Raw genomic sequence first — 115,343 nt, 5'->3', positions numbered from 1 at the left:
TTTAAAAGATTGTTTAAAATCGCCAAAACAAGTTCTAAATCGTGAGTTTCGTATAATCCAGAAAAGTGGGGAAGTTGTTTGGGGCGATGAAACAATGCAAACCATTTCAAATCATGAAAATGAGCCAATTGTTTTGGTTGTTCGCAATGATATAACCGGCAGAAAAAAGGCTGAGAAGGAAAAAGAAGAGCTCCAATCTCAGTTGTTACAAATCCAAAAGATGGATGCAATTGGTACATTGGCTGGCGGCATAGCACATGATTTTAATAATATGCTAACCGTAATAAATGGTCATGCCGAGGTAGCGTTGTTAAGCCTGGACAAGGAGCAACCGGGGCACCGCCATATGATTTCTATTTTAAAAGCAGGGAAGCGGGCAGAAAACTTAACCAGGCAACTGTTAGCCTTTAGCCGAAAACAAATATATGAGCCTCAAATTCTAAATATGAACACTCTTATAGCAGATTTAGAAAAAATGATGCGCCGTTTAATTGGCGAAGATGTTTCCATTAATATGCTATTAAAAGAAAAATTACCAAGTATAAAAGGTGAGTCGGGCCAAATAGAACAAATCTTAATTAACCTGATTGTTAATGCACGCGATGCAATTAATTCTAATACGGAAATTGCTTCTGAGAAAAAGATTACAATCGAAACAGATACAATTGTAATGGATGACGCATATGTTTCTAAACATGTAGGAAGTAAAACAGGAAACTATGTTGTTATTGCTGTAAGTGATAATGGTGTTGGTATGGATGAAAAAGTACAGCGTAAAATTTTTGAACCATTCTATACGACAAAAGAAGTTGGTCAGGGAACTGGTTTAGGTCTTGCTACGGTTTATGGCATAGTTAAGCAAAATGATGCGTTCATTTATGTTTACAGTGAACTTAACCGCGGTTCAACTTTTAAAATATACTGGCCGATTTGTGAACATAAAGAAACAGTAAAAGAAGTGGACAGCAGCGAAGTTCTATTGGCAGAATCCCATGAAACGGTTTTACTGGTAGAAGATGATGAAAGTGTCCGCGCTTTTGCTTCTTCAGCATTGGAAGAAATTGGTTATCGCGTTTATGAAGCCTCTAATGGAAAAAAAGCTTTGGACTTAATTAAGGAAAAACAGCTAAGGCCAAACTTGGTAATTACCGATATGATAATGCCCGAAATGAATGGAAAAGAGCTTGTCTCTAACCTTGAATTAATAATGCCTAATATAAAAGTCATATATACTTCAGGTTATACAGATAATTATATTGTACAACAGGGTGAGCTGCTTGAGGGAATCAATTTTGTACAAAAACCATTTTCATTAAGGAAATTTACCCAGAAGATTAGAGAGGTTTTAGAAAATGATAACATGTACGCTTAAATGCGTTTGTTTTTTCATTTTCCCATAATTTTTTGAAGAAATTCAAAAAATGTGATTTGTGATTAATATCATAAAAAGTTTGATCAAAAACTATCCATAAGCAGAGCGATGTTAACAGGAAAAGTGCTATCGCCGAAAGCTAAGAAAGCAAAAGGCTTACAAATAGTGTAAGTCGCCTTGTCGGGCAAGATTTAGTCTTGTAAGACGAAGGCACAAACGCAATTACTCATCTCTTTTTGGGGTGAGTAACTCGATTGTGCCTTTTTTTTTGTGCAAAATCAAATCTAAATTGATTGACTACAAAAGTCGTTTTACATAGGGATGTTAATGATATCTAAAGGACTAAATACAAACAGCAATTACACAATAATGCTGGTCGATGACGAGCCCCAACAATTAAGATATCTAAGGCTTATTTTAAAAGATGCCGGTTATAATGTTATAAATGTAGATAGTGCAAAGACAGCATTAAAGATATTAAATACAACCCTACCTGATGTTATACTCTCAGACTTAGTTATGCCTGAAATTGATGGTATTGAACTTTGCAAAAAGATTTATTCCAATGAAAATCTAAAACATATTCCATTTGTAATGATTACTGCTATACAGGATTCATTATATCAAAAACAAGGTTTAGCAGCAGGTGCTTTAGATTATATTTACAAGCCGTTTACACCCGATATTCTTCTTGGAAAAATTCACCAAATATTAACGCGAACCCTGGAAAAGAAGAGAATTGAAGTTCTCTTTCTATGTAGAGAGCCAGAAAGGTTATTGGCAGAAAAACAAACTTTCGATTTACTTGGTATTAATATAAAAGTAATGGATAACATTGAGCACGCCCGTGAATTGATTCATACTCAATCAGTAAATATGGTCTTGTCTGAAATTGAATTAAAAGGAAAAAATGGATTTGAATTTTGCGGGTTAATTAAAAACAGCGTGTTTAAAACCCTTCCGTTTATAATCCTTTCAAATAATATTTCCAATAATGTATTTCTGGAAGGTTCAAAATTTGGTGTTAATGATTATTGGGACAGCAGTTTAACAGCAAAGGAAATAGCCTCAAATATTAAAATATTTTTTAATTATACCCAGCCTTCAAGCAGCTATCCAAAAGGGATTAGTGGTAGTTTAAATGATAGCAGCGTTATCGAAATTGCACAAATGTTAAGCGTTAGCAAAAAATCTGGAATACTTGCATTATCTAATCATAAAAATGCCGGGCATTTGCATTTTAATAACGGGCAAATTACAGACGCGTTTTGTTTAACATATAAAGGCGCTGAGGCTTTTTATTCTTTATCAATGATGGATAATAAAGATGGTAAATATCATTTTATTGCAACTCAAAATGGCTCTGAAAAGCTTATTACTGAAACGACTGAGAGGCTTTTTTTGTATGCTGCCCGCCTTAAGGATGAAATTTGTTCAATATATAATGAAAAAATATTGGTTAATAAAACTATTAGTGCAGATCAAACTGAAAATGAAAAATCCTTTATTAAAAATGCCACTGGTGAAAAATCTTTAAAGCTAATTTCTCTGGATATGAATGCTGACTTATACCATGTTTATCTTATCTTTGAAAAGTTGGTAAATAAGGGCTGTATTATTTCACCGGTTAAAGAAGTACCATTGTTGGAGCCCGTTTAATGCTTACAAAACTAAATGAACAGAAAACAGGTAATCTTACAAAACCCATACGGATATTATTTGCCCATCAAGATGAACAGGTGTTAACAATGTTGTCTGAGTTGTTTGAATTACAAACTGATAAAGGGCAGGTTGAATTAGGCTTTACCAATAATGGACAGCAGTTTTTAAAAAAGCTTTCTCAAACAGCTTTTGATATTGTTGTTTTAGATGAAAATCTTTCTCTGATAAACTTCCCCAAAGTATTTCATGATCTTGCCAGGATTTATCCACATTCTAAAGTTCTTTTTTTAATGGACTCATTTGATGAGCAAACATTTTTAGCCAATGACTTATGTAATATTCAGTTTATTAAAAAACCTTTTACACAGAAAGCAATCATTAAAAAAATTGCAGAAATTGTAAGAGTTTCAAAGTTTGAAATGCGTAACATCAATCCTGCATGCTTACTACTTACCTTGGCAATTATTAAGGGTAAAGCTGCTATTTGTTTACTAAATGATGAAACGGGCGATAGTGCTGAAGTTTTTATTGAAAACAAAATAATAAAATATGTGACTGTTGAAAAAGGTGAATTAATTTTAGAAGGGTTCAAAGCATTAAATGAATTATTGGAATGGAATTGTTTTGAGAGCCGGTACAGCGATGCTCCATTTCCTGATTATAAAAATTTACGTTCGGACTCGATGGAAACACTTTACAGTTACTTGCAGTCGAATCAAATAAAAAAAACAAAATCAGTTTCTGCAAAACCAATAAAATTTCAAATAGCTTCCGCAGAGAAACAACAACGGTTAAGAGAGTTGTTGGCACATGTTCCCCAATATTTTGATAATAGTTTTATAATGAATGCATTTTGTGATAGAAGCTTTGACTTTTATGCGCAATTAAAAAATCCAAAATATAATGAGGTTTTATACCGAATTGGCGATTCCATTTTGGAAAAATACAGATTAGGCATGGCTGCTTTAAATAACGGAGCGGGCACTTCATTCCAAGCAGAACTTCCCAATTTAGCAGTTATGAAACTTCATAAGATTAATGATGAAATATGGTACCTCACAATATTATCCAACCAATCAGATATTCCCTCAGAGTTTGAAGAATTAGTTAATACTTTTTCTGATTCAATTCCTTTAATTTTGAACAGCTCGATTAACATGTATGAATTTTTAAACTAAGTTTATAGGTTGTCCCCAAAAGTAAAGCAGACGAGAGTTTGTTGGCTACCTTATTATAAAAGTTGAGATGGCGTTATAGCTGCAACCTTCAATATACTAGAAACAATCAATCCCGATAGCAAAGCTGCTACCGGGATATTTGATTGATCCATTCTTTCTGGTAACTAATCCCACGATATTTTAACCAAAATAATAAGGAAAAAGAGGAAAGTATGTAAACGCATCGGGGATCTCCAAAAAAAATTGAAATTAATGTATTAAGCCTGCCCTGGGGGAGTTAGACAGAAATAACTATGCTTATTTACAATACTTTTATAACGATTTAAATGTACGGCAAAAATATAAAAAAAGTAAATCCAGAATGCAATCATTATTTATTATTTGGATAAGAATTTGGGCTAATGTAGCTGCGTGCGGTGTTTTCTTGTTAATACATAAATAATGTATTTCCTAACAATCCTCAAAACATCTGATTTTGTATTCTAATTATATTGTTATATTTTTTTGGAAAATGTGTTAATGGAGTGATATGAAAAAAATATTCAAATTCTTCAAAGATATTGATAAGATCCAGCGTCAAAAGGCAATTGATGATCTTGAGTGGGAGATACAAGAACTTAAACATATTTTTGCCTTGACTACGATGGGTACATTTATCGGAATACCTTCAATACCTCTTTCAATTGCATTTGAACTAATTCCAGATATGAAGGAAGAGTTTACTATAATGCTAAGTAAAACAAATACAGCTCATAATCCACTTTCTGATCAGTTTTCAAAATTGGATGTAATTTGATATGCAAAAACTTTTATTTTTTTTGGGGAAAGGCGGAGTTGGAAAATCTACAGCCTCGTCCCTTACATCTGTTTACCTGGCCGAAAAAAAATACAAAGTAGTTTTAATATCAATTGATCCGGCCCATAACCTTTCAGATATTTTTGAGACACCATTTTCTGATATTGCTACTGAAATTAAAACAGGACTAAAAGTAATTGAAATTGACCAGGATAAATGGATTAGGAAATACCTGAAAGATTCCGAACAACAGTTTTCAAAAGCATATTCTTATCTAACTGCTTTTAGTTTGGATAAACATTTTTCTGTAATGCAGCATGCTCCCGGGATTGAAGAATACGCATTACTTATGGCTTTTAATACAATTGTAAAAAAATATTCTAAGCATGATTTTCTAATTTTTGATATGCCTCCAACGGCCTTAGCTTTGAAGTTTTTTGCATTACCCCAAATATCTCTTTTTTGGCTTGGAAATTTGATGAAAATCCGAAGGGAAATATCAAAAAAACAGAAAATAATAAGCACGCTGAGTTTAGGAAATAAATCTATTGAACGTGACAGGGTAATTGAAAACATTGAAAATCAGATACTCTTTTGGAATGAAATAAATAGTTTATTCCAAAACGAAAAAATAACCTTCCCACTTTTAGTTCAAAATCCAGACAAGTTATCTGCAGCTGAAGGCGAAAGGATAATTCAAAAATTATCTTCAGTTAATATGCCACAAACTTTGCCAATTCTTAACCGAAGTAATGTAATTAAGGGAATGAGTTTTATTCTGAATATTCCAAAGTTAAAATCGGGGGTGGGGTTTGAGAATCTTTTAAAGAGTTTAAAGAAAATAGATTTTTTATCTTTAATGCAAAAGTTGGAGATCTAATTCCAGTTTTTAAGCTGGGAGAGGAACATCAGCGTATTTCTTAATTGTTCTAATAATTTCTTCTATCTTCAGTGGTTTTGTTATATAATCATTCATTCCTGCATTATAACATCGTGATTCATTTTCCGGTAAAACACTAGCGGTTAGCGCAATAATGGCAATTGAGTTTTTATTATCTTCCATTTGTCTTATTGTGGATGTCGCTTCAAAACCATCAACTCCGGGCATCATGCAGTCCATAAAAACAAACTCAATTTTTTCAGATTTAACTTTTTTTATTGCTTCCCGGCCATCATTTGCTAACTGAATATCCTCATAACCAAGTTTTTGTAAAAATTTTTGAGCCAGTTTCTGGTTAATATAGTTGTCTTCAACAATCATAATTTTTAACGGATATTGTTTCGCAAAATCATGGCTGATACTTAAATTTGTTTCTTCATCACTGAGGTCAATATCTTGTTCTAAAACTTTCTCTGTTGGTATTGTAAAATGAAAAGTGCTGCCTTTTCCTAAGGTACTTTCAACACCAATATCGCCATTCATCAAAGATACTAATTTTTTACAAATTGCCAGCCCAAGGCCAGTTCCGCCATACTTTCGTGTAGTTGATGAATCAATCTGCGAAAAATTTTTGAAGAGAAATTTTAGTTTGTTTTTCGCTATTCCTATGCCACTATCCTTAATAATAAATTTTATGAAAAGATTGTTATCTTGGTCAATCCTTTCAAGAACAACTTGCAGGTCAATCAAACCTTCATTGGTAAATTTTATTGCATTATTTAATATATTTGAAACTATTTGCCTTAGTCGAATTATGTCGCCTAAAATGTATGCTGGTAGTGCTTTATCTATTTTGTACGTTAATTTTGTTTTTGATTCATTCAATCTTGTGGTAAAAAGTTTTACCGTACTATCTATAAAATTACCAATATGGACAGGTCTTTTCTCCAGATTGAGTTTTCCAGCATCTATTTTTGAATAGTCTAAAATATCATTAATGACAGTTAAAAGAATTTCACCAGATGTTTTAATTGTATCCACATACTCATGTTGTTCTTTTGATAGGTGAGTGTCCATAAGCAGATCGGTCATTCCTAAAACACCATTCATGGGTGTTCTAATTTCATGACTCATTGTTTGAAGAAATGAGCTTTTGGCGGCAGCTAATGCCTGTGCTTGTTTGCGGACACTTTTTTCTTTTTTTAGGTTTTTTGAAGCCTCATTGAGCTGCTTTTTTTGATTTATTACTTCATTTTTTCTTTTATCCAACAATGTTGCATATGCTTGTAATTCTTCATTACGTGATTCAATTTCCTGGTTAGTCCAAAATATTTCATCTTTCAGGTTTTGAACCTGGGATAGCTCTGCCCAAATTTTATGAAGTAATTCCACACTTTCTGGTGGAATATCATAAAGCTCATCTTTATCTGGGAAAGGCCCCTTTTTAAGAACATTCTTTAGAAGAATATTTAAGGAGAACTGATTATTCATCATATAAATATTTTTTCTGAATCAACAATAGATAGGGTTGCTGTTTTAAATTTATTTGCCTGAACAAGAAATTTTCTGACGTTATCCGGACTCACTTGCTCAGAGCAAAATGCGATAACTGTAAACATCATATCGGAACCAAGATAACCACCACCAAACCCAAAAACGGTTTTAATATTATACTGTGAAACAAAGTCTTGTGAAGTAATTATTTTCCGGCCTTCACTGTCCATATCTTTAGCTGCATCTTTTACATAAAAAACGCCACTGCTGCGGCCTATTGTTTTAATAACAATATCTGTATCACGGGAATCAATCCACCTTAAATCAAGGCCAAGTTCCTTTAACAAGCGAGACACCATCGGGATTTCTGAAATAAATCCAGATGATATTAGTGGAATTCCAATATGTCCTTTTGATTGTCGAATATCATTCCATTTTTCTTCAATTCCCCTGCTTCCTAAAAGGGTCAAAATAGGGGTGTCATTTTTTAATGATGAAAACAACTTTCTACTTTTTAATAAGTTGCTAACAAATTCTTTGGAGGAAGCAGGGAGGCTTTTAAAGGGGACGGTGGCAAATAACCTGCAAAGTGCAATGGACTCAGAAAAGTTTTCATATAAAATGGACATGTATTTTTGAGCCGCATTTTCAAACACTTTAATCTGTTCAATCTCATTAATAATGCTACTTTGGATATTAACAAGATTGTCATTGTTAACTTCGGAAAAGTACATTAATACTCCTTGCTGGGTTAAATACCAATCGTAATTAATAAACAAAAGATTAGAATTGTAGATTAATTATTGTTTTTTTGCCCCTTGCTATAAAGAATGTAAAAATAATGCAATAATAATATATTTGTGATTTGTTATTTTGCATTTGTAGTTTCAAGTAAACTTAGTGATATACTGATAACTTTAGATACCCCGGAATGAAAACTATTTTTTGGATTAAACTGCTTGTTTTTATCAATTTTTCTGCACTTTTTGCTCAGCTAAACCCCGTACATTTAGAGGTTGGACGAAAAGATATGGAGTACTTTTCTCCCAAGTCTTACGATGGAAATAGCCAAAACTGGGCGGTGGTTCAAGATAGTAATGGATTTATGTATTTTGGAAATACAGATGGTTTTATTCTGCAATATGATGGCGTTACCTGGCGAAAAATTAAGGTTGATAATGAAAGTATTGTACGCTCTTTATTTATTACGAAAGATGGGACAATTCTGGTTGGGGCACAAAATGAATTCGGATATTTAAAACTTGATGATAGTGGGGAATTAATTTATCACTCACTAATTAAGCAGATTAATGCTTTAGATATTCAATTTTCTGATGTATGGAAAATAGCTGTAAGTCAGCAAACAGTATATTTTATTAGCAGAAATTATCTTTTTTATATTCCATTAAATCAGGTTAAAAATGAACACCAGAAAATAAAGCATATTTACAGTAAAGAACGGTTACACACCTTTTATAATGCCGGGAATGATCTTTTTACTTTGGTTATTGGTAAAGGTTTGTTTTCAATCTCAAATGATTCTCTTCAAAAATTACACGGAGGTGAGTTTTATAAAAATGATTTGTTTTCCGGTATTCTTTTGTCTAAAAAATCAACAATAATTGCCACCCGAGAAAGTGGCTTCTTTTTATATGATGATGGTGAATCCAGACCTTTTAAAACTGATGCTGATGAGTGGGCAAAAAAAAATCAGCTTTATAGCACACTTGTTTTAAACGATGAAAATATTCTGCTAATCTCACGAAAAGGTGGAGCGCTGATTATAAATAAGAATGGTAAGGTTCTTTTTAAATATGATAAATCCAATGGTCTGAAAAGCAATACAATTTGGGCAGCATATCAAGATAGGGCGGGAAGTATTTGGTTTTGCCTGAATAAAGGAATTGTCCGCCTCGATTATGCATCTCCTTTTAGTTTTTATGGAGAAGAGTTTGGTTTGGATGGCAGTATACATGATGTAAAGCGATTCAATGGAAGACTTTATGTTTCTACGGGTACTGGATTGTTTTATTTGCAAAAAAAATCATCAGCATTTAAAAATACCCGTTTTATTCGGTTTGATGAGATTAACACGCAATGCTGGTATTTAACTGTAACAAACGATTTACTGCTGGCTTGTTCAAATAGTGGTATCTATGAAATTAATAACCGGAACGAGATAAGGCTTGTAAATAAATATAGTGCCTGGACAATTGTTCAATCAGTATCCAATCCAAACAGGTTTTTTATCGGGCTTGATTCAGGCATATATTCAGTCTTAAAGCAACCAGATGGATTGTGGCACGATGAAATTGTAGAACAAATGACAAACATTGAAGGGCGTACAATTGCTGAAGATGCTCAACAAAATATTTGGATTGGCAGCTCATACCAGGGGATTGCCAGGATAACTAATTTTAACAAGTCTCTTCAATCAGGTGAAAAATTGAATATTCAATATTATACGTCTGAAAATGGCTTGCCTTCAAATCGCTTAAACCTGGTTAAACAAACACAATTTGGAGTTCGCTTTAATACCACAGCCGGGATTTTGAAATTTGATGAATCATCCAAGAGATTTACTGCAGACCCGCAGTTTCCTGTCTTCAATAAAATGAAGCAAACTGAAGGTTCTCATGTTTTAAGTTCAGAAGCTGAAAACGGTAATCTATGGTGCAATCTTGGAGGAAAAATTGTCGTTATCAGTAATAAAGATAAAAATCAATTTATCGATAAACCTTTTTTAAACTTACCTGAATTGAATATTCAAACCATATTTGTAGAGCAAGATAGCATTTGCTGGTTTGGAGGGGCAGAAGGCCTGATCCGCTTTAGTGGCCAGCTTGATAATGAAGCAGAAATACCTTTAACCTGTTACATACGTTCTGTATTTGCAAATAACGATTCATTGGTTTTTGCAGGCGGACTTCATTCGGAATTTACAGCTCCAATTTTAAACTCAAACATGAACAATCTTCGGTTTGAGTTTTCTCTGCCAGTGTACAACCTTTCTGATAAGCCCCTTTATCAGTATCGACTTGAAGGTTATAGTGAGGATTGGTCGGCGTTTAAAAGTGAGACGGCAAAAGAATATACAAATTTAGCCCCCGGTAAATATTCATTTATGGTTAAAACACAAACTGCGCTTGGAACTGGTAGTACAGCCCGGTTTCCTTTTATAATACTTTCGCCATGGTACCTAAGCTGGTGGTTTATAACATTGCTTGTTTTTTTTCTTAGTTGGATTGTTTTTTTAGCTGCACGGTACTTGGTTAAAACGACACACAACCGTGCTGTATTTGAACAACAAAAACTGTCGCAGGAACGCCAGGCTTTCGAAGAAGATTTGCGAATCCAAATGGCTGCTGATTTTCATGATGAACTGGGAAATAAAATTACACGCATCTCTTTATTCAGCGAGCTTATCAAACAGGAAAATGCCGAATTGCCGGAAAATGTGCTTAAATATGTTTCGAAGATTAGTGAAAACACAAATACCCTCTATACCGAAACGCGGGACTTTATATGGCAGCTTGATCCTAAAAAAGACACATTGTTTGATTTTATAACCCGAATAAAAAAATTTGCCGATGAGCTTTTAGATGAAAGCACAATAAATTTTGAAATGAATAATAATGTTTCTAATCCAGATTTGGTTAAGTTGAGTATGGAATGGCGCAGGCATTTAATCCGCATTTGTAAGGAAGCATTGCATAACTCATTTAAATATGCACAATGTAAAAATATTTCATTTAATATCTCATTTGATGATGAAGAATTGAAAATTGAATTATCGGATGATGGAGTTGGTTTTGATGTTAGTAAGAATTCTGAAGGAAATGGTTTAAGAAATATGCTTAACCGCTCGCATAAAATTGGAGCAAAGCTAACTATTGATTCTAAGATTGGTAATGGCACTAAAATAAAAATGACAGCAAATAAACCGGCATAATTATGATAAAAATTTCCATTGTTGAAGATGATAAAGATATTCGCGAAAGCCTGGCCATTCTATTAAATGGAACTGAAGGCTTACAATGTATAAGCACATATTATAATTGTGAAGCGGCCCAAAAACTGATCGAGAAAGATAAGCCGGATGTTATTCTTATGGATATCAATTTACCTGGAATGAACGGGATAGAATGTACACAGCTTATTAAACAAAAGATGCCTACTACAGAAATTATAATGCTAACTGTTAGTGATGATAATGCTGATGTATTCAATTCGCTCTGTGCGGGTGCTTCGGGTTATCTCAAAAAAAATACGCCGCCGTTAAAATTAATCGAAGCAATAAAAGAAGCCGTTAATGGTGGAGCCCCGATGAGTATGGACATTGCGCGTATGGTTGTAGGCTCATTTAAAAAAGAGACGCATACCAGTGATTTAACGACCCGGGAAAAAGATGTTCTTAAAAACTTGTGTGATGGTTTCAGTTACAAAAAAATTGCCGATGAATTATTTGTTGACCTGAATACAGTTAAGTTTCATATCCGAAATATTTACCGCAAACTGGAAGTCCACTCCAAAGGTGAAGCAATAGCAAAAGCTATGAAAGAGAACCTTACCTGAGAGGTTTAAAATTGTATAAGTTTTTTTATTCCAATTCAAAACAGGGATGATTGTATAGTCCAGCTCAAATAGATTTTAATTCCTCATTATCCATTTTTCTATAAAAACCTACCCATTTGGGTAGTTCTATTTCCTAAATAAAAATAAAAACCACCCATTCTCGCAGTTATATTTTCAAAATGCAGTATGTATATTTTTTCAAGAATATACGGGACTTTGTATCGTGGATAATTTTTTAAAAACGCCATTCAAATTGCAAGCCTTGCACCAACTTATCGAGCAAAAAGCTAAAGAGCGCAATGCAGAAATTGGCAGTGATTTTTTTTCATTAAGCGGTATAGATTATTCCTATGTCGATTCAACAATTTATGAAACATATGAACTGATGACATTTGTGTGCCCAAAAAGCAAATCTACTATTTCCATTAAAATTATTGAAAAATCAAAAAAATGATATTTGCATACCAAACAACCCAGTTACCCAAGTGGAGAAAAAATGAAAAGATTTATTAAACCCCAATTAGTACTATCAATTTTTACAGTGCTTTTTTTGTTTTTAGAAACAGCTTTTACACAAGATGCTTTTGAAGTCATTGATCACAGAGATGATGGCATTGGAAGGGCAAATGAATCTATTGTAGCAGCAGATGGAACAGTTTTTTTAGCGAATGGTCGAGATGGTATGCGCGCCTATAGTTTTGATGGAAATTCCTTTACAAATATTGCCCATATTGATAATGGTGGTGAGGCGTTGGGATTAGCACTTACTGATGATGGAACAATTTTATTGGCAAATGGATCTGACGGATTACGCGCGTATACTTTCGATGGGTCTGTTTTTACAAATACCGCCCATATTGATAGCGGTGGTTCTGCTCAAGGGGTTGTGGTTTCAAATGATGAGACAGTTTTTCTTGCAAATGATGAGGATGGTTTGCGGGCCTTTTCTTTCGATGGCTCTTCTTTCGTCCAAAAGGGACACATTAACCAAGGTGGATCAGCTAAGAACATTGCTGTTGGTGATGATGGGACTATTTTTTTAGCAAGCTATGATGATGGGTTGAGGGCCTACACATACAGCGAAGGGACATTCATAAACGAAGCCATTTATGATGACAATGGATCTGCCTGGGATGTAGCAGTTGCCTATGGAGGAACTGTTTTTCTTGCTAACGAAGCAGAAGGGGTTATATCACTTGTGTATAACGGATCCTCTTTTACAAAAAAATCTGTAAAACAATTTGGTTGGAGTTATAGCGTATCCATTTCTTCCGGTGGGAATATTTTTGTTGCAAATAATTATGGTGTAATTGCTTACACGTACGATAGCCAACTTCACATTTTTATTGATGTGGGTTACGTTAATAATGTTCCCTCTTCATCGGGGGTAATTGCAAGTTCTGACAGTACTATCTTTCTATCAAGTACAAGTGGTTTAAGGGCATTTTCTTTAAATGGATCTACATTTACAAATACAGCTCACACCAATCAGGCAGGTGGTTCAGCAGAAAGTTTAACCATTGGTGCGGATGGATCAGTTTATCTTGGGAATTCTTATAATGGTTTACATACTTATTCGCTTGATGAAAATACGCTTATCAACAAAGATTATCTGGAGACTGGTCACCGGGTGTTAGACATTGGTACAAGTTCTGACGGAACTGTTTTTATTGGTAACTCCAGTGATGGTTTAAGGGCATATTTATACAATGATGATGCTTTTAATGAAATGGCATTCTCATCCTATGAAATTGCAGCAATGGAAGTAGTAGAGGGCCCGGATGGTACAATTTTTATTGCAAACAATTATAGGGGTTTAAGTGCATTAACGTATGATGGAACAGATTTTGTAAACTCAGCCCAGATTGATGAAGGCGGCACAGCACAGGGAGTTGCAGTAGGTGATAATGGTACTGTTTTTCTGGCAAATGGCAACAGTGTAAAAGCCTATTCTTATGATGGTGCTTTTTTTACGGGTATTGGTAGCGTTTCTCCTTTTGGTAATGCGCGTGGTATTGCAGTCGGTCTTGATGGGACAGTTTTTGTGGCTCTTGGTTATGGTGGCTTACGCGCTTATACATTTGATGGAGCTTCATTTACCGATGCCGGTTATATTAAAGATGGCGGTAATTATTCCGCGTGGGATGTTGCGGTTGGTACCGATGGCACAGTTTTTCTCGCATACCATTCAGTAGGATTATTTGCATATTCTTATGATGGTTCATCGTTCACAAAAAATGGCTTTGTTAATAATAGTACCGATCCAACCATTAATACTTATGTAGATGTTGTTGTTGGTAATGACGGCACAATCTATTCTGCACAAAGTGGAGATGGATTGTATGCTTATAATTATACAGGATATAGCGCCAGTTATAATTCACCACCAACAGCCTCCGATACAACAATTACCCTAACCTCAAGTTCCTACATATTTGGTTTGGATGATTTTAACTACTCAGATGAAAGCGAAATGAGTAAAATTACAATCACCCGATTAGAAGATAAAGGATCTCTTGAATTTTTTGAAGAAGATGATTGGAAAGAAGTTGTTCAGTATCAGGATATAAGCAAGGAAGATATTGAAGCTGGTAATTTTAGATATGTTTATGATGGTGCAATTACAGATTCAACAAATTTTCTATTCCGTGTACATGATGGAAATTCATTCAGCCGGTTCCATTATATCGTTTCTCTTAATCTTACAAATGTTTTAAGTATTGATCAGGATAGGTTCATTCCGGAAAAATATTCTTTACAACAAAATTATCCGAACCCGTTTAATCCAACAACAACGATTAAATATAATCTGCCTAAATCAGGAAAGGTAACTCTTTCTCTTTACAATTTGTTAGGCCAAAATGTTTTGGAAATGGTAAATGAAAACAAGCCCGCAGGTTCTCATAGCTATCTATTAAATGGCCATGACCTGTCCAGCGGTATCTACTTTTATAGAATTGAATCTGGGACATTTTCTGCATCCCGGCGCTTTTTACTGATAAAATAAGTCTACAGAAATAATGGAAACGAATTTAACTTGAAGTTTGCTAAAAAATAATTATCAAAGTGTTAAAGTAATTATTCACACAAAATGGAGTTGAAAATGAAAAACTTATCTTATTTAATAAGCATTTTATTTATTTGTGCTATTAATGCTCTTTATGCAGCGAATGATTTTATATATACTGTTTTGTCTCCGCAAGCAGAGGCTGATACCAATTATATCGCACAATATAAAATTGTTGGGGAAGATAGCCTGCAATGGGTGGCTTCTACTTCAACCGGTGGCACAGGCCGTGCAAATACTGCTAATTCAGAAATAGTAATCGATAAAAACAATTTACTGCTTTTTAGCACAAATGCTGAAAGCCATGATATATCTGTTTTTAACATATTACCTGATGGGCTGATTGAGCCGGTGGATGGTTCTCCTTTTAAATCACATTATGATAATCCTGCAAGTTTGGCGTTACACCCAAATGGAAAATTTTTGTATGTGGGGCATTCTGTTGGGTTAAGCAGGTTTACTGTATCTGAAAACGGTAATATGGAGTTAGCCGATACGGTTAGTACAGTTTTTTTCCCCCGTGGTATGGCAATAAGTCCGGCTGGTGATTTTATTTATATTGCTGATTTGGCCGGCGGTGTACATGCTTTATCCATTAACCAGGAGACTGGTGCACTTTCCGCTTTAGAATCATCTCCATTTACATATGAGCCAATGCAGCGTACAAACAAAATTTATCTCAACCAGGATGGGACCACGCTTTATGTCCTTGATATTGATAAAGGTACTTTTGGTTTTACAGTACTCGAAGATGGATCTTTGGAAGGAATACCTCCGGGTCTGCTCATTGATAAATCTAATTTGGGATGCACAGCTGGTTACTCGAATGATTCTCAATATTTTTACATTGCCCGCAAAGGTTGGATATATGTTTATAAAAACTCTGGTGAACCGCCTTTATCTATAATCTCTGCAAAATCAGTACAAAGTGCTGGAATCTCTTACTTCTCTCAACTTGTAAATCATCCAACAACAAATGTCTTGTACAGCTTTACCCAAAAATACCTCTATATGCACAAGCCTGACCAAACAGGTAATTTAACTGAACTCAAACCCTATACAACTATTCCGTCTTTAGAGGGTTATGTGAGCACGGGAGCGGCGATTGGACTTGATGTTGCAACATCCTTAAAGACTGAAAACAGATCAGGTGAACTTGGCTCATTTCGGTTATACCAAAATTTTCCCAACCCGTTTAACCCAGAAACGACGATTAAATACAATCTTACTAAATCCGGAAAAGTAACTCTTTCACTTTACAATTTGTTAGGGCAAAATATTTTAGAAATGGTAAATGAATACAAGCCAGCAGGTTCACATAGCTATATATTAAATGGCTCAAACCTTACGAGTGGGACATATTTTTATAAAATTGAAACAGAAGATTATGTTTCTGTTCGCAAACTTATTTTAATAAAGTAGACATTTGCTAAAAATTTAAAACATTTACTTTTATTGATTTTTAAGGAGGTATCATGTTTTATAAAACTTATTTTATGATTGTTGTTCTTTCTGTGTTTGGTTTTGCGCAAGATGAACGATGGAGTGATGCGTTTGTTTTAGGTGGTTTTGACGGCTATGTATATGCCACGGCTGTCACAGCAGCCGGAGATATTTATGTCGCCGGGGAATTCAATTTGCTGAATGGAATTGCGGTAAACGGTATCGCTATGTGGGATGGTGATAGCTGGAGCTCGCTTGGAAACGGGGTTACCGGAGGCTGGAATAATGGCATTGTCTATTCTTTAACGGTTGATGGCAATAATGTTTATGTTGGTGGTGATTTTACTCAGGCAGGTGATGTTGAAGCAAGCAGAATAGCTATGTGGGATGGAGATGCCTGGCATGCATTTGGAAGTGGAGTTGATGGAGAAGTTTATGCTATAGCAGTAGATGGAGGCAATGTTTATGTTGGTGGATATAATCTGGAAAATGCAGGTGGAGTTGCTGTAAATAATGTTGCCATGTGGGATGGAAATAATTGGAACGCTATGGGAGATGGTGTTTTTCATTATGACTATGTCGATGCAATGATCGCCAGAAATGACACGGTTTATGTTGGTGGTAATTTTCAAATAGCCGGAGAAGACACTGTAAATTATATCACTTATTGGGATGGTGACAAATGGAACTCCATGGACGGTGGGATGAGTGGCCGCGTAAATGATCTCACCTTTGGAAAAGATGTTCTTTATGCTACCGGTGATTTTAAAAAAGCCGGTGATGATACAGTCAATTTTGTGGCCCAATGGGATGGTGTTAAATGGAGCACTGTGGGCAATGGGTTAAACTCGACTGCAGATTGTATTTTTGTTCATGGAGATGATCTTTATGTAGGTGGAAGATTTTTTATGGCAGATACGGTAAATGCCGCCAGAATTACAAAGTGGGACGGATCAAAATGGCATTCTCTCGGAGCTGGTATTGAAGTTCCTGATCAGCTACTTAGCTATCGTGTTTTTACAATTGGTGTTTATGAGGATCATGTTTATGCCGGTGGAAACTTTGAAGAGGCTGGAAATAAAGAGCAAAAATATTTTGCTATGTGGAATGGGCAAAGCTGGTCTGATGTAGGAAAAATTCAGGACAATTCAGTTGATGGTGACGTTTTTGCAATCGTCAGTAACGGAACTGATGTATATGTTGGCGGACAGTTTACAAAAGCTGGTGGCGATACGGTCAATAATATTGCCAAATGGGATGGCCAAAAATGGCACGCTCTTGGTGAAGGATTAAATAATAAGGTTAATGTATTAGCATTTCATAATGGAAATTTATATGCTGGTGGGATTTTTTCAGCAAGTGGTGATAAAACTTTAATTAGAATTGCCATGTGGGATGGAGAAAAATGGAATAGCTTGAGTGAGGAAGGCATTAATAACCAGGTGTATGCAATGGCTTTCAAAGAAGATACTCTTTATGTTGGAGGTAACTTTACCTCCGCAGGAGATATCTGGGCCAGGCGTGTTGCAAAGTGGGATGGTGTTAAATGGCATGCTCTTGGTGGTGATGGCAGTTTACAAGGTGGAGGTGGCCTTGATGGATATCCAAACAGTTATGTAAACTCAATTAATGTAGATCGTGATACTGTTTACATAGGAGGATATTTTGGCAGGGCATTTTATCAGGAAGGCAGTGGTTATATCAATGTCCAAAGTTTGGCGAAGTGGGATGGCCGGGAATGGCATGCATTAGGTCGCTTTCATGAAAGTATTTCGCGGCAAATTGTTAGTGATTTTACTGTTAAAGCTGGAATAGTACATGTTGCGGGTAGCTTTCCAAGATTTGGGGATAACCCAGCTACGTTGGTAAAAAAATGGGATGGTCAGGAATGGAGCGATATTGGGGATGAGTTTTATTACTCCGGTGGTTCATCCTGGGGAAACAAATTAAAGTCGATTGTTCAAGTAAATGGAGATCTTTTTGTTGCCGGTGAGCCGGATATGGTTGGAGAAAAAACAACCAATTATATTGTTAAATGGGATGGAGATGAGTGGCTATCGCTTGGAAGTGGAACAAATGATTATGTTTACACAATGGCGGCAGACAGTAATTTCTTATTTGTAGGCGGCAGATTTTCAAATGCTGGCAATAAAGGCTCTAATAGTTTTGCCCGTTATGATATGACCGGGATAACTTCCTTAAAAAATACCAATCTAAAACCAGTTGATAATTTTGTCCTTCATCAAAACTATCCAAACCCTTTTAACCCAAAAACAACTCTAATGTATCAACTTAAAAGTAATTCACAAGTTGAGTTAAGTGTTTTTAATATTCTTGGGCAAAAAGTGAAAACCCTTGTTTATGAAAAACAAATTGCTGGAAATTATCAGGTTACCTGGGATTCTACAGAATTTTCAAGTGGGATTTATTTTTATCAACTTAAAACAAATTTGAAGACTAAAACAAAACGTATGTTGCTAATAAAATAATTATAGTTTTAAAGAGATTGTATGATAAATGGAGATTTAGAGATTACAAATTTAATTAGAGCTGGAATGATCGTAATCACTTTCTTAATGGTTAATGTAACAATTGTGTCATCACAAAACTTAATTCGGGGTTTTAAAGATGATGAGGTTTTAAAGCTGCCTAATTAGTGGGTCATTCTTTTTATATAAGACTAAAATTCAAATAATGTTCAACTTAATTAAGGGGAAATAATGAATTATCAATTGAGGATTATGTTTTTCGTTTTATTTTTTGGTTTTACGCAAATGTCATTTTCACAAGAAGTAAGCTGGTATTCCAAAGATATGGGTTTTACAAGTTCTGTTCATAAGAAACATGCTAAACAAATAGTCTGGTCTAAATCCGTTGTAGATTATAGTACACAGGAAACTAATGTTTTAGAGAATCGCTTTAATTTGACTGATCCAATCTATGGACGAGTTTATCTTGAGCGGTCTATTCGTAACACGCCTATCTATTCTTCCGCAAGTAAAAAGCCTTTGGAAAATAGTAGAAATGGTTATGAAATGAAGTTATTCATTGACGATAAGGATGCCGGAGGCAGTTTTGGCGTTTTTGAAGAAGGTTATTTTAATGATGAAATGGGCAAGACATGGACGACCTGGCAATTTTCACCACATATGACCCCGCCGAATACAGACGAAGAGAAAACAACTGCCAAGGCATGGGAGAAAGCAGTAAGGGGTTTAAGTGTTGGCGAGCATAAAATCCGCTTTGATTTGTGGGGTATCTCGGGTACACACCGCTCATCAGAGCCAATGGCCAGTGGAACATTTACTTTGGTAGTTTCAAAAGGTGAACGGGTTGCAACGACTGCTAAATTCCCAAAACAGACTTATTCCGGTAGCGAAGGTACGGTACTTGCCAATCAATTAAAACAGGCTATGGTAAATGGAGGCAAAGCATCTGTTTCGGAAATAAAAAAAATAGCTATTACCAGTGACTGGGTTTATAACCGCTACACAGATACGAAAAAAGAGTATCGCAAAATTAGTGCAGCCATTCTTTTTGCAGATAAAGACAATGATGGAGTTTGTCGTTTTGTAACTTACAATTTTATTTCCGACAAAGCCGGTAGCGTCTGGAAAGCACCACGATTTCATTCTTTTTGTAATGGCTGTGCAGAAGGTGATGTGAATTGTCCCTAATACAGTTATTAAAGATAGTTTTATAATTTCCATTTTTATTAAAACCCCTTCATGGGGTTTTTTTGTTTTTAATTTTTGGAATATTTAAAGCACTTATTTCATTTGACTATTTCCAAGTTTGTTTTGAAAAATATTACGCAACAAGGAGGCTTTATGCGCAAGATAGCTACGATCATTTTTTTATCTCTATTAACGACTATGTCACTACATGCACAAGAACAGGGAAATGTGTTAAAATTTGATGGTATTGATGATTATGTAAAAGTAGCCCATAACTCATCTATAAATATTTCCACAGATTGGACATTGGAAGTCTGGATAAAACCGGATACAATCACTTCATCTTATCAGGCAATTCTTTCTAAAAACAGGGCACCGCGCCCATCAAGTTTATGGATTAGAAATGGTTTTGCTGAAATTTGGTTTTCAGTTGGTTCTGTTGACGGTGCTAAACTCCAGGGTAGGATTCCTTTCCACAGCAAAGAGTGGACACATCTCGCCGCAACTTATAATAGTAGCACATTATCTTTGTATGTAAATGGCGAGCTGGATAGCTCGATTGCTCTGTCCATCTTACCCGATACAAGCCAAAATGCCTGGACCTTTGGGCAGCGAGGGGACGATCTTTTTTGGTTTGCCGGAGAAATGGATGAAGTAAGAATTTGGGATATAGCACGTTCGGTCGATCAAATTAATTATTATAAAGATTTCAATTTAAGAAATGATGTTGAAGGGCTTAAGGGCTTATGGCATTTTAATGATGCCGTTGGTGCTGCCAGAGTTTGGGAAGAAACGCAAAATAAAAACCATGGATCGGTATTCGGTGCAGAAATAATTGATTCAATTTCTCCTGTAGATGTTTTGCCAGCAAACTCTCTTTATCTGAACGGAGCAAGCGAATCCGTCTCGATTCCTCATAATCCATCATTAGATATTTCCACACAATGGACCTTGGAAGCCTGGATAAAACCGGATACTTTGACCCCGACTTACAAAGCAATCATTTCAAAAAACAGAGTACCACGTCCACCTAGTTTATGGATTATTGATGACAAGGTTGAGGTGTGGTTTGAAACTGATTCTACGGGAGACGCTGTACAGGCTGTAGGAACTAATGTTTTAAAGCAAAATGAATGGCAACATATCGCGGCCACTTATGACAGCAATTTTATTAGGATTTTTGTAAATGGCAAAGTTGATGTAGTTGTTGAAAGCAATCTAATTCCAAAACTAAATACTAAAGATTGGTCCATAGGTCAAAGAGGGGATAACTTACACTGGTATGGTGGATATGTGGATGAAGTACGGATCTGGAACAGGGCGCTTGATCAGAAAGAAATTCAGCAAAGAATGCTGTATACGCAGGGTGCGGCAAATGGGTTACTTGGTGCTTGGGGATTTAATCAGTTGGTTTCAGATGAAGTCGCTGTAGTCAATGATAATAGTGGGAATGAAAGTGATGGCACTGTTGATGCCCAGGCTTTGGTAGATTCCGACACTCCGGTAGATTATTTTGTGACAGCAATCGATCCGTTAATTCGTTCAGTTACACCTCAGGAGTTTTCACTAAAACAAAATTATCCCAACCCATTTAATCCAAATACAACAATTCCATTTTCATTAAAAAAATCAGGTAAGGTCAGCCTAAAAATATTTGATACACTTGGGCGCTTAGTGTTAGATGCTTTTAATAAAAATATATCTGCGGGATCTTATAATATAAATGTGGATATGAGAAATCTGCCCAGCGGTACTTATTTTTATCAACTAAAAACGGCTGCTTTTGCACAGACAAAGCGAATGGTTTTACTGCGTTAACTTAATATTGATTCCATCCCGGTGAGGGATGGAATCTTGTTTTCTATGCAGATTTAGATTTTAGTGAAAATAATAAAAAATATAAAAATCAAGAATATACAAATAAACATTATTGATGTGGGTTGGGCAAAATTAAGAGTAAAACCTAATCCTGTTCGTTTGGGTAAAAATACCCTTTTGTCAGATGGATTAAAATAGAATCCCAGAGGTACCACCAGTCTTTTTCATTTTTAACTTTATTACGCCATTTTTTTGTAATTATTGTATTGTAAAATGTAATCCCACCAATTATAACAGCGAAGACTGCTATTAAAATAATAAATAAGTACACGGTTTATTTTCCTTTAGACTGTCTTTTATTCTACTACTACTGCCGTACCAAAAGCTAAAACTTCAGCAGCTTGTCCCATAATATAACTGGTTGTAAAGCGCACATCGATGACAGCATTTGCGCCTAATTCCTCAGCCCTTTGGACCATTCGGTCTGAAGCTTGTTCCCTGGCCTCGGCCATTAGTTTGGTGTATTCTTCTATTTCACCACCGACCATGTTTTTAAAAACAGCAGTGATATCCCGGCCAATATGCCGTGCCCGAATTGTATTGCCTTTTACGATTCCAATTGTCTTTTTTACTTCCTTGCCGGCAATAAAATTTGATGTGGATGTAATCATCGTTTTAGCTCCTTATATGGATCAGACTTGTGTAAAAATAATTTTTCCCTGATAATTGAAAACCCCAGTGCTAAAAATCCACTGAATAGCAAAAATATCCCAACCTTTATAATTAAAGGAATATTTGGATCGGGAATAAACGATTCAACAAATTTGAATGCGCCATACCCAAACAGGATAACTGCACCTGATGTAAAAAGTAGCCAGGCCAGTCCACGTTCAATACGGTTGTAAACATTTGACCAATACATGTCCCATTCCTCCTGCGCTGGTTCTTTAAAATGTAACTTTGATGTAACTTTTTTTAGTTGTGATAAATCCTGCCATTCCTTGTTATAACTGGTATTGGATGAAATCAACTTGTCAAACATCTCTTTTTCCGAAGGATCGAGTTCATTGTCTATTGCTTTCATTAACAAGGTTTGAAAGCGCTCATCTGATAATTCATTTAGTTTTTTCATAACAAATCACTTTTATTTGAGATGTTCGCCAATTTTGGATTTTAGGGTTTTGCGTGCGCTGTATAATCGAGACATTACTGTTCCCTGTGGACAATTTAAAACTTCAGAAATTTCTGTATAGGATAAGTCCTGGAATTCTCGTAACAATAAAATCTCTTTTTCATTTTTGTTTAATTTATTTATGGCATCCCAAATCAGTTTCTTTAGTTCATCATTTTCAAGTGTTTTAGAAATATCAACAGTACTATCTTTTATCTCTTCCGGGTCAAAATCAATAAACTCAGAATATGGCCGCGGTTGATTAGTCTTTTTACGTAAATCATTTAAACAAACATTTTTTAAGATTGTATAATACCAGGTAAAAAACTTCCTGTCCGGATCTATTTTTTTTATTGATTGCCAGACTTTTACAAATGCTTCCTGAGAAAGATCTAATGCCCGATCGCGGTCATGTACAAATCCCAAAGCCGAAAAATAAGCACGTTTTTTATAAAGGTTTACAAGAATGCCAAAAGCGTGTTTATCGCCTTTTTTACATCGTAATAAAATTTCTGTTTCTGACAATGAGTGCACTCAATTGGCCTGGATTAGTGTTTTTTATAAATGATACACAATTGTTGGGATTTTATTCGAAGAAAAATTCATTCAATATTGAAATTAGTTAAAATCTGCTAATGAATGCTGCTCGAAATTAGAATTTGCAATCTATTTAAATAAAATTGAAATTTTATGAAATGTAAATAGCTATTAGGATAACAATGAAAAAAATAATCACCTTCTTACTTCTATTATCGTCTTTTTCATATTCTCAGGTGGAGTTTAGCAGTGCCTTTAAACAAACAGTAGAAACTATTGCTAAAGAGCATACACGTAAGGCTGTAATAAATTGGCTTACGGAACAGGACCCGGTTCTTGGTATAATCGGGAGGGATTTAATTGGGCAGATAATAAACAGTGCAGATCAGGATGAGTTAGTTTACTCCGTCACGGATGTGTTAACAACCTCACTTTTTATTTACAATTTACAAAATTACATAAAACCTTTACTAAAAGATAACCCGCAAATTGTAGAGCAAGCCAAAGCTATCGGCTGGACAGAGCAACAACTCCTGGCATACTCTAGCCTTTATTTTTACTTTTCTGAACGTATTAAATATGATTTGTATATCACACCATATATTTTTGAATTGCAAAATGAAAAAGATAAAGTTGAACTACTGACTATAAATAATAAGAAATGGCGTACAATGGTTTCCCGTGAATTAGTTGTACAAAGGCAGGCTGGCCATGCGGATATTGATGTGCGTATTTTTAATATTTTTCAGGCTTCAATTATTCACTATATCAGTTCCGGAGAGCTAAAGTTTGCTATCAGCGATTCTATCTTAAATAAATTGAAAAAGGAATATCTCGGTGAAATCGATTGGCTAAAAGCAATCAAATCCGGCAGTGTAAAACATATTAGCGCGGTAACTCTGGCCTTGTTATATAAAAATCTAAATAAAGATAAAAAGAAATCAAATGGGTTTGGTATCGAACAGATAAATGACCTGGTTCGACCATATCTGAATCTTGTATCCGAAAATAATTTATTAACTTTGCGCCAAACAGAATTTAAAAGACAGGCAATGCAAGTAGTAAAAACTTCTTTTAGCAAATGGTTGGATAAATATCAATCCGACCAGTTTCGTTTTGACTATTCTTTTATGCTTGCCTCTAATTATATAAGCAGGGATGATAAGATTCGTTTTATAATGCAGGACCAGGTACGATTTGGTTACTTTTGGAAAGACGCTTCTTTATTTTTATATCTAAGTGGGGTTATTGATCCTCTGTTGCAGGAAGCTTTTTCAGATGACAAAAAATATTATTTATCCGGACTTGGTTATTCCCACAGCAATTTCAATATTTCAGTTGGTGCTGCTGTTCCTTATACGAATTTTAAGAAAAAGAATATCCGTGCTACAATTATTTTAGGTTATGAGTTGCCTCTGATTGATTATATAGATTCCGGGATGTGAAAATCTATAAAGCACTTATCCGCTAAATCCTTCATCTACAATCAGATCAGAAGAACTGCAAGCTTCAACTGCAAGATCATCGCACCGCTCATTTTCAAAATGTCCGGCATGTCCTTTTACCCAGGAAATTTTATAGGTGTGTTTATCGAGCAAGTCAAGAAGAGTTCCCCATAAGTCCGGATTTAAGGCTTTGTCTTTTTTATTTCTCTTCCAGCCTTTTGCACGCCAGTTTTTTGCCCAGCCCTGGTTTACTGCATCAACGATATATTTTGAATCGGAATAAATATCAAGCTCACATGGCTCCTTTAAAGACTCGATTGCGGCAATCATTGCACGCATTTCCATTCGGTTATTTGTAGTCCACTTATAACCTTGAGAGAGTTCTTTGTAATGTTCACCATATTTTAAAATTGTACCATAACCACCTGGCCCGGGATTTCCTGAGCAGGCACCATCCGTGTAAATTTGAATTTTCTTCATTCATTCCTTTTTTTTAATTTTGAAGGCGCTAAAGATCGGATTTCTTTGGGATAATTTCAAGTAAAATTCCATACATACCATTTATCATTAAAATTCAACCTTTCGCTAAAACGGGCTGTTTTGCACCTGCTATTTATCCGATTATTGTCTTGGAGAGAGTGATGAATGGATGAGGGACAAGATCCCCTTGCCTTATTCATTCGGGCTTTTGAAAAGCGTCAGTACTAATTGTGGGCTCAATACTGGCGCTTTTCTTATTTATAAATTCTTTTATATCAAATCTTATCTATTAATACCACTCAAATATTTCCAACCTTCTCTATTACATTCCAGATTTATGAAACCGGGTATTAATATTTTTTACTATTAAAAAGATTGAATAATTTGTGATACAATTGTGTTAAAGTGAAATAGTAATTTTAAATAACATACCCTAAATTGAAGAGTAACTCAAACAGGAAAAATAACCAGGGGAAATAATGTCAATCTCAAATGGCGTTGAGTGGAAAAAAGGTATTTGTGGTATTTGTCCGGCAGGGTGTTGGATTGAAGCCGGGATGAAAGATGGTAAAATGGTGGATATCCGTGCTGATAAAAGTCATCAATTGGGAATGATTTGCCGTCGCGGTGAGCATGCACCTGAAATGATCTATTCTGAAAACCGTTTAAAATATCCAATGAAAAGAATTGGGCCAAAAGGCAGCACTGATCCTGAAAATTTCGAACGTATTTCCTGGGATGAAGCCTATGGCATTATTGCTAAAAATCTGAACAAAATTAAAGCTGAATCTGGTCCCGAAGCTGTTTCCATTTATACCGGCCGTGGCTCATTTGAACTTTCACTTTGCGATATGTTCCAACCTAAAGGAGTGGCTGTTTCGTCTGCTTCCAATGTACTCTTTCCATTTGGTTCGCCAAATACAATGGGCGTTGGCGCACTCTGTTATGTCTCTTTTGCCATGATCGCACCGCATGTAACAATGGGGCGAATGTTGGTTAATATGTTCACGGATATGGAGAATGCGGAAATGTTAGTTGTTTGGGGAGCAAACCCGGCAACAGATTCTCCGCCACTTGATATGGGCCGGCTTGAGGCAGCAGCAAAACGTGGTTGTGATATTGTGGTTATTGATCCCCGGCATACAGAAACAGCCACGCGAACAGGTGCCGAATGGGTTTCCATACGCCCGGGAACCGATGGTGCGTTGGCTTTAAGTATGATAGAAGTTATGATTGATGAAGAACTATATGATGAAGATTTCGCCGAAAATTGGACACATGGCTTTGAAGAACTTAGAACTTACACACAACACTTCAGTCCGGAGGTTGCTGAAAAAATAACAGGTGTACCTGCTGATAAAATACGTGATCTTTCCCGCAGGATCTGTAAAGCAACTGGCGCTGCCCCGGTAATGTATACAGGCCTAGAATATTCAAATAGCGGGATTCAGGCTATTCGTGCCGTACATTCTTTATTTGCATTAGCAGGCCATTTAGACACACCCGGTGGAATAGGCCTTGCAATGAATGATACACATTTCCCAATTAACCGCTCCGTAAACCAGGAAAATCCCAATCTTGATTTGGCAGTTGCGCGTGAAAAAGTGCCAATTTATAGCGACTATCGTGGTGAATCACATGCCAGCGGTTTAGTAGATGCTGTGCTGAATGAAGACCCATACAAGATTAGAGGATTGATAATTCATGGAGCTTCACTGTTAACATCATGGCCGCAAACACCAGTATGGCGTGAGACACTTTCCAAACTTGATTTTCAGGTATGTATTGATCGTCAGATGACAGCAGATGCGGCGTATGCAGATGTAATTCTACCGGCAACAACTATGTTTGAGATAGATTCTTACATGGTTTATGGACCTATTTTTCGATTGCGTGAAAAACTGGTTGAGCCTGTTGGAGAAGCCCGCAATGATTACCTGATTATGGCTCAATTGGCAGAAAGCCTTGGTTATGGCCACCTTTATCCTCAAACAGAAAATGAACTATTATGCCAGGCGCTAAAGGGCTCAGGCTATTCAATCCAGGATGTTAAAGATGCCGGAGGTTGGGTTAAAAATGATACGCCAATGATGGAGTACAAAAAGTGGCAAAAAGGAAGTTTACGCAAAGATGGTAAGCCTGGCTTTGAAACACCTAGTGGTAAGTTCGAAGTGTTTTCTACAACGCTGGATGATTATGGATATGAACCACTTCCAAAATATACGGAACCGGTTGAAGGTCCACAGGCGGCACCGGACATTGCAAAAGATTATCCTTTGGTTTTTAATTCCGGGGCAAGACCACACACGGATTTTCGGTCACAACATCACGGCATTAAGGGTTTGAATAAAGACAATCCCGAACCAACCGTTGAATTAAATTTGGAAGACGCAAAAGATAGGGAAATTGAAAATGGTGATTTGGTAGAAGTCTCTACGCCTCGTGGAGCTGTGCCGTTTAGAGCAAGGATTTCTGATAATATTATTAAAGGCGCTGTTGAATGCAACATGGGTGGAGGAACACCTGTTGGACCAAAAGCCTGGCAAAAATGGAATGTGAACGAGCTGACCGACCTATCAAATTTTGACGAGATATCAGGCTTTCCGGTCTACAAATCGTTGTTGTGTGATGTGGCAAAAATCGAGAAGGGAAGTGAAGAAGTAAAATCTCGAATGCAGGCAACCGACACTGTATGTGGTGTTCAGTTTACGCTTGGGGCAAAAGGAAATGGAAAATCTAAACCAGAAAAGAAACAGCGGATTTACCTGGATAACAACGCGACTACTAAAGTAGCTGAAGCAGTTCGAGAAGCTATGCAACCTTACCTTGATACTATTCATGGTAACCCATCAAGCATACATGGAGCAGGGCGTGATGCAAAAGAGGCTGTTGAAAATGCCCGACGTTCTGTTGCAAAATTGCTAAATGCAAAGCCACGCAGAATTGTATTCACTGCCAGTGGTTCAGAAGCTGACAATATGGCCCTAAAAGGGATTGCTTTTTCGTATCGTCATAAAGGCAATCATATAATCACCACAAAAGTTGAACACCCGGCCATTTTAAGAAGCTGTGAATTTCTGGAAAAAATTGGTTATTCAGTAACTTATCTTGATGTGAATGAAGATGGTTCTGTTACCCCAAAAGATTTAGAGAAAGCTATTACCAAAAAAACAATTCTTGTATCGATGATGATGGCTAATAATGAAACGGGAACAATTTTGCCTATTAAAGATCTTGCAGCAGTAACCCACAAATATGGAGCGTTTTTCCACACAGATGCTGTTCAGGCTGTTGGAAAAGTAAAGGTGGATGTTGAAGAGATGGATGTTGACCTGCTCAGTTTATCAGCACATAAATTTCATGGCCCCAAAGGAATGGGCGCTCTTTTTATAAAAAAAGGAATAGAGCTGGAGCCACTTGTTCATGGTGGCGGGCAAGAGAATGGACTACGTGCGGGAACAGAGAATGTATCCTCAATTGTAGGTTTAGGCAAAGCTTGCGAACTGGCAATTGTGGCAATTAAAAAATCCGGGGAAATGCAAAAACTTAGAGATAAACTTCAGGATGGTATTCTAAAACTAATTCCGGAAGCTAAATTAAACGGGTCAATTGAAAGCCGCTTACCAAATACTCTAAATATGATTTTACCAAAACTTCGTGGTGAGTCTCTGGTTGTAGCTATGGACCAGCATGGGATTTCATTTTCATCAGGATCTGCATGCAAATCCGGATCTCCAAAACCAACCCACGTACTAATGGCCATGGGCCGTAGTGAAGAAGAATCTCATTGCGCAGTCCGGCTTTCCTTAAACCATGATACATCGAAAGCTGACATAGATAAAGTGCTTTTGGAGTTAAAACATGTTTTGGAAGAAATAGCTACTACGGTAAGGTTTCTTCCCTGTAAATGATTTAAAATCTTCTACTTAGTTTAAAATGAACATCTTCTTTGCCTCATAATTTCAAATTTTTTTGTTAAAAAAATTCATCTAATGATTTTCGTTTCGAAGATACAAGAATAATATGAAAATATATCATTTTTGGCTTGAGTTTTATTTATTTACCTAGTTATATTGAGACAATAGAGTCTTAATTAAATGTTTGTTACAATTATCACAATGATAAATTTAATATTTACAAAGATTTAAGAATAATTTCTTAAAAACTATTAAATAATTTCATTTTTAAATACATAACTTATAAGTGGAGGGTAAGTGCAAAAAAATATAATTAAAAGATCAGCCTATGTGATGTTATCTATGGCAATCCTTTTATTGATTTATATGTTGAATACCGCAAAGGCATTTTCATATTTATCTGCAGAGCCTACAGCTTGCATTAACTGCCATGTTATGAACACACAATATGCAACCTGGCAACACAGTTCTCATGCTTTAACAGCTACATGTGTAGATTGCCATTTACCAAACGATGGTACAATAAACAAATATATGGCAAAAGCTCGCGATGGATGGAATCATACTGTTGCATTTACTTTTGATACATATGAGCCGGTTATAACGATTAGCGATGATGCAGCAAAAAGAGTTCAAAAAAACTGCATTGGATGTCATAAAAGCATCACAACAACTTTGGTTGGTAACGCAGATAGAAATCATAGTTACAATGATGATGAAGTACAGAATGGACGAAAATGTTGGGACTGCCACAGAGGCGTTCCACATGGAAAAGTAAGAGGATTAACAACTACACCAAATAATTTAGGAATTAAAGAAGTTAACTAGTGGAGAATTACAATGGGATATAAAATATTAATTGCAGTTTCAGCTATTGCTATAATTATTACACTGTTTTTAACAAATAATGTAAATGAAAGAGAACAACAGAGAATCGATTTAGCTACAGTTCCGGAAATTTCTGTTGAAGGTATGAGTAAAAGTGAGGATTGGGCGCGCTATTACCCAAGGCAATACAGTTCATGGAAAAAGACAAAGGAGAGTGGAACAATTGTAGATATGTTAGAAGAAAAACCACAGCTTGCTGTTTTGTGGGCGGGTTATGGTTTTGCCAAAGATTATAATGCACCAAGAGGTCATTATTATGCATTACAAGACAATATTAACTCACTTCGTACAGGTGCACCAAAGGATAAAAAAACCGGCCCTATGCCTACAGCTTGCTGGACATGCAAATCTCCGGATGTTCCAAGAATAATGAAGCAAGAAGGTGAAATGGAATATTTTACAGGTAAATGGGCAAAATATGGACATGAAATTGTAAACTCTGTTGGTTGTGCAGATTGCCATAGTAATGAAACCGGAAAGCTAGCAGTAAATAGAGCATATCTTGACCGAGGTTTAAAAGCCGCTGGTTTGCCTACCTTTGACGAGTCAAGTCATCAAGAAAAACGAAACCTTGTTTGCGCACAGTGCCATTCAGAATATTATTTTAAGAAAACAGAATGGACAGATGAAAAGGGTAATGCAAAAGTTGCAAAAGTTGTTACATTTCCTTGGGCAAATGGTCTGACTGCAGAAGGTATGGAGAAATATTATGATGAGAGAGATTTTGTTGATTTTGTTAATAAAATTTCAAAGACTCCAATTATCAAAACCCAGCACCCCGGATACGAGCTATTTAAAACAGGCATCCATTCTCAAAAAGGTGTAGCATGTGCAGATTGTCATATGCCTTATACACAGGAAGGATCAGTTAAGTACAGCGATCACCAACTTCAAAATCCTTTAAAAACAATGGATAGAAGTTGTATGCCATGCCATAGAGAAAATGAAGAAAAATTGGCAAAGATTGTTAAGAGAAAATATGAAAGAAAAGATCAATTACATGAATTGGCAATGGACAATCTTGCAAAAGCTCATTTAGAAACTGCCAAAGCAATGGAAGTAGGAGCAAGTGATGCAGAGTTAAAAGAAATTAGAACTCATATCCGTCATGGCCAATGGCGTTGGGATTATGCTGTAGCCAGCCACCCATCTTTCTTCCATGCTCCGGAAGAAACTTTAAGATTGTTAGCGTCTGCAAATGAAGAAGCAATGCAGGCAAGGATCAAACTGGTTTCGGTTTTAGCAAAACATGGAGTTCTTAACTATAAAGCGCCTGATTTTTCTACAAAAGAAAAAGCCCAAAAGCTTGCAGGTGTTCCTTTACAAGATTTGATTAATGCCAAACTTAAGTTTAAGGAAACATTGGAAAAAGAGTGGCATAAAGAAGCTGTTGCAAATGGAGCACTTAATATGGAATCAAAAAAAGATGTTGATTTACAATCGTCATATTTTAACAATTAAAGTTAGCGCAAGTGAAGTCGAAATTATTTGATATTAAACTTATAATAATTATTTGACTTTATTTTAGATTAACCTTAATGTTGGCGACATCAAAACAAAACATAGAACAATAGAATTAAAATGAAAAAAATTAACGTCATTCTCATTAACATTATCCTCGTGATTATTATTACCTAAATGGGAATGGCATAATTATATAAAATTTTTAAAAAGCCATTCCATTCGGGATGGCTTTTTTTTTGTTTAAAATTGAAATAACCAAAATTTGGAATAGCAAATTGGACCAGAATCAAATCAGGAGGATTTTTTTTCATGTACCACGATAAACACACTACAGTTTTCTTTAAAGGAAAATGGTGCAGCGTTGAACAGGCAAGCAGCAGCTTATATGGGCAAACAATCCAAAATGGCAATGGGGCAATTGAAGGCCTTAGAGCATATCCAACGCCATTGGGTACTCAGGTTTTTCAGGCATATGAACACTTTGAGCGTTTACAATATTCGTGTGAAGTTATGGGTATTAAGCTTGGTTACACTGTGGATGAACTTGTTTCGCTGACATATGAATTGTTGGATAAAAACAACTTAAAAAATGCATATATCCGTCCACTTGTTTTTCTAAGTGAAAATATGGATTTGGAAACGGCTGGTGCTTCTAATTTATTTTTAAGTGCCTGGGAATGGCAACCCTATCTCGGTGATAAACTTTTAAGAGTAATGAGCTCTTCATTTCAAAAACCCAATCCAAAAGCTTTTTTTATAGAAGCAAAAATCAGTGGCTACTATGTCAATTCTATTCTTGCAAAAAATGAAGCAAAGGCCAAAGGATTTGACGACGCACTGCTTAATGATATGAATGGATATATTGCAGAGGGTCCGGCAGAGAATTTCTTTTTTGAAAAAAATGGCTGTCTTTATACTGCGCCCAAAGGCCATATTTTACCGGGAATCACCAGGGCAACAATCATCCAGCTTGCAAAAGAATTAGATATTCCGGTTAAAGAGAAATTGTTTACTTCGGAAGATGTTGAAGGTGCAGATGGCGCATTTTTTACAGGGACTGCCGCAGAGGTTGCTGGTTTTGAATCTTTGAATGATGTGAAATTTAAGAAAGCCTGGGAAGACACTTTTGGCAATACGTTAAAACAGGCTTACAAAGGCCTTGTCAGAAGTGCGGAAGCGCATATTGTGGATGTTGTATGATGATCTGAGTTTATTGAATAATTGTTTTTGTTAAAATAATAAATTACAAAACGCAAATAACAAATAAATCTTAACTCTAAAATTAAAATGATTAAACAAGTCATTCGCCTTTTAGATATTTATAATTTCAGTTGAGATTTGTTTACTGGAGTTTGTGATTTCACTGTTTCAAACAGAGGGGATATGGCGTTAAACAAATATAGTAAACGGGTTACTCAAGATGAAAGTCAACCGGCGGCACAGGCAATGCTTCATGCTATCGGGCTTTCGGTTGAAGATTTAAAAAAAGCCCAGGTTGGAATTGCCAGCACTGGTTACGAAGGCAATCCTTGTAATATGCATTTAAATGATTTGTCTGTCCATGTAAAAAAAGGTGCTGAAAACTCCGGATTAGTCGGGTTGGTTTTTCATACAATTGGTGTTAGCGATGGTATTTCCATGGGAACACCGGGTATGAGATTTTCTCTGCCATCGCGTGATGTAATTGCAGATTCCATTGAGACAGTAATGCAGGCACAGGCCTATGATGGACTTGTTGCAGTTGTTGGGTGCGATAAAAATATGCCCGGGGCACTAATCGCTATGTGTCGTCTGGATCGCCCTGCAATTTTAATGTATGGAGGAACAATTGCTTCGGGTTGTGTGGATGATAAAAAACTGGATGTGGTTTCGGCGTTTGAAGCCTGGGGTGAAAAAGTTGCCGGCAAAATTGATGAAGGAAAATTTCAACAGGTAAAAGAAAACGCGTGTCCTGGTGCAGGTGCATGTGGAGGTATGTATACAGCAAACACAATGGCATCTGCAATTGAAGCCTTAGGTTTAAGCCTTCCATTCAGTTCTTCTACACCGGCAGTTGGCAATAATAAAGAGAAAGAATGTCAAATGGCCGGAAAGGCAATCCTTGCATTATTAGAAAAAGATCTTACACCTAAAAAAATTCTTACAAAAAAATCATTTGAAAACGCAATCAGGTTGGTCACAGTCCTTGGTGGATCAACAAACGCTGTCCTGCATTTTTTGGCAATTGCAAAAGCAGCAGATATAGATTTTACTCTTGCTGATTTTCAACGAATCAGCGATGAAACACCGTTTTTAGCCAACCTTAAACCAAGTGGCAAATATCTGATGGAAGACGTTCATAATATTGGCGGTATACCGGCTGTAATGAAGTTTATGCTGGATAATGGTATGTTAAATGGTGACTGCATGACGGTAACAGGCAAAACAATTGCTGAAAATCTTGCAGATATAAAGCCAATTCCTGTTGAGCAGGATGTTTTAGCTCCACTTGAAGACCCTATTAAAAAAACAGGGCATCTCCAGATTTTATATGGCAACCTGGCATCTGAAGGTGCCGTTGCAAAAATCACCGGAAAAGAAGGCTTATTATTTAAAGGCCGGGCAAAGGTTTTCAATTCAGAATATGAAACAAATGAGGCTATTGGTGCAGGTGAGGTGAAAAAAGGTGATGTGGTTGTTATTCGTTATGAAGGGCCAAAGGGAGGTCCGGGAATGGCAGAAATGTTAAAGCCAACTGCAGCAATTATGGGTCAGGGTTTGGGAAATAGTGTAGCGCTTATTACCGATGGTCGTTTTTCCGGTGGTACTCATGGTTTCGTTGTCGGTCATATCACGCCGGAAGCACAACAAGGAGGACTTATCGCTTTGGTAGAAAATGGAGATTGGATAACCATAGATGCTGAAAATAATATGCTTAATGTTGAGTTAACTGAAGAAGAAATAAAGAACAGAAAAGAAAAATGGATTCAGCCACCATTAAAAGCTAAGCGTGGTATTTTATACAAATATGCTCGTTCGGTTTCTTCTGCCTCAACAGGCTGTGTAACTGATGAATAGGTTATGGAGTATTGGAATAATGGATTGTTGTAATAATGTGCAAACCTGCCATCTGGTCAATGTATAAATACTCCAATATTCCATGATTCCAATCAATAATAAGTATTGTTAAAACTCATATCGAGTTATGAAATAGAAAAGTTAAAAAAACATGGAGCAAAGATTATGGCAAATGCTGTAAAACAAAAAACAGTTTTTCCAGGGATTGAAGAAGCGGAGAATAGCGAATCGCCTCTAAATAAAATTAAAATGAGTGGTTCGGAAGCTGTTGTAAAATCTTTGCTTGCTGAGGATGTAAAAACAATTTTTGGATATCCCGGTGGAGCAATAATGCCGGTTTATGATGAACTTTATAAATATCGTAATGAGCTTCATCACGTTCTAACCCGTCATGAACAAGGCGCAGTTCATGCGGCTCAGGGATTTGCACGTGTATCAGGAAAAGTTGGAGTGTGCATTGCTACATCCGGGCCCGGAGCAACAAACCTGATTACGGGTATTGCTGACGCATATATAGATTCTACACCGATTGTTTGTATTACCGGCCAAGTTGCCAGCGGCCTTTTGGGTACAGATGCTTTCCAGGAAACAGATGTGGTTGGTATTTCGATGCCGGTTACAAAATGGAATGTACAGGTTACAAAAGCGGAAGATATTCCGGTGGCCATTGCCAAAGCATTTCATATTGCAGCAAGCGGCAGACCGGGACCAGTTTTGGTAGATATCACTAAAGATGCCCAATTTGGTGAGCTTGATTTTGAATACCTGCACTGCAAAAAAATTCGTAGTTACAATCCAAGGCCTGTAATTAAACCTGAAAAAATTGATCAGGCAGTAGAGTTGATCAATAAAGCAAAAAAACCATTTGTAGTATTTGGACAGGGTATCATTTTAGGTGAGGCAGAAAAAGAGTTTAAAGCTTTTATTGAAAAGAGCGGAATCCCCACAGGTTGGACTATTTTGGGGCTTTCAGCTTTAGATTCCGACCATCCTCTAAATGTTGGAATGCTGGGCATGCATGGCAATTATGCGCCAAATAAATTGACAAATGAATGCGATTTACTGGTTGCTGTTGGAATGCGTTTTGATGATCGGGTTACCGGCGATGTTTCACGCTATGCCAAACAGGCCAAGGTAATTCATATTGAAATTGATAAAGCGGAGATCAACAAAAATGTTAAAGCCGATGTGGGCATTCACGCGGATGTGAAAGAAGCATTACCACTTATTACCAGGAAAATTGAAAAAAGAGAACATGAAAGCTGGTTGCAAAAATTCCGTGCCTATGAAAAAACTGAGCAGGACCTGATTATAAAAAAAGATTTATACCCAGAGCAGGACAAATTGACTATGGCGGAAGTTGTACGTTTAATTTCTGAGAAGACGGAAGGGAAAGCAGTAATTGTCTCTGATGTGGGGCAACATCAAATGTTTGCTTGCCGTTATTCAAAATTTAAGCAAAGCAAAAGCAGTATTACATCCGGTGGACTGGGTACTATGGGCTTTGCACTTCCGGCGGCAATGGGAGCAAAGTTAGGCGCCCCGGAACGCACGATAGTAACCATCGCGGGTGATGGTGGCTTTCAGATGACGATCCAGGAATTAGGAACTGTAATGCAAACGGAAATTGATTTAAAAATTGTTGTATTAAATAATAATTTTCTTGGAATGGTGCGTCAGTGGCAGGAGCTGTTTTTTGATAAACGTTATGCATCAACAGTAATGACAAACCCTGATTTTATTACAATCGCCAAAGGTTACGGTGTTGAAGCGGAACGGGTAGATTCACGAGAAAATCTTGAAAATGCAGTAAATAAAATGATTGATTTTAAAGGCGCCTATCTCCTTGAAGTGAGTGTTGGTAAGGAAGACAATGTTTTCCCTATGATTCCAACAGGAGCCGCAGTTTCTGAAATCAGGTTGGACTAACTTTAAAGGTAAAAGGGGAGATTATGAAAGATCAATTCACAATATCGGTTTTTACAGAAAACCATATCGGGATTTTAAACAGAATTACAGTCATCTTCACACGCAGGCACATTAATATTGAAAGTCTTACGGTTTCTGAAACAGAAGTTCATGGTATTTCGCGTTACACAATTGTTGTAACCGAAGAACGTGATCGTGTTAAAAAAGTAGTTAAACAACTTGAGCGGCAGGTTGAAATATTTGAAGCTTATTATCACACTTCCGATGAAGTGATTTATCAGGAGATTGCCTTATATAAACTTCCAATAAAAGCTATAATTGATGGTGCGAAAATAGAATCTATCCTTCGCCTGCATAATGCGCGAATTTTAACTGTTGAAGAAGAATTTCTGGTTATAGAGAAAAGCGGTCACAAAGAAGAAACACAGGCCCTTTTGGAAAAATTAGAACCTTTTGGGATAATGGAATTTGTAAGGTCCGGCCGTGTAGCAATTATAAAACCCATGTGGAAATTTAATGAAGGCCTCCATGAAATGGAAAAACGGCAGGAAGAAGTACTGGAAGAATAGTTAGTGTTTGGAAAAAATTGAGATCTTATATTTAAATAATAATGAAGGATATGACAAATGGCTAAGATTAATTTTGGTGGTGTGGAAGAAAATGTAGTAACCCGTGAAGAGTTTCCTTTAGATAAAGCCCAGGCGGTGTTAAAGGAAGAAACTGTTGCTGTAATTGGTTATGGTGTGCAAGGTCCAGGACAATCGCTAAATCTCAAAGACAATGGAATTAATGTAATTGTTGGACAGAGAAAAGAATCGGCAACATGGGAAAAAGCTGTTAAAGATGGTTGGGTTCCCGGAGAAACATTATTTGAAATTGAAGAAGCGCTTCAAAAAGGAACAATTATAATTTATCTCCTCTCCGATGCAGCACAAATTGCGTTGTGGCCTACAGTTAAAAAACATTTAACAGCAGGTAAAACTCTTTATTTTTCACATGGATTTGGAATAACATATAAAGAGCGTACCGGAATTATCCCGCCGGATGATGTGGATGTAATTCTTGTTGCGCCAAAAGGATCGGGTACAAGTTTACGAAGATTGTTTGTTCAAGGGCGTGGATTAAATTCAAGTTTTGGTGTTTTTCAGGATGCTACGGGAAAAGCCAAAGAAAAAGCGATTGCTTTAGGGATTGCAGTTGGTTCAGGCTATTTGTTTGAAACAGATTTCAAACGTGAAGTATACAGTGATTTGACCGGCGAGCGTGGCACTTTAATGGGCTGTATTCAGGGTATTTTTGCTGCTCAATATGACACATTACGCAAAAATGGACACACACCTTCGGAAGCGTTTAATGAAACTGTTGAAGAATTAACCCAAAGCTTAATGCCATTGGTTGCAGAAAATGGTATGGATTGGATGTATGCCAATTGTTCAACAACGGCACAAAGAGGTGCCTTGGATTGGTGGAAAAAGTTTCGGGATGCAGTTGCACCGGTTTTTGATGACTTATATAAAAGTGTTGCATCGGGTGAAGAAGCACAAAGGTCGATTGACTCTAACAGTCAGCCTGACTATAGGGAAAAGCTTGATGCGGAACTTAAAGAAATGCATGAATCTGAAATATGGCAAACAGGACAGGCTGTGCGCAAATTGAGACCAGAAAATAAATAAGCGAATGACCTTTGAATTAGATTTCAATAGGTTGTTATTCTGAACTCGGGACGAAGTGAAGAATTCCACCACGAAATCAATTGGATTCTTCGTTTCATAAACATTTCGCTCAGAATAACAAAATCATCTAATAAAATCCTGTCGGTAAGGTAAAAATGAACAACAACGTAGTAATTGCTAAAAAAGAAAAACAATATTCACCGGCTCTTTCGGAAATTAGGAAAGCTGCGTTGGTTTTAAAGGATGTTGTAAATCATACTCCATTGACAAGAAACCTGAATCTGTCCGAGCGATTTAATAGTAAAATTTTGTTGAAACGTGAAGACCTTCAAATTGTCCGGTCATACAAAATCCGTGGGGCATATAATAAAATTAACAGCTTTGAGGCAGATAAACTTAAAAATGGTATTGTCTGTGCCAGTGCAGGAAACCATGCCCAGGGTGTGGCTTATTCGTGCCGGAAAGCTGAAATCCAAGGCACAATATTCATGCCTGTAACCACGCCCCAGCAAAAAATAAAACAAGTAAAAATGTTTGGCCGCGAGTATATAACCATCAAACTAACAGGCGATAGTTTTGATGAGGCTTATAAAGAATCTGTAACTTTTGCTGAAAAAAATAATGCGCCGTTTATCCATCCTTTTGATGATAAAAAAGTAATTGAAGGTCAGGGCACGATTGCATTGGAAATATTAAATCAGGCAAAGAGTAAAATTGATTATCTCTTTCTTCCTATTGGTGGAGGTGGCCTTGCAGCAGGTGTTGGGACTGTTTTTAAGGAGTTAAGTCCGGATACAAAAATCATTGGCGTTGAACCGGCCGGAGCACCATCTATGACTGCTGCCTTTGAAAATGAGCAGGTTACAATCTTACCCGATATTGACAATTTTGTTGATGGGGCGGCAGTTCATCAGGCTGGTGACAAAACATTTGAAATTTGCAAAAATGTTCTGGATAAAATTATAACCGTGGATGAAGGGGCAATCTGCACAACTATTCTCAGCCTGTACAATGAGGATGCGATTGTCGTTGAACCAGCAGGGGCGATGTCTATTACTGCCTTGAACCAATTTCGGGAAGAAATTGCAGGCAAAAATGTGGTCTGCCTTCTCTCTGGCAGCAATAACGATATCACACGTACAGAAGAAATTAAAGAACGATCTTTGCTTTATGAAGGATTGAAACATTATTTTATCATCCGTTTTCCGCAAAGAGCTGGTGCTCTAAAACAGTTTGTTAATAACGTTCTGGGTCCCGACGATGACATTGCCTATTTTGAATATTCTAAAAAAACAAGTAGAGAAAAAGGCCCTGTTGTTGTTGGTATCGAGATAACCTCGAAAGATGAATTTGTTCCTTTAATCACGCGGATGGAACATAATGGTTTTGTATATGAGTATCTTAATGATAAACCAACGCTCTTTCAATTTTTGATTTAGCAGTCATCCAATTCTTCATTTTCATCAATTTACTTCTTTTATTATATTAATCTTCAAATCAACCACACCCGGTAACTTTTATGCCATCCCGTTCCCAAAAAATCCGTTTAGGAATTTTTATTGTTATCAGTAGTTTTGCCCTTCTTGTTTTGCTTTTTATCGTTGGAAGCAAGCAATTTTTTCAGGATAAAGACATCTATTATATTTCATATCGCGATATATCTGTAAGTGGTTTGGAAGTAGGCAGCCCGGTAAAATATCTTGGTATAAATATAGGAACAATTAAAAGTATTGATTTTGACCCGGAAGATGTTTACAACGTTGTTGTAACTGTGGCGGTAAAACCCGGTACACCGATAAAAAGAGACGCTCGTGCTAATATAGAAGCGATTGGTATTACCGGTTTAAAAATGATTGAAATCCGCGGTGGAAGTAACGAGGCAAAATTGCTGCAAGTTGGTAAATATATTCAGGCCGGGGGTTCAATAACAGAAGATATAACCGGTAAGGCAGAAGTAATTGCCAATAAAATTGAACGGGTTGTTAATAATCTGATTGAATTTACACAGCCTGAAAAACTGGAAAAAATTATTAAACTGGCGGAAAGCTCTACTCTTGCGATGGATAATATTAATGCCATGGTTGAGGAAAACCGGTTGAATTTAAGAGATGGGCTTGAGTCCACAAAGTACGTTATGGCCCGCATGGATACGATTAGCCAGTCTCTCCAGATTGCTTCGACCAAAATTCAGAAATTGACTGAATCGGATACGCTGGATTTGATTTTAGCAAATGTGCATGATGTCTCTGTAAATTTAACAAAAGCCAATCTTGGTGAAACAATTGTACGGTTGGATGAGGTTGTTGAGCGGACCAATAAACTACTCATTTCAATGGATCGCGATATGGAACGTGGCAGCAGGGATTTTCTGGCAAGTTTGCAAAAACTAAAATCTGCTTTAGACCATTTGAATGAAGCGTCAAGACTGGTAAATGAAGATCCATCGGTTTTAATTCGTGGAGCAGAGGTTGATGAAATACCCGATGATGAGTTGGACTAACGATTGATAATTGAAAGATTGATGATTGAATATTAATAACTAAAGAGATGCTAATGAAAAAATATTTTCTCTTAATCCTCGTAGCGGTTTTTTTTATGGCTTGTACAAAAACAGTTACTACTCCAAAATACTATGTTTTGGATTTTGCGGTTACCAGCTTTGACAATAAAAAAGTTGAAAGCGTCTCACGCGATGTGTGTGAAATATTGCCGGTTCAGGTAACAGAAGTTTATTCGCAGCACAGGATTGCACTACGCAAAAGAAGCCATGAACTAAGTTATTACAGGTATCATCAGTGGGCTGAAAGTCCCGATTTAAATATTGGCCGGCTTATCCAGAAAAAGCTTAATTCTGATGCTTTGTTTGCCCGGATTTCTGACAGAATCTGGAGTGTTGCCCCGCGTTATCAGTTGAGTGCACAGATTAATCAACTGGAAGGTGTTGAGGGCGAAGATTCACTGATGGCACATATTAACATAAAACTGGAATTATTTGACCGTTCAAAAAAACAGGTGGTTGTTGAACATAGCTTTGATAAAACCAGGGCTTTGGAAGAATGGGATCTAAACTATCTTGCATTTGCTATGAGTAACATTCTTAAAAGCAACCTGGAGCGTTTTTCAAATAAAATCCGCATTTATCTTGTAAATGAAAACCTGCATAAATGAAAAATGTCTGAGGATAATATGATAAAAAAGGTAGTTGAAATTCACGATTTGAATGATTCTCAACAGCAAAAAAGAGATCTGTCTTTTTGGCTAAATAAAAGTCACCAGGAAAGGATTAATGCGGTTGAATACTTAAGGAGACAAAATCATGGAAGTTCAGCCAGACTTCAAAGAATTGCTAAAGTTATTCAACGCCCACAAAGTTGAATATGTTATTGTTGGGGGATATGCCTTAGCATTCCACGGGGCTCCGAGATATACTGGTGATATTGATTTATTAGTTAAACCCGACAAAGAGAATTCTAATAAAATAATTTCTGTGCTTGCAGAATTTGGTTTTGGTTCGCTTGGATTAAGTGCAGAAGATTTTCAATCACCCGATAGGGTTATTCAATTAGGCGTCCCACCGATTCGAATTGATATTATCACATCTATAACTGGTGTTGAAACCAGAGAAATATTTTCAAAAAAAATTGAAGGCATGTATGGCGATGTCCCTGTAAAATATATCGATCGACAACATCTAATAATAAACAAACGCTGCACAGGCCGCAAAAAAGATTTATCCGATTTAGAAGCACTGGGAGAAGATCTTTAGTAAAGTATTTAATACGAACCTTAAATATGTTAAAAAAAAATCCTGATAAAATATTAGAAAATTATCACTTTGAAGAGGGCACGCTAATCTTTAGCAGCCAGCTTACACTTAACGAAGTAAACCGTATTAGCGCTAAGTTGATCAAAAAAATTCGCAATTATTCCGAAAATGAACTGCGGATAGATTTGAGTGAAGTTACAAAAATGGATAGTGCCGGCGCGGTTTTTCTTGGTCACATCCCCAAGCAGCTTCCTAAAAAAAATATTAATATTATTGTTAGTGGCGCCAGCGAAAAAATCCAAAATATTATTGATACGTTCTCAGTACCCAAAGAGCTCACCCGCGAAGAAATTGAACGCACCGGCCTTTTTGAGAGAATAGGCCGCAAGACTTACGATTTCCGCAGCAATGTGGTTGGCGATTATATTTACCTGATGGCCGATTTGGCATATTGGACGGTTCTTGGATTTTTTAATCGTCGGGAACAACGAAAGGGCGAGGTTGTAAACCAGGCCTTAAATATTGGGGTTAATGCTTTGCCGTTGATTGCTTTAATGGCATTTCTAATTGGACTTGTTCTGGCATTGCAATCTGCTGCACAGCTTAGACAATTTGGGGCAAACATTTTTCTTGTAGATTTGGTAGTCATTTTTATGACGGCAGAGATGGGGCCTCTGTTGACGGCTGTTATGATTGCCGGGAGAAGTGGCTCGGCGATTGCATCAGAGCTGGCCAGTATGAAAGTGGCAGAGGAGATTGACGCTCTTAATACACTGGGGTTAAATCCAGTGCGTTACCTCGTTGTTCCTAAAATGCAGGCGAGCATTTTAACACTTCCTTTTCTTACACTGCTGGCTGATATTTTCGGTATTTTTGGTGGGATGATTGTTGCCTTTTTATACCTGGATATTTCGTTCTTTTCCTTTTTTCACCGCATGGCCGATTCTCTTTTATTACGAGATATTATCACCGGAATTATTAAAAGTCTTGTCTTTGCAGGGATAATTGTGCAAACCGGTACTTTTTTTGGCTTACATGTGGAAGGTGGAGCTGTAGGTGTTGGCAAGTTTACGACAAAGGCAGTGGTGACTTCAATATTTTTAGTGATTTTAGCTGACGCCATCATGGGATTGTTGTTTTATTAGTGTTAGAAATTTGAAAATTGAACTTTAAAATGTAATCGAATCTTGAGAAAATAGGAAACTCATAATGTTTAAAGTTTTAGTGATTTTAATCCTGACTTGTACGATAACTTATTCGCAAGGGAAAAACACATATGGTGTTAAGCTTGGATTTGTAAACTCTTCAATTAATAATGAATCTGATCACACAAGTTTAAATCTATTCAATGATACCCGTCTTGGCCCAAGTTTCGATATTTTTTTTGTTACAAATTTGTACAGTCATTTAGCAATGGAATTCGATTTGGGTTTTGTCCAAAAGGGCGCATCAGATAGATTGGCTGTAACAACTCCTGACCAGCCTTTTGGAACTGGTGAGTATATTGGTCTGGATTATAAGTTAGATTATATAAAATTAAGCAGTTCCCTAAGTACAAAATTTGTAATCGAAGTAACAGAATTTCAACCATTTTTAGGCCTTTCCTCAAACTTTTTAATTGACGATAAAGGATTTAATATAGATGATTTGACAAGTTTTAATTTTGGCTATTTATTTGGTTTAAAAATAGTTTTTAATAATTCTATGAAAAATCCAATCTTTTTAGAAATTATGCGTGAAATAGATTTTGATCATTTCTATAAAAATCATTTTTTGGAATTAAATAGCGCTTATTGGGGATTCAAATTAGGATTTTATTATAATTAAAGAAAATTAGCTCGATTTTGTGATAAAAGAAACCATGCTAAAAGAAATAATTCGTGTAGATAACCTGGCCGCAACCTTTGGCAAAAACCGTGTCCTGAAGGATATTTCATTTTCTGCTTATGAAAATGAAATAACTGTAATTCTTGGCACAAGTGGTTGTGGTAAAACAACTTTAATGAAGCACCTTGTCGGCCTTTATCCTGTGCAGCAGGGAGAGGTTTCTATTTTAGGCGAACGGACTGACTTAATGCAAGAAGAGGAGTTTTCAAAATTCCAGTTAAACATGGGTGTTTTGTTTCAAAATGGTGCATTGCTAAATTCATTGTCTGTGGAAGAAAATATTTCTATTGCACTGGAGCAACACACGAGACTAAGCACACAATTGATTAAAGATTTGGTAAAAGTAAAATTAAATCTTGTAAACTTAGCACACGCAATCGATTTATCACCGGAACAGCTTTCCGGCGGAATGTTAAAAAGAGCGGCACTGGCACGGGCTATTTCCATGGATCCACCACTGCTGTTTTGTGATGAGCCATCCGCTGGTCTTGATCCTGTGACTCTTGCCGGTTTGGATGAGCTGTTCTTAAAATTAAAACTACAAATTGGCATCACCATAATTTTAGTAACCCACGAAGTTTCAAGCATAAAAAGATTGGCTGACAGAATTATTTATCTTGAAAAAGGCAGGGTTTTGTTCGAAGGACCTTTGGAGAAAGCTTTGAATAGTGGCATCCCGCAAATTGGTGAATTTTTTGAGAAAGCTGAAAGCCATTAATTAAATCAAAAAGGATAAAATGAATAAAAAGATAGAAGACGCAAAAATCGAATACCCTTGTACCTGGGATTATAAAGTAATTGGAAGTAATTATAAAAATGTTGAGAATGCCATTAAAAGTATTTTGTCGGAAAAAAAGTATACATCAAAAAAATCCAATATGAGCAGCAAAGGTACTTATGTAAGCGTGAGTGTATCATTGGTAGTAGAAAACGAAGATATCCGAAATAAAATTTTTAATGATCTCAAACAGCATGAAAATATAAAAATGGTGTTATGATTATGCTACATATTTTATTGGCGTTTTTTCATGTTTGAATTGTGTTCGTGCGTTTCCAAAACGAATTCCCTGCCTGATTAGAAACCTGTTTAGAAACGGGACCTTATTTGCCTTCAAAAGCTTCATAAAAAACTTATCTGCAATTTTTACATATTTTTTTTTGGGAATTTCAGAACCGTCTTCGGCTATAAACTGGTATAAAACATCATGAACCAAGCTTGGAATAATGGTGTCTGTACTTTCAAACCATCCTGTCATTCCATCCCATGCATAGTCCGGGAAAACGACCAGTTGCCCATCCTTAAATATTTGGGCAAATATTTTGTCATCGGTTTTGATTTCTGCATCGTATCCGGTAAATATAGTTGGGATATCAATTTTCTCATCAAGACGATATTCATATCCTTTTAAAAAGAAGATATTTGTGGTCCTGTTTTCCATGGAAACCTCCTTTGCATTTTCTACTGATAGTTTTCCAAAATAGACTTTGAGATGATTTTTTACAATAAAGAAACTAAGATTTGCTAATACCTACCATGCGGTAAACATTACAAAATAGAATCTTATTCCAATCTTTAAAAATAATTAAATTATCACTTTTCCCTTTTTTTTGTGCGTTATCCTGATGTAAGAAATTTTGAATGTTTTTAGATCATGATATTTTTTTAGAAATCAGGAGGAAGTATGAACGGAATATTTTTTTTATCAGCAGTAAGAAAGCATTTAAGCTTTTTTTATTTTCTTTCAATCCTTGTTTTAGTTTCAGCTGGGTTTTCGAAATCCGATCAGGGATATGAACCAGGTGAAATGATAGTTTTAAAAGCTGCCGATGGCTCATTCACAAATTTGGTTGCAGGTGCTGATGATGATGGTGACACAATTGAAAACGCCCTTGAAATTAGCGGCTATACTTATTCAATTCTGGATGGCCTGCAGCCATGGGACGGTGATAGCACTAAGAAATACTATATTACCGATCCTTTAAAATGGAGCACAGATGGTGATCCGTATAGTGATTATATGGAAGTCTCCGGGATAAATATGCCAGCTGCAATTTCGCCACCGGAAAATCATCCTCTTGTTGCGGCACGGCCTGTAATTGTCATAAAATTAACTGATTACGATGTAATTCCTCTGGCAACAATTACCGACACAAAAGGTGGTGAAGAGAGCAGCTCATTTACAAACGAAACCTCAAACTCAAACACTGTCAGCGCATCAGTGACGGTTGGCGCAGAATTAAATCCATTTAAAATGGCAAGTGTTGAAGTGACCGCTTCTTATTCGCATACATGGACAAATACACAGAGTTCAACAAGTAGTTTTGGAAGTAACTGGAGCAATACGCGGACGACTCAACCAGATCAGGCAGCAAAGCTTAAATTACGAATTTATATGGAAAATATGGGCGGTGCTACAGCACTAGAAGTAACCCCTACAATTAATTTGAGCCTTGGTAAAAAAACAATTGCCACATTTATTCCAAGCCAGGTTGCCAATATCTTAACACCTCCGGGAACTTCAGACAGCCGCTTTCCCAAAACGGGGACTATAGTGGTAGAAAAGGATGAAAGCAACAATGATATAATACTAACTCTGGATGAATTACGCGCCATCCAAATGGGGACTCCTTTGTCTTTGGAAGTAATCCAGGTAAGCGCAAAGGTTGTTCGTTGGAATCCTAATGACCAGGATTGGAACTCTGACATTGATTGGGCCAGCTTTGAGAGTGAAATTGATCCTGTTTCCGTAGATGTGAGAGCTGAAATGGGCAATGGAACCAATCGCCGCTACCAGGTTTTTGCCGGAACATCGTACTGGGATCCTGAATTTGATTTTGAAGATATTGCATCTCTTATTTTTGATGTTGAAAAAACGAATGACGGTACTACAATTGAAGGTAGAAAATACCCCGATGATTGGTATTTATCCTCACCGTCACCGGAAGTAATTAATGAATGGGAAACAGCTGGCCGTCCGGGAAATATGCTGGGTTTGAGAATGTACAAAAATACTAAACTGGTAATGATGAGTCCGGGTGATGATCCTAAACCGGCAGTTAGCCTTGCCAGCTATAGCGCGGATTATAAGCACGTTTTAATTAGTGCTTTACCAAATAATTTTCCAATTCTTTCCGTAACGGCAGAAGTGCCGGTAAATGGGGAAACTAAAACATTTATCCTTAAACAGGGTGAAAATTCTTTTTATACAAATGAAGTTGAATTAGAAAGTATTCCTGATGGGCCGGGAACAGTTACGGTTGAGAATGCACGTGGTGATAAAATATCTACAACAATTTTGCTTCCTGCGATTTATGCAAATGCCAAAGATGTAAAAGAGTTCAGCTCATTTTTGCCTGATCCAGGCGCGGAATATTGGATTTATCAAAATGGCGATGAAGACAAACCTATGTTGCTGTATTGTATCTTTTTTGATCCTGAAACACATGCTGAATTAACAGAGCCGCGAGAATATCTTTCCATAGAAAATACTTCGGGAAATGTGTATTCGGATTATGTTGCTTATGATGAATTTTACAGGTTCAATTTTAATAAAATACGAATAAACCCTTCTACACTTAATGTTGATATTAATGACAAAACTTTTAATGAAAGTGAAATAATTGTTGGCACAACTATACCGGGTTGGATCGAAAACTCAGCTCAGGTTGGACGCGTTCAATGGGCTTATCCGGAAACTGATAGCGGGGCTACCCATATTGATCTAACTGGAACACCTTTTCATTTTGCAACAACAGTCGATTTCACCTTGCATTCAGATGCCACAACTATAATTAATAATTCCAGAAAAAAGCTGGATGTAACAAGACGCAATCTGCAAAGCTGGGATTATTATGATTATAACGGCGTTGCAACGGACTCAATACAACTGGTTTTTGATTATGAAGCTGTCCCAGTAAAGAACGGATTACAGGAATTAGGAAATGCCTTGCATGTAAATCCGAGCGACAACTCAGGGTATATCTCCGTTGGAGATCCACCTGCATTAAGAATGACAAATAAATTTACTATTGAAGCCTGGATTTATCCAACAGGCCCGGGCATTGATGATACATGGGGCGGAATGATTATAAACAAAGAAGGCGAATACGAGCTGTTTCGTGCAAAAGATGGTACAATACGTTGGGCAATTTCCAATACTTCCCCGGATTGGAGTTGGAGGAGCACACATTACAACGCTCCTGAAAATCAGTGGTTGCATATTGCTTTGGTGTATGATGGGGAATATATAAAAACATATTTCAATGGCGTACTTTTTCATAAATATGCCGGGAGTGGATCAGTTAGAAGCTACTATGAAGAATGGCGCCATTTCTGGATTGGAGGGCGGCAAGCGAGCAATACTCAGCGTTTTCAGGGTGTGATTGATGAAGTTCGGGTTTGGAACCTTGCCCGTAGTGAATCGCAACTTCAATCAACTTACAATGATACTTTGAATGCTGCATATTATTCTACAGCTGATAGTGGTTTGGCTGGCTATTGGCGCTTTGATGAAATTGAAGATCTTGGCGATGGTGTCATCATTACTCAGGACCTTTCCCTAAATGACAACCAAGGGCAACTTTGGGGAGATGTAGTAATAACAGGTCTTCCAACAGATATTGATGACAATTTATCAAAATCACCCGAGAGCTATATGTTAAAACAGAACTACCCCAATCCTTTTAATCCCGTAACAACTATAGAATATAAACTGGTTAAACATACAAATATTAACTTATCTATCTACAATATGATGGGCCAAAAAGTAAAAACCCTGGTTGATGGCAGACAAAATTCCGGCGCGTATATTTTAAAATGGGAAGGTCTCAACTATTCAGGAAATCAGGTTGCAAGTGGCACTTATATTTACAGAATGATTATAAATGGTAAATCTGTTTTAACCCGCAAAATGATTTTAATACGATAACAATAGGTGAATTAATTTACCGCGGAGTTCGCAGAGAACGCTTAGGAATTACAATGGAAACTAAAATAATTCTCAGCATTTTGCTGGTCTTCGTGGAAAAATCATAATCTTTGCTTTGGGAAGTTGGAAGGAAATGTGCATAGAATATTAAATCTATTTTTGATATCATTGATATTAATATTAGGAGAATTAAACGCTCAAAATCCGGGTGGTAGTGTTTTTAGTGGAAATCAGATTCTTGATTTCCACTTTTATTTTAACCAGGAAAACTTTCTTGATTCTCTTTATCAAAGTCATGAGAATGAAGAATATATTCCTGCAAATGTAGAAATTAAAGGTGTTTTGTATGATTCGGTTGGAGTGCGCTTTAAAGGTTTTTCATCTTTCCATGCTTATCCTGGCCATAAAAAATCCTTGCGTATTAAGTTTAATAAATTCAAAAAAAGCCATCGATTTGACGGATTAAAAAAAATTAATCTCAATAATGGATGGAGCGATCCATCACTGCTCAGAGAAAAATTATATCTGGACTTTTTGTACGAAAATAACGTCTCTGCACCAAGGGCAAATTTCGCGAGGGTTTATCTAAATGGTGTTTATTGGGGATTGTATTCCCTGGTAGAACATGTGGACAAAACTTTTCTAAATACGCGTTATGATAATAATGATGGCAACTTGTTTAAAGCAGAAAGATCGGCAGAATTAGACTGGAAAGGTGAAGATCAGCAGAATTATTATGAACACTATGCCCTAAAAACAAATGAAACATAAAATGACTGGAGTGATCTTGTCAATCTGATTGATCAGGTAAACAATTCACCCAACCAGGATTTTAGATCAAAAATAGAAGAAGTTTTAAATATCTCCGGCTTTATTAAAATTTGGGCTGCCAATAACCTTTTTGTAAATCTCGATTCTTACCTGGGATCTGCTAATAATTTTTATCTGTATAATAATGAGAAATCTAATCTGTTTGAATGGATCATCTGGGATGTCAATCTTGCTTTTGGCTCAAGAGGTGACCGAGATACTTTAGATATTTTTTATAATGAAAACCAACGTCCATTGCTAAACAGAGTGCTTCTGGAAGAGCCTTATAAAAAATCCTATATAGAAGAATTACAAAGTTATTTGCAAAACGGATTTGACGAACAAATTCTGTTTCCCAAAATCGATTCGTTGTTCAATTTTATAAAGAATGACTATTTTGCTGATACTCTGAAAATGTATTCAAATGAACAGATTGTCCAAAATTTGGAAGAAAAAGTTGGTTTAGTACCTGGCCTCAAATCGTTTATTGCAAACCGCAAAAAAAGCGTAACCACACAGCTTGATTCTTTGATAACCTCAACAAAGGATAAAAACAATCTCTCAAATTCTCCTGATTTTCAGTTGTTTCAAAACTATCCTAATCCATTTAATCCAATCACGACTATTTCTTTTGAATTGAAAAAGGCCAATCATATTATCCTGGATGTTTATGACATGAATGGCCGTAAAATAGTAGCTTTGATAAACCGGGAACAGAAAGCAGGGCAATATTCGGTCACCTTTGATGCCACCGGATTGGCAAGCGGCGTTTATCTTTTTAACCTGAACGTTGCTGGTAAATTTAAAAAAACCGGCAAAATGATTTTGATACATTAGTTAATTTGATTGTTAACTTTCCTTGATTTATAAACTGCATTTTTTGTAAGCTCCGTTTCACATTTTTCCAGATTAATTTTCCAAATGAAAAAAAATAAATCCGATCTTAAAATACTTCTTTTGCAAATCCGCCATGATGAGCGGGTCAAAATTGAAGAACATAATAGCTTTGCGGAATACAGCACACTTCATAAAAATCAGATTGATATTTTAAATGTTTTTGACAGACCCGACTTTAAAATAACTGAAGTTGAAGGTTATGATGCTTTGTTTGTTGGGGGTGCCAGTAGTGCAAATGTTTTGAAGCCGGATGAAAATCCTTTTTTAGAAAAGTGCAGGGAATTACTGCGCCATTGTTTAAAAAATGGTATTCCGGTTTTTGCCAGTTGTTTTGGTTTTCAATTGGCCGTTCAGGCCCTTGGCGGGGAAATTATCCATAAGGAAAAAGATTTTGAGATGGGATGCCTTCTAATTTCTCTATCTGAAGCAGCACAAAACGATCCTCTTCTTTTTGATACTCCAAATAATTTCCTTGCGATTACAGTCCATCAGCAATTGGCTTTAAAAGAACCGGATGGTTGTGAGTTGCTTGGTTACACTGAAAATTGCAGCCATATTTTTCGTGTAAAAGGAAAACCATTTTGGGCATTTCAGTTTCATCCCGAAGTTGATAAAAAAACTATGGTGGATCGCCTTACAATCTACAAAAAAAAGTACACAGATGATGACACTCATTTGGATGAAATCCTTTCATCTGCTCAAGAGACACCAGAATCGAATATTCTGGTGCAGAAATTTGTAGAGAGAGTATTGCTCCTGAAATAAATTTAGATCTCGGCAGCTCTATAAAACTCCTTTTTTCCACTTTAAGCTCCAATATTCAATATAATCCTGTTAAGTCCGAAAATATATTTAATAAAACTTAGCCTAGAGTAGATTTATTCGATTTGAAGTATTAAATTAGCATCATGTATGTTAACTATGCCTAGCAAATGTAAAGTGAGTGATTTAAGAGATGTTAACCTTAAATGATTTAAAACCCGGTGATAATGCAATAATCAGTGAAGTACAAAACGGTTCTGCTGATATTGGGTATTTAATGGAACTTGGAATTATGGAAGGAACACCGGTTCGTTTCGTGAAAAGTGCACCATTAGGAGATCCCATCGAAGTAGATTTACGCGGATATCATTTATCCATTGCCCGCTCTAAAGCCCAGTCAATTTTAGTTGAGAAAGAGTAGAATTGATTAATGGCTCAATTAGAAACAAACCCCATTAGCACAATTTCTCAGGAAAAAGTTATTAAAGACATTGCCCTTGTTGGTAATCCGAACACTGGTAAAACGTCTATTTTTAACCTGCTTACAGGAATGCGTCAAAAAGTTGGCAATTACGCCGGGGTAACTGTAGAAAGAAAAACAGGCGTCCTGGAAGGGCCGGGCTATAAATTAAATATCTTTGACCTGCCTGGTTTATATAGCCTTATCCCAAAATCAATTGATGACAAGATTGCTGCGGAAATAATGTGTGGAGCTGACCCATCAATTGATTTAAAACTTATTGTTGTTGTTTTGGATGCCGGTAACCTAAGCCGAAATTTTTACCTGCTTTCGCAGATCCTTGATCTGGGAATTCCTGTAATAGCAGCCATGAATATGATGGATGTAGCTGATCAAAATGGATTGCAAATAGATGTTGAAGCTCTAAAAAAAGAATTTGGTATTCCCATAATTCCTATCGTTGCCAATAAAAAACGCGGTATTGATTTTCTTAAAAAGGCGATTTTTAAAACTTTATCTGGTGGTAATAAGGCTACTATAAAAAAAATTCCAATCTCAGAAGAAATTGACAGTTCGCTAAAACCAATCGAAAAAATCCTAAATGGAGAAGTTGACAGAAATCCGGATTTTCATAAAGCACAGGCGCTGCGATTTTTATCCAGCGATCTTGCCGTTCAGAGTTGGACAAATGAACCGAACAACCAATCGAATAAAGAAAATCTTGAAAATGCAGTAAAAGAAGCGAGACATTCTATAACCGAAAAAGGTTTTCATTGGAGCATGCTTGAAACGAAACTTCGCTACAAATGGATTGATGGAATTGTCAAACAACATGTTTTGTCAACAAAACCTAAAGACTATTCTCAGAGTGATAAACTTGATAAAGTTTTGACAAACCGTTTTGCAGGCCCTCCAATATTTTTAATAATTTTTGCTCTTATTTTTCAAACTATTTTTACCTGGGCAGAAGTCCCAATGGATGCGATTGATGCCGGGATTGTTTGGATTGGTAACCAGATTACGGCAATTTTACCGGCTGGTGTTTTGCAAAGTATGATTGTTGATGGCGCTATTGCAGGTGTTGGCGCTATACTTGTTTTTCTGCCACAAATACTGTTTCTCTTTTTCTTTTTATCAATCCTGGAAGATACGGGATATATGGCCCGAGTAGCTTTTATGCTCGATCGGGTTATGCGTGTTATCGGGCTTTCCGGGCGTTCTGTTATTCCTTTGCTTTCATCATTTGCTTGCGCTATTCCCGGCATTATGGCTACGCGTACAATCCATAGTTGGCGTGACAGGATGGTTACGATTATGATTGCGCCATTTATGAGTTGTAGTGCAAGGCTGCCGGTTTATGTTTTAATGATTGGAGCATTTATTCCACAAGGTACAGTTTTCGGATTTATTTCTTATGCTGCTATTACGTTGCTGGCTATGTACACACTCGGGATTGTAGCTGCTGTTGTTGTTGCTTTTATTTTTCAAAATTTTATACGGAAAAGTATGCCAACTTCCTCGTCCTTTGTAATGGAATTACCTCCATATCGCAGGCCATCATTGCGTTGGACAACTTTGCAAATGTATGAACGCGCCAAGATTTTTGTTCAGGATGCCGGAAAAATTATCCTTGCCATGTCGATTGTTTTATGGTTTCTTGCTTCCTACCCAAAAGCTGATGAAATCGATGCAGCAAATGGGGTGAACCAGATTGAGCAAAGTTACGTCGGGCAAATAGGGAAATTTATTGAGCCGGCCATAAAACCACTAGGCTTCGACTGGAAAATAGGCATCGGACTGCTAACTTCTTTTGCAGCTCGTGAAGTTATGGTTAGTACTTTGGCCACGATTTATAATGTGGAAGGTAGTGATGAATCTTCGGTTAATCTGAAAACAGCATTGCAAAATGATACAGATCCGGAAACCGGAGAGCCGTTGTATTCATCTTTAATGGCAATTTCTCTTATGGTCTTTTTTGTTCTGGCCTGCCAATGTATGGCAACGGTGGCCATTGTAAAACGTGAAACAAACAGTTGGCGCTGGCCGCTTATTATGATTGGCTATATGACCGGATTGGCATACTTTGCTTCACTGGTTGTTTACCAGGGTGGCTTGATACTTGGTTTTTAAGTGAGAAAAAAAAGTAAGAAGTAAGAAAGCGATAAATTATGTTTCAGGAAATAGCGACATTTATTTTTGTTTTACTTGCGGTTGGTTTCTCAATCCGCTCATTATACAAACAATTTTCCTCCACAGAAGATGCCGGTTGCACATCATGTCCTGATTGTACAATCCCTGCATCAGACTCAATGCATTCCAGCTATTTTAAAGAAAAACGGCAACGGGATATTAAATATACGAAAATCAAATAGTCAATATTATTTTCTAATAAAGAAGTTTACGCTTTGCTACCGGCGAGTATACTTCAAAAGAATTTTAACATTATTCATTTTCTTTTATCTCTATATCTAATAAATCTAAAATTTCAACAATTCGTTTTCTTAAAATAACTGATTGGACATTTGCTATGTTATTTGTGATGATGCATCTAACAAGATGATCTTCATAATCAGGATGCAGCAGGAGCCTGGTAAAATCCTCATTATGCTTTGTATTACCGATACCTGATTTAAATAAAGGGCTTACAGCTTTTTTGTCAATCTGAAACTTTTTTAAATAATTACTTTTTATCAGTTTGTTTCTTCCCGTTCTTAGTTGGTAATGCTCAATTAGAAAAGGAAGATATACTTCATCTCTATATTTTTTCCATGTTTCTTCCGACTCAGTTATCTGAACTACTTCGCTTGTCCAAAAGGACAATAGTTGCTTTAAACTATCACTTTTTATTAATCGCAAGTTTCCAGATTTGGCCAAATCATTTACGATCGGATCAAACGTTGCATAACCAATTGTCACGGCTATATGAAAATCAGTACTATCTTTATTTTTTTTAGGCGAATCAATATATTGCAAAATATTAGAAGCAGATTTCACGATTTCTTCCCGGATAAAAATTTTATTATCCAATTGATCAAGATTACTTTTAAACTCTATCAGCAATTGATTAAGGATAGAGTTTTCTTTTATGCGATCTTTTCTACTCTCATTCCAATTGTTAATCTGCAGTGCAATCAAAATCCCAATTACTACTAAAAGAATTTCCCCAATGGCATAACGCAGGTACTTAGCCACTTTATTTTCCGTGGCAAGTTGTCTACGGATATTTCTAAAGAATTTTAGCATATTAATTAACCATCATTATTTTTATATATTTTCACCTTTTATCAAATTTAAAACCTGTTCATATATCCTCTTCAGTTCCTCTTCATTTTTTAGAGCTATCTGCCGGTTCTCAATAAATGTCCCTCTGACTACCAACCAAAATTCAGGGACATTGAAGAGATTTCGGGCATCATTTTTTCCCTTACCTTCACTCATATTTAGCGCTATAGCTTTGGGATAAACCGATTTTAGCAAAATCTCATTTCCCATATTTCTAACATAATTCGTAACGGCCATTTTTTCTTCAGTAACATCTATCAATGAGGCTAAAAGATATTTAAGCTTTTTATTTTGTATTGCATTTATTTGACCTGAAGATAGGATAGAATTAAGAATTCCTTTTTCCATATAATAATTTTTGCCTTTTAAAGCCCAGACATAATTCATAATCGTATTGTTTGAAATCTTGGTCAATTGCGATTTGTCATTAAATAGTTGTCTTAATTTTTGTGCACTATCCAGAGAATTACGATGCTCAGTGGTTAATGCTTTAAGAGATTTAATATTTGAAGCGATTTCTATTTTTAAATCATTTAGTATTGTTTGTTCAGCTTTGTTAATCTTTCGCTGCTCATTCCAGTTGTTAATCTGCAAGGCAATTAAAATTCCAATAACTACCAGCAAGATTTCACCAAGGGCATAACGAAGGTATTTGGCCACTTTATTTTCCGCGGCAAGCTGTCTACGGATATTTCTAAAGAATCTTATCATTGATTTCTTTCATTTTATTCTGGTTTTTCAAGTATTTTAAGTTCTGTTTTAATCTTTTTAAGCAAATTTATTGTCTTCCTCTGTGCATCTTTTATTGGCCTTTCAATAAGCCAACCCATTTCATTTCTAAGGGTGCGAACAAAATATAAATATTCCTGGTCATGCTTTAATTTTTCATAATTAATGGGAACCATTTCTCCTGAAAAGTCATTATCAACAACCGTATAGTCTCCATTCCAAAAATCACGAAATCGGGTATTTAATATATTTTTGCTTGCATCAAAAACAATGTCTGCATATTTCGTTTCAAAACTTACTATCCACTCATCCGAGTCGTCATAAAAAATCACAATGTCATTCCTTAGTTCCTGATTAGAGATTAAATCCAGGCCAATGGATTTTAAAGTTTCAAATACTCCATTGTTAAGCCCGGATGTTAACCAAACATTGGTAGTTGCAAAGAAGTGATACTTTAGTGAGTCATTATTTGGCAAATCATTTTGTAAATGGTTTAGAATAATATTCATAGATGACTTTGAATTTTTATGCATTGCAAGGCTTTCTTCAAATTCTTTAAGGTCATCCTTAAGTTGTTTATCAAATGCCTTAAGAATCTCAATTTCTTTTGTTCTTCGAATTTGTTCTTGATTCCAATTGTTAATCTGCAGTGCAATCAAAATCCCAATTACTACCAGTAGGATTTCACCAATAGCGTAGCGCAGATATTTGACCACTTTATTTTCAGTGGCTTGTTGTTTGCGGATATTTCTGAAGAATCTTAGCATATTTTTGATACCTTATAAAATAATTATTGATTTCTTTCTTTTAGATATGGCTCAATCTCTTCAAATAATGAATTGATCGCTTTTATCGTTTTGGTAAAAAAAGCAATGTGATTAATTTCTAAGGTTTTATATCTATAGTTAACAATATTCTTGTAATAGGGATCATTCCAGATTTTGTTATAGTCTATAGGCTGTGCTGAAACTGAAAACTCAATTTTTTGAAAATTATTTAGATAGTAAGGTCTTATCACATCATTGACATGAATTTCAAAATTTTTCAAGGTGAACACCTGGGCATAGTTATTTTCAAAAAGGTGTACAATTTTTCTCCGGATCTTTTCATTTTTTATTAAATGAATCCCTGATGTTTTGAGATCTTCGTAAAAAGCTTTATTCAATGTTATGTTTCTCATTCCATAAACCATTCCAAAAAGGGTGTCTAATTCTGCGTTATATGGATTATCAGGATCATCTAATACTTTCTCCAGCTCTTTGATAGAATATTGAACCTTTTTTAGCTTTTTAAGCTCCTTCTCCAACTTATCTCTGTCTAAAGTAAGGCCATCCACCAATTGATTAAGCACTTTTGTTTCTTTTACCTTGGCTTTCTGATTTTCATTCCAATTATTAACTTGTAAAGCAACTAAAATTCCAATCACCACCAACAGGATCTCGCCAATAGCGTACCAAAGGTATTTTGTCACCTTGTTTTTTGCAGCCAGTTGTTTGCGGATATTTCTAAAGAATTTTAGCATTTATTTTCCTTTACGTTACTTTTCATGATTAGATGAAATTAGTAAAAATTATAAATAGCTAAGCCACCACTTGCTTCTGTTGTTAGTTTTATACTGATTATATTTTGAACAAAATGGAAATAGAAATAAAACAACAACAATCCAGGAAATGTAAACAACCACTAGATTAAACCCATAACTTGCCAAAGTTCCTGCAAAAAAACCTTCGGCTGTTATAGCAAGGTTTGTCCACAGCAAACCACTAAAAGCGGCGCCAAGAAGTGCCAAAAGGTGTATCAGGTAAATATGAACCACATAAAAGAACAAAGGTACCCGGCCAAAAACAACAAGGGCATCTGTGATTTTGTTTTTAATATTTTCTGTGAAATATAGAAAAAGCAATGAAGGGCCAATAGTCATCAATAAAAACAATAATGATGGTGGATATTTCGTAGTATTAAAAAATGACATTAATGTAAACAGGCTGTCTTTTTGCTCACTCCAGGGAACAAGATCACCGTAAATATTAATTGCCCGAAGCAGAATAAATAAAGCAATTGAAGAAACCCCTATCCATAGAAGCGCTTTTTTTCGTTTCGCCTGGTCATATCCTTTTACATAAAATCCGCCAAATAAATAACCCAATATCATTAATCCAACCCATGGAATAACCGGGTAATAAAAATAAAACACGCCTCCGGAAGAATTCACATAATTTTGTTGATGTAATAAATACCACAGGATATCTTTTACGCCGGAGCCGTTAAATGTAACCGGATCGAGAAAATTATGTCCGGCAACAAGAATGATACCAAGCACTAATAGAATTTTGTTGGGTAGATAGATAAAACCGGCTAAACACACCATACTAAAACCAATAGCAAAAATTACCTGGAAAACAGTTAGCGAAAAACCAATGTCAAAAAACCAACCGAAGTTCATTAAAGTTACTTCCAGCAAAATTAACCAAAGCCCACGAGTAAACAAGAATAAAGAGACATCCTTTTTACTTTCTTTTTTTGAACCATATAAAAATGCAGAAGTCCCGGCCAGGAAAACAAAAACTGGGGCACAGAAGTGGGTAATCCAGCGGGTAAAAAAGAGAATTGAAGTTGTCGTTTCCATGTTTGTTGGTTCAGAGAAAAACATACCGTAATTTAAAAATACCCGCGCATGATCCAGTACCATAATAACCATTACCACACCTCGTAACAGGTCGATTGATTCAATACGTTTTTGCGTCACTGTAAAATCCTTTCAGGAAAATGAGGTAATTTAATAAATAAAATAATGATAATATATCAGGCAGGGCTATAATTATTTCGCTTAACATAAATTCTGTTTGATTTATTTCATTAGCCCTTTCTACTCTTTTTTTTGTATAATCTGTAATTATGAAATTGGCACAATTCTTTAAAGAAATACCGAATAATAAAGTCCATTGTTATCTTTGTCCGCGTGATTGCAAGATTGGGGAAGGGCAAACCGGGTTTTGTTTTATCCGTAAAAACATCGGTGGCAAACTTTATAACCTGGCTTATGGAAAACCTTACGCCGTTCATATCGATCCCATCGAAAAGAAACCACTTTTTCATTTTCTTCCCGGAACGGATATTTTATCTATTGGAACGGCTGGATGTAATTTGGGCTGTAAGTTTTGCCAAAACTGGGATATCTCCAAAGCAAAATATGATCAGGACAGAGCAGGGGAGTTTATGCCGGAAACAGCGGTTCAAAGCGCTATTCGAAATAATTGTTCCAGTATCGCTTACACATATAATGATCCAACCATTTGGGCTGAATATGCAATGGATATTGCAAAATTGGCTCGGCAAAATAATCTTAAAAATGTAATGGTTACGGCAGGTTATATTGCGCTTGAAGTTATTCCTGAAGTGTATGAAAATATGGATGCAGCTAATATTGACTTAAAAGCCTTCACAGAAGAATTCTATCATAAAATAACTTTGTCACATTTACAGCCCGTATTAGACGCTATTAAAGAATTAAAAAATCTTGGTATCTGGATTGAAATTACCAACCTAGTTATTCCAACTCAAAATGATGATATGCAGGAAATCAGTGACATGTGCAAATGGATTCTCGATAATCTTGGCAACGAAATCCCGATTCATTTTAGTGCTTTTCACCCAGATTTCAAAATGACCCATCTTGACCGGACGCCGATAAAAACTTTGGAAAAAGCCAGGGCTGTTGCACAAGATTGTGGCCTTCTCCATGTTTATACCGGTAATGTTTTAGGTGATGGCAGCAACACCTATTGCCCTAATTGTGATGAACTTCTTATCAAACGAGATTGGCATGCAATAACAGAAAATAATCTTATAAATAAAGAATGTCCAGGCTGCGGATATCAATTAAAAATAATCCAGGAGTAAAATGATTTCCAACCAAAAAAGGCTTTTTAACATACCTGATGATGTGACCTACTTAAACTGCGCTTATATGGGCCCGCAATTAAAAAGTGTCAGTGAAGTCGGAAAAATTAGTATAACAAAAAAAGAGCATCCATGGGATATCACTATGCCAGATTTTTATGAACCACCGGAAAAGTTGAAATCATTATATGCAAAAATAGTAAATGCTGATAAGAATTCAATTGCCCTGATCCCATCTGTTAGTTATGGGATAGAAACAGCCGTTAAAAATATTCAGATAAACAAAGGTGCAAACATAGTTGTTTTGGCTGAACAATTCCCATCAAATATTTACTCTTGGATTGAAGTGGTAAAAAGAACAGAGGCACAACTTATTACAATTGAACGACCGGTTGATAAAGATTGGACCTCAGTTATCATTTCTACTATAAATAATAAAACTGATGTCGTCGCTTTGCCGCAAGCCCATTGGACAGATGGCAGTTTTATTGATTTAGTTCAAGTCCGTCACCGATGTGATGAAGTAAACGCTGCTCTCGTTGTTGATGCTACACAATCTGTTGGCGCGTGTCCTTTTGATGTTCAAAAAATAAAACCTGACTTCCTGATAAGCGCTGCTTACAAATGGTTGCTTGGGCCATACAGCATAACTTACATGTATGTCGATCCAAAATATCATACAGGCAAACCTTTGGAGTTTGGTTGGATGAGCCGCAAAGGCAGCGAAGATTTTAGCGGCCTTGTTAATTATACGGATGAACTTCAAGAGGGAGCTTCCAGATTTGATGTTGGTGAGAAAAGCAATTTTGCCTTGGTGCCAATGGCCATAAATGCTTTGGAGCAGATTTTGGACTGGGGTGTGGAAAATATTTATTCGACACTTTCAAAATTTACAAGTTATGCCGAGGAAGAGGCGACCAAACTTGGACTCTCAGTTACTCCAATCCCGAAAAGGGCAGGGCATCTTATGGGGTTACGGTTCAGTTCAGGTGTCCCGAATAATCTAATCCAAAAATTAAAATGTGAAAAAATAAGCGTAAGTGTGCGTGGTAGCTCAATCCGAGTAGCACCGCATTTATATAATGATAAAAGTGATTTTGACCATCTTTTTGAGGTTATAAAGTATCAAATAAAAAATGAATAGAAGTGTTTACCGAAATCCCATCAATATTTCTAACAGCTACAGATTAAAAACTAAATATTACTATTTACACAATCATGATATAATAAAATATTTTTATCACGTAATATAAGTTTATGGCAAATATTAACTGGTTTTCATTCTTAATTTTATTTGGTGTTTTACAAGGAATAGTAATCCTACTTTCTTTATCCTTAAAAAAACAAAAGGTCAATAGTTCCAACAATTCATTAAGACTGATTATATTTCTAGTAACATTAACTTTAATTGGCAGAGTGGTATATCTTGAAAAATTAACTATCCTTACTTTTAAATTATTGATATTTGGGGACTTTATTATTTTTGTTTATGGCCCCCTGTTTTATTTTTATCTTCAGAAATACTTAAATATAATTCAAACATCATCTGCGAAAAAATGGCTGCATTTTATTCCGGCTTGCCTACACATTATTTTAATATCACCGCTCCTTATTTCAAATCGAGCAGAAATTAATTTAACTCTTCAGTCAAACTTTCTCTTTTTTGATGTCATTGAGATTGGGGCAATAATTCAAAATAGTGTTTATATTTTTTTGAATTGGAATTTGCTTATTAGATACGAACAGGAATCAAAGGAATATCTTTCGTTCCAGTATATTTACCAATTTGTGCGAAGTATGATTATCGTTGGCGCTGCTGTTATACTTGTTTGGTCTTTTTCATTTATAGCTTCAAAGGTTGGTTTAGTATTCTTGCCAAATTATCTTGGTTATCAATTAACCTGGGTTATACTTTCGTTGATTGCATTTGTAATGGCTTATTATGCAATGGGTCATCCTGAAATTTTTATAAAAGAGCCCGTTCAACAAAACGGAAAAAATGTAACTTCGGAGAATGACTTTGAGGAATTAGCAAAAGTTCTGGAAAACAAAATGGAAAAAAGCAAGCCATTTCTTGATCCTCAATTAACGCTTCCAAAATTATCGGAAATAAGTAATCTGCCAGTTCATCAATTATCCCGCCTGATAAATGAGCAATTTAAAAAGAATTTCTCAGATTATATAAATGCATACCGCATCGAAGAGTTTAAAAAATTGAGTCGGATGGAGAATTATAAAAACCTCACCTTATTAGCAATTGCTCACGAGTCCGGTTTTAATTCTAAAACAACATTTAACACTGCATTTAAAAAATTAACCCAACTCACTCCCAAAGAGTATCTAAGAAACCTAAATTAATTTTTAGATTTCGTTCCCATCTTTGTAAAAAAGAGGTTCGGATTTATAATACCGACCGAACTCCTTTAAAAATGAGCTTATTATTGACCAACGACAATAATTGAAATTTAAGGAGGATTTAATGTTTTTGAAGTTTTCTTATTTAATGCTATTCATTTTTATGTTTTCATTTTCTTTTTCGCAAACAGTAGAAACAATTCCATCGAACGGTTTGATAAATGATGGATTGATTTTTGATGACAAAGGCAATTTATATGGCTCACAATTTTTTGGTGAAAATGTAACAAAGGTTACTCCCGATGGCCAACATTCAGTTTTTGCCAATGGGTTTACATCACCAAATGGAACAGCATTTGACAGCGAAGGCACTTTATGGATTCCAAGCCACCAAAGTAACCAGGTTTACAAAGTAAAAAGTGATGGTTCAAAATCATTAGAGATTGCTAATATTAATACGCCATCTTGCATAAACTTTGATAGCGATGGCAACATGTTTATTACACATTATGGAATTAACCGTGTTAGTGTCGTTGATACAACCGGGAATTTATCTGTATTCATAAACGGAGGTGGTTTAAATGGCCCAATCGATATTGAGTTTGATGCTGATGGTATAATGTATGTCGCCAATTATAATGATGGGAAAATTTTTAAGGTTAACTCAGATACAACACTTTCTCTTATTGCTCAAATAGAAGGAAGCCTTGGGTTTATGGTTTTAGCAGATTCATTATTTTATGCTACTGGAATTACCAAACATACAATTTACACAATTCATAAAGAAACCGGTGAAATTTCCTGGTTTGCCGGTGGTGGATTAGGTGGTGCAGATGGGACAATTGAAAAAGCTACTTTTAATCAACCAAATGGAATTGCAATAACACCCTCATTGGACACATTATATATTTCCGGTTTTACCAATAACTCACTACGGCGTATAACCGGATTAACAAATAAAGCTTATCTCAAAACTGCAAATTATAGCAACTCAAAATTAACTCTTCTTGCAGGTGGATCTACAATTTTTGATTCAGTCCAGGTATTAATCAATGGGACGAAGGATACAACTTTCGCAAATATAACAGAAACTAAATTTGAACTCGTTTTAAAATATACTTCTACCATAACAAAAGAAATACCAGTTCGGATATATGCCTTTCTCGATGAAATGATAACCGTTTCCAATGAGCTTTCCATTGTTGTTTATTCATTTGAAAATCCTGTAGACTCATATTTGTCGGACTTTGAAGATGCACCGATTGATGATTTCGTGGGAGATTTATTTTCAATAACACGTACATTTGGGTTCAGTACGGCAATTCATTCTAAACATTATTACCTAAATTCAACAGACCATATTTTTACTTTGGTTAAACCCATAATTGTAAAAGATGAAAATGCAAGAATGATTTATTCCGATGTTGCGATTGTAGAGCCAGGTGAAGAGGGTAGTGAATTTGGTGATTTGAATTTTAAAGATTATGTGGTTGTTGAGGCTTCTAAAGATGGTGAAGAGTGGAAACCCCTGGCACCGGGATATGATTCGCGTCTATTCCCTGAATGGGAGAATGCCTGGACAAATGCAGGCTTATATAGAAAACTATTTAAACAACACTCCATAGATTTATCTGAAACATTTAATGCAGGTGACACAATCTTAATCCGTTTTAGATTGTTTGCAGATGATCAGCAAAATGGCTGGGGCTGGGTGATAGATAGTCTACAAATTCAAGACTTTGCTTTGGGGCTGGATGATTTTGAGGCTACAGTTAATAAGTTTTCCTTAGGGCAAAACTATCCGAACCCATTCAATCCTACAACCAACATCCAGTTTCGCATAGACAAGAACAGCTCTGTATCTCTGAATATTTACGATAACATGGGGCGGTTGGTAAAAACGATCTATAAAAATGAAAAAATGAAAGCTGGTGTTTTGCATAGTGCAAACTGGGATGGAAAAAATAATGCAAATAATTTAGTGGCTTCTGGAACATATTATTACAAATTGATTACGGTAGATAAGAGTTTGACAAAAAAGATGTTATTTTTAAAATAAAATAATTACTGGCCCATAAAGTGCATGATTAATTCGGGGGAATTGATTGCTCTAAATGGGTCTATCTTTACTCAACCCATTAATATTTCTTCCTTGTTGGTCTCATATTCTTTTATTGGCAGTTCTACTGCAAACTCACAAAACTGCCCCTGTTTAGAGTTTATTGAAATGATCCCACCAAATTCATCGATTTTGCTTTTTACAATATCCAGGCCTACACCTCTTCCAGAGATATGGTCTGAGGTAGTGGTTGTGGTTACCCCAGAGTGAAATATAACTGAGTAAATATCATCTTCTGTTAAGTTTTTCTTTCCGTTTGCGCCAAATAGTTCTTGTGCTTTTTCCTTTAGTTTTTCAAGTTTGAGCCCGCAACCATCATCCCGGTATATAAACTTAAAACAATCCTGGTCAATGCTTGTTATAATTTCAATCTTTCCTTCATCAGGTTTTCCTGATTTTTTTCTCTCCACTTCTTTTTCGATACCATGGGCCATTGAATTTCTAATAAACTGAATTAAAACTTCTTTCACAAAAAGCCGGTATTTATGTGGAACCTTTTCGATATCAAAATTTTTAGATTCCAAACCTACTTTTTTCCCCATGTCTATAGACAAGCTTTTTATCAGGTTTTTAATGGATTTTAAAAGTTGCTGCTTTTCCTGGTTTTTTTTTGGCTTAAAATTCTGTGTAAGGTTTCCAATTTTGTCTATGAGCTTTATTAATTCATTTAAAATCTTATTAATTTCTTCATGCTTTTCCTTTATAATATTTAAGCACGGGTATGTTAGGTTATCACTTTGCTGTATTTCAGATAGGCTTTCTTCAAAACCGTGCGCAGCTTCCACAAAAAAGTTTAAATCCAGCAGTGCTGCATTTCCTTTAATCATGTGCATGGATCTATAGATAGACTCTAAAATAACTGGAATACTTTTTTCATCCTCCACGGTGATTAGCAATTCTTCAATTATTTCTAGTTCTCGTTTAACACCTTCAATAAATTCTTTCAGCATAGAAGGCTCAACCTGTAGAATATTAAACAACCACTCCATTTGCCTTTTTTGATCTTCTTCAGATTTTTTAAGTTGGTTTTCTAGGTGAATTTGATTTGTAATATCTTTCACGGTAGAAATCAATTTCTCGATGGTATGATCCTCTTTTTGAATACGTTTAAATTTAAAAGATAAAAATTTGTTTTCTGTATTTTCAAAAGAAAATTCGACAGGGTTTAATGGCGAGAATTGATCTATGTTTTGTTCATCGTATTTTTCATCAAGCATTAGTTCAAAATACTCTGTAGCAATGGATAACGTATTATCCGGCAGGTGTTTTGAGATGGAATCAATAAAACTTCTATTGGCAAGGTTATCTTTTTCCATTATGGCACCAAATGATTTTGAATATTGAGAACCAATGGATAAATCGGGGTTTATCAAGAACAGGCCTTCTTCAACATTATTTAAAATGTTATCTGTTTCCTTTTTACCTTTTATAACTTCTTTGGTACGTTCTTTAACCTGCTGTTCTAATTTTTCGTTTTGCTTTTTAATGGATATTACACGTTGACGGTAAAAACCGACTAGTAATACAATCAAGAAGAAGGCACTGGAGAACCTAAACCATGTTGTTTTCCAAAATGGTGGTGTGATAATAATTTTTACCGTTGTAGGACGTTCGTTCCACACCCCATCATTATTAGATCCTTTCACCATAAAAGTGTATTCACCGCCTTCCAGATTGGAATAGTTAGCATATTGCCGCTCACCTATGCTTATCCAATCTTTATCAAACCCTTCCATTTTGTATGCAAAGCGGTTTTTACCTGGCGATATAAAGCTTAAGGCAGAAAACCAAAGGGTAAAAAGGTTTTCTCTGTATGAAATCTCTATTTTTTTTGTATTGGTTATGGATTGTTTAAGGATTGTTTGTTCATTCTCCCATAAACCAATTGGGACAGATTTATTATATATTTGAAAATCGGTTAGAACAATTGTTGGTATTGTCTGATTGTTCTTAATCTCATGTGGAAAAAAGGAATTAAACCCATTCAAGCCACCAAAGTAAAATTTTCCTGAATGTCCTTTATGGTAAGCCCCCCTATAAAACTCATTGCTTTGAAGCCCATCTTCTTTTGTATATGGTTTTGCTGTTTTGCTGGCAATGTCATATTTATAGAGACCTTCATTGGTACTTAGCCAAATATTATTTTCGTTATCGCCTAAAACGCCAAAAAGAAGTTTATTGGGTATGCCATCCTTTTCAGTAAAACGCGTAAACTCTTTTGTTTTAGGGTCAAGTTTGTTTAATCCGTTATCTGTTCCAATCCATAGAAAACCGGTTGGATCTTCATAAATTGAAAATAATTTTTTGCTGCTAATACTGTTTGGGTTTTGTGGATCAGGTTCATAATGTTTGAATTGACCCGTTTCTTTTTCATAAAGATTTAAACCACGGTTATAAGTCCCCAGCCATAGTTGACCAAGATAATCTTCATGACAAAAGATGATAACATTGCTTCCAATACTTTTAGGGTCACCTGAATTCAGAAAACGCTTAAACTTGCCAGTTTTCGGGTCAAATTTATTAATGCCCCCACCACTTGTAGCCAACCATATAAATCCCTCCCGATCTTCAATTATTGACCAAATAAAGTTGGAAGAAATGCTGGTTGAGTCATCAGGGTTATGTTTAAAATGTGTAAATTGTTCAGTTTTTTTATTATACTTGTTTAAACCACCTGTATAGGTTCCAAACCACATATTCCCCTGCTTGTCCTCAAGAATCGAAAGAATTACATTATCACTAATACCACTATGATTGTTCATATTAAAATGAGTATACTTTGGTTTAACATTACTCATATTTAGGTTTTGAATTTTATTTAGCCCACCTCTATCCGTACCCACCCAGAGAGTACCGGAACGATCTTCATAAATTGCTCGGATCTCATTTTTGCTTAGTGTGTTTTTATCAACCGGGTGAGAGTTTATATGTCCAAAGCGCATTCCTTCCTTGTTTATTCGATTGATTCCTCCTAAAGTAGCAATCCAGATATCCCCTATATTATCTTCATAAATATCCAACACAACATCATTGCTAAGAGAACTGTTGTTATTAATATCTTCCTGATAATGATAAAAACGGTCATTTTGCCTGTCATATAAATTTAGGCCTTTTCCATCAGTGCCAATCCATAACCGATGCTTACTGTCCTCAAAAATGGATAATATTGAATTACTGTTAATACTATATGGATCGTTAGATTCCGGTTTGTAGTGCTGAAATTCATCACCTTCCATATTGTAGCTGCTTAAGCCGCCACCTTTAGTTCCCACCCAGAGAGTGCTGGTATGGTCAGTAAAAATAGTACGGAGATTATTGCTGCTTAAACTTGTTGGGTTTTTGGGATTGTGTGTATAATGTGTGTAATGGCCTGTTTCTTTATTAAAGTGTATAAGGCCATTATCTGAAGTGCCAAGCCACAAATCCCCGTTAGAATCTTCGCTGATACAATAGATAAATTGATTACTTAAATCAATATTGCTTCCTGGATTTTTAATCTTTTGCAAAACAAATTTTTTCTGTTTATGAATATATTTGTTTAGACCACCATAGGTTGCAACCCACAGAACTCCACCTCTATCTTCATATAATACTCGGGCAATATTGGAGCTTATACTATTAGAATCAGCTGAGTTATGTTTAAACTGAGTAAAATTTTCTGTTTTAGAATCATATTGGTTGAGCCCGCCTTCTTCTGTTATTATCCATAGTTTTCCGAGCCGGTCCCTAAATAAATTTAGAATAGAATTATCGCTTATGCTAGTGCTGTCATTCTTATCAGATTTGTATATTTTGATTTTTGAGCCATCAAATCTATTTAGACCTGCTTTTGAACCAAACCACATAAATCCAACACTATCTTGCACAATGCTGGTTATTTTGCTTTGAGAGAGACCATCCGAAACAGTGATCTGGTCAAACTTTATGTTCGGTTTTTGGGCAAATGTTGATTTTGGTGAAAGTAGATGCCATATTATTATGAGAATAAGAGAGGAATAGTACATCTGTAATTTTAAAGAGGAGCTAATAATCATATTTATACCTCAGAGTATATTCTTTAGTAGAATAAATAGAATCCGTATTTTATTGGTATTGCTAATCGGGCTAAACAGGGATGTTTGAAGCTTTATTTTATTTAATTGGCAAACAAATTATAAACTCACAGAATTGACCTTCCTCTGAACATATTGTAATTGTCCCACCGTATTCATCCGTTTTCTTTTTTACAATATCTAATCCAATACCTCTGCCAGAAATTCTATCCGGCGATGGGTTGGTTGATAAACCGTGTGTAAAAATCACTGAATATAATTTATTATCCGTCCACTTTTTTATTGTATTTTCTGGCGCCAGGTTTAGTTCCAAAGCTTTCTGACGCAATCTATTTGAATCAAGTCCTCGACCATCATCCCGATAGGTAATTTTATAGGTTGCATTTTCTATGCAAGATGATATTTCAATTTTTCCATTAACCTGTTTTCCATGTGCCTCTTGCTCATCATTATTCTCAAATCCATGAGCAAATGAGTTTTTACAAACTGTATTAGTACTTCTTTGATAAAAATGCGGTAGTTTGGTGGAATTTGTTTCGAATCAAATTTGGAATATTCAAAACTAACCTTTTTCCCAGACTCGATTGAAAAACTGTAAACCATTTTATTGATGGAATCTATCAGTTGGTCATTTGTAAGATTCTTTTTGGGTCGAAAATTGTTAGTCAGGTTGCCAATCTTTTCGATTAAAGCATTTACTTCGTTTAAAACTTCCATCATTGTGTTACGTTTTTCGTGAAGAGGTGATAAATCACTAACAACTAATTCTTGTTTTTTTTGGATTTTAGAAATTAAATCTTCGAATTCATGAGCTTCCTTAACAAAAAAATGTAAATCCAATAAGGCTGCATTTCCTTTTATCATATGCATTGAACGATACAAAATTTGAAGTGTTGAGGAAATATCTATTTCATCATCAGGAATTGATAATGACATATCAATTGTCGCTAATTCTCTTTTTACACCATCTATAAAATCACTCAGCATTTCAGGTTCTACATGCAATATGCTAAATAGCCAATCCATTTGCTTTTTTTGATGCTCTTCTGTCTCAGCAAGTTGCTTTTCTAAATGTATCTGGTTCGTTATATCGCTGACAGTGGAAATAAGCTCTTCTGTATTACCGGCTTCGTTTTGTATACGTTTAAATTTAAAAGAAAGGAATTTGTTGATTGCTTCATTACTATTCTGTCGTGGAAAATGGAACTTTATCTTGCTTAAAGGGGAAAGTGTTGAAGTCATCTCTTCTTCCACATCATCCATAAACATTATATCTAAAAAATCCATTATTGTTGATGCGTCTTCTTTATGGATATTTTCTTGGATTGTTGCAACAAAATTTTCACAAGCTATATTATTTTTTTCTAAAATGGATTCAAGGGATTTTGAATAATGAGTTCCTATTGAATAGTCAGGATTGATCAAAAATAAGCCTTCTTCAACATTATTGAGAATATTGTCGGTTTCTCTTTTACCTTTAATAACTTCTTTGGTACGTTCTTTAACCTGCAGTTCTAGTTTTTCGTTTTGCCTTTTAATACTTCGAACACGTTGGTTATAGATGCCAAATAGAATAGTTGATATTAATAGGAAGCTCAAAACCCTAAACCACCATGTTTTCCAATAGGGTGGTTCAATAATAAATTTAGTGCGTTCAGGTTTCGACCAATTTCCCAAATATTTTTTTGCTTTAACTTCCAGGGTGTATGTTCCTGGCGGCAAATTCGAAACTTGAATTACTCTGTCTTTAAATTTTTTCCAACGATCACTATAGCCCAACAACCGGTACTTAAATTCAATTCGTTCTTCATTTATATAAGTGAGACATTCAATAAATGCATAAAAATCTTTTTGGTCATGTTTGACCTGAATGGAGCTATTTCTTGTATAAACAGAATCTCCCAGTTGTGTATAATTAATCTTAATTACTGGAGGGCTTTTATTATCAATATCAAATGATGGGTAGTAGTGGCTGAGGCCGTTTCCTGTTCCAAACCAAATGGTGCTATCATAGTCTAAGAAAAAACCTCCGGAGTTTGATTCATAACTTGCGTAACCATCAGAAGTATTATAATTTTTAAAGTTATTCCCATCGAATTTGTCTACTCCACGTGCAGTACCAATCCATAAATTATTATCAAAATCCGTTCCAAGTGAATAGACTGCGTTACTTGTAAGGCCATCTTTAGTAACATAGGTTTTGAAGTTGCCGTTTTTAAATCGTGTAAGACCATGTGAGGAATGGTATCCAAACCAGATTGCTCCGTAAAAATCTTCGCAAATAAAATAAGGGTAGTTTGTAGCCAGGCCTTCTTTTACAGTATATGTTTTCCAGGTTATTCCATTAAAAACGGAAAGGCCAGCCGTTCCGGAAATCCATAAATTACCCTTTCTGTCCCCTAAGGTTCTAGCGTTTATTAAGCTATTACCGGGGACTTCAATTTTATCTAAATCATTTGAAAACCTGTTATATGAATAAACAGCATCTTGGCAAACAATTATAATGTTATCCATATATTGATCTAAGTAACGTATGGGCTCCCTCAAAGAAATATCATGCGCTACTCGGAGTTTTGTCCCATCATAGTAATTAAGACCATTTTCTGTACCAATCCATAAGATATTTGATGGATCAAGAAATAGACAGTTAACTTTTGAATTCAAAAGACCATCTTGTTCAGTAAATAATTTCCATTCTTCTCCATCAAAACTATTTAAGCCCCCTGTAGTGCCGACCCAAAGCTTTCCTCCCTTACGCCTTGCGATTGGGCGGATTTGGTTTGCACCAAGTCCATCTCTTGTATTAAAATTAACAAAAGCCCGGCTTTGAAATTTTGTAACACCGCCATAACCACCTAACCAGATAACCTTGTCATTGTCTTCAGTAACTGTAAGAACAGTATTTAAGGGCAAACCTTGTTTCTCATATATTAAATCTGTTTTTTCTCCGTTGATCATGACTACGCCATAATTCGTTGCAGCCCATACAATATCATTGTCACTAATAAAAAGGTGGTTTACAGGACCATTAATATGGTCATCTTTTTCAAAAGTCCTTATCAAGTGTCCATTTTTATAAACCCGGATTTGGTTTTTTAAACCAAGCCAGAACCGATTGCTGTTATCTTGAACAATGCTTAATACATTTAGCATATCTGCTGGAGATATCAAACTATCCGAAAATAAATTATTATTGTTTACATATAATCCATTGCTAGTTGCGATCCACAAATTATCGTTATTATCAAAGAAAAGATTATTAATCCTTGTTTCAGGAATTCTATCCTGAAACGAATATTTTTTAAAAGTATTTTCATTTTTGCGGTATAATCCGGATAATGTACTGCACCATAAAAAACCATTCATGTCCACAATCAGTTTCAGAACGTTCTCATTTGCAAGTCCAGCCAAGTCATTAAAATTTGTAAATCCTGGATCATCCCATCTACTAACCCCATTGTTTGTTGCAATCCAAATTGTCCCAGAACTATCTTGAGCAATGTCATTTATATAATCATTTTCAAGGCCATCCTCAATGCTGAAAATTTGGAATTTACGTCCATTAAATCGATTAAGCCCATTTTGCGTACCAACCCACAAATATCCATCACTATCTTGAATTATTACATTTGCAGAATGCTGGGAAAGACCATCTTCTCCAGTATAGTTTTTAAAATAGTATTGTTGGGAAAAAATATTTTGTAGTGTTAAGAAGAGTGATAGGAAAATTATATTTCTAATGTATTTGATCATTCTTGTACCGGATTGTATTTCTATAAAGGTTTCCTTCGTACGGTTTAAATCACCAATATTATTACTGAATGATCGAAGCTAAATGAGGATTCTTTAAATAGTGATTGGATATGACAATTAATATTTATGTCGCAAAAAAGCCCTTTACGCCAGGGTGACATTAAGGGCTTATATTAAAAACAAATGACTAAACTCTTATTCTTTAGCGATTAACTTTTTCAGTTTTACCAAATCTTCGTTTAGTAGCTCTTTCACTTTGTCTACATCCACATTAGCAACAATAATATCACCAATCTCCTGACTCACTTCTTTAAAAATACCAAGTTTTTTCATGCCCTCTGTTTGGCGCTTATTATCATCGCTTGGTGTAACGTAATGAAGTGAATTTGTTTTATAGCGATGCATTAGAAAAATCTGGTTTAGCGTCATAAACCTTTTCATCCTAAAATCAGGATTGAGTGTGTTTTGATCGCGAACTGATAAAATGTTATTTCCTCTTCGGTCTTGAATATTTGCAAAAACGATATCAGACATTTTATTGCCATAATCATCCAGTACACTAAGTTCCAAAAGCTCTGATCCTGCACGGTGAGGCCTTAGTTTTACTTTAAGACCGGAAACAATTTTGTACTGTTTTGCCCAGATATCAAGCCAGTTTTCTAATAATTTTGTTGGGACTTCAGTTTGTACAAGATGCTGAGATTGTGTTGAGCCTTTACCCATTGCTTTAGTGGTTGCTGTCCTACCGGAAGAAGCTGCCAGGGCGCCATCTAAACGAGGGCCACCAACATGGGTTTGTGGTGTTTTATAAGGCGATTCAAGTAATCTGAATTTCCTTTGTAGCTTGGCAAGGGCAAGCATTCCCGTTTGCTGTAATGCTGTTGCAAATTCTTCAGAAGCTAAACCATCAATTTGGTGCCCGCCGTAGGTTATAAAGTTGAATACAAATCCCATTTTGCCCATTTCTATTGGGAAAGCGCGCATCTCGTCATCAGTCATACCGGTTGTATCCCAGTTAAAAGATGGAGATAAATTATAAGCCAACATTTTATCCGGATATTCTGCATGCATTGCATCTGCAAATTTTTTGGCATATTCTAAATTTGCTGTTTTGGTTTCCATCCAGATAATATCACAAAATGGAGCAACGGCCAATGATTTTGCAATGGCATATTCCAAACCTCCGCGAGCCTGATAATAACCTTCAGGTGTACGGGATAGTTCGCAATCCCAGCTTATATCTAATCCCATTTCATTAATTTTTTGATTTGCTTCAAAAAAGGAAGCAGTTTTGGCAAAACTTAACCATTCATCAACACTAAGGTCATATTCAGCTCCTTCTTCAATATGGAATGCCATAACATCTGCTACAGCTTCTTTCAAGGTAGTTAAGCCGGATTCTTTTTCCCAAACTTCCACAAACAAATCAAGTGCTGCATTGAGACTTCTGTCCAACAAAGGTTGTTTTCCATCAACAAATTCCTTTATGCTGGCATCAATCTGAACGGAGATTTTAGCATTTTTGAACCAATCATTCGCTTGTTTAAACTCATCCTCAGACAAGTTGTATAGCATATGGCCATTTATCTCTTCAACTCCGGCATCGTAAAAACGCCTAAGTATTGCCAGCGTACAACTTCTGTAACTCGGGATATCCAGGTTGGTAACGCCAAGAATAAAAGGATGGTCCCGGCCATCGCTGTTGCTATCCAATAATGTTGCTGCCTCGGCATCTGTTCGCGCCACAATAATTCCGGAAACCCGCATAGTATCCAATTGAAAACGAGCAGCGTTTAGCCTTTTGATTTGTTCATCGATAGCGACCAAAACTTTTCCACCTTGATGACCACATTTTTTTGTTCCGGATCGTTGATCCTCGATATGATAACCGGTAACCCCTGCTTCTACAAAACGGCGGACCAGGTTGCGAACATGGGCATCACCTCCATGGCCTGTATCTGCATCGGCAATAATAAACGGGCGATAATCATATTCTGGTGTCTCTTTTTGTTCTTTCTCTGTCATTCGAGAACGCAGGTATTTTTGATTTTTATCAGCAGCAAGTAAAGCGCGGACAATTGGCGCAGCTTCATCCGGTACCTGGCTTAATGGATAGCTGGCCAAATCAGCACCAGGATCTTCTGTTATGGAGCCCTTTGCAGAAGTAGCCCATCCACCAAGATAAATCCCTTTTATTCCCATACGTCTCATCATTACAGCCTGGCTTGGTGTATAAGGCCCAAAAGTTGTTATGGATTCTTTTTTTGCATAAAGCTCTCGCAGTAATTCGTAAAATTCTGCAGCGGCATTTTTAGCCACAGAATAATCATTAAAAATGGTTCCTTGCTGTTCCACAACCTGCCTGGCAGAATAAAGACGGGTTATCCCTTCAAAGCGTTTGGCTGACATCCATTGTTTCATTTCATTAATATGGTTGAAAAAATTATCCATTTTTTATCTCCTGTTTATTATCCTCTAATTAAGAGGCCGGGTGAATAAAATCTAAATTTTCTGTAATGCGTGTACCATCTTTTTTAAATGATTCAATATATTTCTTAATTCGCGCCTTAGCAGTTGCAAAATCAGTATTGTTAAGATTAATGTTTAGTAAATCGATATACCATGGAATTTTTGTTTCATCCATTATATAATTGTTTACCATTTCTTTCACGATTGGCAATGTCGTTGTTTTAGTTTTCTCGTGAACATCTTTGCTATCGGCATCTAAAAGTTTCTGATACTCATCTTCCATTAAACGGTTAAAGATTTCCAGCGAAAAAGTATCGCCTGATTTTAGACCCATCGAATCATCATCTTCATTTAAACGGGCTTTTTTATGAATCCACTCCCACAAAATACTCATGCGGATTTCACCAGTGGCCATGTCTTCCATCAAGTAGAGAATATCATCATTTCCAAAGAAATCAGCTGGTTTCAATGCAGCAGCCTGTAATCCTTCGCAAAAAGCATTTCCATATTGCAAAGCAACACTTAACAAATTACGTGCACCCCTAATAGATCGGACGGCGGGCTCTAATAATACTAAGCCATCAGCATCTTGCTGCGTATATGTTAAAGCAGGAAATTTTCTGCCTAATTGATTTGCATCGCTAACCTTTTCCCAAACAGGCCGCACAATATGCACCATACGCCAGTGCGCAACCCATTTACCACTTGCCCCTTCCTGCTGTTCCCGAACGGCGCCGGCAACTGCTTTTTTCATACTATTGGCAATGCCTTTTTCTGATCCTACAGGAATATTTGGTTCCATGCCTCCTTGCCATAAAGCAAAATTTCCATTTATATCCGCTGTATTTACACATCGCCTTACGCGGTCTTCATAGTTGCGCATATAACCATAGGTCATGCCAATTTCTTCAATATTCGGATTGATAAACTCTTTATCCCAGGCCATTGCATCAGAAACACTGTTGATATAATCCCAACGGCCTGTATTAAAACCGACAAAATGTTTACCTAAAGCGGCACGTATCTCCATTATCTGAAATGTTGCTTCAAGCTGTTCCAGCAAAACATATACTTTTATGGTGCCCAGCTTTAATTTTAGGTGTCCTTCTAAAAAACTTAGAAGTTTATTCCAGAAAGCAGCTTCTTCTGCAGTTTGAATTTTTGGCAGGTATAATACAATCGAAGATCCATCGTTAAGCAGTTTTTTGTAATTGTTTGTAACATATAAAGCCATATCAACGATAGAAGCCGAAAGGGAAAAACCATTATGGTCTCTTATATGGCGGTCATCTAGGTGAAGCCCGCGTGCCCTAAAAATTTTTGTTGTAAAATTAAGCTGTTCTCTCCAGTCATCAATAATTTGACGACCAAAAAAACTTTTTCCCCAACGGTTCATTTCAACAGAAACTTGTTCGGCCACATTTAAAAACAAAGGGTCGTTATCGATGGCCAATTTTAAATTTCTTTGATTATCAAGAGACATCGCTGTAACCTGACCGAGGGCATCTTCCCCGTCAAACATCCAGCCGTCAGCCCCGGAAAGCAGGGCATAAGCAATATTGCGGATACTTTTCTCAACCGGGCTGTTGGGCTTAGCTCCAGGACCTGTTCCTTGTATCCATTGCCTTTGTAGATCGTGAGGAATTTCTGAACCTGTAAATTTTCCTGCTCGGGCATCCTTTACCAAAATATCTGTTCCAGCAATTATTTGGTCAGGATCTAAAAAAGATATGTTTTCTTTCTTTGCAAAACGATCATTCCTTCTCTGGATTCGTTTTGACATAAGTTTTAAGCGTTCATCATTAAATTGGGATAGTAAATTTATGGATGTTAAAGCTTCCTTAGTAAAAACATCACTATATTTTGATAACAAATTATCCCTGATAGAAGCCTGATTATGGCTGGAAGGCAAAGACATTTTACAGTCCTCGTTTATTTTATGTGGAAGTTAAATGCGATCAATTTTAAATGTTCGGGTCCAAGCCCTAAAACTTCAGCGTTGGATGGCAATTTTTATTTTTAAACTGTCAGTTCTTGGTTTAGTTAAATTTACTAAAAAGAATTTGCAAAATACAGTGAATAAAAAGTTAATTTTTTGAATAAGAGTGAGTTAAAATTTACATTCTGCAGTATGAATAAAAAGAAAATAGTTATACTGGACGGATACACCCTAAATCCCGGAGATTTAAGTTGGCAGGCAATTCAAGAACTTGGGGAATGTTCAATTTATGAACGGACAAATGAATCGGATATTTTAAAACGGGCTATCAATGCTCAGATTATATTGACTAATAAAACCCCACTTACAAAATCAATCCTGAAAAAATTGCCAAATTTAGAATTAATTGTTGTTACAGCAACGGGTGTAAATATAGTAGATATTGATGCTGCCCGAAGTTTAAATATTCCAGTAGCAAACGTACCTGCCTATGGTGTTAATTCGGTTGCACAAATGGTTTTTGCTCATATTTTAAACCTGACCCAACATGTAAGCCACCATAATAAAACAATAAAAGATGGTAGATGGACAAATTCCAAGGATTGGTCCTATTGGGATTTTCCTTTATTAGAATTGGCCGAAAAAAAAATGGGCATTATCGGTTATGGTCAGATTGGGCAAAAAGTAGCACAAATTGCACGGGCATTTGGGATGGATGTCTTGATTAATACAAGGCGTGTAGTAAAAAATTATAGTAAAGAATTTAAACAAGTAAATTTAGAGGAATTGTTTAAGCAAAGTGATGTTATAAGTCTTCATTGTCCACTTACAAATGAAACGAATCACCTAATAAACAATATTAGTATTTCAAAGATGAAAAAGAGTGTTCTTCTAATCAATACGAGCCGCGGAGGACTTATCAATGAAAAGGATTTGCAGCTGGCATTAAATGAAGAACGTATTTCTGGAGCCGGTTTGGATGTTTTGTCATCAGAGCCACCAACTGCAGAGAATCCATTATTGACTGCAAAAAATTGTTATATAACGCCGCATATTGCCTGGGCTACAAAAGAAGCACGGCAAAGATTGCTGGATATTGTTATAGAAAATATCAAATCTTTTATAGACGAAAAGCCAAAAAATATTGTGAATTGATTATTTTTGGACAGCTTTAATCTTTGATCTTTTTTCTTTAATAGGTTATCTTTCTTATATTTTTCGTCGAAGCAGCACTTTATAATAATATCATAAAAGAACTTGGTTTTAAGGAAATTCTATACAAAGGAAAACACCATGATTAAAAGTATTCTTATTCCCCTTGATCCATCACCATACACCGACTCGGCCATTGAGGTTGGATGCAGAATGGCAAAGTATCACGGAGCACAATTAACCGGGTTGGTAATTTTAGATATTCCTGGAATTGAAAAACAAATCGGGCCTGTACCGATTGGCGGTTCTTATTATGCAGATAAGCTGGAAGAAAAACACACACGACATGCGCAGGAACGCATCGACCAACTGTTGCATAAATTTCGTTCAAAATGTGATGCTGCCGGTGTTAAACATGTGGAATCTCAAAACCAGGGCAGCCCAAGTGAGCGAATCTTGCATGAATCATTATTCTATGATATGGTAATTACCGGTTTGAGGACTCATTTTCATTTTGAGACACAAGACAAACCGGGGAGCTCTCTCCATGAACTACTTCATGAATCCATTACACCTATTTATGGTGTGCCAAAAGATTTGATGATACCTGATCCGATATCAGACAAAATAAAAGTATTAATTCCGTTTAATGGAAGCCTTCCTGCAGCAAGGGCATTGCAGCGTTTTGCTCAGTTTATGATTCCTGAAATGTCTGAGCCGCGTTTGTTAATTTCAGAAGATGATGAGCATGTGGCATCATCATTACTTAAAAGCGCTAAAGATTATCTGGAATTGCACGGGTTTAAAAATATTATTACAGACTGGACAACCGATAAAATAATCGAGTCCTGTAAAGGCGATATGTTGGATTGGGCTGATGTGGTTGTTGTAGGCGCACACTCAAAACGCGGTCTGTTTGATTTTATGGTCGGTAGCTTAACAGAGCATCTTATTAAGTGGGATAAAAAACCAATCCTGATTGGTCAGTAATAAAAAAAGCTTTATCATTAAAGGCTTGTCAATTTTTTGGCAAGCCTTTTTTCTTTAAGCAATCTATTTTCATTATCTAACCCTTACTATACTTAACTTCAAAACTCAATTTTTATTTGACTTTGCTTTATTCCATAGCATATTATGCATGTCAAGTAAACTTGGTTATAAACCCAAAAATATCAACCTTAAGTTCCACTACAACTACTCATTATTTTATTAGTATCACCTCCAACAAAAGGGTAGCTATGAAAAATCAAAAAAGAAATAAAATCATTATTATCCCGCTTTTTATTTTTTGTATAATAAATTTTTCAAGCGGACAAAATGTATATATAAATGAGTTTTTAGCCTCCAACGTAACAACCAATGCTGAAATTTTAGACTATGATGATTATTCGGATTGGATAGAAATATATAACGCTCAGGACACATCCGTTGATTTAAGTGGATATTATTTGACAGATAATTTGAATGAACCAACAAAGCACCAAATTGAAGAAGGCACCGTTATTAAATCAAAAGGATATCTCTTATTTTGGGCTGATGGTATGGAGCCAGTTGATCCATATGTTAGCTTACAAAACCTTCATTTAAGTTTTAAGTTAAGTAATAGTGGTGAAGAAATTGGGCTATATGATCCCAAGGGTAATCAAATTGATGCAATCACTTTTGGCCCGCAAATAACAGATGTATCTTATGGCAGACGGCCAGACAGTTTAAACATTTGGAATTATTTTGGAGAGCCAACACCGGAAGCTGCAAATAATACAAACGGTACATTAAATACTGAAAAAGCTACTATACCACTTTTTTCTATCCCGGGTGGAGTATTCGACAATGGAAAGGAAGTAGTACTTACCAATGAGTCTCCAACTGCAACAATTCATTACACATTTGATGGATCAAAACCGACCAGTTCATCTGCTGAATTTGATTCGTGGGTTACTTTAAATAACACTGCTGTTTTAAGAGCAAGGGTATTTGATGGCGATAAATTGCCGGGCCCAATTGTAACGCAATCGTATATAATTAATGAAGAGCCAACTCTTCCTGTTCTCTCTTTGGCTGTCTTTCCAGGACCCATGTTTGGAGATGAAAAGGGAATTTATACAAATGAAATAAAAAAGCGCGTTTTGCCAGTAAGTGTTGATTATTTTGACAAGGAAGGTGAGCTGGGATTTACACTTGATGCTGGGATTAGACTTTCCGGCCAGGCTGCTTTTCATTATGCCCAGAAGCCTTTAACAATTTCGACAGAGGATAGGTTTGGATTTGAAGAAATTAATTACAAAATATTTCCAAGCAGGGAAAATGAAAAATTCACATCAATTTATTTAAGAAACTCAGGTACACCGGATGTTCAGTATACAATGTTTCGTGACGGTCTCCAGCATTCTCTGGTTGTAAACCAATTTGATTTGGATATGCAAGCATATCAGCCGGCAATGACTTTTATAAATGGGGATTATTATGGGATTTATAATATTCGGGAAAAACTGGATGCCGATTACCTGGCTTCTCACCATGGTATTGATCCCGGAAATATAGATTATCTCGAATACGATTTTGGCCCGACACCGATTGCTAATGAAGGAGACCTTACAGCTTATAACAAACTGATTGCTTATCTTAATAGTCATAATCTATCGAATGCTGAAAACTACAATTACATAAAAACGCAAATCGATGTAAATGAATATATAAATTATTTGATTACCGAAATCTTTTGTAATAATACTAATTGGCCAAATACCAATGAAAAGTTGTGGAAGGAGAGAGTAGAAAACTCAAAATGGCGCTGGGTTTTGCTGGACCTTGATTTTGGCTTTGGTACGTATGATAATTATACGTACAATGCTTTAAGTATTGCCACTTCTTCTTTTATATTTGAAAAGCTGCTCGAGAGCACTGATTTTAAAAATGAGTTCATCCAAAGGTTTGCAATTTACCTAAATACGGTTTTTCAGGAAGAGAGGGTTGTACATATTTTCGATAGTTTAAAAAGCAAAATTGAAACTGAAATACCAAGACATATAGAAAGATGGGGAGAAATTCCATCTTATAATACCTGGAAGGCCAATGTTAATGTAATGCAAGAGTTTGGTTCCAAACGTCAAAAATATCAACGACAGCATATTTTAAATTTTTTCGGTTTGACAGGAACAACTGAGTTCACAGTTAACCAAACCGATTTATCCGCAGGTAAAATACTTTTAAACAATATGATTGTACCGGCTAATTATTCCGGTCCTCATTTTATGGATGCAGCAATAACATTAAAAGCGATACCTATTGTGGGTTATAAATTCAAAGAATGGCAGGGCATTTCCAATAGTAGTTCGGATTCTATTCAAGTTACATTGACCGATACATCTTCCATAACTGCCGTATTTGAACCATCGGATGATAATGTTTTACCAGCTGTTTTGGACTCGGATAATACACTAACATTAAGTGGTTCACCATACCTGGTAAAAGGTGATTTAGTAATTTCACCTAATGCAACATTAGTACTTGAAGAGGGAACAGAAATTCAAATGACAGAAAATTCGAGTATTTTTGTATATGGCAATATTATAGTAAATGGCAGCGAATCGAATCCTGTAGTTATAAAGCCAAACAATATTAGTGGGTTCTCAAATTGGGGCGCCTTATGTATTGAAAATGCAACAGCCCCATCACAAATTTCCCACCTTGTACTAAAAGGCTCCACAAAGGGCAGTAATTTGGAAAGACATGTTGGTTCAATTTCGGTGAATAACTCTGAGATAGATATGAATTATATCCGGTTGGAAAATGTAGCTTTTCCGATTTATGCCCAGTATAGTAAAGTCACCCTTCGCAATAGTATTTTACACTCAAACCATACGTCAGATTTGATAAATGTGAAATATGCCAATGCGACACTTATTGAAAACAATGACTTTCGTGGCAACACTTTGTTTGATACCGATGCCATTGATTTAGATCAGGTAAATGGTGGCATTGTCAGGGGTAATACTATCTACAATTTTACTGGTTTTAACAGTGACGGCATAGATTTGGGCGAGGGTTGTAAGAATATTCTTATTGAGGGAAACCTGATTTTTAATTGTACTGATAAAGGGATATCTGTAGGACAAGCATCAATTACAAATATTAAAAATAATGTAATTGTTAATTGTGCCCAGGGTGTTGGCATAAAAGATGATTCATCATATGCCTTTATAGACCGCAATACTTTTTATGGAAATGCTTTGGCCGTTGCCAGCTTTGAAAAAAATATTGGTGCCGGTGGTGGCCATGCAGATATTGTAAATTCGATACTGTCGCAATCGACAAAAGCACCCTTCTGGGTAGATGACCTATCGGTTTTAAATATAAGCTATTCCCTATCGGATACAGAAAAGATGAACGGGGAAGGGAACATACATAGCAACCCTTCTTTTTCAAATAATTTTTATCTCAATTCAAATTCCCCGGCAATAGATGCCGGGAGTCCTGATACGATTGATCCCGATGGTACACGCGCAGATATGGGTGCCAAATATTATGATGGAACGGAACATGAAAAACTAATGATTACAGAAATTCATTATAACCCTGCAAATGGGGACGGTTTTGAGTTTATCGAAATATTTAACAGTGGCTTAACGACAGTTGCTTTACAAGGGTTCAGGCTTTCTGGTAGGATTGAATTCAGTTTTCCGGTTGGATCGCAAATAACAAGTGGTGAATACCTGATAGTTGCAAATAATGCGTCTACATATTTGGACAAAGTATACCAGGTGTTTGAATGGACCGGCAATTCCCTTCCAAATACAGGAGCTGATATTAGATTGTTAGAAAATGAAAGGCAAGTTGACATTGTTAGTTATAGTAACAAAAATGATTGGGTAAGACAAACGGATGGAAAAGGCCCGTCACTTGAATTACGATCCCTGAAAATGGAGAACCTGCTAAATAGGAATTGGCGGAAGAGCTATGTTGATGGTGGCACGCCTGGCCAAAAGAACTCAATTCAAAAAGTAGAAAATATATTTATAAATGAGCTTTTAGCAGAAAACAAATCATATAATAGAGACGACAATAGAGAGTATGACGATTGGATAGAGATTTATAATGGTAGCGATCAGGAAGCAGACATGGGCGGGTTCTATTTGACGGATGATTTAAAAAATCCAACAAAATACCGGATAACTGTAATAGACCCCACCTCCACTATAATTGAGCCTGGTGGCTACAAACTTTTTTGGGCTGACAAAAACGTGTCCCAAGGCCCCTTACATGTAGACTTTAAACTAAATGGCAATGGTGAAGAAATTGGATTGGTGCGTGTTATTGAAAATGATACAATATTTATTGACCAGGTGAGTTATAAAAAGCAAATAGCAGATGTTTCCTATGGCAGAAAAACAGATGGTGGCGGGGAATGGGTACAACTACAGCTTCCAACACCAGATTTACCTAATGCTATGCCGGGCTTATTTGAAAAGGGTGTTTTGGTTGTAAACAGCTTAGCATCTTTAAACTCAAAAGCAGTTTATGATGCCTTTGCAAATAGGGCTTTTTGGGGAAATTACCCGATTACCTTCTGGGATGTATTTGAAGCACCGGAAGACGGGTATCCGGCCTCTTTACCTGAGGAGCCGGCTGGGGTAGGTTATGTCCCGCTGGATGTTTTGTTACAGTATTCAACTGTTATTTGGTTGGGAAAGAATTATTTTGGTGTCACGGTCAATAAATCAAATTCAGAAGATTTTTTTAAATATGTTGAATATGGGGGGAACCTAATTTTACTCTCACGATATGGCCAGGAAGAATATAAAGGGCAGTTGAGCCAAAAAATGGGTATTAAATGGGGGAACAGCGGTTATGTTGCAACCCAGGAGTGTATTTCTATTGATAATAAAATGACTGACATGGATCTTTTGCGTGTCCAAATCTTAAATTCAGTTTTTAATATAAGTTTAACCAATGAAAATAGTACACTCTTATTTAAAGAAACAATCAGCTTTGATGAACCAAAAGGAATAGGTGCCTGGACAAATCCGCAATATGGTGGATTATATAATGAGAATGGGGCCAAAATAATATATATAAGTGGGCGTCCCTACTGGTATGATTATAATGATTTAAGTTCTAATATTGAATATATGTTACAGCATTTTTTGGGAGAATCGCCTGTTGGCATTGATGGTACTGAAACTCCTGCAGTTATTGAAAAATATGAGCTATCTCAGAATTATCCAAATCCATTTAACCCGGCAACAACAATTAAATATGCCCTTAAAAATGCCGGGCCCGTTAAATTGGTTGTTTATGATTTGCTTGGCCGTGAGGTAAAAACACTTGTTGATGAAAAACAAAAAAGTGGAAGATACGAGGTTGTTTTTAATGCAAAGGATTTATCAACGGGTCTATATTTTTTCAGAATAAAAGCCGGGTCTTTTGAGGAAACAAAAAAGATGGTTTTAATAAAATAAAAATAAGTTTAATAACTATAACCCGGTGTGAATTATTTGTGTTTTTACTCATTCCGGGTTTTTCTTTTGTTAATACCGCAAATAACTTAAGCACCTATCCCAATTGAAAAACAATCTGTATATCTTGTAATTGTTTCTTAACTTAATAGCTGGTCAATAAAAACAGCTACTCATGAATTTTGCAGAATTAAGTCAAAAAAAAATATTTAAATTTTGGTACCCCTTAGCTCTAACCTGGTTAATGATGGCTTTTGAGGGACCGTTTCTGGCAGCAATTATTGCCCGCCTTCCGGAAGCTAAATTTAATCTGGCTGCATATGGCGTTGCTTATTCCTTCGCGCTTCTGTCTGAAGCACCTGTAATCATGATGATGGCCGCTTCAACATCTTTAGTGAAAAACAGTCAATCCTATTTTAAGCTTCGAAATTTTAATAATTTATTAATAATATTTGTTACAGTTATTTTGGCGATTGGATTAATACCGCAGATTTTTAATTTCATTACCGGAACTTTAATAAACCTTCCTGTAAATGTAGGCGAGCTAACACGATATAGCTTGTTATTTTTAATACCATGGCCCGGAGCAATTGCTTATCGCCGTTTTTTGCAAGGAATTCTTATTGCCAATAACAAAACAAAATTAGTCAGTTATGGAACAATCATCCGGCTTTTAGTAATGGCCGGAGCAGCCTATGGATTATTCAAGTTTGTTACAATTTCGGGCGCGTATATCGGGGCTATTTCATTATCTGCCGGCGTAGTTGCAGAAATGATTGCTTCACACTTAATGTGTAGAAGCATTTTGAAAAAACTAAAAAGTCAATCTTTTGATAAAACCAGTAACGATAATCTGAGTTATAAAAAAATATTTAATTTTTATTTTCCATTGGCACTCGCAACATTTATTGGTTTAGGTGCACATCCATTGATTACTTTTTTAGTTGGCCATAGCAAAATGTCCCTGGAGTCGTTGGCTGTTCTGCCGGTTATAAATTCGTTGGTGTTTATTTTCCGCAGCATAGGGCTTTCATACCAGGAAGTGGGCATCGCTTTAATCGGAGAGGATAAAAAAGGTTACAGGCCATTAAAAAAATTCGCAACAAAATTAGCGTTTTTTAATATCCTGGTTTTGGGAGTAATTGCCTTTACATCTCTGGCCGATATTTGGTTTATTTCTGTCTCCGGTCTTTCAAAACTTCTTGCAGAAATTGCTATTTTGCCAACACAAATTTTGATAGTCATCCCGGCACTGTCGGTTTTGATTTCTTTCCAGAGAGCCATACAAGTGGCCTACAAAAATACAGCCCCAATTAGTAAAGCAACTGCAGCAGAAGTTGTTGTTATCGTAATGGCCTTATTTACACTGATTTCTCTTTTTGATATGATTGGTGTTACAGCTGCAGCTATTGCATTGGTTCTTGGAAGAATTACTTCTAACAGCTATTTGTTTTTTGAAAATAAAAAACACACGAATTAAAGATCATGACTAATAATGTTATGATTGAAATCTAACGTTTAATGCGTTATTTTTTGAAAAGTTACGAACTCATTTTTTTTTTTACCAGAATATAAAACTATTTCCAAGATAAAAATAAACTTCAATATTTTAGGAGTATTATGATACGCGCAATAAAATTAGTCCTAAGTTTTTTCCTTTTGATAACTTTTTTGCAATGTTACCACATCACCTCATCCATGCGGATTTATAATTTAAATGGCAGTGAAAAAATTAAAATTGACTTTAATAATGCAATGCAGAGACAGGGTGAAATATCTTTCTCAACCGATAATGGAGAAAATTTTGAAGGTGAATATTTATTTCAAAGCAATTTTACAAGGAATGCAAAAAAAGATCTAATCGGGCCGTTTGCAAGCGAAGGTCAATTCTTGGCTGATAACGAGAAAAGGTCAAAAGAAAAATTTTCATCATTATATGGGTTTGGAGAGGAATCAAATGCTAAACCGGTCGGGACTATGATTTTAATTGGTGATAACGGAACGGTGATTGATGTTGTGTTTTATACTTTTTCATTTGATAAGGGAACAGCATCCGGTGTTGGCAAAGATAATAAGGGCAATGTCTATCGAATTTTTACAACTAATTATTATGAATAACTCCTGCTAAGTAACCCGGAAAGTGTAATGGATATTTTTCTAAAAATTCTTAATTTGCACCGTTTAACGTAATAGAAAGGTTTTATATATGAAATACAAAAATCTTGGGAAAAATGGTCCTGAAGTTTCGACAATGGGATTTGGAGCATGGGCTATTGGCGGGATGAATTGGGGGAAGACGGATGATACAGTTTCTATAAATGCCCTGAATGAAGCGATTGATAAGAGAGTGACCCTGATCGATACAGCAGATGTATATGGCTTTGGACATTCTGAAGAATTGATTGCAAAGGTGATTAGCGAACGTGGTAAAAAAAACATCATAATTGCCACTAAAGCGGGTAATGATTTTTATAATGCATCGTCTGATGATGATGAAGGTTATGGAGCAATAAAGCAAACTTATACAAAAAATTATCTAATCTCTGCAGCAGAGAAAAGCTTAAAACGCCTTAATTTGGAAACTCTGGATATTCTACAACTACATAGCCCGGATTTGAAAAAGCTGGAAAGAGATGAGCCCTGGCAAGCGCTGGAACAATTAAAAAAAGATGGGAAAATCAAACACGCCGGCTTAAGCATTCAATCTTTTAAAGAAACAGAGCAGGCGCATTTGCTGGATGCCCACAATGATATTTTGGATTGTTTACAGGTGCGTTATAATCTTTTAGAGAGGGAAGCTGAAAAGGTGCTTTTTCCAAAAGCTCTAAAATATGGAATTGGGGTTATTGTGCGTATTCCTCTTTTGTTTGGATTTTTAACCGGGAAATTTGATGCGAAATCTACATTTGGTGAAGATGATCATCGAAGTATGAATTTATCAGCAGAAAAGCTAAGACAATATCTGAATGAATTGGAACGGCTTGAGCCTTTGTATGACCATTTCAAAGAGCAAAGCAAAGCACAAGTAAGCCTGAGATTCTGTATATCTCATCCAGCTTGTCAAACAGCAATTCCGGGTGCAAAAACCTCCAGACAAGTTGAGGAAAACAGTTCTGCTTCGGATTTGGGCCCCATTCCGCAAAACATTTTAGATTCATTGGTTTAATCTGGAGAATATCATGAAAACGAAACAAAATGATTCATTCATAAAAACTGTACAACTCATTATTCTGTTTAGCTTCTTTCAGTTTTCTGTGTTTGCGGAAGAACCCGGCTTTAACAAACTACAAGGTTTGGGAGAAACACATTATTACCAATTGAATTCGCAAACAATCGATCAGACGTATCATCTTTATGTGCGTTTACCGGAAAACTATGAGTCAGGTAAAAAATATCCTACTATCTATTTACTTGATGGCGGTATTACTTTTCCGATATTGGGTGGCTATTACCGATATTTAAGACTTGCGGAAGAAATTCCGGAAATGATTGTTGTCGGTATTTCTTATGGAACGTCAGACTGGCAAAAAGGAAATATGCGAAGCCGTGACTTTACCGCAAAAGCCGCTGATCGAGATTTTTGGGGTGGAGCAGCTAATTTTCAAAAAGTTTTAGTAAATGAAATATTTTCACTTATTGAAAAGCAATATTCATCTGATAGTAAAAAGCGTCTTATTTTTGGACAATCGATCGGCGGACAATTTGTGCTTTATACCGCTTTAACATCTCCTGATTTGTTTTGGGGCCACATTGCAAGTAATCCAGCTTTACACCGCAACTTGGATTTTTTCATAAAAAATCCTGGTATTCAAAAAGCAGATAAACAGACAAAGTTATTTGTTTCAAGTGGAGAAAATGATGACCAGCGATTTCGCGAACCAGCCTTAAAATGGATGAAGCATTGGGAGAAACAATCAAAGTCTCCATGGTTTTTAAAAACCGCAACATTAAATGGTCACAGCCATTTTTCTGCTGCCCCCGAAGCTTTTCGCCAGGGACTAAAATGGATATTCTCAAAGTAAAAATTATTGTTTGTTTCTTTCCTTTTGCATACAAATTATTAATCCTTAAAGAACCTATTCTTTTGCTTTAAATTGAACTTTTATTTCCTTATCTTTGTATGTTGATTTCACCAAAATGGTTTGTTGACCAAAATTTAAAATATTAAGGAGTAAATATGTCCAATGTATTTGATGGACTCAAGCCAGCCCTGGTTTGGGAACATTTCTATAATATCAATCAAATTCCACGTTGTTCTAAAAATGAAGAAGGTGCCCGAGCATATGTAAAGGGTGTTGCTGATAGATTGAATCTTGAATATAAGGAAGATGCAGTTGGAAATATTGTTGTAAAAAAAGCTGCTTCAGCAGGAATGGAAAATAGCCCGACTGTAATTCTACAGGGCCATGTGGATATGGTTTGCGAAAAAAATAAAGGCACAGTTCACGATTTCACCAAAGATCCAATTAAAATGCTAATTGACGATGGCTGGGTAAGAGCAGACGGTACAACACTTGGTGCAGATAATGCCATTGGTGTTTGTATGGGGTTGGCACTTTTAGAAGATGATTCATTGGCACATCCACCATTGGAAGTTTTGTGCACAATTGATGAGGAAACAGGAATGACAGGTGCAATGGGACTTGAGCCTGGATTTCTTGACGGCAAAATTATGCTTAACCTGGATACCGAAGAAGAGGGCGCACTTTATATTGGTTGCGCAGGTGGTAAACACACAATTATGACCCGTAAAATTGATTGGCAGAATGCTCCGTCCGGACAGAAAACATATTCTGTAAAAATAAAAGGTTTACGTGGGGGGCACTCTGGTTTAAATATTGTTGACCAGTTTGGAAATGCCATAAAATTACTAACACGCGTAATTTATAAACTTGGACAAACTCAGAAGTTTTCAGTTGCTTCAATAAATGGTGGTACTGCGCATAATGCAATCCCGCGCGAAGCTGAAGTTACTTTAGTTCTTGATTCAGCCGCTCATGCGGAATTAGAAAAATTGGCCGCACACTTTTCGCCTGTTTTTAGTGATGAGTTCAGCGCTGTTGAAAAAGATATTTCTTTTGCAATAGAAGAAGTTGGTGCTGCTGATAAAGTTTTTAGTGATGATTTGAGCAAAACAATTATTTCATTTCTTTATTCAATTCCCCACGGCGTTGAGGCAATGAGCCAGGCTGTTGAAGGTCTTGTTGAAACATCAACAAATATGGCGGTTGTGGAAACACGCGAGAATGAACTTTATTTATTGACAAGCCAACGCTCATCTGTTGCATCATCCATCCTTGATATTGCCGACAAAGTTAAAGCTTCTGCCGAGCTAGCCGGTTTTGATGTTGAACAAGGTGGTGGATATCCTGCGTGGCAGCCAAATCCTGATTCACCACTTTTAAAAGCCTGCAAAGAAGTATACAGCAAAAAATATGGTGAAGAAGCAGAAATAAAAGCTGTTCATGCCGGATTAGAATGTGGTATTATTGGAGAGCAATTTCCGGGAATGGATATGATCTCATTAGGTCCGGACATTTTAGGAGCGCACTCCCCGGATGAAAGAGTTAAAATTGATTCTGTAAATAATGTTTGGGAATATTTATTGGATGTTTTAAAAGCGCTATAGAAGTTTTATCGATTCCATCCTTTGCGGGATGGAATCGTTTTAAAGAAAAGGTCGTGCCCCGAAAAATCGGGATTGTAAACCAAATATGTATCGGCATCCCATTATGTTAAAAACATTGATCCTGAAACCAGTTCAGGATCAATGTTTTTTATTTTGGAAAGGGAAACGTTTTATTAAACTTTAGTAAAACCGTAAATCATCCAGCCCCATCCAAATAAAAATGCCAGTCCGCCAAGCGGTGTAACTGCACCTAAAGTTTTGATATTTGTTAAAGCCAAAATATATAAACTTCCGCTAAAAAAGAGAATCCCCAGTATAAAAGCATAACCGGCAACTGTAAAATTAATTTCTTTAAATAGATTTTGCAGAATACCTGTCAGTAACAATGCCAGTGCATGAAACATTTGATATAAAAATGCTTTTTGCCAGATTTCTTTACCATAATCATCTAAAATATTTTTTAATCCATGAGCGCCAAATGCACCAAAGGCTACACTAAGCAAAGCAAATAGAGCACCGGATATTAACATTAATTTCATTAAAAATTACTCCTGAAAAGTGAATTAGTGAAATGCTGAAATAAGGACTTGAATTGATGGCGAGTTTGAATGGCTTAATTCATTACTTCATTACTTCATTAATTCAGTTATTCAATAAATTATTTAATTTACAAAATCCTAAAGATTGTCATAGCGAGCCAGTCGAAGCATCTCATTTTTTAAAAGGGTTTTAGTTAATTTACAAAATCCCGAACCCAAATTTTTAAACTATGTCCATTTATATGTATGGTGTACTTTTTATTGCCTTTTAAAATGGAGTCCTTTTTCCCATCAATCGTTTTTATATGATTTACTTTGTCGTTATTTCCAACAAGCCGCCAAATACCGGGAGGAAATGAAATGTCCTTAAAAGAATTGTGATGGCTATCTGTATTTATTAAAACCAAAATGGATTCATTTACAAAATAGCCCAGCTGTTTTTTATTATCCGGTTCAAGCCATTTATAATAATTTGAATCCGGCTTTTCACTTATCCTGAAAACACGTCCTAATAAACTTTTTCGCAGGGCAATTAGGCCTTTCCAGAATTCATTCATATTTTTATAATTGCATTTTATCTCTTCTTTATCACCGATATTATTGCCCAGGTTTTCCCACTCAAATTGATTGGCCCGTGCAAGATTGTATGTATCGCGTTTACCATGAATCCAGATTGGGCCGCTTTTTGTTTGTTTGGTAACCTCTATTAATGGGGCGGATGCTTTGCTACGCATAAACTCACTTCCGCCATGTAAAACAATTGGTCCTAAAGATGTAAAAAGTAAAGTAGCCGCTATTTTGTATTGGTCTTCATCAACACCAAATCGGCCATCCCAATTGGTTTTTGCAAATCTGTCTGCCAAAGCCCAGTTATCATGTATATCAAGATAGTTGATACCAGAGAGTGGTGTTTTGTCAGTATCAAATCCTGCGGAAAGGGCTTTTTTTACAATTTCCCGTTGGCCATTACCACCCGCGTAGCCTCGGTCAGTATTTTTCTGGGTAGGATTTGCAGTAGGGCCTTTAAATGCATTACGGCTATCATCCTGGAAGAAGGTGATTGGTGAATCTTCTTTGTACCAATCCCAGTCAGGATTATTTTCATAATCAGGATCAGCCGATGCGATCCACGGTTCTCCGTATACAATTTTATCCGGTCCAAGGGCTTCACGTAAAGCAAGCAATGTTTGCTGATCTGTTTGTCCGGCAAGATCAATGCGAAAACCATCAATGCCATATTGCTCGATTAGGTCTGTGCACTGTTCGATTATCCAGCGTTGCATAATGGGACGCTCTTCACTTTTTGTTTCTGTGCCGTACTCGCCAATAAAATCAAATTTATCATCTGTGCGGTAAAAGTAGGGCACATCAATAGCAGCAAAGTTAAAATACATCATGCGTGCATCCATCTTTTCTGCAGAATGGTTGAAAACCAAATCCACAATTACAGCAATCCCTTTATCATGAAAAGCCTGCACAAGATCACGAAAATCTTTATTTTGTGAACCCCATTCTGCCCCTTTTTCCCTATAGCGACTTTCCAACGCAAAGGCATGCGATGTTCGATACCCCCATTGGTAATTCTCCAGATTAACGCCCTGGTCAATCATATATGGATCATTTTTAAAAGCTTCCTGCCATTCCTCGTTGGAATAATGGAGATATTCCTGAACCGGCATTAAGTGAACTGTATTTATCCCCAGGTCAACAAGGTGATCAAAGCCGATTGGCTCACCTGCAGAATTGGTAAGCCCGGATTGAATAAATCCTTTAAATGTACCTTTATGAGAATCGGAAATGGGCAAAAGTCTGGTGAAATCCTGTACATGGACTTCGTATGCAATAACATCTTTTAACTTTGGAATACCATTTTTTAACGGTTTAGCGGGCTTCATCTTTGGCCATATCCGCGCTGGTCCCCAGGTATCAACAGAAACACGCGCCCAGGGATCACTAAAATGAACCGGGTTTGTTTCATAAAAATGATTGCCGGGTTCATCTGGTCCATGAGCAGTGAAATCGTAATACCAGCCTTCGTAGTTGCCTTTTAACTTTGTTTGCCAAACGCCATCATCTGCTCTTTTCATTTTTATTGTTTGATGAGGTTTGGAAGCGGGTTTTTTGTACAAATAAAGTTTGATTTGATCGGCACGTGGTGCAAAAAGATTGATAGTTGTGAGGTCATTTTTAGAGTTGTAATTAGCGCCAAGTTCTTTGGATGAGTATAAATTACGAAACCAGCCATCATATTTTACAGGGATTGTTTTTTCCAAATTTTGAATGGTCAAGTTATGAAAATGGCGGATAATTATTTCTTTTTTTGGGATAAGCTGTAATTCACCTTGGCGGAGGTATAACACTTTTTCAATTTCGATTCGATCGCCGGAGTATGTTTCTAAAATGTAATTATCAGGGTTGTAAATGTATTTAGCTGGCGGATTTTCCACAAAAAGGATACGAATATCTTTAGCAGCGAAGACTTCTGCTTTAACCCGTGTCACTTTTATTGAGTGTGCAAACCGGAGATTCCCATTTTTAATATTTGGGGCACTTTCCGCGGGTGATAACCATTCACCATCATCAATACGGAATTTGAATTCACTATGAACCGGCACCGTTTTAAATTCATTGTTCATTATTTTTAATATCCATAATGACGAACCCGGTATTTTGGATAATTTCCAGGCTGCGTCATCCATGTTCTGATCCCAACCACGAAAAGAACCAGTAACCGTAACCGCTTGTGGAAATCTGTCATAAAGGCCTTCATCAAAAATAAATGATGTGGTGTCACCGTTTATATGGTATCCTTGTTGGATTTGTTGATTGGTGAATTTCGAATCTTGAGCTAAAATGAGAGTTATGCTAAAAAGACTTATAAGAAAATATTTAAACATGCCTTTTCCTTGTTAATAATGAAGTATCTTTCAATACCGATCAAATACAGATAATTCAAACTCTTCTTTCTTTTTCCTAAATGAAAAAGAAACAAAAAATCAGTGCCTATATGAAATATTACTAAATTCTTCGCCTAATTTCGGAAAAATAAAAACTCGTTCCAAAAAACGGGAACTCAAACAGGTTATTTTTCTGTTCGAAATTATTACAAAGAATTTTTAACGTATATTTCAAAATGGCAAAAAACAAAAATGTCTAATCCTTTGCTCCCTAAGAGTTAAAAAAAGATAGAAGCTAATCTTATATTGTTTTTTGTTACAAAATAGTATGATCAAGTGTGAAATATAAAGAAATGCTGGAAAATAAAACCATGAAATTTGAAAAAAAAGATCTGATATATGTGGGATTTATCACAGCGGTTAAAAGTATTTAAAATAGTGTCTTAACAACTTGAAAAATAGCCATTTAAATGGTAAACTTTTGCACTTTGTGAACGATGATACTTTTTAGTTTAAGACGGCAATTTCGATATGACACAGATTTACCTCCAAAGTTGCCGGACTTCTTCCACAAAATAGATGTTAAAATAGTATCAGGCTTTATGCCCGTTGAATAACTGAGGCGGTTTTTTTTAAATCTGCCTGCAATTATTTTGTAATTCAATACACTTGACGTGGCGAAGCCGTCTCTAATTTAAAGTATATATTATAAATGATTGATTTATTTAAAAAATTCCAGGATGTAATTAAAGCACTAAACAAAAGAAATGTTGATTATATTCTAATTGGTGGATATGCTGTTATCTTATATGGTATGCCCAGGTTGACCCAGGATTTAGATTTAATAATTAAAATGGATCATTCTAATATTAAGAATTTTCGGTATGCTTTGGAAGATGTATTTAAAGATGATGAAATTAAAGAAATTACTTTTGATGAATTAAAAAAATATGCAGTAATCCGTTATGGTTGTCCAGATGGTTTTTATATAGATGTAATGGCAGGTATTGGTGAAGTGGCAGATTATGACTCTATTAATTTCGAAACAAAAGTTTTTAAAGGGAGTTTTGTTAAAATTGCCACGCCGGAAGCTTTATTTGAATTGAAGAAAAATACAGTTCGCCCGGAAGATAAACGCGATGCCCGTTTTTTAAAATCACTTATTGAAAAGGGTGGGTAAATGTCTGTTCAAAAGTATAAAACCTTATCCGAAGCAGAAGAGGCCCTTTGGAATTTTTATCCGGATGATAAATACTATGATGAAATAAGGGCTTTGTTTAACCTTGCATGTAAAATGAACCCACCAAATTTCCCTCGTGGTGTATTTAAATACAAAACACTTGAAGAGGCAAACAAACAAAAAATGGAATGGATTGATAATATGGCCCAAGGTAAAAATACAATCACTTAACAGCCTGGTTTCTTGGAACGAATTATGAGAAATAAATGCCTATCTTAAAACACCATAAAAATTTATCTTTTAAAAAATGGTTTGCCTATCCCAAAGGCCAACAACTGCTAATGATTGCAAACGAGTTAAACCGGGCCAAAAATTGGATTATAAAAAATAACATTGAAAATGTTAACCTTTGTTATGAACGCGCTTTTGAGTTAACAGATATCACAATTAGTGATAATAAATGGGTAGGTAAACGAAAAGAACTGTTACGTTTTGGTGAGTATTTAGCGGAACAATATACAAAGCCCCAAAAAAGTCTTGATATCAATTCCCAACTGTACCGGGGTTTAATAGCCCTTTCACCTGAATCTTATAACATGTTGAATTAATTATGAATATACTTGTAACCGGTGGTGCCGGATTTATTGGCTCAAATCTTGTTGATAAGTTGTTAGACTTAGGACACCGGGTTTCTGTGATAGATAGTTTCAGTCCTTTTTATGATATCTCGATTAAAAGAAAAAATCTTGAGAGTGCACTAAAGGACGAGAACTTTTCACTCTATGAAATTGATGTTCGCGATAGTGAAAATATAACTGAAATATTTGAATTAAATGTATTCGATGTTGTTATTCATTTGGCATCAAAAGCCGGTGTTCGACCATCTATCCGCTTGCCAAGGGCATATTTTGATGTAAATGTAAATGGTACTCTAAACATATTGGAAGAATGTCGCAGGCATAACATATCAAAAGTTGTTTATGCATCTTCTTCATCTGTGTATGGGAATAACAAAAATGTACCTTTCAAAGAAACAGATACGGTTGATTTCCCTATATCGCCTTATGCTGCTTCAAAAAAAGCAGGAGAATTAATTTGCCATAATTATCATCATTTGTATGGTATTAATATTTTTGCTTTACGTTTCTTTACGGTATATGGCCGAAGAAACAGGCCGGATATGGGTATGTATAAATTTTGTAAGGCAATTGATGAGGGCAAGAAGATTCAGCTTTATGGAAATGGTGAACCCAGACGCGACTTTACACATGTGGACGATATAATTGATGGAATTATTAAATCTATTCAACATGTAAATGGATTTGAGATACTAAATTTAGGTGAATCTAAAACAATTTCTGTAAATGAACTAATAACTCTTTTTGAACAAAAACTTGGAAAAAAAGCTATAACCGAGAAAATTGGGATGCAGCCTGGTGATGTGATGGAAACTTATGCTGATATTTCCAAGGCAAAAAACCTTATTGGATATGATCCTAAAACAACGGTTGAAGCTGGTGTTGATAAACTTGTTGACTGGTATTTAAAAGAAAAATGAACTAACAGATAAACTGACCATTTACTGTGCACCTGCCTAACGGCCAATAAAGTGAATGCCCCACGCTGCGATTATGGGTTGTGTAACTTTTAACCAATCCCATAGGAGGAAGTACCATGGCAGTTAAGTATAATGTTGTTCAGCGTGTTAACCCCAGAGATACAACAGCAGAACGTAAGTTTTATGCGGTTGCACAAAATAATGGCGAGATTAGTTTACGGGAGCTGGCCGACCGCATTTCTGATATATCCACAGTAAGCAGTATCGATACCCTGGCTGTATTGGAATCATTAATAAAAGTTATCCCGTCAGAATTGCTTAATGGACGTATTGTCCGTTTAGGCGAGTTTGGAACATTTCGGTTAACCCTGGCCAGTGAAGGGGCAGATACACAGGAGGATTTTAATAAGAGTTTGATAAAGAATGTACGTTTAAAATTCCGTGCCGGTAAGCTTATTGCCAATAGTTTAAAAATGGCTGATTACTTTAAACAAAATTAAGCACATCACTTTTATAAATTCTCTTCATATTTTCCACAAAAGATGAGCTTGATTTTAAATTTTAAGCTCATCTTATTTTACCCCTCCTTTTTTTTGAATACATCAAAGACAAATGATTTATGACAAATGATCACGCCGGTAGGCGGACAGGCAAAAGAACAAGAAACAGAAAGCTGAAAGCAGGAAAGACAATTGACACAAGTGAGATTTAGGACTCAGTGAGTTTTGGAAAGCAGAACACAAAAAATAACAAAAGAACGAGGGCAGAAAGCAGTAAAACGGGGAAACAAAAAGCATGGAAACAAAAGAGCGGGAAATTTAGTGGAAAAAGACACAGGTAAAAATCATCATTTTCGCGATTTGAAATGTTGGCAAAAAGGGCGTGAATTAAAAATTAAGCTTTACCAAATTGCAAAATCTTTACCTGAAAACGAAAAATATGGACTCGTTTCACAAATTCGAAGAGCGGCTGTTTCAATAACAGCAAATATTGCTGAAGGATATGGTAGGTTTCATTATAAAGAAAATATTCAATATTGTCGACAAAGCAGAGCATCCGTGTATGAATGTGAAGATCATTTAATAACATGTTTTGATGAAAATTATATTGATCAACAAAGTTATGACGAAGCAATAAGTTTAATGATTGAAACAAGGAAGGTGACAGATGGTTACATTAGATACCTTGAAAAGCAACTTCATAAAAGCGATAAACGAAAAAAATAATATGGGAAGTAGATTTTCACTTAGACTGTTTTTACTGCTTTCCATTAAGCTTTTACTGATTTCTGCTTTCATATTATCATGTAGCGAAAGTGTTTCTAATAATGAGGTAACCTTCTCCGGAACAGTAACCCTGGAAGGCGAGACAGATTTTAGTGGTGTTACAGTTTCTTTATATGAGCCGGTTGAGCTTGATACAGCCCTTGTGCGTATAAATGAGCAATATCCAAATATTGGTGTGCAGATTTCCCAGGAAACAGAATTTGATCATCGTGCTGTTGATAGCTTTGATAATCCGCTTGAAGCGGTTGCCACTACTACAACATCTGCAGATGGAAGCTGGCAAATTAAAGTTGAAGAGGGTGTTTATAACGTGGTTGTAGAAAAAGAGGGCTTTGGTTGGAAGTATGAGTATGAAGCTGAATATAGTAAAGACCTTTCTAGCGTTCTAAAACCTGAGATAGTTTTAAGCGGGGAATATTTTAACAGTTTGCAGATTGCAGCATATAGTTTTGTACTAATTGAGTCAAAAACGATATTTAATTTTGGCACAATATTGCAGGTTGAAAAAGGAAGTATAATTAGATTTGATGAGGATTGTAAGATTGAAATAAAAGGGGAGATTTTATTAAATGGGACTTCTGATGAACCAATACATTTCATTTCAAAAATGGCTGAAAACTATGGTGAGCTCTCATTAAAACAAACCACCTCATTTATGGTGAATAACACAATTTTTAGAGATACTGAATTTGGGATATTTTTTAGTACTGTTTCTAATGGGAGTATTGAGAAAGTATATTTCAGGGGTAATAAATTTGGTATAGGTGGATTCAATAGTTCAAATATAGATATTAAAAATTGTGCCTTTATTGAATGCGAAGATGGTGTTAATTTAGATAAAAGTTCTTTCTCAATTCAGAAAAATATTTTTTACCATAATTCAAATGGTATTCTTTCTCAAGAGAACTCAAATACAACAATTAAGAACAATCTTTTTGAAAAATCACAAATATATGGTGTTAGTTTTAATTTTGGACGTTCACCTGGGAGTTACACTCATCTTTTAAATCACACGATTACTTTTAATGATTTTGCTGGAAACAATGAGCATCTTTATGTAGGAAGAATAGCCAAATGTATTACAAACAACAATAATTTCTATACAATAGCTGGTAATTATGTTGTTACAGATGGTATATCATATGTAGATACACTGGATTTTAAGAATAACTACTGGTCTACAATTGATGGCGGGATATTAGAACAGAAAATTATTGATAAGAATGATAGAATTGGATCATTTAATGAGGGCCCAATTGTTAATTATACAGAATTTAGTGCAAATCCAATTGTTTGGTAGAGAGTTATGAGGTTATTTCACTAATTGAGTTTTCTTTTAAAAATACAAAATAAAATAGCAACAAAATTTTCATTACTGGATGTTGATTTTCGTGAAATTGCGAAAAGTGCAAGCTCAACCTTCATACTAAAAAACATTGCTTTAATATTTAGTTATATATTTAACCTGATACTTGCATGGCTATACGGTGCGGATGTTATTGGGATTTATTCATTAATGTTATCGGTTTATAGCATTTTTTCTTTATTTGGTTCATTTGGTTCACAAACTTCGGTTGTTAGATATATAGCTGAATATGCTGGAAAACAAGATTGGAATTCTATTAATAAATTTTTTACAAAAATCACAAAATTAATATTAAGCTTGTCCTTATTAATGTCAATTATGTTTTATTTGTCCAGTGAATTTATTTCAATTGCCATTTTTAATGAACCACGGCTTGTTCCTGCATTGAAAATGACCGCATTTTTATTACCGGTAGGTTCATTCTTCGTTATTTGTACTTCCGCTCTTCGGGGTATAAAAAGTATTTTGCCTTCAATCACTCTACAAACAGTTTTGCCTTTAACCAATATTATAATATTGCTAATATTGTCTTTTACTATTTCAAAATCTTATTTAAATCCGATTTATATGCACGTAATTACGACAATAATCCTTTCAGTACTTGGCTATATTACCTGGCTAAAATATAAAAAAAGATTTATTAATGAAGATACGGTGCCAAGTAAGAATATTATTTCATATAAAGAGATCATTAACGTTTCAACGCCTATGATTGTTACAGCTGGAATGTTTTTTATTATGGGCTGGACAGACACATTTATGCTTGGAATTTATTCATCAACTAAAGAGATTGGTATCTACCGAATTGCTTTAAAAATTTCAATTTTTATAAGCTTTGCACTGGGTGCAGTTAATGCCATTGCAGGCCCGAAATTTTCTGAATTATTTTGGAGTGGACAAAACGAAAGACTTAAAGATGTTGTTAATCAATCAGCAAAGCTAATTTTTTGGGTTACATTGCCAATATTTATTTTCCTTTTAGTTTTTTCATTTCCGATTTTGAATTTTTTTGGTCCTGAATTTATTAAAGGTCAAAATGTTTTAATTATTTTAGGTATTGGACAATTGTTTAATGCTTTATTTGGATCAGTTGGTCTACTAATGGATATGTCAGGAAATCAAGCCCACTTCCGTAATGCAATGATTATTGGTGCGATTGTGAATGTCCTTCTTAATTATTTGCTAATACCCACGTATGGAATATTGGGTGCCGCGATAGGTACAGGCCTTAGTACTATAATTTGGAATTTGATTGCTGCAATTAAAGCATACAATATTTTCGGATATTGGATTGGCTATAATCCCCAATTCTCAAAACTTTAGGTAAAAACACACATGTTACCAAATTTTCTAGTTATAGGGGCGGCCAAAGCCGGAACTACCTCATTGTATAACTATCTTAAACAACACCCGGATATTTATCTTAGCCCTGAAAAGGAACCAGATTTTTTTTCATTTTATAATAGAACCCCTTTTTTTAAGGGGCCGCATGACAAAGCTATTAATGATCATATTATAAATAAACTGGAAGATTACCAGGAATTATTCAAAGGCGCTCAAAACAAAAAAGCGATAGGGGAATGTTCAAATTCTTATTTATATTTTTATGAAAGAACAATTCCGACAATAACGGAATTTATTCCAAACTGTAAAATAATTGCTGTATTAAGAAATCCGATAGATCGGGCGTTTTCTCAATATACACAATCAGTTATGATTGGTATTGAAGACCAGCAGTTTACTAAATCGCTCGAACTTGAAAAAAAACGATTAGAATTAGGGTGGCGTTGGCATTATGATTATTCAGGTCAAAGTAAATATTTTGAACAAATTAAAGCATACATTGAAGCTTTTTCAAAAAATAACGTAAAAATATATTTTTTTGAAGATTTAATTAATAAACCTTTAGATGTTTTGTACGATATTTTTAAATTCCTTGAGGTTGATCCAAATTTCACTCCTGATGTTTCGAAAAAATTTAACAAAAGTGGTATTGTCAGATCAAAAACAATTCAAAAATTTGTATTAACAGATAATATCATAAAAAGATTAACACGCAGTATTACGCCCTCCAAACTACGAGCCTTTATTAATGAATATATTATGAATAAAAATATTAAAAAGTACTCAATGCCAATCGAAATTAGATATGACATTAAACGACATTTTGAAAAAGATATTAGTCAACTCCAAAGTTTAGTAGATAAAGATTTAGAATCTTGGTTTAAATAACTATAGGATATTATGAAAGCAGTAATTTTAGCAGGCGGTTTAGGTACTCGGCTTAAACCTTTTACCCAGGTAATCCCAAAGCCCTTATTGCCAATCGGTGAAAAATCAATATTAGAAATTCAAATAGAAAAGTTAAAGCAGCATGGTTTTGATGAAATATTTTTAGCTACAAACTATAAATCGGAGTATATAGAAAACTTTTTTGGTAATGGTGAAAAATATGGTGTCAAGCTTCAAATTAGCAAAGAAGAAAAGCCATTAGGTACAGTTGGTCCTGTTACTTTGTTAAAAGAGCAGTTAAACGAACCCTTCGTTGTGATGAATGGTGATATACTAAGCCAGATTAACTTTGCAGATTTTTATAAATTTGCAATGGAGAAAAAATCTGCTCTTACTATTACAATTAAAAAAGAGATACTTCCTTTCGCCTTTGGTAATGTGTTTTTTGAAGACGATTTGGTTACGGGTGTGGAAGAAAAACCAGATTTAATCACTTATGTTTTGGCTGGGATTTATGTTATGACTCCAGATATATTTAAATATATCCCCGATGATACATATTTTGGAATGGATACACTTATCAAAAATATGTTGGACAAAAACCTTCCGGTTGTAAAATATGACCTTAAAGAATATTGGCTGGATATTGGAAGACCAAGTGACTATGAAAAGGCACGAACTGACTTTGACAATGTATTTAAAGGTGAATAGAAAATGAAAAAAGTGTTAATTACAGGTGCAGATGGTTTTATCGGCAGCCATTTAACAGAATTTTTACTCGAGCAAGGATATGATATCCGGGCTTTTGTTTTCTATAACTCATTTAATAGTTGGGGATGGCTTGATTCAATCCCACAAGAAAAACTGAAACAAATAGACATTTTTGCCGGAGATATTCGTGATCCAAATGGTGTTCGTAAAGCTCTTGAAGGAATTGATACTGTTTTCCATTTAGCTGCTCTAATCGCAATTCCTTTTAGTTATCACTCACCGGATTCTTACGTTGATACAAATGTAAAAGGGACTTTAAATGTCCTTAATGCTTCCAGAGACCTGGGAATTGAAAAGTTGCTTGTAACTTCCACATCGGAAGTTTATGGAACGGCACAATATGTACCAATAGATGAATTACATCCAAAACAAGGTCAATCTCCATATTCAGCAACAAAAATATCAGCCGATTACCTAGCAGAGTCTTTTTACAGAAGTTTTGAATTACCTGTTGTTACCGTAAGGCCATTTAACACTTATGGACCAAGACAATCAGCCAGGGCAGTAATCCCGACAATTATTTCTCAACTTTTAAACGGGAAAAAAGAAATTGAACTGGGAGATATAACGCCTACGCGAGATCTTTTATATGTTGCTGATACAGCAAATGGATTTTATGAGATAGCCAAAAGAAAAGACTTATTTGGGGAGCAGATTAACATTGCTACAAATTCTGAAATTTCCATTGGAGATTTGGCACAAAAAATTATTGATCAAATTAATCCGGAAGCACAAATAGTAAGTGACGAGCAACGGTTAAGACCGGAAAAAAGTGAAGTTAGACGATTGTTTGGAGCAAATAGAAAGCTGGTGGAAAAGACTGATTGGAAACAAATGGTTTCTCTCGATGAAGGTTTGCAAAGGACAATCGAGTGGTTTTCTGATAAAAACAATCTGGCCGGATACAAATCTGATATTTATAACATTTAATAATTATGGTTAACTGAAAAATATGTCCTATCAAATCCCATTATTTGATCTAAACTTTGATACAGAAGAAGAAAAAGCTGTTCTGGAAACAATCCGTTCCAAATGGATATCTACCGGACCCAAAACAGCAGAGTTTGAAAAAACTTTTGCTGAAATGCTGCATGCAAAACATGCTTTAGCACTTTCTAATTGTACTGTTACTTTACATATGGCATTAAAGGTTTTGGGTATAGGGCCGGATGATGAAGTGCTTTGTCCTTCACTTACTTTTGTTGCCACGGTTAATGCGATCCGCTATGTAAATGCAGTACCAGTTTTTTGTGATGTTACAAGCATGGCTGACTTAACAATTGATCCCAAAGAAATAGAAAAACACATAACAGATAAAACTAAGGCAATTATTGTAATGCATTATGGTGGATTCTCATGTGAAATGGATACAATTATGGCTATTGCAAAAAAACACAACCTTAAAGTTATTGAGGATGCAAGCCATAGCCCATTATCGGAATATAAAGGTAATAAGCTTGGGACAATTGGAGATATTGGCTGTTTTAGTTTTTTTTCCAATAAAAACATTTCTACCGGTGAAGGTGGAATGTTGATTACAAATAATGAAGATTTTTTTAACAGGGCAAAACTTCTGCGCTCACACGGGATGACTTCTCTTTCTTATGAAAGGGCAAAAGGCCATAGCACATCGTATGATGTAGTTGATTTGGGCTTTAATTACAGAATGGATGATATTCGGGCTTCAATAGGGATATCACAGTTAAAAAAAATTAGATCAGACCTTGAAAAAAGAGAAGCATTGCGAAAACTTTATATTGAGGAGCTGGCTGATTTGGAGGGAATTGAAATCCCCTTTAAAAACCATTCAGATTTTACATCCAATTATATATTCCCGATTGTTTTAAAGAACTCTACATTTGAAAAACGGGATTCTATTAGAGACCAACTTAAAGAAAAAGGAATTCAAACAAGCGTTCATTATCCGGCAGTACATCATTTCTCTATATATAAAGATGACGCATGTTCATTGCCCAAAACGGACTATATAACTGATAATGAAATAACACTGCCAATGTATGGGAAATTGTTACCTGAAGAGATTGAATATATCATCAAATTAATAAAAAACATCTTGTCAAGTAGCTAAATAATAAATATTTCTAAAAAGGTAAAAAATAATTGAATGTTTTGATATTTGGCGGTGGCGATTTGCAGGTTTCTCTTATAAATAAGGCAGTTAAATTGGGATACAAAACAATTGTAATTGATCCAGATGAAAATGCTGTTGGGAAAGAGCTTGCAACACACTTTTATACAATTCCAGGTAACGATTTTGAAAGCACTGTTAAAATATGTAAAAAACACTGTGTGAATGGAATTGTCACAGCTGCAACGGATAAACCATTAATTATGATGGCAAGAATTGCTGCTGAGTTTGGATTTAAATTCCCAACAGTAAAAAGTATAAATAATACAATAAAGAAAAATATTCTAAAAGATATTTTACAAAAGAATCGTATTCCTTCTGCCAAGTTTGTTAAGTGGTTCAAGAAAGATGGAGTTGATTTTGAGCTATTGAAGTACCCATTAGTTTTAAAGCCAACAGACAATTCTGGCAGTAGGGGAATTATTTTTGTTGAAGATAAACAATCATTATTAAAGAATATTGAAAATACTTTTTCCGAGACCAAAGAGGACTTCATATTAATTGAAGAATACCAATATGGAGAAGAAATTAGTGTTGAAGGAATAGTATACAATAAAACTTTTCATTTAATACAAATTACTGACAAAACCATAACTCCCCCACCAAATACTGTAGAACTTGCACATATTCAACCTTCAAAGTATTGTTATTTAAGTAAAAAAATATCTTCTTTACTCACTACAACAACAATCAGGTTGGGATTGGATAATTGTCCTATTCATGCTGAAATAAAAGTTTTGAATGATGAACTATCAATTATTGAAATCGGACCACGGTTGGGTGGTGACTATATTACATCACATTTGGTACCCATGTCTACTGGGGTTGACATCGAGACAGAGTATTTAAAATTGGTAATGGGTTCAACCCCATATTTTACTCCAGTTCTAAATAAGGCAGCCGGTATTAGATATTTAGAATTTCCTGTGGGGAATGTTATTGATTCCTTCGATTTTGATAAAATTAAGTGTAATAAAAATATCGTACTTTTTGAGTATAAAATTGGTGTTGGAATGAAAATACCGAAAATCACTAATAGTTTAAACAGGTATGGATTTTATATACTTGAAAGTAATAATAGAACTAAACTTATGAATTTGATTAATAAAATGCATAATCAGATCAACAAAAAAGTTGTATATAGAGACCGGAATTAAATGCAAAAAATTGTATTGTTTGGTAGTACTGGGCTTGGGAACAGTGTATTATCTAGCCTGGCCAAAATACATGATGTAAACCTTGAGTTGGTAATTACTAATAAATACAAAGGTAAATATCCTTACTACCGTGAAATCGAGCTATTTAGGTATTGTCATAAGAGAAAAATCAATTATATAACAGATGTAGATGTTAATGAAAAAATTATAGTAAATAAACTAAAAGCAATAAAGCCTGATTTAATAATAGTATCTTCTTTTAATCAAATATTGAGAGAAAACTTTTTAAGCTCTTTTCCAGTAATTATTAATTTTCATCCTTCATTATTACCGAAATATAGGGGAGCATCACCATTTCATGGTGCTATACTAAATGGAGAAAAAGAAACAGGGATAACTGTCCACCATATAAACAGTGGAATTGACACCGGAAATATCATTATTCAAAAATCTTTTAAGATTGATAAATATGAAATGATAAACACGCTGATTAAAAGAAGCCATAAAGTTGCAAGCCAATTAGCATTTGAAGTGATTTCCAAAAAGTTGTACAAAACTCCAGGAATTAAACATAAGGAGAAAGGTACCTATTATAATCGTCCAATTAATATGAATCAGATTAAAACTGGAGATGATTTTTGTATCACTATTAATAAAATAAGGGCATTTGGATATTTCCCTGGTATATTATTAGAAAACAAACTTATTAAAGTCAGAAAAATTAGCGTTTTGGGCACGGAAATTTTACTGACTGATATTAAAAGGAAAAAATACATAATTAAAACGGAAAGTTAATTATTTCATTATTCAAGTCTAATTGAGGCAAAGTAATGAAAAAGAATATATTATGAATAATATTCAAAAAATATTTTTTTTCCAAAAAATACCGACTATTTTGAAGAATTTCTATACAAAGTTTGCAGTTAGATCTAAAGTTTCTAATTCAATAATTGAAAATATTGATTACTTCAAAAGTGATAAACCTAAAAAACGTAACGCTTTAGTTGCTCTGTCGCCAAATGCATGGATAACAGCTGTAAAGCAATATCCAAATATAAAATATTTTAACTTTACTGGATTGATGTATGAAATGGTAAAAGGGCTTAATGAAGAAGGTTATACCGTAGATATTGTTGATTCAAATACTGAAAATAAAAACAATAAAAACTATTCTTTATTTATAGGTCATGGTGGAAAATGTAAAACTATAATTGACAACCTGCCATCAGAAACAAAAATTATACAATATATATCAGGGGCATTTTGGAAAATTTTCTATAAAGAATCTGAAGAACGTTATAATTCCTTTATAAAGAGAAGAAATATAAAAGAAAAACTCAATCTTAAAAGAAATATGGATCTTACAATAGGTGGGGAAGAATATTTAACAAAAAAAGCACATGTTCTGATCAATCCAAATTGTCCAAAAGTAGTAGATAGTTTTGGTGAATATAAAAATAAGTTTTTTTACCCAGCAACTGGTTTTGCTTCCTATGTAGAAAAATCACTTTTAATACCAATAGAAGAGAAAGCATTTGATATTGGTAATAAAAGTTTTATTTATGTTGGTGGAACTGGTGGCAATATACAAAAAGGAATGGATGTCCTTATCGAAGCTTTTGCAAAAAATCTTGATTTGCACCTTTATATTTATTGTAAAGTAGAAGATGAGATTCTAAAATCATACGCAAATGAACTCCGATTGCCAAATATACACTATATTTTCCATTGGCAACGAAAGCCACTTCAAAAAAAACTAAAACAGCTAATAAGAAGGACAAATTTCACTATTCATGCACCGATAAATACTGGAATTGGTACTGCTTTTTTGGGAAGTATGGGTTTAGGATTGATCCCAGTGGGATATATAGACTTAATTGCACCTAAAGAAAGCTGCGTTTTATCAGATTCATGGGATAGCGAAAGTTTGAGTGAAACAATACGTGAAGCTTCACAAAAAAGTACAAAATGGTGTAAGAATGCATATATTCTTACTTTAAAAAATATTAATGAAAACTGGAGTGTAGAGAACTTCCGGAAAAGATTCAGAGAATTAATTAAAAATATGGACGATTTATAATATTGAAGTGCAAGCTTTGTTCTCAGGAATTAAAACAATTTGATAAAGCGACAATCATGAATAAATATGAAATAGCATATTTGTTTTGTGAAAGTTGCAGTTTTATCCAAACAGAGGATCCATATTGGCTAAAAGAATCCTATGAATCAGCCATAAATGATTCTGATACCGGCATAATGAACAGAAATATTTATTTATCAAAAATTACTGCCTCATTAATCTCGTTTTTCTTTAATAAACATGGTGTTTTCCTGGATTATGCCGGGGGATATGGTGTTTTTACTAGATTAATGAGAGATATGGGTTTTGATTTTTATTGGTCTGATCCCTATTGTCAAAACCTTTTAGCCTTAGGTTTTGAAGATGAACCAACAATTACTAAATATGACTTACTTACTTCATTTGAAACTTTTGAACATTTGACAGATCCATTAACAGAGATTCAACAGATGTTTGAAAAGACAGAGACTGTTCTTTTTTCGACAGAAACATTTATTAAGTCACCACCAAAACTAAAAGAGTGGTGGTATTATGGGCTTGATCATGGTCAACATATAAGTATCTATAGTGTACAAAGCCTGGCAAAGATAGCAAATAAAATAAATTGTAGTTATTACACAAATGGTAAAAACATTCACTTGTTTAGTAAACAGCGACTAAATCCATTTTATTTTAAATTAGCGTGTAAGTTGGCAAATAAGGGTATTTATAAACTTGGCTTAAAAGGACTAAAAAACCGGGCTTTTGACGATATGCTTTTAATAAGAAAAAACAAGATAGAAAATATATAGCATGGCATTAAAATCAATATTGGTTTCGATTCGGGATCTTCTACTTTATTTTTCTGATTCAGTATTTAAATTATTTTCCACCAAAAGTCTAAAAGAGTCTAATCAAATTGCAATAGTTAGGATGGATGCTATTGGTGACTTTTTACTTTGGCATGGTTTTGCATCTGCAATAAGAAAACACTATAGTGAGTCAAGAATCACTTTTATTTGTAACAAAGTAGTTTATGATCTTGTAAAAACTTTTCCCTATTTTGATACTATTATCCCGATTAATGTTAAAGATTTTCGCAATAAACTTAAATACAGGTATTCGGTTTTAAAGTCTTTACAAAACAATCAATTTGAAATTTTACTGAATCCGCTTTATAATCGCCGTGAAAATTTTATTGATGCTGAGTCCGTTGTACGTTTATTAAAAGCAAAAAGTAAAATTGGATATAATGGAGAAAGACCTCAATCTCATTATAAATTTATTAGCGATAAGTGGTATTCTCAATTAATCGATTCGGATAATAAACAATTAATGGAACTGGAAAGGAATTCAGAGTTCAACGCGGCTATAGGGATTCCAGACATAAAACCTGACCAATTACTAATACCTATCCAATTAATCCCTGATTATAAAATAGAAAGTGATAATTATTATATACTTTTCCCAGGCGCTGGTTCTACTATTCGGCAATGGCCGGTTGATAAGTTCGCTCAAATAGCAACTGAAATATATCTAAAATATAAGCTCACAGTTGTAATTTGCGGAGGGCCGGGTGATAAAGATTTAGCAAAGCATTTAACAAATCAATTAGACGTGCCGTTTATTGATAAGACGGGTCAAACATCTTTACCTGAATTTATGGGAATAATTAAAAAAAGCCGTTTTTTAATTGGCAATGAAACAAGTGCCGTTCATATGGCAGCATTGCTAAAAGTCCCTTCAGTTTGTCTGTTAGGTGGTGGGCATTATAAGCGTTTTATACCTTTTGTTTGGCAAGGGAAAGAACTTAACTTTTCTCCTCATCCTGTTATCCACAAAATGGATTGTTTTAATTGCAACTGGAAGTGTATTTATAACTTACAAAATAATCCTGTTGCCCCATGTATTTCCAAAATTGCTTCTGAATTGGTATTAAAAAGTATCTCTGAATTTTACATAAACCCAAATAATGAAAAGTAATTAAAAAAATATTAATTAATTATGTATATATCTGGCCATCCTGCTCTACTTTATTTACTTATAGTATATTCTATAATATTTTTATTTAAAACCAAAAGTAAGAATGAATTTCTTATTATACTTACTATTTTTATTTTTTTTATAGAAAAGAACTCTTGGGAAAATGGAATAGTTTCTTTAACAGTTTCACCAATACGTACGCAACCCAGTGATATCGCATTATTGATTCTTGTCTTTTATATTATTAAAAGCCGTTTTAATAATGTCCGAGTTTTACCGTTAGCATTTAATAGTAAAATTATTTCTATATTTATACTTTTTATTTTCTTATTTACCTATATAGGATATTTCCAATTTGGATATGCGGCTATCGCTGAATTTAGATCGATTTATTTTTTTATAATTTTTTTAATGTTCTTATCTAGCAATATTCATAAAGATGAAATCCCCAATTTGATAAAGACGATTAGTTCCTATCTTATTCCTATTATCTTATTGGCACCTATTAATTTATTACTAACTTTGGATTTTAATTTTAGTATTGCAAATCGACAATTTGGAGCGCTTATGTATGAATCCATTGTCTTAGGTTTCATCGCGGGATATTTGTATTATTTGTATGTGGATAAAGAATATAAAATTGTCCACAAGTTTTTACCTGTTTTAATTATAATGATCCCTTATACAAGCCACCGGACCACATGGGCCTTAGTTTTTGCAATTTTGCCAATTTTATTCTTTTGGCAGCGCAATACAAAGTATTTCCTAACATTATTAATTATTGGTATAGTTTCATCCATTTTTATTCAAGTGGATACGCTTTTTTTTGAAGAACGTTTAACCGCATTCACAGACTTTAATACTGATGCTTCTGGTTCATGGAGATTACTAATATGGAACGCAGTTATTGATGAGGCAACACTTTTGGGAAAAGGGATAGGCGCCCGATTTATTGTTTATGCTCCGGTTATTGGCTTTAAGGCAATGGCAGGAGCACATAATGGATTTATACAGACACTATATTATCTTGGTTATGTTGGTATGTTTTCTTTGGTCGGGCTAATTGTGTTTTTTTTAGTTTCTTCATTTAAGAAGTATAGAGCCGTTGGAAATGAAAACACTAATAAATTAATTCATCGCTTATCTTTTCTTGCGACTATAGGTTTAATTATGTATATGATGGGTTATGGAGCGGATGTTATTTCTTGGATTTTTATTTCTTTTTCACTTTTATTACCTAAAAAAACTAAAATTATTATTTAGACAATGAAAAAAATTTCTATTATTACACCCGCATTTAATTCTGCAAAATTTATAGAAGACGCCATTCAATCTGTTTTAGATCAAAAATATAGTAATTTTGAACATATCATTATCGATGGTGGCTCAACAGATGGCACATTAGAAATATTAAAAAAGTATCCTCACCTGGTCTGGGTTTCAGAAAAAGATGAAGGCCAAAGTGATGCTATTAATAAAGGTTTTGCAAAAGCAACAGGGGATTTCTTTGGTTGGCTAAATAGTGATGATGTTTATGAAAAAGGTGTTTTTGATAAAGTTTTAAATGAATTGAGTAATGAACAGTATGATGCGGTTTATGCCAATTACTACTTTGCTGATGAGAATCTTAATATTACAAAGGAACAGAAATCGCATAAACCTATAAAATGGTTATCTCTTTTTCACTGTTATATTCCATCCACGACATTCTTTTTTAAACGCAAAATATGGGATTCCGGAATACATATAGATAAAGATTTCCATATTGTTATGGACAAAGACTTTTTTGCGCATATCCTCTATAAGGATTACAAGGTTAAATATTTAAATGAATATTTTGCGAAATTCAGATGGCATGATGATAATAAGTCTTTAGATAGTAATGAGGTGAAGAAAATTCGTTATGAGGAAGGCTTAATTATTTTTAAAAGATACATACCCTATTTTGTTTTAAAAAAAATGATTTCATTTAGTACATATAAATATATTTTAAATTTTCTCCGCGTATATCGTAGGTTACTAAAGTCAAAATAAGTTGAAAAACCTTAGATTAGAAGTATATAATACTTTACTAAAAACCTTAAATAATTATTCTTATTGCATTCTTCGAAATTATGAAGCTTTACCAAAGTACGAAAATGATATAGACATTCTCGTTGCAAAAACACAGTTTTCTCAAATATCTTCACATATTAATAATAGTTTTAATGAAATAGGTGTAGAATTTATATATCATGCTAAATTTGGTTGTGAAAGTTATTTCTATTTTGATTCCATAACTGGTAATATATTTCATATTGACTTCTTTTTAGAGTTTAGCTGGAAAGGATATATTTACATTGATGCAGACGAGGTTTTAAATAATCGAGTTCAATATAATGAAATCTTTATACCAAGTAGTTTTTATGAATATTTAGATTTGTTTTTAACAGGCATTTTAAATAATGCTGAAATAAAAGAGAAATACTACTCGAAAATAATATTACTTAAAAAAAGGTATAGTAAGGAATTAAAAGAATATTTTAGTATAGATTTACAAATAGATTCTGCATTAAGCCAACAGAATAAAGTGCCGAATTCTTTAATTCGAAAATTGAGACTTTCTGTCCGTAAAAAATCATTAAATTTAATTGGATTACATAAAACTATTTATAACAAATTTTTGTATTTAAAAAGGTTAATAAAAAGGGTGGTTAAATATGAAGGGATTTCAATTGCTTTTTATGGTACAGATGGAGCTGGAAAATCAACACAAATAGAAATGCTTAAAGCAAATATAAAACCACTGTTTTCTAGAGGGTATTCTTACTTTCACTTTAAGCCATTCCCCCAAAAGAAAAACAAATCTGCCGTAGAGAGACCACATAATAAAAAAAATTATAACATGATTATATCAATTATCAAAGTTTTTTACTACGCGTGGATATTTTTCTTAGGATATTATCAATATGTTTTCCCCAAATTATTTAAAAATACATTAGTAATTTTCGATCGTTTCTTCGATGATATAATACTTGATCCTAAAAGATATCGTCTGAAAAATGTAACTTTACTTTCAAGAATAATGTCTTTTTTTGTATTTAAACCTAATTTGGTTTTTGTATTAAAAGGAAATCCCAAAACTATTTCCAGTAGGAAAAATGAATTAAGTATATTGGAGACTGAAAAACAACAAAATAGAATGAAGAATTTATTTTTTGATAAGAAGAATACAGTATTTATTAATGGTGATGAGAAAATTGAAGTAATTTCTAAAAAAGTTATTAGAAATATTATCTCTTTTAAAATGAGACATCATGATAAAAAATAAAGTTCTTCTTTCTGCGTATGCCTGTGAACCGCGAAAAGGATCGGAACCTGCTGTTGGTTGGAACTGGTTATTACAAATGCAAAAACATTGTGATGTTTGGGTTATAACTAGGGCAAATAACAAAACAGCAATTGAGTCTTTTAAAAATGAAATAAAAGAAAATGTCCGTTTTATTTTTGTTGATTATAGTGATACTGTTTTAAAAATAAAGAAAAAATTACCAGTTTGGTTTTATTATTATCTATGGCAAATTAAAGCTTTCTTTATAGCCAAAAATATCCATAAACAAATAAATTTTGATTTTGCTCATCATGTAACATTTATGTCTGCTAGGGTAAATTTTGTTCCTTTCTTAAAAGTAAAATCAATTGTTGGGCCTGTTGGAGGCCTTGAACTTCTTCCACATAACTTTACAACTCTAGTAAATAAGAAACTCAAAGAATATATTAGAGAACTAGCGATATATAAATTAAAGTATTCTCCATTGTGGCATCTTTTTCTAAAAAGAACAAATAAACTAATACTTACAAATAAACAGAACTTAAAGTTTATACCCAAAAAATACCATTCAAAAGTCTATATTACACAAATTGGTGTTAGCGAAAAACAGCTACCAAAACAAAATGGCAATTCGGTTTGTAAAATTTATTGGGGGGGGATTTTAGCACGTTGGAAAGGCTTAGAGATTTTGCTAAGGTCTCTTGTAAAAGTTGATGTTGATTGGGAATTAGACATTACAGGCAAAGGCGCTGAATTAATATATTTTAAAAGCCTTGTAAAACAATTGGGTTTAGATTCAAAAGTACGATTCTTGGGTTGGATTGAAAAAAATGAGCAAGAAAGATTGTTGTTAAATTGTAATATCTTTATTTTTACAAGTTTACGTGAAACAACTGGTTTGGTTTTACTGGAAGCAATGAGTTATGGTAAACCTGTTGTTGCTTTAGATTGGGGAGGTCCTTCTTCAATTATAAATGGTTCAAACGGCATCAAAATACCAGTAAATACGGTTGAGCAAACCGTAAACTCTTTGGCTGAAAACATAAATAAATTAGCAAATAATACTGTGTTACAAAAAGAATTAGGCATGGGTGCATACCAAAGTGTAAAGGAAAAATTTTGTTGGGATAAGAAAGGCGAAGAAATGAATCAACTTTATAACCAAATTCTAAATGAAAATACTCCTCGTTCATAACCGCTATAAACTTGCAGGTGGTGAAGATACTGTTTTTAAAAATGAACTGGAGTTACTAGAAAGTAAGGGCAATCAAGTTCGTCAGTTTATAAAAGACAATAAAGAGATTGATAATTACAGCATTAGTGAAAAAGTTTCTTTAATTGGCAAAACAACATATTCCAGAAACTCATATCTTGAAATAGCAAAAATATTTAAAGATTACAAGCCTGATGTCTGCCACATCCATAATTTCTTTCCTTTAATATCTCCTTCAATTTTTAGTGCCTGCCAAGACAACAAAATACCGGTTATTCAAACCTTACATAATTATAGATTAATATGTCCCGGTGCCTATTTATATAGAGATGGCCATATTTGCGAAGAATGTTCAGAAAATGGTATTTATAAAAGTGTAAAATATGGTTGCTATCGTGAATCGAAACTACAAACATATACTGTTGCCCGTATGATACAAAAAAACAGTGAATATTCTACCTGGAACACTAAAATAGACGGATACATTACACTTACTAATTTTGCAAAACAGAAATTCATTCAAAACAATTTTCCAAAAAACAAAATTTATAAGAAATCAAATTTTCTATTCGAAGATCCGGGTGTTTCAAAGCGTAATGTATCTGGTTTTATTTTTGTGGGAAGGCTCGATGAAACTAAAGGTTTAGATGTTTTAATTCAGGCTTCAAGAATAAATAATAATTTTAAAATAAATATTGCCGGTGATGGGCCATTAAAGCCAAAGTTTCCAAAAGATATAAATTATTTGGGACTGCTAAACAAAGAAGGCGTTCATGAAAACATTAAAACTTCTCTTGCTTTAATTTTCCCATCTGTTTGGTACGAAGGCATGCCAATGACAATAATAGAAGCATTTGCTTGTGGAAGACCGGTTATTGCTTCAAATCTTGGAGCCATGGCAGAAATGATTGAGGATGGTAAAACGGGTCTGTTATTTGAACCCGGCAATGCAAAAGACCTTGCCAATAAAATGCAATGGGCAATGGATAACAAAGATAAAATGGCAGAAATGGGAAAAAATGCCCGCAAAGAATTTGAAGAAAAATATACTGCTGAAAAGAATTATGAAAGGCTAATGGAAATCTACCGGGCGGCTATCGATAATGCACGTAAAAAATATGCATTGAAAGAAAATGAATTTTAAAACATACTTCAGTGAAAAAGGTAACAAGAATAGTGAACCATTTGTTGCTTTCCCTTCAATAAATAACCCACGGGTAATCTTGCCAACCGGTAATAGAAACCATTTTAAAACAGGGTTTGAAGTACACAATACAGCATCGGCAAAAAACAAAATTTTAAAATCACTTTTAACCGCTTTTTATCCTTTTACTGTTTTTGGCCAAACTAAATTATTTGCAACAGAGGCTCTTCAAAAAATTTTAGCTGATATTTCTACATCATGTGGTTTAGAAGCACAAATTAATTATTCAGCTTATGTGGGAACACCCGGAAAGAGGCAAAAACTAACTTTGCAGATATTTTCAAAAAATCATAAAATAATGGTCTACGCCAAAATAGCCAACAGCGAAGAATCTAAAAAAGCAATAAAAACTGAAAATTTAATTACATCAAAAATTCATAAAGTTTTACCGGATTTTAACATACCAAAGACCTTATATATAGAAGAAAACCAGCAACATTCAGTTTTAGTACAAAATGATATTTCAAAAAACGGATTACAAGTTGGGCTAACTCCCAATACATCTATTTTGGATTTTCAAGCGCAGTTAATTGAGAAAACAAAAAAGAGTGAACCATTTACAACTGCAGACA

General features: G+C 35.2%; 91 protein-coding genes and 1 pseudogene (2 of these 92 cut by a window edge). 72 read left to right on the top strand and 20 right to left on the bottom strand.

Translation table 11 applies throughout. The features are described 5' to 3' along the window. The 5 genes from HND50_04750 to HND50_04730 form a co-directional block, all read left to right on the top strand. Positions 1–1,372, top strand: partial view of a PAS domain S-box protein gene (locus tag HND50_04750; protein NOG44514.1) — the 3' end only. It extends 1,712 nt beyond the left edge of the window; only the last 1,372 of its 3,084 coding nucleotides appear in the window; the start codon falls outside the window, past its left edge; the stop codon is at positions 1,370–1,372. 327 nt (positions 1,373–1,699) lie between these two features. Then, complete coding sequence (locus HND50_04745; GenBank protein ID NOG44513.1) at positions 1,700–3,031, top strand: response regulator; 1,332 nt, start codon at positions 1,700–1,702, stop codon at positions 3,029–3,031. After that, positions 3,031–4,212 (top strand): hypothetical protein, encoded by a 1,182-nt coding sequence (locus HND50_04740; protein NOG44512.1) that lies wholly within the window; start codon positions 3,031–3,033, stop codon positions 4,210–4,212. Before HND50_04745 ends, HND50_04740 begins: the two co-directional genes overlap by 1 nt. Positions 4,213–4,741: 529 nt before the next feature. Beyond that, complete coding sequence (locus HND50_04735; GenBank protein NOG44511.1) at positions 4,742–5,008, top strand: hypothetical protein; 267 nt, start codon at positions 4,742–4,744, stop codon at positions 5,006–5,008. A 1-nt stretch (position 5,009) separates the two neighbouring features. Beyond that, complete coding sequence (locus HND50_04730) at positions 5,010–5,888, top strand: ArsA family ATPase (protein ID NOG44510.1); 879 nt, start codon at positions 5,010–5,012, stop codon at positions 5,886–5,888. A 9-nt stretch (positions 5,889–5,897) separates the two neighbouring features. Here the strand turns inward: HND50_04730 and HND50_04725 are convergent, their stop codons facing one another. After that, positions 5,898–7,382, bottom strand: a complete 1,485-nt coding sequence (locus tag HND50_04725) for a response regulator (GenBank protein NOG44509.1) — start codon at positions 7,380–7,382, stop codon at positions 5,898–5,900. Then, a complete protein-coding gene (locus tag HND50_04720) occupies positions 7,379–8,116 on the bottom strand; it encodes a hypothetical protein (GenBank protein ID NOG44508.1) in 738 nt (245 codons plus the stop codon). Before HND50_04720 ends, HND50_04725 begins: the two co-directional genes overlap by 4 nt. Before the next feature lie 197 nt (positions 8,117–8,313). Here HND50_04720 and HND50_04715 point away from each other — a divergent pair, with 197 nt between their 5' ends. From HND50_04715 to HND50_04680, 8 genes are all read left to right on the top strand, one after another. Beyond that, complete coding sequence (locus HND50_04715) at positions 8,314–11,334, top strand: hypothetical protein (protein NOG44507.1); 3,021 nt, start codon at positions 8,314–8,316, stop codon at positions 11,332–11,334. 2 nt (positions 11,335–11,336) lie between these two features. After that, positions 11,337–11,957 carry a response regulator transcription factor gene (locus HND50_04710; GenBank protein NOG44506.1) on the top strand — a complete coding sequence of 207 codons (621 nt, stop codon included), beginning with the start codon at positions 11,337–11,339 and terminating at the stop codon, positions 11,955–11,957. 223 nt (positions 11,958–12,180) lie between these two features. Continuing rightward, complete coding sequence (locus tag HND50_04705; GenBank protein ID NOG44505.1) at positions 12,181–12,411, top strand: hypothetical protein; 231 nt, start codon at positions 12,181–12,183, stop codon at positions 12,409–12,411. A 42-nt stretch (positions 12,412–12,453) separates the two neighbouring features. Continuing rightward, positions 12,454–14,964, top strand: a complete 2,511-nt coding sequence (locus HND50_04700) for a T9SS type A sorting domain-containing protein (protein NOG44504.1) — start codon at positions 12,454–12,456, stop codon at positions 14,962–14,964. Between the two features lie 96 nt (positions 14,965–15,060). Continuing rightward, positions 15,061–16,446 carry a beta-propeller fold lactonase family protein gene (locus HND50_04695; protein ID NOG44503.1) on the top strand — a complete coding sequence of 462 codons (1,386 nt, stop codon included), beginning with the start codon at positions 15,061–15,063 and terminating at the stop codon, positions 16,444–16,446. A gap of 53 nt (positions 16,447–16,499) precedes the next feature. Beyond that, positions 16,500–18,956 carry a T9SS type A sorting domain-containing protein gene (locus tag HND50_04690; GenBank protein NOG44502.1) on the top strand — a complete coding sequence of 819 codons (2,457 nt, stop codon included), beginning with the start codon at positions 16,500–16,502 and terminating at the stop codon, positions 18,954–18,956. Between the two features lie 231 nt (positions 18,957–19,187). After that, entirely contained in the window at positions 19,188–20,144 is a 957-nt protein-coding gene (locus tag HND50_04685; GenBank protein ID NOG44501.1) for a hypothetical protein, read from the top strand. Positions 20,145–20,297: 153 nt separating this feature from the next. Further along, positions 20,298–21,962, top strand: a complete 1,665-nt coding sequence (locus HND50_04680) for a T9SS type A sorting domain-containing protein (protein NOG44500.1) — start codon at positions 20,298–20,300, stop codon at positions 21,960–21,962. A gap of 145 nt (positions 21,963–22,107) precedes the next feature. On the opposite strand, the gene HND50_04675 is transcribed toward HND50_04680, so the two are convergent. From HND50_04675 to HND50_04660, 4 genes are read right to left on the bottom strand one after another with little or no spacing between them, the layout of a single operon-like run. Next, positions 22,108–22,293 carry a hypothetical protein gene (locus tag HND50_04675; GenBank protein ID NOG44499.1) on the bottom strand — a complete coding sequence of 62 codons (186 nt, stop codon included), beginning with the start codon at positions 22,291–22,293 and terminating at the stop codon, positions 22,108–22,110. A 25-nt stretch (positions 22,294–22,318) separates the two neighbouring features. Continuing rightward, positions 22,319–22,633 carry a YbjQ family protein gene (locus HND50_04670; GenBank protein NOG44498.1) on the bottom strand — a complete coding sequence of 105 codons (315 nt, stop codon included), beginning with the start codon at positions 22,631–22,633 and terminating at the stop codon, positions 22,319–22,321. Next, positions 22,630–23,094, bottom strand: coding sequence for a hypothetical protein (locus tag HND50_04665; GenBank protein ID NOG44497.1), 465 nt, complete (start codon positions 23,092–23,094; stop codon positions 22,630–22,632). Before HND50_04665 ends, HND50_04670 begins: the two co-directional genes overlap by 4 nt. A gap of 12 nt (positions 23,095–23,106) precedes the next feature. Beyond that, positions 23,107–23,658: a sigma-70 family RNA polymerase sigma factor gene (locus HND50_04660; protein ID NOG44496.1), complete on the bottom strand. Its 552-nt coding sequence runs from the start codon at positions 23,656–23,658 to the stop codon at positions 23,107–23,109. A 194-nt stretch (positions 23,659–23,852) separates the two neighbouring features. Between HND50_04660 and HND50_04655 the strand changes: the two genes are divergently transcribed. Continuing rightward, positions 23,853–25,115, top strand: coding sequence for a hypothetical protein (locus tag HND50_04655; protein NOG44495.1), 1,263 nt, complete (start codon positions 23,853–23,855; stop codon positions 25,113–25,115). Between the two features lie 15 nt (positions 25,116–25,130). Here HND50_04655 and rnhA read toward each other — a convergent pair whose 3' ends face one another. Continuing rightward, positions 25,131–25,595, bottom strand: coding sequence for a ribonuclease HI (rnhA, locus tag HND50_04650; GenBank protein ID NOG44494.1), 465 nt, complete (start codon positions 25,593–25,595; stop codon positions 25,131–25,133). Between the two features lie 479 nt (positions 25,596–26,074). Between rnhA and HND50_04645 the strand changes: the two genes are divergently transcribed. From HND50_04645 to HND50_04570, 16 genes are all read left to right on the top strand, one after another. Next, on the top strand, positions 26,075–29,506 hold the full coding sequence (locus HND50_04645) for an aminotransferase class V-fold PLP-dependent enzyme (GenBank protein ID NOG44493.1): 3,432 nt from the start codon (positions 26,075–26,077) through the stop codon (positions 29,504–29,506). 339 nt (positions 29,507–29,845) lie between these two features. After that, positions 29,846–30,340, top strand: coding sequence for a cytochrome c nitrite reductase small subunit (gene nrfH, locus HND50_04640; GenBank protein ID NOG44492.1), 495 nt, complete (start codon positions 29,846–29,848; stop codon positions 30,338–30,340). A 12-nt stretch (positions 30,341–30,352) separates the two neighbouring features. Beyond that, positions 30,353–31,861 (top strand): ammonia-forming cytochrome c nitrite reductase, encoded by a 1,509-nt coding sequence (gene nrfA, locus HND50_04635; GenBank protein NOG44491.1) that lies wholly within the window; start codon positions 30,353–30,355, stop codon positions 31,859–31,861. A 312-nt stretch (positions 31,862–32,173) separates the two neighbouring features. Next, entirely contained in the window at positions 32,174–33,064 is an 891-nt protein-coding gene (locus HND50_04630; protein ID NOG44490.1) for a branched-chain amino acid aminotransferase, read from the top strand. Positions 33,065–33,247: 183 nt separating this feature from the next. Beyond that, positions 33,248–34,921 carry a dihydroxy-acid dehydratase gene (gene ilvD, locus HND50_04625; protein NOG44489.1) on the top strand — a complete coding sequence of 558 codons (1,674 nt, stop codon included), beginning with the start codon at positions 33,248–33,250 and terminating at the stop codon, positions 34,919–34,921. A 165-nt stretch (positions 34,922–35,086) separates the two neighbouring features. Beyond that, positions 35,087–36,850: a biosynthetic-type acetolactate synthase large subunit gene (gene ilvB / locus HND50_04620; protein NOG44488.1), complete on the top strand. Its 1,764-nt coding sequence runs from the start codon at positions 35,087–35,089 to the stop codon at positions 36,848–36,850. A 23-nt stretch (positions 36,851–36,873) separates the two neighbouring features. Further along, positions 36,874–37,419 carry an acetolactate synthase small subunit gene (gene ilvN / locus HND50_04615; GenBank protein NOG44487.1) on the top strand — a complete coding sequence of 182 codons (546 nt, stop codon included), beginning with the start codon at positions 36,874–36,876 and terminating at the stop codon, positions 37,417–37,419. A 57-nt stretch (positions 37,420–37,476) separates the two neighbouring features. Then, positions 37,477–38,523 (top strand): ketol-acid reductoisomerase, encoded by a 1,047-nt coding sequence (ilvC, locus tag HND50_04610; protein NOG44486.1) that lies wholly within the window; start codon positions 37,477–37,479, stop codon positions 38,521–38,523. A gap of 155 nt (positions 38,524–38,678) precedes the next feature. Further along, the gene (ilvA, locus tag HND50_04605) at positions 38,679–39,962 is read left to right on the top strand and encodes a threonine ammonia-lyase IlvA (GenBank protein NOG44485.1); all 1,284 of its coding nucleotides are present in this window, start codon (positions 38,679–38,681) and stop codon (positions 39,960–39,962) included. Positions 39,963–40,042: 80 nt separating this feature from the next. Then, positions 40,043–41,023: an MCE family protein gene (locus tag HND50_04600; GenBank protein ID NOG44484.1), complete on the top strand. Its 981-nt coding sequence runs from the start codon at positions 40,043–40,045 to the stop codon at positions 41,021–41,023. A gap of 53 nt (positions 41,024–41,076) precedes the next feature. After that, positions 41,077–41,691, top strand: a complete 615-nt coding sequence (locus tag HND50_04595) for a hypothetical protein (protein ID NOG44483.1) — start codon at positions 41,077–41,079, stop codon at positions 41,689–41,691. A gap of 148 nt (positions 41,692–41,839) precedes the next feature. Next, positions 41,840–42,289 (top strand): hypothetical protein, encoded by a 450-nt coding sequence (locus tag HND50_04590; GenBank protein ID NOG44482.1) that lies wholly within the window; start codon positions 41,840–41,842, stop codon positions 42,287–42,289. Between the two features lie 26 nt (positions 42,290–42,315). Continuing rightward, complete coding sequence (locus tag HND50_04585) at positions 42,316–43,434, top strand: MlaE family lipid ABC transporter permease subunit (GenBank protein NOG44481.1); 1,119 nt, start codon at positions 42,316–42,318, stop codon at positions 43,432–43,434. A 64-nt stretch (positions 43,435–43,498) separates the two neighbouring features. Then, the gene (locus HND50_04580) at positions 43,499–44,116 is read left to right on the top strand and encodes a hypothetical protein (GenBank protein ID NOG44480.1); all 618 of its coding nucleotides are present in this window, start codon (positions 43,499–43,501) and stop codon (positions 44,114–44,116) included. 34 nt (positions 44,117–44,150) lie between these two features. After that, complete coding sequence (locus tag HND50_04575; protein NOG44479.1) at positions 44,151–44,894, top strand: ATP-binding cassette domain-containing protein; 744 nt, start codon at positions 44,151–44,153, stop codon at positions 44,892–44,894. A gap of 19 nt (positions 44,895–44,913) precedes the next feature. After that, positions 44,914–45,174 (top strand): DUF493 domain-containing protein, encoded by a 261-nt coding sequence (locus tag HND50_04570; GenBank protein NOG44478.1) that lies wholly within the window; start codon positions 44,914–44,916, stop codon positions 45,172–45,174. Here HND50_04570 and HND50_04565 read toward each other — a convergent pair whose 3' ends face one another. Further along, positions 45,175–45,615, bottom strand: coding sequence for a hypothetical protein (locus HND50_04565; protein ID NOG44477.1), 441 nt, complete (start codon positions 45,613–45,615; stop codon positions 45,175–45,177). 243 nt (positions 45,616–45,858) lie between these two features. Between HND50_04565 and HND50_04560 the strand changes: the two genes are divergently transcribed. The 7 genes from HND50_04560 (at position 45,859) to HND50_04530 (ending at position 54,405) form a co-directional block, all read left to right on the top strand. Beyond that, complete coding sequence (locus tag HND50_04560) at positions 45,859–49,104, top strand: T9SS type A sorting domain-containing protein (protein NOG44476.1); 3,246 nt, start codon at positions 45,859–45,861, stop codon at positions 49,102–49,104. A gap of 135 nt (positions 49,105–49,239) precedes the next feature. Next, positions 49,240–49,875, top strand: coding sequence for a hypothetical protein (locus HND50_04555; GenBank protein NOG44475.1), 636 nt, complete (start codon positions 49,240–49,242; stop codon positions 49,873–49,875). Positions 49,876–50,169: 294 nt separating this feature from the next. Then, on the top strand, positions 50,170–50,751 hold the full coding sequence (locus HND50_04550) for a T9SS type A sorting domain-containing protein (protein NOG44474.1): 582 nt from the start codon (positions 50,170–50,172) through the stop codon (positions 50,749–50,751). A gap of 84 nt (positions 50,752–50,835) precedes the next feature. After that, on the top strand, positions 50,836–51,576 hold the full coding sequence (locus HND50_04545) for a type 1 glutamine amidotransferase (protein NOG44473.1): 741 nt from the start codon (positions 50,836–50,838) through the stop codon (positions 51,574–51,576). Between the two features lie 190 nt (positions 51,577–51,766). Continuing rightward, positions 51,767–51,994 (top strand): ferrous iron transport protein A, encoded by a 228-nt coding sequence (locus HND50_04540; GenBank protein ID NOG44472.1) that lies wholly within the window; start codon positions 51,767–51,769, stop codon positions 51,992–51,994. A gap of 9 nt (positions 51,995–52,003) precedes the next feature. Next, positions 52,004–54,163 carry a ferrous iron transport protein B gene (gene feoB / locus HND50_04535; protein ID NOG44471.1) on the top strand — a complete coding sequence of 720 codons (2,160 nt, stop codon included), beginning with the start codon at positions 52,004–52,006 and terminating at the stop codon, positions 54,161–54,163. 38 nt (positions 54,164–54,201) lie between these two features. Next, on the top strand, positions 54,202–54,405 hold the full coding sequence (locus HND50_04530; GenBank protein NOG44470.1) for a hypothetical protein: 204 nt from the start codon (positions 54,202–54,204) through the stop codon (positions 54,403–54,405). A 70-nt stretch (positions 54,406–54,475) separates the two neighbouring features. On the opposite strand, the gene HND50_04525 is transcribed toward HND50_04530, so the two are convergent. From HND50_04525 to HND50_04505, 5 genes are all read right to left on the bottom strand, one after another. Then, positions 54,476–55,225, bottom strand: coding sequence for a hypothetical protein (locus tag HND50_04525; protein NOG44469.1), 750 nt, complete (start codon positions 55,223–55,225; stop codon positions 54,476–54,478). A gap of 72 nt (positions 55,226–55,297) precedes the next feature. Continuing rightward, entirely contained in the window at positions 55,298–55,975 is a 678-nt protein-coding gene (locus tag HND50_04520; GenBank protein ID NOG44468.1) for a hypothetical protein, read from the bottom strand. 65 nt (positions 55,976–56,040) lie between these two features. After that, a complete protein-coding gene (locus HND50_04515) occupies positions 56,041–56,811 on the bottom strand; it encodes a hypothetical protein (protein ID NOG44467.1) in 771 nt (256 codons plus the stop codon). Positions 56,812–56,834: 23 nt separating this feature from the next. Further along, entirely contained in the window at positions 56,835–57,566 is a 732-nt protein-coding gene (locus HND50_04510; protein ID NOG44466.1) for a hypothetical protein, read from the bottom strand. Positions 57,567–57,614: 48 nt separating this feature from the next. Continuing rightward, complete coding sequence (locus HND50_04505) at positions 57,615–58,742, bottom strand: DUF1624 domain-containing protein (GenBank protein NOG44465.1); 1,128 nt, start codon at positions 58,740–58,742, stop codon at positions 57,615–57,617. Positions 58,743–58,939: 197 nt separating this feature from the next. On the opposite strand from HND50_04505, the gene amrS reads away from it, so the two are divergent. The 4 genes from amrS to HND50_04485 all read left to right on the top strand — a co-directional run bounded on the left by amrS (position 58,940) and on the right by HND50_04485 (position 64,358). Then, positions 58,940–59,944 (top strand): AmmeMemoRadiSam system radical SAM enzyme, encoded by a 1,005-nt coding sequence (gene amrS / locus HND50_04500; protein NOG44464.1) that lies wholly within the window; start codon positions 58,940–58,942, stop codon positions 59,942–59,944. 1 nt (position 59,945) lies between these two features. After that, positions 59,946–61,088, top strand: a complete 1,143-nt coding sequence (locus HND50_04495; GenBank protein NOG44463.1) for an aminotransferase class V-fold PLP-dependent enzyme — start codon at positions 59,946–59,948, stop codon at positions 61,086–61,088. A gap of 581 nt (positions 61,089–61,669) precedes the next feature. Beyond that, positions 61,670–62,302 (top strand): AraC family transcriptional regulator, encoded by a 633-nt coding sequence (locus HND50_04490; GenBank protein NOG44462.1) that lies wholly within the window; start codon positions 61,670–61,672, stop codon positions 62,300–62,302. A gap of 121 nt (positions 62,303–62,423) precedes the next feature. Then, positions 62,424–64,358 carry a T9SS type A sorting domain-containing protein gene (locus tag HND50_04485; protein NOG44461.1) on the top strand — a complete coding sequence of 645 codons (1,935 nt, stop codon included), beginning with the start codon at positions 62,424–62,426 and terminating at the stop codon, positions 64,356–64,358. 71 nt (positions 64,359–64,429) lie between these two features. Here the strand turns inward: HND50_04485 and HND50_04480 are convergent, their stop codons facing one another. The 5 genes and pseudogenes from HND50_04480 to HND50_04460 all read right to left on the bottom strand — a co-directional run bounded on the left by HND50_04480 (position 64,430) and on the right by HND50_04460 (position 76,610). Beyond that, complete coding sequence (locus tag HND50_04480) at positions 64,430–68,452, bottom strand: hypothetical protein (protein NOG44460.1); 4,023 nt, start codon at positions 68,450–68,452, stop codon at positions 64,430–64,432. A 97-nt stretch (positions 68,453–68,549) separates the two neighbouring features. Further along, positions 68,550–68,939, bottom strand: a pseudogene (locus tag HND50_04475) (chemotaxis protein CheA). Beyond that, complete coding sequence (locus HND50_04470) at positions 68,858–72,223, bottom strand: hypothetical protein (protein NOG44459.1); 3,366 nt, start codon at positions 72,221–72,223, stop codon at positions 68,858–68,860. Before HND50_04470 ends, HND50_04475 begins: the two are co-directional and overlap by 82 nt. 195 nt (positions 72,224–72,418) lie before the next feature. Next, positions 72,419–74,674, bottom strand: coding sequence for an isocitrate lyase family protein (locus tag HND50_04465; GenBank protein ID NOG44458.1), 2,256 nt, complete (start codon positions 74,672–74,674; stop codon positions 72,419–72,421). A 28-nt stretch (positions 74,675–74,702) separates the two neighbouring features. Continuing rightward, positions 74,703–76,610 (bottom strand): malate synthase, encoded by a 1,908-nt coding sequence (locus HND50_04460; protein ID NOG44457.1) that lies wholly within the window; start codon positions 76,608–76,610, stop codon positions 74,703–74,705. A 213-nt stretch (positions 76,611–76,823) separates the two neighbouring features. Here HND50_04460 and HND50_04455 point away from each other — a divergent pair, with 213 nt between their 5' ends. The 8 genes from HND50_04455 (at position 76,824) to HND50_04420 (ending at position 89,867) form a co-directional block, all read left to right on the top strand. Further along, on the top strand, positions 76,824–77,786 hold the full coding sequence (locus HND50_04455) for a D-2-hydroxyacid dehydrogenase (GenBank protein NOG44456.1): 963 nt from the start codon (positions 76,824–76,826) through the stop codon (positions 77,784–77,786). A 138-nt stretch (positions 77,787–77,924) separates the two neighbouring features. Next, entirely contained in the window at positions 77,925–78,773 is an 849-nt protein-coding gene (locus HND50_04450) for a universal stress protein (GenBank protein ID NOG44455.1), read from the top strand. Positions 78,774–79,021: 248 nt separating this feature from the next. After that, positions 79,022–84,241: a T9SS type A sorting domain-containing protein gene (locus HND50_04445; GenBank protein NOG44454.1), complete on the top strand. Its 5,220-nt coding sequence runs from the start codon at positions 79,022–79,024 to the stop codon at positions 84,239–84,241. 172 nt (positions 84,242–84,413) lie between these two features. Beyond that, positions 84,414–85,718: a hypothetical protein gene (locus HND50_04440; GenBank protein NOG44453.1), complete on the top strand. Its 1,305-nt coding sequence runs from the start codon at positions 84,414–84,416 to the stop codon at positions 85,716–85,718. Positions 85,719–85,858: 140 nt separating this feature from the next. Further along, positions 85,859–86,356, top strand: a complete 498-nt coding sequence (locus HND50_04435; GenBank protein ID NOG44452.1) for a hypothetical protein — start codon at positions 85,859–85,861, stop codon at positions 86,354–86,356. Between the two features lie 88 nt (positions 86,357–86,444). Then, complete coding sequence (locus HND50_04430) at positions 86,445–87,404, top strand: aldo/keto reductase (GenBank protein ID NOG44451.1); 960 nt, start codon at positions 86,445–86,447, stop codon at positions 87,402–87,404. Positions 87,405–87,417: 13 nt separating this feature from the next. Continuing rightward, positions 87,418–88,260: an alpha/beta hydrolase gene (locus HND50_04425; GenBank protein ID NOG44450.1), complete on the top strand. Its 843-nt coding sequence runs from the start codon at positions 87,418–87,420 to the stop codon at positions 88,258–88,260. A 155-nt stretch (positions 88,261–88,415) separates the two neighbouring features. Further along, the gene (locus tag HND50_04420) at positions 88,416–89,867 is read left to right on the top strand and encodes an aminoacyl-histidine dipeptidase (protein ID NOG44449.1); all 1,452 of its coding nucleotides are present in this window, start codon (positions 88,416–88,418) and stop codon (positions 89,865–89,867) included. 173 nt (positions 89,868–90,040) lie between these two features. Here HND50_04420 and HND50_04415 read toward each other — a convergent pair whose 3' ends face one another. Together HND50_04415 and HND50_04410 are read right to left on the bottom strand one after the other, a co-directional pair. Further along, on the bottom strand, positions 90,041–90,406 hold the full coding sequence (locus HND50_04415; GenBank protein NOG44448.1) for a DUF423 domain-containing protein: 366 nt from the start codon (positions 90,404–90,406) through the stop codon (positions 90,041–90,043). Positions 90,407–90,600: 194 nt separating this feature from the next. Continuing rightward, the gene (locus HND50_04410) at positions 90,601–93,303 is read right to left on the bottom strand and encodes a pullulanase (protein NOG44447.1); all 2,703 of its coding nucleotides are present in this window, start codon (positions 93,301–93,303) and stop codon (positions 90,601–90,603) included. 712 nt (positions 93,304–94,015) lie between these two features. On the opposite strand from HND50_04410, the gene HND50_04405 reads away from it, so the two are divergent. The 23 genes from HND50_04405 to HND50_04295 form a co-directional block, all read left to right on the top strand. Then, entirely contained in the window at positions 94,016–94,483 is a 468-nt protein-coding gene (locus tag HND50_04405; protein ID NOG44446.1) for a hypothetical protein, read from the top strand. Further along, on the top strand, positions 94,484–94,714 hold the full coding sequence (locus HND50_04400; protein NOG44445.1) for a hypothetical protein: 231 nt from the start codon (positions 94,484–94,486) through the stop codon (positions 94,712–94,714). A gap of 35 nt (positions 94,715–94,749) precedes the next feature. After that, positions 94,750–95,091, top strand: a complete 342-nt coding sequence (locus HND50_04395; GenBank protein NOG44444.1) for a hypothetical protein — start codon at positions 94,750–94,752, stop codon at positions 95,089–95,091. A 2-nt stretch (positions 95,092–95,093) separates the two neighbouring features. After that, the gene (locus HND50_04390) at positions 95,094–96,041 is read left to right on the top strand and encodes an NAD-dependent epimerase/dehydratase family protein (GenBank protein NOG44443.1); all 948 of its coding nucleotides are present in this window, start codon (positions 95,094–95,096) and stop codon (positions 96,039–96,041) included. A 116-nt stretch (positions 96,042–96,157) separates the two neighbouring features. Next, on the top strand, positions 96,158–96,541 hold the full coding sequence (locus HND50_04385; GenBank protein NOG44442.1) for a DNA-binding protein: 384 nt from the start codon (positions 96,158–96,160) through the stop codon (positions 96,539–96,541). Positions 96,542–96,862: 321 nt separating this feature from the next. After that, complete coding sequence (locus HND50_04380; protein ID NOG44441.1) at positions 96,863–97,267, top strand: four helix bundle protein; 405 nt, start codon at positions 96,863–96,865, stop codon at positions 97,265–97,267. After that, positions 97,209–98,627: a hypothetical protein gene (locus HND50_04375; GenBank protein NOG44440.1), complete on the top strand. Its 1,419-nt coding sequence runs from the start codon at positions 97,209–97,211 to the stop codon at positions 98,625–98,627. Before HND50_04380 ends, HND50_04375 begins: the two co-directional genes overlap by 59 nt. A 24-nt stretch (positions 98,628–98,651) precedes the next feature. Continuing rightward, complete coding sequence (locus HND50_04370) at positions 98,652–100,016, top strand: flippase (protein NOG44439.1); 1,365 nt, start codon at positions 98,652–98,654, stop codon at positions 100,014–100,016. A gap of 12 nt (positions 100,017–100,028) precedes the next feature. Beyond that, complete coding sequence (locus tag HND50_04365) at positions 100,029–100,925, top strand: sulfotransferase (GenBank protein NOG44438.1); 897 nt, start codon at positions 100,029–100,031, stop codon at positions 100,923–100,925. Between the two features lie 12 nt (positions 100,926–100,937). Further along, positions 100,938–101,636, top strand: coding sequence for an NTP transferase domain-containing protein (locus HND50_04360; protein ID NOG44437.1), 699 nt, complete (start codon positions 100,938–100,940; stop codon positions 101,634–101,636). 3 nt (positions 101,637–101,639) lie between these two features. Further along, a complete protein-coding gene (locus tag HND50_04355; protein ID NOG44436.1) occupies positions 101,640–102,626 on the top strand; it encodes an NAD-dependent epimerase/dehydratase family protein in 987 nt (328 codons plus the stop codon). 22 nt (positions 102,627–102,648) lie between these two features. Then, positions 102,649–103,785, top strand: a complete 1,137-nt coding sequence (locus HND50_04350) for a DegT/DnrJ/EryC1/StrS family aminotransferase (GenBank protein NOG44435.1) — start codon at positions 102,649–102,651, stop codon at positions 103,783–103,785. Between the two features lie 32 nt (positions 103,786–103,817). Continuing rightward, positions 103,818–105,002, top strand: coding sequence for an ATP-grasp domain-containing protein (locus HND50_04345; GenBank protein ID NOG44434.1), 1,185 nt, complete (start codon positions 103,818–103,820; stop codon positions 105,000–105,002). Beyond that, the gene (locus tag HND50_04340) at positions 105,003–105,797 is read left to right on the top strand and encodes a hypothetical protein (protein ID NOG44433.1); all 795 of its coding nucleotides are present in this window, start codon (positions 105,003–105,005) and stop codon (positions 105,795–105,797) included. It abuts the gene before it with no gap. Between the two features lie 52 nt (positions 105,798–105,849). Further along, on the top strand, positions 105,850–107,082 hold the full coding sequence (locus HND50_04335) for a hypothetical protein (GenBank protein ID NOG44432.1): 1,233 nt from the start codon (positions 105,850–105,852) through the stop codon (positions 107,080–107,082). Between the two features lie 56 nt (positions 107,083–107,138). Next, positions 107,139–107,873, top strand: a complete 735-nt coding sequence (locus HND50_04330) for a class I SAM-dependent methyltransferase (GenBank protein ID NOG44431.1) — start codon at positions 107,139–107,141, stop codon at positions 107,871–107,873. A gap of 1 nt (position 107,874) precedes the next feature. Continuing rightward, entirely contained in the window at positions 107,875–109,044 is a 1,170-nt protein-coding gene (locus tag HND50_04325) for a glycosyltransferase family 9 protein (protein ID NOG44430.1), read from the top strand. 21 nt (positions 109,045–109,065) lie between these two features. Then, positions 109,066–110,307 carry an O-antigen ligase family protein gene (locus tag HND50_04320; GenBank protein NOG44429.1) on the top strand — a complete coding sequence of 414 codons (1,242 nt, stop codon included), beginning with the start codon at positions 109,066–109,068 and terminating at the stop codon, positions 110,305–110,307. A gap of 3 nt (positions 110,308–110,310) precedes the next feature. Continuing rightward, positions 110,311–111,078 carry a glycosyltransferase gene (locus HND50_04315; protein NOG44428.1) on the top strand — a complete coding sequence of 256 codons (768 nt, stop codon included), beginning with the start codon at positions 110,311–110,313 and terminating at the stop codon, positions 111,076–111,078. Position 111,079: 1 nt separating this feature from the next. Beyond that, the gene (locus HND50_04310; protein NOG44427.1) at positions 111,080–112,354 is read left to right on the top strand and encodes a hypothetical protein; all 1,275 of its coding nucleotides are present in this window, start codon (positions 111,080–111,082) and stop codon (positions 112,352–112,354) included. Continuing rightward, positions 112,341–113,549, top strand: coding sequence for a glycosyltransferase family 4 protein (locus HND50_04305; GenBank protein ID NOG44426.1), 1,209 nt, complete (start codon positions 112,341–112,343; stop codon positions 113,547–113,549). Before HND50_04310 ends, HND50_04305 begins: the two co-directional genes overlap by 14 nt. Continuing rightward, positions 113,527–114,711 (top strand): glycosyltransferase family 4 protein, encoded by a 1,185-nt coding sequence (locus HND50_04300; GenBank protein NOG44425.1) that lies wholly within the window; start codon positions 113,527–113,529, stop codon positions 114,709–114,711. The genes HND50_04305 and HND50_04300 overlap by 23 nt, the downstream gene beginning before the upstream one ends. Beyond that, positions 114,701–115,343, top strand: partial view of a hypothetical protein gene (locus HND50_04295; protein NOG44424.1) — the 5' portion only. Its footprint extends 464 nt past the window's final position; only the first 643 of its 1,107 coding nucleotides appear in the window; it begins with the start codon at positions 114,701–114,703; the stop codon falls past the right edge of the window. Before HND50_04300 ends, HND50_04295 begins: the two co-directional genes overlap by 11 nt.

The organism is Calditrichota bacterium (assembly GCA_013112635.1).
Lineage (GTDB): Bacteria > Calditrichota > Calditrichia > Calditrichales > J004 > JABFGF01.
This window is presented reverse-complemented; position numbering and strand designations above follow the sequence as displayed.

What these genes read in the sequence shown, in the direction of transcription:
- HND50_04745 (NOG44513.1), top strand. Translation starts at nt 1,700, where the DNA reads ATGATATCTAAAGGACTAAATACAAACAGCAATTACACAATAATGCTG.
- HND50_04740 (NOG44512.1), top strand. Translation starts at nt 3,031, where the DNA reads ATGCTTACAAAACTAAATGAACAGAAAACAGGTAATCTTACAAAACCC.
- HND50_04735 (NOG44511.1), top strand. Translation starts at nt 4,742, where the DNA reads ATGAAAAAAATATTCAAATTCTTCAAAGATATTGATAAGATCCAGCGT.
- HND50_04730 (NOG44510.1), top strand. Translation starts at nt 5,010, where the DNA reads ATGCAAAAACTTTTATTTTTTTTGGGGAAAGGCGGAGTTGGAAAATCT.
- HND50_04725 (NOG44509.1), bottom strand. Translation starts at nt 7,382, where the DNA reads ATGATGAATAATCAGTTCTCCTTAAATATTCTTCTAAAGAATGTTCTT.
- HND50_04720 (NOG44508.1), bottom strand. Translation starts at nt 8,116, where the DNA reads ATGTACTTTTCCGAAGTTAACAATGACAATCTTGTTAATATCCAAAGT.
- HND50_04715 (NOG44507.1), top strand. Translation starts at nt 8,314, where the DNA reads ATGAAAACTATTTTTTGGATTAAACTGCTTGTTTTTATCAATTTTTCT.
- HND50_04710 (NOG44506.1), top strand. Translation starts at nt 11,337, where the DNA reads ATGATAAAAATTTCCATTGTTGAAGATGATAAAGATATTCGCGAAAGC.
- HND50_04700 (NOG44504.1), top strand. Translation starts at nt 12,454, where the DNA reads ATGAAAAGATTTATTAAACCCCAATTAGTACTATCAATTTTTACAGTG.
- HND50_04695 (NOG44503.1), top strand. Translation starts at nt 15,061, where the DNA reads ATGAAAAACTTATCTTATTTAATAAGCATTTTATTTATTTGTGCTATT.
- HND50_04690 (NOG44502.1), top strand. Translation starts at nt 16,500, where the DNA reads ATGTTTTATAAAACTTATTTTATGATTGTTGTTCTTTCTGTGTTTGGT.
- HND50_04685 (NOG44501.1), top strand. Translation starts at nt 19,188, where the DNA reads ATGAATTATCAATTGAGGATTATGTTTTTCGTTTTATTTTTTGGTTTT.
- HND50_04680 (NOG44500.1), top strand. Translation starts at nt 20,298, where the DNA reads ATGCGCAAGATAGCTACGATCATTTTTTTATCTCTATTAACGACTATG.
- HND50_04670 (NOG44498.1), bottom strand. Translation starts at nt 22,633, where the DNA reads ATGATTACATCCACATCAAATTTTATTGCCGGCAAGGAAGTAAAAAAG.
- HND50_04665 (NOG44497.1), bottom strand. Translation starts at nt 23,094, where the DNA reads ATGAAAAAACTAAATGAATTATCAGATGAGCGCTTTCAAACCTTGTTA.
- HND50_04655 (NOG44495.1), top strand. Translation starts at nt 23,853, where the DNA reads ATGAAAAAAATAATCACCTTCTTACTTCTATTATCGTCTTTTTCATAT.
- rnhA (NOG44494.1), bottom strand. Translation starts at nt 25,595, where the DNA reads ATGAAGAAAATTCAAATTTACACGGATGGTGCCTGCTCAGGAAATCCC.
- HND50_04645 (NOG44493.1), top strand. Translation starts at nt 26,075, where the DNA reads ATGTCAATCTCAAATGGCGTTGAGTGGAAAAAAGGTATTTGTGGTATT.
- nrfH (NOG44492.1), top strand. Translation starts at nt 29,846, where the DNA reads ATGTTATCTATGGCAATCCTTTTATTGATTTATATGTTGAATACCGCA.
- nrfA (NOG44491.1), top strand. Translation starts at nt 30,353, where the DNA reads ATGGGATATAAAATATTAATTGCAGTTTCAGCTATTGCTATAATTATT.
- HND50_04630 (NOG44490.1), top strand. Translation starts at nt 32,174, where the DNA reads ATGTACCACGATAAACACACTACAGTTTTCTTTAAAGGAAAATGGTGC.
- ilvD (NOG44489.1), top strand. Translation starts at nt 33,248, where the DNA reads ATGGCGTTAAACAAATATAGTAAACGGGTTACTCAAGATGAAAGTCAA.
- ilvB (NOG44488.1), top strand. Translation starts at nt 35,087, where the DNA reads ATGGCAAATGCTGTAAAACAAAAAACAGTTTTTCCAGGGATTGAAGAA.
- ilvN (NOG44487.1), top strand. Translation starts at nt 36,874, where the DNA reads ATGAAAGATCAATTCACAATATCGGTTTTTACAGAAAACCATATCGGG.
- ilvC (NOG44486.1), top strand. Translation starts at nt 37,477, where the DNA reads ATGGCTAAGATTAATTTTGGTGGTGTGGAAGAAAATGTAGTAACCCGT.
- ilvA (NOG44485.1), top strand. Translation starts at nt 38,679, where the DNA reads ATGAACAACAACGTAGTAATTGCTAAAAAAGAAAAACAATATTCACCG.
- HND50_04600 (NOG44484.1), top strand. Translation starts at nt 40,043, where the DNA reads ATGCCATCCCGTTCCCAAAAAATCCGTTTAGGAATTTTTATTGTTATC.
- HND50_04595 (NOG44483.1), top strand. Translation starts at nt 41,077, where the DNA reads ATGAAAAAATATTTTCTCTTAATCCTCGTAGCGGTTTTTTTTATGGCT.
- HND50_04590 (NOG44482.1), top strand. Translation starts at nt 41,840, where the DNA reads ATGGAAGTTCAGCCAGACTTCAAAGAATTGCTAAAGTTATTCAACGCC.
- HND50_04585 (NOG44481.1), top strand. Translation starts at nt 42,316, where the DNA reads ATGTTAAAAAAAAATCCTGATAAAATATTAGAAAATTATCACTTTGAA.
- HND50_04580 (NOG44480.1), top strand. Translation starts at nt 43,499, where the DNA reads ATGTTTAAAGTTTTAGTGATTTTAATCCTGACTTGTACGATAACTTAT.
- HND50_04575 (NOG44479.1), top strand. Translation starts at nt 44,151, where the DNA reads ATGCTAAAAGAAATAATTCGTGTAGATAACCTGGCCGCAACCTTTGGC.
- HND50_04570 (NOG44478.1), top strand. Translation starts at nt 44,914, where the DNA reads ATGAATAAAAAGATAGAAGACGCAAAAATCGAATACCCTTGTACCTGG.
- HND50_04565 (NOG44477.1), bottom strand. Translation starts at nt 45,615, where the DNA reads ATGGAAAACAGGACCACAAATATCTTCTTTTTAAAAGGATATGAATAT.
- HND50_04560 (NOG44476.1), top strand. Translation starts at nt 45,859, where the DNA reads ATGAACGGAATATTTTTTTTATCAGCAGTAAGAAAGCATTTAAGCTTT.
- HND50_04545 (NOG44473.1), top strand. Translation starts at nt 50,836, where the DNA reads ATGAAAAAAAATAAATCCGATCTTAAAATACTTCTTTTGCAAATCCGC.
- HND50_04540 (NOG44472.1), top strand. Translation starts at nt 51,767, where the DNA reads ATGTTAACCTTAAATGATTTAAAACCCGGTGATAATGCAATAATCAGT.
- feoB (NOG44471.1), top strand. Translation starts at nt 52,004, where the DNA reads ATGGCTCAATTAGAAACAAACCCCATTAGCACAATTTCTCAGGAAAAA.
- HND50_04530 (NOG44470.1), top strand. Translation starts at nt 54,202, where the DNA reads ATGTTTCAGGAAATAGCGACATTTATTTTTGTTTTACTTGCGGTTGGT.
- HND50_04515 (NOG44467.1), bottom strand. Translation starts at nt 56,811, where the DNA reads ATGCTAAGATTCTTCAGAAATATCCGCAAACAACAAGCCACTGAAAAT.
- HND50_04510 (NOG44466.1), bottom strand. Translation starts at nt 57,566, where the DNA reads ATGCTAAAATTCTTTAGAAATATCCGCAAACAACTGGCTGCAAAAAAC.
- HND50_04505 (NOG44465.1), bottom strand. Translation starts at nt 58,742, where the DNA reads ATGGTTATTATGGTACTGGATCATGCGCGGGTATTTTTAAATTACGGT.
- amrS (NOG44464.1), top strand. Translation starts at nt 58,940, where the DNA reads ATGAAATTGGCACAATTCTTTAAAGAAATACCGAATAATAAAGTCCAT.
- HND50_04495 (NOG44463.1), top strand. Translation starts at nt 59,946, where the DNA reads ATGATTTCCAACCAAAAAAGGCTTTTTAACATACCTGATGATGTGACC.
- HND50_04485 (NOG44461.1), top strand. Translation starts at nt 62,424, where the DNA reads ATGTTTTTGAAGTTTTCTTATTTAATGCTATTCATTTTTATGTTTTCA.
- HND50_04480 (NOG44460.1), bottom strand. Translation starts at nt 68,452, where the DNA reads ATGATTATTAGCTCCTCTTTAAAATTACAGATGTACTATTCCTCTCTT.
- HND50_04470 (NOG44459.1), bottom strand. Translation starts at nt 72,223, where the DNA reads ATGATCAAATACATTAGAAATATAATTTTCCTATCACTCTTCTTAACA.
- HND50_04465 (NOG44458.1), bottom strand. Translation starts at nt 74,674, where the DNA reads ATGGATAATTTTTTCAACCATATTAATGAAATGAAACAATGGATGTCA.
- HND50_04460 (NOG44457.1), bottom strand. Translation starts at nt 76,610, where the DNA reads ATGTCTTTGCCTTCCAGCCATAATCAGGCTTCTATCAGGGATAATTTG.
- HND50_04455 (NOG44456.1), top strand. Translation starts at nt 76,824, where the DNA reads ATGAATAAAAAGAAAATAGTTATACTGGACGGATACACCCTAAATCCC.
- HND50_04450 (NOG44455.1), top strand. Translation starts at nt 77,925, where the DNA reads ATGATTAAAAGTATTCTTATTCCCCTTGATCCATCACCATACACCGAC.
- HND50_04445 (NOG44454.1), top strand. Translation starts at nt 79,022, where the DNA reads ATGAAAAATCAAAAAAGAAATAAAATCATTATTATCCCGCTTTTTATT.
- HND50_04440 (NOG44453.1), top strand. Translation starts at nt 84,414, where the DNA reads ATGAATTTTGCAGAATTAAGTCAAAAAAAAATATTTAAATTTTGGTAC.
- HND50_04435 (NOG44452.1), top strand. Translation starts at nt 85,859, where the DNA reads ATGATACGCGCAATAAAATTAGTCCTAAGTTTTTTCCTTTTGATAACT.
- HND50_04430 (NOG44451.1), top strand. Translation starts at nt 86,445, where the DNA reads ATGAAATACAAAAATCTTGGGAAAAATGGTCCTGAAGTTTCGACAATG.
- HND50_04425 (NOG44450.1), top strand. Translation starts at nt 87,418, where the DNA reads ATGAAAACGAAACAAAATGATTCATTCATAAAAACTGTACAACTCATT.
- HND50_04420 (NOG44449.1), top strand. Translation starts at nt 88,416, where the DNA reads ATGTCCAATGTATTTGATGGACTCAAGCCAGCCCTGGTTTGGGAACAT.
- HND50_04415 (NOG44448.1), bottom strand. Translation starts at nt 90,406, where the DNA reads ATGAAATTAATGTTAATATCCGGTGCTCTATTTGCTTTGCTTAGTGTA.
- HND50_04410 (NOG44447.1), bottom strand. Translation starts at nt 93,303, where the DNA reads ATGTTTAAATATTTTCTTATAAGTCTTTTTAGCATAACTCTCATTTTA.
- HND50_04405 (NOG44446.1), top strand. Translation starts at nt 94,016, where the DNA reads ATGATTGATTTATTTAAAAAATTCCAGGATGTAATTAAAGCACTAAAC.
- HND50_04400 (NOG44445.1), top strand. Translation starts at nt 94,484, where the DNA reads ATGTCTGTTCAAAAGTATAAAACCTTATCCGAAGCAGAAGAGGCCCTT.
- HND50_04395 (NOG44444.1), top strand. Translation starts at nt 94,750, where the DNA reads ATGCCTATCTTAAAACACCATAAAAATTTATCTTTTAAAAAATGGTTT.
- HND50_04390 (NOG44443.1), top strand. Translation starts at nt 95,094, where the DNA reads ATGAATATACTTGTAACCGGTGGTGCCGGATTTATTGGCTCAAATCTT.
- HND50_04385 (NOG44442.1), top strand. Translation starts at nt 96,158, where the DNA reads ATGGCAGTTAAGTATAATGTTGTTCAGCGTGTTAACCCCAGAGATACA.
- HND50_04375 (NOG44440.1), top strand. Translation starts at nt 97,209, where the DNA reads ATGGTTACATTAGATACCTTGAAAAGCAACTTCATAAAAGCGATAAAC.
- HND50_04365 (NOG44438.1), top strand. Translation starts at nt 100,029, where the DNA reads ATGTTACCAAATTTTCTAGTTATAGGGGCGGCCAAAGCCGGAACTACC.
- HND50_04360 (NOG44437.1), top strand. Translation starts at nt 100,938, where the DNA reads ATGAAAGCAGTAATTTTAGCAGGCGGTTTAGGTACTCGGCTTAAACCT.
- HND50_04355 (NOG44436.1), top strand. Translation starts at nt 101,640, where the DNA reads ATGAAAAAAGTGTTAATTACAGGTGCAGATGGTTTTATCGGCAGCCAT.
- HND50_04350 (NOG44435.1), top strand. Translation starts at nt 102,649, where the DNA reads ATGTCCTATCAAATCCCATTATTTGATCTAAACTTTGATACAGAAGAA.
- HND50_04340 (NOG44433.1), top strand. Translation starts at nt 105,003, where the DNA reads ATGCAAAAAATTGTATTGTTTGGTAGTACTGGGCTTGGGAACAGTGTA.
- HND50_04335 (NOG44432.1), top strand. Translation starts at nt 105,850, where the DNA reads ATGAATAATATTCAAAAAATATTTTTTTTCCAAAAAATACCGACTATT.
- HND50_04330 (NOG44431.1), top strand. Translation starts at nt 107,139, where the DNA reads ATGAATAAATATGAAATAGCATATTTGTTTTGTGAAAGTTGCAGTTTT.
- HND50_04325 (NOG44430.1), top strand. Translation starts at nt 107,875, where the DNA reads ATGGCATTAAAATCAATATTGGTTTCGATTCGGGATCTTCTACTTTAT.
- HND50_04320 (NOG44429.1), top strand. Translation starts at nt 109,066, where the DNA reads ATGTATATATCTGGCCATCCTGCTCTACTTTATTTACTTATAGTATAT.
- HND50_04315 (NOG44428.1), top strand. Translation starts at nt 110,311, where the DNA reads ATGAAAAAAATTTCTATTATTACACCCGCATTTAATTCTGCAAAATTT.
- HND50_04305 (NOG44426.1), top strand. Translation starts at nt 112,341, where the DNA reads ATGATAAAAAATAAAGTTCTTCTTTCTGCGTATGCCTGTGAACCGCGA.
- HND50_04300 (NOG44425.1), top strand. Translation starts at nt 113,527, where the DNA reads ATGAAAATACTCCTCGTTCATAACCGCTATAAACTTGCAGGTGGTGAA.